Raw genomic sequence first — 108,382 nt, 5'->3', positions numbered from 1 at the left:
GGAACCAGGAAGATCCCCCAAGCGGAGCTGCGGGCCGTCGCCGGACAGGCAGCCGCGACCTTTCTCCGCGCCTTCGGCACCGAGCCCTAGCCAGCTGTCGGTACATGAGTGAAGCTGCCCCGGTTTCGTTCACAGGTAGGGCTTTGAATGGTTATGCGGCGAGGCTCCAGGGAACGCAGGAACACTCATCGACATTCGCGCGCCGGCGCCGGCGCCGGCGCAGGCCCGGCGACTATGCGCCCGCCTCGGCCTTCCCAGCTGGCTGTTCGTGCAGGCTCCTCACCACATCGATGTTGTGGCGGTAGCCGACCGTCTCGTAGCCCACTACCGTCACCCACGGAGTGAAGGCCACCACGACGAGGCACCAGGTGACGGATACCCCGCCCGCGGCCATCAGGACGGGGGCGACCAGGAAGCCCACCGAAAGCGCGACCAGCAGCAGGTGGAACGGGTCGATGCTGCGGCTGATGACCGCGTAGAACAGGTACAGCGCGGACACGTACACCGCCAGCGGCACGACGACCGTCAGCACCGTCCCCACCAGCGACAGCTCGCTGTGGTGCTCCAGGAAGTACGCCGCCGCATGCAGCCCGGCCCCGACGCCGACGATCGCACCGAACAGCGGCAGGTGACCGTAGCCCCAGCCGAAGGACCGGCCCCGGCGGGCATGCAGGATCTCCCCGTGCGGGATCACGAAGTACGTCCACCACATCCCGAAGGTCAACGCCGTACCGGCGAGCGCGAGCAGTGCGACGTCGAACGTCAGGCCGGCGGTGGTCAGCGCGGTCAGGCTCACCATTGTGCCGAGCAATCCCTCACCGAGCGTGATGATGACCATCAGTCCGTACCGCTCGGCGATGTGATGCGCGTGCCAGGGCGTGCCGCCGAACCGGCGTTCCGCCAGCACCGGACCGCTCAGCTCGATCAGTACCAGCACCGCGATCAGCGCGAACGTCGTCCTGATCGGCAGGTCGACGATCGCCAGCGCGCACCAGCCGATCTGGGAGACGACGATGGACCCGATGTAGGCGGCGTGCGCGCCGCGGCGGGCCGGGTCCTGCCGGCTGGCTCGCAGCCACTGGATCAGCATCGCGACCCGCATCACGACGTAGCCCCAGACCATCACGTCGTTGTCCAGTGTCTCCCCGTGGTCGAGGGAGGCGAACATCGCCGGAAGGCCCAGCGCGAGCACCAGCACCCCGACCATCTGCAGCATGGTGGTCAGCCGGTAGAGCCAGTCGTCCGTGTCGTACGCCGACGCGAACCAGGCGAAGTTGATCCACGCCCAGGACACCGCGAACGTCGCGAAGGYGAACCCGACGATCCCGTCGGCCACGTGGTCGGCGGCGAGCGCGTGCGCCAGCTCGTTCGCCGCAGTCCCGAACGCCACCACGAACGCCAGGTCGAAGAGCAGCTCCAGCGGGGTCGCCGCCCGGTGTTCCTCCTGAGGATCCCGCCCCGCCATCCTGGACGTCCGATGCCGCAGGTTCTCCATCAGTGACCTCCTGAGGGGACTGTCGTCTTCAGCGGCCTTGACCTGGGATGGAGGAGTTCCGCAAGGCGGCCGGGCTAGTCGAACAGGGCGCTGACCGACTCGCCGTTGTGAATGTGCCGCATGGCCTCGGCGAGCGCCGGTGCGATGGAGAGAACCTTCAGCTTGGACGTCTGCTCGGCCTCGGGAACGGGCACCGTGTTGGTGCAGACGATCTCGAGGACGTCGGGCTGGTCACCGATCCGCTTCAGCGCCCCGTTCGCGAACAGCCCGTGGGTGCAGGCGACACGGATCGAGCGGACACCGATGTCACGGAGCCTGTCGAGCAGCTCGAGCACGGTGCTGCCCTTGGCGATCTCGTCGTCGAGAATGATGATGTCGCGGCCGGCCACCTCACCGATGACCGCGCTGATGGCGACCCGGTCGTCGGCGAACCGTTGCTTGGCCCCGGCGGCGACCGGAACACCGAGGCGCCGGGCGAACCGCGCCGCCTCCTTGGYGTTGCCGAGGTCGGGGGAGACGACGGTGGTGTTCGACAGGTCGTACTGGAGGAAGTGGTCGGCGAGCTCGCGCAGCGCGTGCAGGTGATCGACGGGAACGCTGAAGAACCCGTGCACCTGCGGGGAGTGCAGGGTCATCGCGAGGATGCGGCTGGCTCCCGCGGTGACCATCAGATCCGCGACGAGGCGCCCGCCGATGGAGATGCGCGGTGTGTCCTTCTTGTCCGACCGCGCATAGGAGTAGTGCGGGATGACGACGGTCGTCCGGGCGGCGGAGGCGCCCCTGGCGGCGTCCAGCATGAGGAGAAGCTCGACCAGGTGCTCCTGGACGGGGCGTACCAGCGGCTGGATGATGAAGATGTCACGCTCACGGCAGTTCGCCTGCAGCTGCACCTCGAGGCAGTCGTTGGCGAAACGGTCGATCTGGACCGGTGACAGCGGCACGCCCAGGTGCCTGCACACCTCGTCGGCGAGCTGCCGATGGGCGCTTCCGCTGAACACGGCAATCTCTCGCACGCACCGCTCCTGGCTGTTCGGGAGGTTGTCGGGATGTGTTCATCCTATGAGGGTGTCCGAGGCCGCTCAGCTGGTGTCCGGCGCGGGGCGGGGTGTCCGGTGAGGTGGATGCGCGGCGTGACGGTCCACGTGTGCCTTCGTGTGCCTTTACTCGTGCGGTAGTCCCTGTTGTCCGCAGGTGGCGAGCGCACGGGCGCCGCTGGTGGGTAGCCGGTCGAGCGCCAGGACCGTCAGGTCCTGCCGCACCGGCCTGATCGCGTCGGCCACGGGCTGGTAGCGGCTCTCCGCTTCGCTCGCCGCGATCAGCAGCTCCTCGGCCCCACCGAGGCGCAGGTTGGTCTCGAACGTGACCGACTGGACGTCGGTGGCAGCGAACAGGTCCCGGCTCCGCGCCACCGCGGCGCATCCTGCCGCCGCGTCCGCGGCCGCGTCGGACCCGTCACCCTGTTCGGTGGGCAGGCCGGCCGTCCGGCAGACGGCGAGCGCGGCCGGGACGGCCTCGGTCAGACCGGCGGCGTCCAGTGTTCCGGCGGCGTCCACGACCCGGTCGACGGCCTCCTCCAGCGTGCCCAGACGGCTGTCGTAGCTGGCCGCCGCGCGGACGAGACCCCCCACCCCGTTCATCCGGTGATGAGTCGGCCCCGGCTGCGAAAGGTCCACCGGCGGGCGCAGGTCATCCAGGCTGCGGGCCAGGGCCAGGCAGGCCGCTGTCGCGTCCGCCGGGGCCGCCGCGGGTCCGGTCGGCGCCGGGCCTTCGCCTGGCCGTTCGATGTCATTCCCACCGCAACCTGCGAGCAGGACGGCGACGGTAAGGAGCGCCACCGCCGGCCCCCATCGATACTGCCGAAATCCGCATCGCACGGCCCAAGTATGACAAAAAGGACGAGTCTGTTACTCGCCTGCCGAGATCCGCACCCTGAATGCCGCTGTCCGCACCGGCCAAAACCCGACGAACAGCGCCCACCCGTAACCGCGGGCACCCGAAATCCTCGTGCAGGTATGACAGCGTAGGGGCCGCTCGGTCCTGGAGGGGAACGCGACGGTCGCAGAAGGCCTGGTCCAGCCGATTGCCCGGTCCGCGAGGCGCGATGAGGGTCACAGGAGATGCTTGCGGATGTGGGCTGCGGTGCACACCAGATACGGCCCGCCGGAGGTGGTGGAAATCCGGGAGGTCGACAGACCCCGGGCTGGTGTCGGTGAGCTGCTGGTCAGGGTGCATGCGGCGACGGTGAACCGGACTGACTGCGGCTACCGGGCCGCCCGGTAGCTGGCGCGGATACCGGCAGGGGTCTCCTTCGAGCAGGCCGCGGCGGCCACGGAGGGCGCGCACTACGCCCTGTCGTTCATCACGAGGATCCCGGCCTGGGAGGGGAGGCGGGTCCTCGTGATCGGGGCGAGCGGGGCCATCGGTTCGGCAGCGGTCCAGCTTCTGAAGTGCCGGGGTGCCCGTGTCACGGCGGTGTGCGGGCCCGACGGGGTCGACCGGATGCCAGGGCTGGGCGCCGACGGGGTCATCGATCACACGACCCAGGACTTCACCCAGGACTTCACCCAGGACTTCACCCAGGACGAGGACGGCTACGACGCCGTGCTCGACGCGGTCGGCGCGAGTTCGTGGAGCCGGTGTCGGAGGCTGCTCCGGCCCGGCGGGGTGTACGCCTCGGGCGAGCCCGGCCGGTTCGCGCAGAACCTGCTGCTGGCGGCGCTCACCCCGCTGGCGCGCGGCAGGAAGGTGATGTTCCCGTTCCCCTCGATCGACCAGCAGATGGTCGAGCACCTCCGGGACCTGCTCGCCTCCGGGCAGTTCCAGCCGCTTCTGGACCGGCAGTACCCGCTGGAGGAGATCGTGGACGCCTACCGGTACGTCGAGTCCGGGAGGAAGCTCGGCAACGTGGTGATCTCGATCCGTTCGTGAGCACGCCCGTCCGCCACCGCGTCCACCACCCCGCCGGACATCACCGACGTCCACGCTCGGCGCCTCGCGATCCTRCCGGCCGCTCGGTGTAGATCCCGCATCGGAGTGGGACACCTCGGTGCAGGTCCTCCCTACGATCGCGGTTGTCGGGCCAGATACTTTTGCGGGGGTGCTGCCCGAGCGGCGCGCCGGAACCGAGGAGGCGGGGGATGGGCCTCGGCGTACGTCTTGATCGTGCGCAGCAGAGCAGGCCGAGTGTCGCGTTCCCGCTGGCGGTGGTCTACAAGTTCGCGGAGGACCAGGGCGGCTACCTCGCCGCGCTGATCGCGTTCTACGGCTTCCTCTCCTTGTTCCCGCTGCTGCTGCTGCTCGTGACCGGTCTGGGTTTCGTGCTCGCCGGGCATCCGGATCTGCAGGAGCAGCTCGTCAGCTCGGCGCTCAGCCAGTTCCCGATCATCGGTGATCAGCTGCGCAGCGACGTCCGCGCGCTGCGGGGCAGTGCGGCGGCGGTCGCGATCGGTGTGCTCGGCAGCATCTGGGGCAGCCTGGGGGTGGCCCGCGCGCTCGGGAACGCGCTGGACACGGTGTGGGCGGTGCCGCGGCGCTCCCGGCCGAACCCGTTCCTGGCGCGGGTGCGCAGCTTCGGGCTGATCGGCCTGCTGGGTCTCGGTGTGGTCCTGACGACCTTGCTGTCGGCGATCACGACCCGCGCGAGCGACCTCGGAACGGGGCTCGGCGCCGGCCTGCAGGTGCTGGCGGTGCTGCTCGGCATCGCCGGGAACACCGGCCTGATCCTGGTGGCGTTCCGCCTGCTCACCGTCAAGGACGTCTCGTTCCGGGCGAACCTGCCCGGGGCGGCGCTCGCGGCGCTGGGCTGGCAGGTAATCCAGTCCGCCGGTACCTACCTGCTGCAGTACCAGCTGCAGGGCCGCACCCAGGTGTACGGCCTGTTCGCCCTGGTGCTCGGCCTGGTCACCTGGCTGTACCTGCTGGCGGCGGTGATCGTGTTCGCCATGGAGATCAACTCGGTGCGGGTGGGCAGGCTCTACCCGCGGGCGCTGCTGACACCGTTCGTCGACGACGTCGTCCTGACCGACTCGGACCGGCGGGTGTACACCGCGTACGCGCAGGCGGAGCAGTTCAAGAGCTTCCAGCAGGTGGACGTCTCCTTCGACCAGGATCGGCCCATGGAGCTGCTGCACGCGATGCGTACCACGGGCACCTGCCGCCGGTTCCGGCCGGACCCGGTGCCCGACGACGTCCTGCTGGAGGCGTTCGACGCGGCGCGTTTCGGCCCGCAGGGCGGGAACCGCCAGCCGGTGCGGTTCGTGGTGGTCCGTGACCCGGAGCACCGCCGCGCGCTCGCGGACCTCTACCTGGCCCGTTGGCAGCCCTACCTGGACGAGCGCGGGATCACGGCGACGCCGGACACGGACCACTTCGTGCGCACCCTGGCGGACGTCCCGGTGCTCGTGGTGGTCTGTGCGAAGCTCGCGGCGCTGCACCCGACCGACACCGACCTGGACCGGCTGAGCATCGTCGGCGGGGCGTCGGTGTATCCGATCGTGCAGAACCTCTGCCTCGCGCTGCGCGGCGCCGGCGTCGCCACCGCGCTGACGACGCTGCTCGTCGCGGACGAGCCGAAGGTGGCGGCGCTGCTCGGCATCCCGGAGGGGTACGCGACCGCGGCGCTCCTGGCGGTCGGCTACCCCGAGCGGGACTTCCCGCGGCGCCTCCGCCGCCGCCCCGTCACCGACCTCGTGTTCGGGGAGTCCTTCGGCCGCCCGCTGGCCGATCCCGAGATGCCCGCGTCCCCGGAACCCGGCCGGTAGCGGCGCGGGCACTGGCCGACGATGGTTTCGGCGAGGTCATGGCACGGACAGGTTCCGTGCCTATCGGTAGCTCGTGACGATCGTGTCCAGCTCCCGCTGCAGCCCGTCGAGCGTAACTCCCAGGACGTCTTCCTGGATCAGGGTCAGGAGACGGCGACGGGTCAGCGGAGTTCCGTCGGTCAGAGCACGGGACGCCGACGACGACGGATCCGAGACGAGGCCCAAGGCCAGTATGCCGGGTGATATCAGCCCGAGTTGCCACCGATTGCTGACCTGCTCCGCTGCCAACAGCGCAGTCCTGGTCGTGCCGGTCAGCGGAGCTCCCAGCCAGAGCCCGCGCGGCGCTGGATCCGGGTCCGCCACTGCGCCGGCGGCCCGTTCCATGCGCCGTATCGTCTCGGGGTCGCGCGATTCCAGCCAGATGCGGCTCCACCGGCCACTGGAGTGCGCGTCCCAGATCGTCAGCAGCATCACACGGGTGTCGAGCGGGGCGCCGCCGCGTCGACTGGTCGTGACGTGGTGGAGTGCCGATCTCGCCGATTCGGTGAACCGGTCGACCTGCGGGAGGGTCGTGGCCGGCGATGGGTCGGTCCTGGGCGGGGCCGGTTCCCRCACCGTGCCTGCCGGGGACGATCTTCGGGCGGGCGCGATCCGCAACTCCATCCAGTCGTGGAACCTGGCCCAGACGACGAGCAGCGGGACGGTCAGAACCAGGGGAGGAAGAAAGCCGAGTCCGGCGGGAGCTTCCGCTACCACAAGTACGACCGAGGATCCGACCACCAGCCCGAGCACCAGAAGCATGGCGCACACCTCGGCGGCGAAGGCGAACGTCACGCATCGTTTCCCGCCACGGCGTACCACGAACAGTGCGACCGCCGAGTAGCAGCCGGTCAGGAGTGCCACGCCAGAAAGGCCGATCAGCAATTTCAGGGTGGCGTTTCCGCCGATGAGGGCGCTTGCGACCACGAACAGAACAAAGCTCGTCGCGAGTGCCAGGAAGAGCCCCGTCCTCTGGAGCCCTGTCTCCTCCGGGTCTGGCTCGAAAACCGGACGATTGCCTGCGTTGCTGGTCATGTCATGCGCTCGGGGGTGAGTGCCGGGGTTCCGTGGGTGTACGACCGCGGTGTGCCTCGGTGGTACACCCGGAGGGCTGCGGCCAGCTCGGAATCCAAACTGCGCTCACCCCCGTGACCGGTCATCTTCGTCATTTTACGGGACAGTCAACAGCGAGTCAGCCGGTTCGGGGTCGGTTCGGCGTCTCCGGCCTAAGAGCAGGAAAACCGCCGGAACCGGCGCTCGGGTCCGTTCTCGGCTTCGCCCGAACCGCCGGCATTCGCGACCAGAAGGTCGACACCCGCGAAGTACTCGGCCGCCGTATCGACGAACCGTTCGACGTCGCCGGCTGGTGACACGGGCAGGTGCCTGTTCCTGCTGCCGGGCCGTGTCCGGAAGCCGCGGCCGGTGCGCCGTTTCGCGGTGGTGAGCTGCGGCTTCGGGTGAGTGGGGCGACACTGGACGGGTGGCCTCACGGGAGCATGTCAGAGTCGAGGTGACCGGGATCGTGCAGGGCGTCGGGTTCCGTCCCTTTCGTCCATGGCCTGGCGACGCGGCTGGGGCTCGGCGGCGAGGTCGGTAACGACAGCGAGGGCGTCCACATCGAACTGGACGGCGACCGGCGCCGCATCACCGCGTTCCTCACCGCGCTGCGGGACGAGGTCCCGCCACTGGCCCAGATCGAGTCCGTGGACGTCACCCCCGTGGACGTCACCCGCCTGGCGGTGCCGCCGGTGGGCCGGCCGGAGTTCCGCATCGTGGAGAGCGCGGCGGCGGCCGGCGCGGGCGGGCCCCGAACCCAGGTCTGCGCGGACAGCGCCACCTGCGACGACTGCCTCGCCGAGCTCGCCGACCCAGCGGACCGCCGCTACCAGTATCCGTTCATCAACTGCACCAACTGCGGGCCGCGCTTCACGATCACCCTGGACGTGCCCTACGACCGGGTGGCGACGACGATGGCCCCGTTCCAGATGTGCGCGCGGTGCAGCGCGGAGTACCACGACCCGACCGATCGCCGCTTCCACGCCCAGCCGGTGTGCTGCCCGGCCTGCGGCCCCACCCTGGAGTTCCGCCCGGGGCCGGGGTTCTGGCTCACACCCGAGTTCCGGTACGGCCCCGGCCTGAGGGTGGGCGCCGGACTGCGGCCGCCCGACGCCGCCGTCCGTGCCGGCGACCCGGCGCGGCGGTCCGCCTACGCGCTCGACCAGGCGGCCGGGCTGCTGCGGGCCGGCGGCATCCTCGCCGTCAAGGGCCTGGGCGGGTACCACCTCGCCGTGCGCGCCGACGACGAGCACGCGGTCAGCGCCCTGCGTCGGCGCAAGCACCGCGAGGGCAAGCCCTTCGCCGTCATGGCGCGCGGCCTGGCCGACGTCGAGCGGATGTGCTTCCTGGACCCGGCCGCGCGCGCCCTGCTCACCGGCCGCCGGCGCCCCATCGTCCTGCTCGACCACCGAGGCGGCCCGCCGCACATCGCGCCGTCGGTCGCGCCCGGTGTCGCGACGATCGGGGTGATGCTGCCGTACACGCCGCTGCACCATCTGCTGCTTGCCCGCCTACCCGGTCCGATCGTGCTCACCAGCGGCAACATGTCCGACGAGCCGATTGTCTTCGAGGACGACGCGGCCCTGCGCGCGCTCGCCCCGGTGACGGACGGGTTCCTCCGCCACGACCGCGCGATCCACACCCGGCTCGACGACTCGGTCGCCCGGTCGGTGCGCGGGCGGGAGACGCTGGTGCGCCGCTCCCGTGGCTACGCCCCGGAGCCGGTGACCCTGCCGGAGGCGCTGGAGTTCCGACGTCCCGTGCTCGCCTGCGGCGCCGAACTGAAGAACACCGTCTGCCTGGCGGCGGGCCGGCGCGCCTACCTGTCCGGGCACATCGGCGACCTGGAGAACCACCAGACGCAGCGAGCGTTCACCGGCGCGATCGAACACCTGCGGCGGCTGTTCGACATCCGGCCCGAGTTCGTCGCGCACGATCTGCACCCGGAGTACCTCTCCACCAAGTGGGCGCTCGACCAGGATCTGCCCGTGATCGGCGTGCAGCACCACCATGCGCACATCGCCTCCTGCCTGGCCGACAACAGGCAGGCCGGGCCGGTGATCGGGGTGGCCTTCGACGGGCTGGGCTTCGGCGTCGACGGCACCCTGTGGGGCGGCGAGTTCCTCTGGGCCGACCTGGCCGGCTTCGCCCGGGTCGGGCATTTCGAGGCGGTGCCGCTGCCGGGCGGGGCGGCGGCGGTCCGCGCGCCGTGGCGGATGGCCGCGGCCTACCTGCTGGCCTGCGGCGCCGACCACCCGGAGACCCTCGCCGTCGCGCACCGCAACGCCCCGCAGTGGGACGCCGTCACCCGCCTCGCCCAGGCGCGGCCGATCGTGCCACTGACCAGCAGCGTCGGCAGGCTCTTCGACGCGGTCGCGGCGCTGGTCGGCGTCCGCGACACGATCCGGTACGAGGGCCAGGCCGCGATCGAGCTGGAACGGATCGCGGCACCCGGCGACCACGGCACCTACCCGGCCGGCGGTGGCAACAACGGAACCGCCGAGGGCGCGGGCGGTGGGCAGGCCCTGCGGCTGCGCGGTACCGACCTGATCGCCGGTGTCGTGGAGGACCTGCGGGACGGTGTCGAGGCGCCGGTCATCGCGGCGCGCTTCCACAGCGGCCTGGCCCGGCTCACCGTCACCACCTGCGTGACGCTGCGGGAGCTGATCGCCGCGCCGGGCGCGGGAACCGTGGCGCTGTCCGGGGGCGTGTTCGCGAACCTGCGCCTGTTCGGCGACGTGGTGGACGGCCTGACCCGTGAGGGGTTCACCGTGCTGACCCACTCCCGGGTGCCGTGCAACGACGGCGGGATCAGCCTGGGCCAGGCCGTGGTGGCCGGCGCAAGGATCAACGAGGCCCGGGCGGCCGGGGCGCGCAGCCGGCGCAGYGGGCACGCAGCCAGCTGAGCCAGTCGGCCAGCCCGGTGCCGTCGGTCACCGACACCGCCACGACCGGCGCGGACGGGTTGACCTGGCGGACCGCGTCGGTGAACAGCTCTCCGTCGAACGCCAGATACGGCAGTAGATCAACCTTGGTGAGCAGGATGAGATCCGCCGCCCGGAACATGTGCGGGTACTTGCTGGGCTTGTCCTCGCCCTCGGGGACGGACGCCAGCACCACGCGGGCCGATTCGCCGAGGTCGAACAGTCCGGGGCACACCAGGTTGCCCACGTTCTCGATGAGGACCACCGACCCGCCCGGCAGGTCGAGGCCATCGGGCGGGTCCAGCGCGCGCAGCGCCCGCCCCACCGTCGGAGCGTCCAGGTGGCAGCCGGTACCGGTGTTCACCTGGACCGCGGGGGCGCCGGTGGCACGGATGCGCCGGGCGTCGAGCGCTGTCTCCTGGTCGCCTTCGACCACCGCGCACGCGACCGTGCCGGCCAGCGCCAGGATCGTGTGCTCCAGCAGCGTGGTCTTCCCCGCCCCCGGGGAGCTCATCAGGTTGACCGCACAGGCCCGCCGCGCCGCCAGCCACGCCCGGTTGGCATGGGCGGCCTCGTCGTTGTGGGCCAGGACGTCCAGCTCCAGACGCAGGGTTCGAGCCCGCGCGTTCTCGGAGCCGTCCAGCCGGCTCCGCCCATCGCAGCCGCAGGTGCCACACATCGAGACCACCTCCCGTGCCCGTCCTCAGCCCGCCTGCCGTGAGCCCGCCTGCCGCGCCGACTCCTCCCCGACCGCCGCGGGCCGTGCGGGTTCCACCTCGACCGCGGTGATCCGGACCTGCTCGCCGCCCGTCAGGTCGATCTCATGGCTGCCGCAGGGGCACGGCGTGAGCAGGTCCGGCAGCGCGACGTCGCTGCCACACCGGCGGCACCGGCCGTGCCCGGGCGGCTCGGTGACGTCCAGGCACGCACCCTCGAGCGGGGTGCCGGCGGCGACCAGGTCGAAGCAGAACCGCACGGGGTCGGTCATCACCCCGGAGAGCCGGCCGATCTCGACGGCCACCCGGGTGACCCGCAGGTCCGACGGCACCCGTTCAGTGATCATGTCGACGAGGCCGACGGTGACCGAGAGCTCGTGCACCTGCCCGCCGCCGCTCAGCAGATCCGGGGCAGCGGGTCGCCGACGAGCAGGTCGACGATCCGGGTGCCGCCGAAGGTCGTGTTCAGCAGCACGGTTCCCGGCGGTTCGTCGACGACCCGGCCGATCACCGCCGCGCCCGCGCCGAGCGGATCCGCGCGCAGCGCCGCGAGCGCCGCGTCGACCGCCTCGGGGGCGACGACCGCGACCATCCGGCCCTCGCAGGCCACGTACAGCGGGTCGAGGCCGAGCAGCTCACAGGCACCGCGGACCTCGGTGCGCACCGGCACCGCGTCCTCGTCGACCACGACCCCGACACCGGACGCCCGCGCCACCTCGTTGAGGATCGTTGCCACCCCGCCGCGGGTTGCGTCCCGCATCGCGCGCAGCCCGCCGTGCTCGCTGTGCCCGTCGTGCCTGCCGTGGTCCGAATGTGGGCCTGTCGCCGTGAGCAGCCGGGCGGCGAGCCCGGTCAGCGGGGCGGTGTCCGACCGGATGTCGGCACTGATGTCCAGGTCGCCACGAGCCAACAGCACGGTGATGCCGTGGTCGCCGATCGGCCCGGTGACCAGGACGGCATCCCCCGGCCGGGCCATGGAGGCGCCGAGGCGCAGGTCGGGGTCGACCAGGCCCACGCCGGTGGTGGTGATGTAGCACCCGTCGGCCCGGCCGCGCTGGACGACCTTGGTGTCCCCCGTGACGACCGAGACTCCCGCGCGGGCTGCCGCCCCGGCCAGGTCGCCGACGATGCGCCGCAGCTCCCCGACGTCCATCCCCTCCTCCAGGATGACCGCACAGGCCAGGTGCAGCGGCCGGGCGCCGGCGACCGCCAGGTCGTTGACCGTGCCGTTCACCGCCAGGTCGCCGATGCTGCCGCCGGGAAAGAACAGGGGCGTCACGACGAAGGAGTCCGTGGTCAGGGCGAGGCGCTCGGCGCCGGCGGTGAACACCGCGGCGTCCTCCAGCGGCTCCAGCAGCGGGTTGCGCAGGGCCTCGAGGAACACCGCGTCGATCAGCGTCGCCGTGGCCTTGCCGCCGGCGCCGTGTGCCGACGTGATGTGGGTGTCGCGCAGCTTCGGTCGCCGCCGCCTCGCCGCCTCGACCCGGTCGAGGACCCCGGCACCACCCCYCCCMCCCCYCCCMCCCCYCCCGCCGCTCCCGCCGCCGGTACCGCCTGCCCCGCCTCTCTGCGCTGCTGCCGTCATACGGTGCTCACCGCCTTCGCAGCCTTCGCGTTGCCCGCGCTGCTGCTCTCGGTGCCCAGCGTGCGGTGCCGGAGGCGCCCGAAGTTGTAGAAGGCCGCGCAGGCCCCTTCGGGGGAGACCATGCATGCCCCGATCGGGGTCTCCGGCGTGCACCCGGTACCGAAGACCTTGCACTCCCACGGTTTGATGACGCCGGTGAGCACCTCTCCGCACTGGCAGGCCTTCGGATCCTCCACCCGGGCTCCCGGCGGCGCGAAGATCCGCTCCGCGTCGAAGGCGGCATAGCGCTCCCGCACCTGCATGGCCGACCACGGGATGCGGCCCAGGCCGCGCCACTCGAAGTCGGCGCGTGGTTCGAGCACCTCGTCGATCGCGGCGAGCGCGACCGGGTTGCCCTCGGCGGCGACGACCCGGGTGTACTGGTTCTCCACCTCGCAGCGCCCGTCGCGCAGCTGGCGCAGCAGGTGGTGGATGGACTGCAGGATGTCCAGCGGCTCGAAGCCGGAGACCACCAGCGGCCGGCCGTAGTCACGCGGGATGAAGTCGTAGGGCCGGCAGCCGATGACCGTCGAGACATGGCCCGGGCCGACGAAGCCGTCCAGCCGCACATCGGGGGAGTCGAGGATCGCCCGCAGCGCCGGGACGATCGTGATGTGGTTGCAGAAGATCGAGAAGTTCTGCAGCCCCTCCTGCGCCGCGCGGCGGACCGTCATCGCCGTCGACGGCGTGGTGGTCTCGAACCCGATGGCCATGAAGACCACCCTCCGGTCGGGGTTCGCCCGCGCGATCTTCAGCGAGTCGAGGGGGGAGTAGACCATCCGGATGTCGGTGCCCTCGGCGTTCGCGTCGAAGAACGAGCCGTGGCTRCCCGGGACGCGCATCATGTCCCCGAACGAGGTCATGATGACCCCGTCCTGACGGGCGATGTGCATGGCATCGTCGACCCGGCCCATCGGGATGACGCAGACGGGGCAGCCCGGCCCGTGCACCAGGGAGACGGCCGGCGGGAGGTGGTCCTCCAGCCCGTGTTTGTAGATCGTGTGGGTGTGCCCGCCGCACACCTCCATGAAGGCGTAGTCACGCCCGGGTTCGCAGAGTCCGGCGATGCGGGCGGACAACGCCCGCGCCGTGCCGGCGTCCCGGTACTCGTCGACGAAACGCATCAGCTCCACCTCTCCGGTCAGCCTCGCCCGTATGCCCGATGGACGGTCCGGTCAGTCGATGGACGAGGCACGCAGGGCCGCCAGCTCGTCGTCGTAGGCCCGGCCGATGCCGGTGAGGAACTCCATCGCGGCCTGCGCCTCCGCCTCGTCGATCCGTGAGAGGGCGAAGCCCACATGGATCAGGACCCAGTCCCCCGGACGGGGCGGGCAGGCGTCCAGCAGACCGATGTTGATCGCCCGCCGGACCCCGCTGACGTCAACCGTCGCGATGTCCGGATTGTCCGGTCGGATCGCCACGACCTCGCCGGGGATGCCAAGACACATCCGGATCACAGCCGGCTGAACTCGAGGTAGCGCCGTACATCCGGGGCCACCGTGACAGCGACTGCGCCGAGGCCCGCCGCCGCGGCGGTGAGCAGCACCCAGTGAGACATGATCACTCCCTTGTGGACAGTTCGATCACCGGTGGTTCGATGAGCGAGAGGTTGATGGGCAGCGGGACGGGGAAGAGCGCGTCCGTGCTGGTCACGGGTGGCCCGTCCGGGCTACCGGTGCCGATGATCGAGCGGATCAGGGTGAGCGCCGGCGCGACCGCGGCGGCCACCGGTGCGGAGAGCCCGATCTGGTGGTCCACCCGCGCCGGCTCGCAGCCGACCAGCAGTACCCGGTCGAGGTCGCCGCCGAGCGTCGCGACCAGATCGAGAACGGCGTCCGGTCGCATCCCGTGGGCGTCGAGAGAGACCGGCGTCCGCGCGCCGCCGAGGTCGACCAGCGAGACGGTGCCCGGCGGGCGGCCCTGGCCGAGCGCGTCGACGAGCACCACCGTCCCGTACCCGGAGCACAGGTCGAAGGCGAGCTGCAGGCCGCTGATCCCGTAGTCGGCGGCGGTGACCCCGGGCGGCACGCCGCCGCGCAGCAGGCGCCGCACCACCTCGACGCCGAACCCGTCATCACCGAGCAGGAGGTTGCCAACCCCGGCGACCAGCGTGCGGGCGGCCGGTCCGGCTCCGGTGGCCGCCCCGTTCGTGCCCGTCCCCGGCGTGGTCATCGGGCCTCCAGTTCGTCGGGCGTGAAGTACAGGAAGCGGCCGAACTCGCGGCGCAGATCCGCGCCGGGGTCGTCGTCGAGGGTGACCGCGACATGGGTCTGCCCGTCCACGTCGTGCAGGACGGTGGCGACGGTGGCCGCCGCGCCGTCGACGAACATGTCCTGCGCGTCCGTGCGCATGACCTCACCCGGCGGCCACGTCGCCTCCGGGCTCGGAGTCCCGGCCGCCGTGGCCGTTGTGGCCGCCGTGGGCGTCGTGGCCGGGACGGGCATCGCCGTCGGGATTCCGCGTGGGCGGATCCGTACCGCGCTGCCCGGGGCCAGATGTGCGGGCGCCTCCGGGTCCGGAGTGCCTGCCGCGCTCGGCGGGGTGACCGTGGTCCGGCCGTGCAGTTTCTCGACCATGGCCGGCGCGAGCTCGGCGACGGCGTCGAGCAGGTCCGCCGCCCGCGGGTCCGTCGCTCGCACACCCTGGCGCTCGGCGTCGGTGAGGGTGGACGTCCGCAGGGCCAGCATCTCGTCGATCTCCGTCGCGTCGCAGAACGGCGCCGGGCTCTCGGCGGCGATGCGGGGATGGTCCGGCAGGATGATCGGCGCGGCGAGGACCGTGTCGGCAGGTCCGGCCTGGCCCAGCAGGGCGGGCCACAGCCGCTCGTTGACGCAGGCCCGCGCCGCGTCCGCCGCCCACTCGGGTGGGTCGGTCAGGGAGAGGAAGCCGCCCCCGTCGGCCCGGGCGACCAGGTGGACGCCGAGGAACGCGGTGGCGAGTGCGGCGTCCCGCTCGTCCGCCCGGGGGATGGTGTCGGCCGGGGGTTCCACGTCGGCTGGAGGTTCCATGGCAGAGGTGTTGCGGATCGTGACGCGGATCCGGAACCCCCCGAAGGGGCCAGGCAGCCGCTGGGCATCGAGGAGAACCTCGCCCCGCCGCCCGCTCGGGCCGTCAGCGGCCAGCACCCGTCGGGTGGGGGCGGCGAGCAGATCGCCGACCTGTACCGCGAAGCCCATCGCAGCCTCGCCGCGGCGAGCGGTGCTGGCCGGCGCCGCCGACCCGGGCGCGGTGTCGCCCTGTTCCCACAGCCAGCGGACGCCGACCCTGAGCCGGGCGTCCGCCCGCCCGTCGAGGAGGAACTCGGTGTGCGCGTTGCTGTGCTCTCCGCTGCCCGGGGCGGCGGCGGCCGGCGGCATCAGGACGCCGAACTGCCAGTGGTGCTGGTTCTTCAGCGCGTCGGCCCGGTACGGGTAGAGGAGGTAGCCCTCGTAGAGGACCGTGTCGGACACCGCCCGCGCGGCCTGGTCCAGGAAGGCGAGGGGGTCCGCTCCGGCTCTGTCGACTCTGGTCATGGTGCGCCTCCGGCGAGCAGCGAGGTGATCGCGGCGTCCGCGGTGGGGATCGCGCGGTCGCGCCGGTAGCGGGCCAGGGCATCGACGGTGCTCCGGTCCAGGCGCAGCCACGCGGTGCCGGGGAAGTACAGGTCGATCAGCTCGCGCCAGGTCGTCACCGGCAGCCGGTAACGGGCCTCCAGGTGCCAGGGCACCTGCTCGACGCGTAGCCCGTGCGGGCCAAGGCCGAACACGGTTCCGCTGAACAGGAGGTCCAGGGGGATCACACCATCGCGCAGCGAGCTGAAGTAGTTCCCGGAGGCGACCTCGAGGTCATAGGTGCAGGGCACCGTGAGATCGACATCCGCGGCGCCGGCGAAGCCCGGGACCATCGCGGAGACCGTCGCGAACTGGATCGGGTGCGGCGGGCCGGCACCGAACAGCCCGGTCAGAGCCTGTGTCTCCGCGTCGTCGTAGCGGCGGCGGGCGGTCTCGATGCGGATCTGGCAGCGCAGCGCCAGCGCGTGCAGCCGCTCGCCGCTGTTCTCCTCGATGTGCAGGCGGAACAGCAGTGCCGGCGCCGCCGCGTGCCGGAGCGGGGCGACGTCGACGCAGCTGAAGGTCAGATCGGCCATCATCCGGCCCCCGTGCCCGTGCCCGTGCCCGTGCCCGTGCCCGCTCGGCGGCGGGCGTCGGCGAGGAACGCGGCGAGCCGCGCGCGGGCCTCGGCTCCGCCGTCGAAGCCGCGCCAGTGCAGCCGCAGCTCGCCGACGAGCCGGTAACAGGCATCGATCGGCAGCAGGTAGCCGCTCTGGCCGTCGCGGGTGACGTGGACGAGCAGCGCCTCGACATCGGGCTCCGGCAGCCAGCCGGCGGTACCGGCCGGGGCGGCGGAAGGAGTGAGGTCGGACGGCAGCTCGCAGTGTGTCGCCCCGGCGGGGCTCGGGTAGAACGCGCTGATCTGCCCGTCGTGGATGACGAAGAACGCGAGGCCCACCGGTATCGCCGCGGCCGCGAGCAGCTCGGAGGCGGCCGGGAACCGGGGCGCGTACCGGTACCGGGTGGGGATCGCCCGGTACCGCCCACCGCCTGAGCCGGCAGCGGTGAACAGCAGCCGGCACCCGGCACAGACGCACAGGATGGAGCGTGCGCCGAGATCCGCGACGTGCCCGTGCCCACCCGGCTGCCCGCCAGCCTGCCCGTCCGACGTCCCGCCCGGCATCGACTCGCCGCAGAACTCGCACCGGGGGGCGCGGCCGGCTGCCGGGTCGCGGGCGAGGAAGCGGTGCAGCGTGGCGGTCACGCGCTCACTCCGACGACGGGCAGCAGGGTGCGTCCCGCGGCCAGGTCGTCCGCCTCCGCGCGGCCGCCTTCGACGGTGATGGTCACCTCGGGGGCGAGGACGGCGATGGCGTCCTCGACGGCGGCGGCGACAGCGGGGCTGGCCGGGGGAACGGCCGGGCGTACCACGACCACCCGGGCCTCCTCCGGTCCGGTGATCTCGAAGGTGGGGGTCTGGCTCCCCAGCTGTTCCCGGACCTGCGCGAACGCCTGCTCGACGCGCTGGCTGGTCCCGACGGGGTGCAGGCCGTGCATGGCCAGCAGGGCCCCCAGCTGGGGGTCCGCACCCCACAGCCGGACGGTGTCGTCACCCGTGAGCTGGGCCAGCCGGGCCAGGCCCGAACCGTAGAACTCCATCAGGGCCCGGACGATCTCCTCCGCGAGCACCCGGGTCCGGTTCTCCCCGAGCTGGTCCAGCCGGGCCAGGAGGTCGTCCACCCGGGCTGCGGCGACCCGCGGATCCGCGGCGGCCGGTGCGGTGGCCGCGGGTGTGGGTGCGGCGGGTGTGGGTGCGGCGGGKGTGGTGGGCGAGGCGGGCACGGKGGGTGCTGAGGKTGTGGCTGTCATGGGGGTCAACCCGCGGGGGTGAAGGCGTGCGGGGTGTGCACGACCTGGAGGGTCCGCCCGGTGCCCGTGTGCATGTGGACGCCGCAGGGCAGGCAGGGGTCGAAGCTGCGGACGGTGCGCATGATGTCGATGCCCTTGAACGACTCCGGCGGGTTGTTCTCGAAGATCGGCGTGTTCTGGACCGCGTCCTCGTACGGGCCGGGTGTTCCGTACACGTCGCGCACGCTGGCGTTCCACGGGGTCGGCGGGTAGGGGTGGTAGTTCGCGATCCGACCGTCCCGGATGACCATGTGGTGCGACAGCACCCCGCGCACGGCTTCGGTGAAACCGCAGCTCACGGCGTCCTGCGGGACGTCGAACGGTTCCCAGGTGCGGGTGTTCCCGGCCCGCACCTCGGCCAGCGCCTGCTCGGCGAAGTACAGCGCGCAGGCAGCGGCATAGGCCTGGAAGTAGGTGCGGGCCCGGTTGCGCTCCAGCGCGTTGCTCCAGCGGGGGATCGCCCACTCGTAGGCGCGCTCGCCGACCGTCGCCGTCTTCGGCAGCGTGATCCTGACACTGTGCCCGGTCGCGCGGACGTAGCCGATGTCGACCAGCCCGGACAGCGCGGTGCTCCACAGCCGCGCGATCGGGCCACCCCCGGTGTCGAGCGGGAGGTGGTCGGTGCCGTCGAACCAGCGCGGCGACATGACCCAGGAGTACTTGTCGTCGAAGTCGCGCCGCCCCGGACGGGGGATGGTGTGCTGGTTCCAGGGATGGTGGCGGTCCACCGGGTTGCCCAGCGGGTCGGTGGTGACGAACATCGGCTGGTCGTCCCAGTCCTCGTAGTACGAACTGCCCAGCAGGATGCGGATCCCGAGGTTGATGTCGACCAGGTCGTTGGTGACGAGCTCGCCGTCGACGATCACGCCCGGGGTGACGAACATGTGCCGGCCCCAGTCGGCCATGTTCCGGTAGCTGAAGTCGCAGTGCGCCGGATCGTTGAACGAGCCCCAGCACCCGAGCAGGACCCGGCGCCGCCCGACCTCCTCGTAGCCCGGGAGCGCCTGGTAGAAGAAGTCGAACAGGTCGTCGTGCATCGGCACGACACGCTTGAGGAACTCGACGTAACGCATCAGTCGGCTGAGGTAGTCGGTGAACAGCTGCACCGACGCCACCGTGCCCACCCCGCCCGGGTAGAGCGTGGACGGATGGACGTGCCGCCCCTCCATCAGACAGAACATCTCCCGGGTCAGCCGGCTCATCGCCAGGGCCTCGCGGTAGAACTCGCCCTCGATGGGGTTGAGCGCGTGCATGATGTCGGCGATGGTGCGGTACCCGTGGTCGCCGGCGTGTGGCGACTCGGTGTTCCGGGCCAGCTCGAGAACCTCGGGATTCGTCTCGGCGACCATCTTCTCGCAGTAGTCCACCCCCACCAGGTTCTCCTGGTAGATGTTGTGGTCGAACATGTACTCGGCCGCCTCGCCGAGATTGAGGATCCATTCGCCGAGATGCGGCGGCTTCACGCCGTAGGCCATGTTCTGCGCGTAGACGGAACAGGTCGCGTGGTTGTCACCGCAGATCCCGCAGATGCGGCTGGTGATGAAGTGCGCGTCGCGCGGGTCCTTGCCCTTCATGAAGATGCTGTAGCCGCGGAAGATCGACGACGTGCTGTGGCATTCGACGACCCGGCGGGCCGGCCAGTCGATTTTCGTGTAGACACCGAGGCTGCCGACGATGCGGGTGATCGGGTCCCACGACATCTCCAGCAGGTTCGAGCCCCGGGCGTCGGTTTCCCTGTGCGCCGAGGTGGTCGTCATGTCAGCACCTTCTCCCGCTGGTCTGCGCTGTCCCGGTGCGCGTGGACGTCCCGGTGCCGCCAGCGCGGCTCGATGTCCGCCTTGTGCGCGGTGATCGCGCGGAGCCGGCGGATGACCGCCCCGTACACACCACTGGCCAGGGTCGAGACGTGCGCGCCCGGCGGTTCGTCCATGAACGGCATGAAACGGTCCGGGAAGCCGGGCATCGTGCAGGCGATGCAGATGCCGCCGACGTTCGGGCAGCCGCCGATCCCGTTCATCCAGCCGCGCTTGGGGACGTTGCATTTCACCACCGGCCCCCAGCAGCCGATCTTCACCAGGCATTCGGGTGTTCCGTACTCGGTGGTGAACTGGCCTTCCTCGTAGTAGCCGGCCCGGTCGCAGCCCTGGTGCACGGTCGCGCCGAACAGCCAGCGCGGCCGTAGCTGGTCGTCCAGCGGAATCATGGGCGCCTGGCCGCTCGCCTGGTAGAGCAGGTAGGTGATGGTCTCCGACAGGTTGTCCGGCTGCACGGGGCACCCCGGAACGCACACGATCGGGATCTGGGCCTTCGATTTCCAGTCCCACCCGAGATAGTCGGGAACGCCCATCGCCCCGGTCGGGTTCCCGGCCATCGCGTGGATGCCGCCGTACGTCGCGCAGGTGCCGGCGGCGAGGACGGCGAGTGCCCGGGGGGCGAGGCGGTCCAGCCAGGTGCTGGTCGGTATCGGCTGGCGGGTCTGCGGATCGTTCCCGAACCCGCACCAGTAGCCCTCGCCGGTGATGAGGTCCTCGTTCGGGATGGACCCTTCGACCACGAGCACGAACGGTTCCAGCTCGCCGCGCTCGGCCCGGCGGAACCATTCGATGAACGTGTCCGCGCCCTGCTCGGGGCCGGACYCGAAATCGATGAGCGGCCAGTGCACGCTGACCTTGGGCAGCCCGGGCAGGGTGCCGAGCACGATGTCCTCGATGCTGGGCTGTGTCGCCGCGGTGAGCGCGACCGAATCCCCGTCGCAGCTCAGACCGGCGTTGATCCAGAGAATGTGGATCGGATCCTCGACTGTGGACACGGTTCCCCCACCCCTTCCGTCGTCGACCGATCACGGGTCCTTCACGCGACGGCGATCGCCTCCCCGGCGTGCACCAGCACGGTGTCGCCTGCCTGCGCCGCCACCAGCGCGATGCTGATCTCCGCCACGCCCGTCGAGGCCCGCGCCAGGGCCAGCCCGCCCTCCTCCAGACGGACGACCTCCATCTCGATCACTCCGTCGGAGCAGGTCACGCAGTGGTTCGTTTCGCCGGCGGGATGACACGGTGGGGCGCTCGGGCTGGTTACGTCCGCAGGATCCTTGCAGTGCGTGTTCACGGCCTAACGGTACGTCTGTGATGTGGGCCCCACCACTCGACGATCTGGGCCGCGGGCCCGGGACGGCCCGGGCCATGGCCCGCAGTGGCGGGAACGACGTCCCATCCGCCGAACCGGGCCGCCGTCGCGTTCTACGCTCGGGCCATGGCCTTCGCGTCCTTGCGCGATCTTGTCGCCGGTGGTGGCGTCGCCGTGCTCACCGGCGCCGGGATCTCGACCGGTTCCGGCATCCCGGACTACCGGGGCCCGAACGGCTCGCTGCGCCGGCACACCCCGATGACCTACCAGCAGTTCACCCGGGATGCGGAGTCCCGCCGCCGCTACTGGGCCCGCAGCCACGTCGGCTGGCATCACGTCGCCCGCGCGCGCCCGAACCCCGGGCACCGGGCGCTGGCGGAGCTGGAGGCGGCGGGTCTGCTGGACGGTGTCGTCACCCAGAACGTCGACGGCCTGCACAGTGCCGCCGGCTCGCAGCGGGTGATCGACCTGCACGGGAACCTCGCCCGGGTCCGCTGTCGCTCCTGCGGCGTGATGGGTACCCGGGCCGACCTCGACCGGCGGCTGCGCGCGGCGAACCCGGGTTTCGGCCTCAGGTTCGCCGCCGGCCCGCTGGGCGCCGAGGTCAACCCGGACGGCGACGTCACCCTCGCCGACCGGGAGATCGCGGACTTCGTCATGGTCGGCTGCCCGGGCTGCGAGGGGGACCTGGAGCCCGACGTCGTGTTCTTCGGCGCGACCGTCCCGCCCGAGCGGCTCGCGAGCGCCGTCACGCTGCTGAGCTCCGCGCGCGCCCTGCTCGTGCTCGGCTCCTCGCTGGCCGTCATGTCCGGCTACCGCTTCGTGCTGCGCGCCGCGGAGCTGGGCATCCCGGTCGGGATCGTCAACCAGGGCCCCACCCGGGGGGACACCCGCGCCGTCTTCACGCTCGACGCGCAGCTCAGCGCCGTCCTGCCGCGGCTGTCCGCCGAGCTGCTCGGTGCCGCCGCCCGATGAGCGGCCCGCCGCCGGGACGGCCGCGCGACCACCCGAAACGCACCGTGCGCGCCGGGCTCACCGTGCGCGCCGCCGGGGTGGGCGACGCGGCGACGGTTGTCGATCTCATCGAGTCCGCCTACCGGGGCGAGCGCAGCCGGGCCGGCTGGACGACCGAGGCCGATCTGCTCGACGGCCAGCGGACGGACCTCGCCATGGTCACGGAGGAGCTCGGCCGGCCCGACTTCCGCTTCCTCCTGGCGGCCGACCCCGGCGACCCTGGCGGCACCGTCGTCGGCTGCTGCCAGCTCCAGCGGCGCGACGGTGGCATCGCCTACTTCGGCATGTTCGCCGTCCGGCCCGAGCTGCAGGGCCGCGGCGTCGGTGACGCGCTGCTCGCCGCCGCCGAGCGGTTCGCGTGCCGCGAATGGTCCTCCAGGCGGATGGAGATGTTCGTGATCTCGCTGCGTGCCGAGCTGATCGCCTGGTACGAGCGGCGCGGCTACCGGCGCACCGAGCGGCGCGAGCCCTTTCCCTACGGCGACGAGCGTTTCGGCGTGCCGCGGCGCGCGGATCTCGCCTTCGTCGTCCTGGACAGGGACCTCCGGGACCCGGYGGACCGCATGGACGTCGATGCCTGGCCCCGGAACGCCGGAGACGCCGATGTCCAGGACAAGGGTGCCGCGGATGTCGATCCGGGAAACATCGGTCTCGGCAAACGGCAACAATCATCTTCGGGGTGACAACGGTGTTCTCCTGAACGGTCCACGTCGCGGCGTGCGTCCGGTCAGGGGAGAATAGCGGCGTGAACGCTGGCGTTGATCCACACCTGTCGATGATCCGTCCGGTTGTGCCGAACACGTCGCACGGCTGCGCCGAGTGCCTGCGGGTCGGGTCGGTCTGGGTGCATCTGCGGTTGTGTCTGAGCTGCGGCAACGTGGGCTGTTGCGACTCGTCCCCGATGCGCCATGCGCGGGCCCACGCGGCTGCCGAGGGGCATCCTGTCGTCCGGTCGCACGAGCCCGGTGAGGACTGGCGCTGGTGCTATGTGGACGAGACCTACGTCTAGTGCCAGCTGGTCCCGGCACCGGCGACCGAGTCGTGGCCGCCGGTGCCGGGACCGGTTCGTACCTGGCGCCGCTGGTGGGGCACGCGGTCGTGCCGGGCACGAGGGTGCCGGTCCGCGCCGCGGTGGAGCCCGCGTGGGCGCTAGTGACGCACCCCGTAGCGGTCATCGTGGTGGCGATGTTGACGGGACGCCCACAGCGGGGCGGCGATACCGACCAGAGCCACCGCGACGCCGACCTGGAGAACATGGCGAATCCAGTCGAAGCCCGACGTGTCGCGGACCCCGATAGCACTCGCGATGACATTTCCGACAAGGGCACCCACGATACCGATGGCCACGGTCAACCACAGTGGGATATCCTGCCGCCCGCGCCCGATGGCGTGCGCGATGAAGCGTGCAAGAACTCCGATGATGAGACCTGCCAGCACAATCCAAAGAATCTGAAACACGACGGACGGCCCCCTGGGTCGGGTGTTGGATGTCTACCGGTATCCCCGCCCTTCCGGCGTCGAAACGAAGTGGCCGACGAGACGGGATGTGTACGGATGGCGTTGATGGCGGAACGTGGCGGGAACGGCGCGGCGTTTGACGTGGGCGTTCGGCTGCTGACGCCGGACGGCGAACTCGTCGATGATCCGCGGTTCTCGGTGCGGGCCGGTTCGGGGCAGACCGAGTCCTTCTACCGGGAGATGGTGCGGGCGCGCCGCCTGGACGAGGAGGCGACGGCCCTGCAGCGCCAGGGCGAACTGGTCCTGTGGATCCCTCTGCGGGGGCAGGAGGCCGCCCAGGTGGGCTCCGCCGCCGCCGCCCGGCCGGGTGACTTCCTCTTCCCCAGCTACCGGGAGCACGCCGTGGTGTGGCACCGCGGCATCCCCGCGGTGGATGTCCTGCGCCTGCTGCGCGGGGTCTCGCACGGCGGCTGGGATCCCGAGCGGTATCAGGTCGCCAACTACGTGCTGGTGCTGGCCTCGCAGACGCTGCACGCCGTCGGGTACGGGCTGGGCGTGCGGATGGACGACCTCACCCGCCGGCCCGACCTGAACGGTGCGGCTGGCACGGGAGACACGGGAGGCACGGCTGGCGCAGTGGGCACGGGCGGTGATGGCCAGGTGGTGATGGTCTATCTGGGCGATGGGGCGATGAGCCAGGGGGATGCGAACGAGGCGTTCGTGTGGGCGGCGAGTTTCGCGGTGCCGGTGGTGTTCTTCTGCCAGAACAACCAGTGGGCGATCTCCACGCCCAGCAGCCGGCAGTCGCCCGTCCCGCTCGCGCGGCGTGCCGAGGGTTTCGGCTTCCCCGGGGTACGGGTCGACGGCAACGACGTCCTGGCGGTGCACGCGGTGACCAGCTGGGCGCTCGACCACGCCCGCGCGGGGGGTGGTCCCGTCCTCATCGAGGCGAACACCTACCGGATGGCGCCGCACACGACGTCCGACGACGCGACGAGGTACCAGCAGGCCGCCGAGCTGGCCTGGTGGCAGGCCCGGGATCCGATCGACCGGCTCGGGCGGCTGCTGGCCCACAGCCATGACGCGGCCTGGTTCGAGCAGGTCAGAGCCGAGGCCGACACGGCCGCGGCCGCACTGCGGCGCGAGTGCCTGGCCCTGCCCGACCCGGCGCCCCGCTCGCTGGTCGATCATGTCCTGGTTGGTGACTCCTCACTACTGCGCGAGCAGCGGGGGCAGATCTGGGAGGGTTGACGCCGTGATAGACGTTGAACTCCGCGGCGGACCCGTTCCTCCTCCCGCCTCCGGTGAGTCGGCCGGAGCTGACCAGACGTCCGGGGCCCCGCAGGTCGCGGTCATCCGCATCGACCGGCCGGAGCGCCGCAACGCGCTCGACATCGAGCACTGCGAAGGACTGCGGGCCGCGCTCGGGCGGGCGGAGGACGCCGGTGCGCGCGCGATCGTCCTCACCGGTGTCGGATCGAGCTTCTGCGCGGGGGCGGACCTCAACCAGGTCTACGGCGAGGCGTTCACCGACGCGCTCTACAACGCGCTGCACGCGATCACGGACACCCCGCTGCCGGTGATCGCGGCGGTGAACGGGCCGGCGATCGGCGCCGGGCTGCAGCTCGCGCTCGCCGCGGACCTGCGGGTCGCGGCCGACAGCGCCGTGTTCGCGATCCCGACCGCCCGGCTGGGACTGGCCGTCGACCCGTGGACGCTGAGCCGCCTCGCCGCGCTCGCCGGCGGCGGAACGGCGCGCGCCGTCGTGCTCGGCTGCGAGACCGTCCCGGCGGCGCGGGCGCTCGGCGTCGGCCTGGTCCAGCGGGCCGGGGACCTGGACGTCGCGCTGGCCTGGGCGGACGAGCTCGCCGGCCTGGCGCCGCTGACGCTGGCCTACTCCAAGCAGGCGTTCAACGAGGCCACCGACACCGGCGCGGTCCCGTCGGAGGCGGTGACCGCCGCCTACGAGGCATGCTGGGCCAGCGAGGATGCGCAGGAGGGCCGCCGGGCCCGCGCGGAGAAGCGGGCCCCGGTCTTCCAGGGCAAGTAGGGCACGTAGGGCCGCCGACGTCCGACGGAGGCTGGCGAGAGGCGGGGGCGGCTGTGGGAAGCGCGACGGTGGGAAACACGGCGGTGGGAAGTACAGCGGTGGGGAGCACGGTGGCGAGCGTGGAGAGCACGTTCGAGTCGCGCAGTCCGGCGACCGGCGAGGTCGTCGGGACCTTCCCGGTGATGTCCGCGGCGGAGGTGACGGCCGCCGTGGGCACGGCGCGGGCGGCCGCGCCGGCGTGGTGGTCCGCCGGTTTCGACGGGCGCCGCGCCGCGCTGCTGCGCTGGGCCGGCTGGCTCGCCACCCACGACCGGGAGGTCGTCGACCTCGTCCACGCCGAGAACGGCAAGCCGGTGATCGACGCCCGGCTGGAGCTCCTGCTGACCTGCGAGCACATCCGGTGGGCCGCCCGCAGCGCCCGGCGGGTGCTGGGCCCGCGGCGGATCCGCGGCGGCCCGGTGACACCGGACCACAGGGCCCGGCTCGACTACCTGCCCTTCGGGGTCGTCGGCGTGATCGGGCCGTGGAACTACCCGCTGCTGACGCCGACCGGGTCGATCGCCTACGCCCTCGCCGCGGGCAACACGGTGGTGTTCAAGCCGAGTGAGCTGACACCGGCCCTCGGCCTGCTGCTCGCCGAGGGGTTCGCGGCCGCGAACCCGGACCTGCCCGCCGGTGTCCTCACCGCGGTGACCGGCCGCGGCGAGACCGGAGCGGCACTGTGCGCGGCGGGCGTCGACAAGGTCGCGTTCACCGGCTCGGCGGCGACGGCCCGGCAGGTGCTGGCCGCCTGCGCCGAGACGCTCACCCCGGTCGTCGCCGAGTGCGGCGGCAAGGACGCCGCCATCGTCGCCGAGGACGCCGACCTCGCCGCCGCCGCACGGATCGTCGCCTGGGGCGCGATGGCGAACGCCGGCCAGACCTGCGCGGGCGTCGAGCGTGTCTACGTCGTCGCCGGGGTGCGGGATGCCTTCCTCACCCACCTGCGCCGCCAGCTCGCCGGCATCCGCGCGGGCGCCGGTGAGCGGGCCGCCTACGGCCCGATGACACTGCCGGGCCAGGCCGACGTCGTCCGCCGCCACGTCGACGACGCGCTCGCCCGCGGCGGCTCGGCGCTGCTCGGAGGGCCGGAGTCGCTGCGCGCCCCGTTCATCGACCCGATCGTGCTGGTCGACGTCCCCGAGGACAGCGCGGCCGTCCGCGAGGAGACCTTCGGGCCGACGATGACGGTACGCACCGTCGCGGACGTCGACGAGGCGGTCGCCCTGGCGAACGGCAGCCGCTACGGCCTCGGCGCCGCGGTGTTCTCCCGCAGGCAGGGTGACCGGATCGCCGCCCGGCTCGACGCGGGCATGGTGTCGGTGAACTCGGTGCTGTCGTTCGCGGCCATCCCGGGGCTGCCGTTCGGTGGCCGCGGGGAGAGCGGCTTCGGCCGGGTCCACGGCGCCGACGGCCTGCGCGAGTTCGCCCGGCCGCGCTCCGTCGCGACCCGCCGCCCCGGCGTGCCGGGGCTGGACGTCACCCGCTTCGACCCGCTGCCCGGGACCTCCGCCGCGCTGCGGCTGGTCCTGCGGCTGCGGCACGGCGGCACGGCGGCAGACCTGGTCACCAGACTCTCCGGCCTCTCCCGGGCTACCCGTGCGCGAGCAGCCAGGAGATCAGTTCGCGGGCGATGAATCCGTCAGCGCCACGGCGGCCGAGTACCGCATCGGCACGAAGATCGGTGTCGGTGTCGGTGTCGGTGCCGGTGTCGCCGGCCAGGCCGAGGGCGGTGCGCAGCCCGGCCAGGACCGTCCCGTTGACGTCCCGGCCCTGCAGCGCGAGCAGCAGCGCGGCCTGCTGCCGGTCGTCCAGCCTGGTGAGGACCGGCGCGGCGCCGGGCAGTGTCACCACCTGGCGCGCCACCTCCGCGTCGACGACGATGTCCCCGGCGACCAGGCGGTCCAGCGCCGACTGCAGCCGCTCGCGGTCGGTGATGGTGGACTTCAGGACGTAGCCCGTCCCGCCCGGCGCGCCGCGGAGCAGTTCGGCCGCGTAGGGAGCCTCGTCGTCGGCGGTGAAGACCAGCACGGCGGTGGCCGGCCGCAGGGCCCTGATCTGCCGGGCGGTCCGTAGCCCCTCGTCGGTGTGGGTGGGGGGCATCCGCATGTCGACCAGCGCGACGTCCACCGGCGCGGCGGCGGGCGCCGCCGTCACGACGTCGACCAGGTCGTTGCCGCGGCCCAGGGCCGCGACGACCTCCGCACCGAGGCTGGACACCAGCGCCCGCAGCCCGGCGCGCAGGTGCGGGCTGTCGTCGGCGAGGGCTACCCGCACGGGACCGTCACCCGCGCCGTGGTGCCGCCGGCGTTCTGACGGACGGCGAACGATCCGCCGAGGGCGCGCACGTGGTCGGCACCGACCCGCGCCCGGTCGGTGGGGACCGGCGCGAGCGTCGTCACCTCGCCGACGATCGAGGTGCCGTCCGTGCGCACCTCGACGCGTACCGCCGCACCATCCGAGGCGGGCAGGCCGCGCAGGGTCGCGGCCAGCGCCAGGTACAGCGCCCGCTCGCTCGCCGGGTCGAACCGCTCGGGAGGCACCCGCAGCTGGCTGGGCCGGTCCAGGGTGGCGGTGAGGGCGGCCAGCGCCCCGCCCAGCCCCTCCTCGTCCAGGATGGCGGGTCGCAGCGCGTCGGTGATCGCGGCCAGCTCCCCGCGGGCCGCCCGCAGTCCCTCGGCGATCTCGGCCAGCGCGCGGGCCGTCGCCTGCCCTGGTCCCGCCTGCCCGGCGGCGCCGGCGTAGGCGGCATCGTCCGAGTGGGCGGGGGAGTCTGCGCGGGCGGCGAGATCGGCGAGGTCGGCGAGCCCGCGGGCCCGGTCACCGAGGTCCCGTTCCAGCATCTCCCACTCCCGGAACCAGGTGCGCGAGGCCCGCCGCCGGGCGTCACCGAGCCGGACGAGCTGCGCCCGCAGCCCCGACTGGGCGCCGGCGTGCTCCAGCGGCACCGCCGCGGCGTCCAGCACGGCGTCAACCTGCGGGCGGTGGTGGCGCAGCACCGGGTTCAGGCTGAGCACGGCGAGAAAGGTGCCGTCCGCGGACCGGGCGGGCAGGTACCAGCGCCGGTCCGCGACCGTACCGCCGCTCGCCACGGGAGGCAGGTCGACGGGCCGCCCGTGCAGGTCCACGAAGCTGTCCCGCTCCGCCTGCGGATAGTGGACGTCCAGCGTGCCGTCACGGAGCACCGTCCGCAACGCGTCGCGGACGGACGAGGGGGTCGGTGACCCGATCGCCGCGTGCAGCCGGTCGGCGGTCGTCGTCACCAGCAGCCGCGCGCGGGCGCAGACGGCGAGCAGCGCGCACGGCGCGGCGATGGAGGACGCCCCCTGCAGCGCGATGGCGTCCTCGAGCTGACCCAGGGTCGGGCCGGACATCAGGTCCGGGTAGGTCACGGCCGCCACCAGCGCGGTGAACCCCGCCAGCAGCAGGACCGGGCCGGCGATGATCCGGTCGAGGCCCGGGTAGGTCCGGACCCGGACGAGCGCGAGCAGCACGAACGACGCGGGCACCGCGACGTAGAGAACCGTCAGGACCTTCATGAACACGACGAAGTCGGCGTGGTCGAGCAGGAGTGGCGCCGGCCAGAACACGTCCGGCGCGAAGCCGTTCCACTCCGGCCTGGAGACGGCGATGGTCGCGGCCTGCCCCAGCAGCAGGACCACCGCGCTGGACCCGACCCACCAGCGGTCCCACCGGCCGCGCAGGGCGTTGCCGGGGTAGATCAGCAGGCCCCACCCGTAGGTCAGCCAGAACGCGGACTGGCTGACGCTGCCCACCAGCGGCAGTGCGGCGGCGTCCCAGCTGATCAGCCAGGTCAGCGCACTGAACCCGCCGGCGGCGGTGAGCAGCAGGCCGCACCGGCGCGACGACCGCTGCGCGCCGAGGAGCACCCCCGCGACGGCGAGCACGGCCGCCACACCCGCGTTCGGGACGGCGCCCAGCCGGTGGTGCTGCCAGTAGGGCCACCCGGCCGCCACGGTGCCCGCGGCCACGACCAGGGTGGTGACCGCGGCCGAGAGGATGAGTCGCGCCGTCGCGGAGCGTTCGGGGCCGACTGGCATCGCTCAGGTCTACCGGAGAGTGGTCTGTTCCTCCTACCGGACCTGCCCCGGTACGACCACGGGTTATCCCGGGGTGGCCGACTGCACCGGAAGCTGTGAGAAGATCCGGTGTGCGTGTCGCGATCGCGGAGGACAGCGGCCTCATCCGGGAGGCCCTCGGGGTGCTGCTGGCGACGATCGGAGTCGAGGTCACCGCATCCGTCCCGACCGGCACCGAGCTGCTCGCGGCAGTGCGCGCGGAACCACCCGACGTCGCGATCGTCGACATGCGGATGCCCCCCACCAGGACCAACGAAGGTCTGCTCACCGCCCGCGGGCTGAAGCAGGCGTATCCGGGGATGGGGGTCCTGGTCGTCACCGCGCATGACGACGACCCCTTCGCGGCCGACCTGTTCGCGGGCGGCGCCGAGGGTGTCGGCTACATGCGCAAGGACAACATCACCGACCGGCAGGCGCTCAAGGACGCRCTGACCCGGCTCCGTGACGGGCAGCCGGTGATCGACTCGCACATCGCCGCCCGCCTGCTCGCCGGCCACCCGCAGTCACAGCGCCTGCGCGGCCTGTCCGAGCGCGAGCGGCGCATCCTGGAACTCATGGCGCAGGGCCTCTCGAACAGCGGTATCTCCCAGCAGGTCCACCTGAGCCCGAAGACGGTCGAGTCCCACATCGCGAGCATCTTCGGCAAGCTGGGGCTGCGGATGGAGCCGTCCGAGAACCGGCGGGTCCTCGCCGTCCTGGCCTGGGTGGAGGCCGGCCGCCACGGCTGACGCCCCACCCGTCACGGCTGACGCCGCACTACGCCGAGGCTGACGCCGCACCACGCCACGGCTGACGCCCGCGTGCGACGGCTGCGCCGGCCCGCCAGGCACGACGTCCGGTGGCGGGCGCAGGCCCGCGGGTGTGATGGTGCGCGGAATCGGCCGGCTCCGGCCGCCGGGCGACTTACACTCAGATGATCTTTTCGTCGTGTCAGGTCTCATCGGGTCAGGTCAGCGAGGTGCCATGAGCGGTTCGGACGCCCTGAGTCACGTCATCACATTCTGTGGGAAGTGCAGCTGCGGCTGCCCCGAGCTCTACATCGACCACGAGGCCGAGGCCGAGCGCCGGGTCGTGATCACCGACGACTTCGGTCAGCGCATCCAGATGAGCATCGAGCAGCTGGAGGTCATCGTCGACGAGGCCCGCGCCGGCCGGCTCAGCTCCCTGGTGACCGCCGAACTCGCCACGGGAGGGTGACCCACGATCATCCCGCGGCCGCCGAGCTGGTCCCGCTGCCCGGCCCGGTGGCCGCCGTCGCCACCGCGGCGTCGCTGTTCGTCGCGTTTCTCCACCTCCGGCGGCTGCACCGGACGCCCTGGCCGGGGGTGACCAACCCGGACGGCTGGATAGAGGCCGGGCACGCGGTGGTCGCCGTCGGCATGGCGATCATGTTCGTGGCTCCTGCCGAGGTCGTCGGGTCGTGGCCGTTCCTCGCCGTGTACCTGGTGGTCACGGCCGCACTGCTCGTGGCCCTCGTGGCCCATCCGCGGTGCGGTGCGCCGGCCCTGTGGTCCTGCTGTGCGCTGCTGCTGGTGGAGGCCGCGGCGATGGCGTGCATGTCCGGCTCGACGGGCATCGCACGCTGGCCGCTGCGCACCGACGGCGCCCTCGGCACCTGGTGCGTCGTCCTGTTCGGCGGCGCGTTCCTGACCGCCCTGGTCGGGCTGCCCGCCCGCCGCCTCGCGACCGCGACCACGCCCCCGATGGCAACCGCGACCGCAACGGCAACGGCAACCACGCAGCTTGCTGCCCCGTCCACGCAGCTCGCCGCGGGCGCCGTGCTCTCCGACCAGGGGGGTCGCGCCAGCCAGCCGCGGGCCGCGCTCGCGGCACTGCTGCGGGCCTTCCCGGACCCGGTGGTCCCGCGGGCGTCGAGGCTGGTCATGTCGGGCGGGATGGTCCTGATGTTCCTGTCCCAGAGTTCGAGCTGAGGCCACGCCACCGGCTGTCTCCCCTGCGGCGGACGTCCGATTCGTTCAAGACGGGCCGCCGGGGCCGCGCCTAGCCTGGGCCGCATGACAGCGACCCTCAACCTCACAGGCCTGGTCGTCTCCGACATGGCGGCCACGGCGGCCTTCTACCGACGGCTCGGCCTCGAGATCGCGGCCGACGCGGACGGCCTGGCACACGTCGAGGTGGAACTGCCCGGCGGTCTGCGGCTGGCCTTCGACACCGAGGACACCATCCGGTCGTTCGACCCGGGATGGAAGCCGGGAACCGGCTCGTCCCGGATGAGTCTGGCCTTCGCCTGCGACAGTCCGTCCGACGTGGACACAACCTTCGCCGAGCTGGTCGAAGCCGGCTACCGGGGACACCTCGAACCGTGGGACGCGGTCTGGGGCCAGCGCTACGCCTGTGTCGCCGACCCGGACGGAAACCCGGTCGACCTGTACGCTCCGCTGCCGACCGCCGAGGGCTGACGCGCGAAGGTCAGGACTGCTGCTGGCGCAGCAGGGTGCGCAGCGGGACGCCGGCCAGTGCCCGCACGTCGCGGGCGAGATGCGGCTGGTCGGCGTAGCCGGCCTCGGCCGCCGCGTCCGCCAGGGCGGTGCCGCTGCGCGCCAGGGCCAACGCGTCCTGCAGCCGCATGATGCGGGCCAGCGTCTTCGGACCGTAGCCGAAGACCGTCCGGCAGCGCCGTAGCAGCTGGCGTTCGCCGATCCCGGCGGCCTCCCCGACCTCGGCCACACTCGCCCGCCGCCTGACGCCCGCCAGGACGGCCTGCACCAGGCGGTCGTCCGCGAGGGCCGCGTCCACCGGGCGCGCGGCCAGCGCGTTCTCCAACGCGGCGACGGGGTCGGAGGCCTCGGCCACCTGCTCGGCCAGTCGGCGTACGGGGTCGTCCCCCCAGACCTCGGCCAGCGGGACCCGCCGATCGCGCACCTCGTCCGCCGGGACCGCCAGCAGCGCAGGGCCGCGCCCCGCGTCGAACCGCAGACCGGCGAAGCGGGCGCCGGCCGACCAGGTGGCGAGCGTCGCGGTCGTGTCGGGCCCGGCGATCAGCAGGGTGCCGTCGGCCCAGATCACGTCCATGCAGCCGTCGGGCAGCACCCGATGCTCGGCCGGCTGGTCGGTGCCGGCCTGCCAGGTGGTCGCCGGCAGCCGCCGCGCTGGCTGTTCCCGGTACATCTCCCGACGCTACCGCGGCTGATTCCCGGCAAAGTGGTTCCGGGGCGGGCGGGCGGGCGCATCAGCGCCTACCGTCAGCCGGTCGGCAGATACGAGGTCAAGGGAGCGATCGCCTTGCGTCGAATCGTGCTCATCTTCGTCCTGACCGTCACCGCCCTGCTCGCCGGGGCGATGTCGGCCGCCTTCGCAACGCCGTCCGCCTCCGTGCCAGGCACCTCCGCGCCCACCCCGCCGGGCACCGCCCCGCCAGGTACACCGGGAGCCGGTTCCGCGGCGGCGGTGCCCGGCGGCGGCCTGAGCGCGGCGCAGGCGGCGAGTCTGGTACGCAGCCAGGGATACACCCCGCTGGGAGTCAGCGGCTACGAGCCGGGCTTCGCGCTGAGTGTGATCGTCGGGCGGCTGTCGACGTCCGCGGACGGGCATCCGCAGCAGGCCTTCTTCTTCCACCAGGGCAGATACGTGGGCACCGGGACGACACCGAGCGCGGGAGTGCGGTGGATCTGGTCGACCAGCGACGTCGTTGCCCTGCAGTACGACCTGTACCGCCCGGGTGACCCGATGTGCTGCCCGTCCGCAGGGGCCGCGACCGTACGGTTCGGCTGGGATGGCAGCGGGGTCGTGCCGCTCGACCCGATCCCGTCCAGCGACTGGTCCGCGCCGCTGAGCCGCCGCTGAGCCGCGGCTGAGCCAGGCCACGGGGCCGGGCTGCAGGGCCGCGGAGTGCCCGCCGGGCGGTGCCCGCCGCGTCGCGCGGCGGGCACCGTGACCGGCCTTCTTCTACGTCATGTAGAAACGATGTCGTGGGTGTGCTCTACGACCTCGTTGTCGTTCTTCATCTGATCGGTATGGCGATGATCGTCGGGGGGTGGCTGGCCCAGATCCGCGTGCCGCACCCGGTGATCACACCGGGGATCCTGCACGGGGCCCTGGTGCAGATCTTCACCGGGATGATCCTGGTCGGGCTCGCGTCGAGCGGAGCTGTCGACCAGGACCTGAACAACACGAAGGTCGCGGTGAAGCTGGCGGTCGCCGCGGCTGTCGCGGGCGTGGCCGTCGTGGGCAACGCGCGCGGGCGCGAGGCCCCGGCGGCCCTGGCTCACGCGGCCGGTGGGCTCSCCGTGGGCAACGTCGCGATCGCCGTCCTGTGGTGATCGGCGCCCCCGCTGATCGTCAGTGGTCGGCGGGGGCCTCGACCAGCTCGGTGAGGACGCCGCCGAGGCCCTTCGGGTGCAGGAAGGCGATGCGGCTGTTGGACGTCCCGTGCACGGGCGTCTTGTTGATCAGGTCGAAGCCGGTGACGGTGAGGGCGGCGAGGGCCGAGTCGATGTCGCCCACGCCGTAGGCGATGTGGTGGATGCCGGGGCCCTTCTTCGCCAGGTACTTGCCGACCGGGCTGTCCTCGCGGATCGGCTCGAGCAGCTGGACGTAGGAACCGCCGGTGTCGCCCTTGTGGACCAGGAGCATCGCCTCGCGGACGCCCTGCGCCTCGTTGGTCTCCTGATGCGCGACCTTCAGGCCGAACGCCGCCTCGTAACGAGGGATGGCCTCCTCGAGCGAGGCCACGGCAATTCCGACATGGTCGATCCTGGTCAGCACAACAAACGCTCCTGCATCGTGAGACGGTCGGCCCGGAGCCTCGTCCGGCTCGGGACCTGGATCTGGGCGACGTCCGGCCCCAGGTCCAGCCTTCGAGACTGCCCGGTGGGAGCCCGACGGTCCACCGAAGTGTCGGGCGTGCCACACCACAGGTGCTGGAAGCGTGACCGCGCGTGACGCAGCTCACCCCGTGAACGGGACCGTCCCCGCCACGGCTCCGCCCGGCCGGGAGGGCAGGCGGAGCTTGTGACGGGGACGGGTCCCGCGATGCGTGTGGCCGAGGATCAGCCGAAGAGCTTGGCGTGGGTGGCCGGGCCGATGATGCCGTCCGCCACCAGGCCGTTCTTCGTCTGGAAGTCGATCACCATGTGGTTGGTCTGCGGGCCGAACCGGCCGTCGATCGTGATCGGGTAGCCGAGGGCCTGCAGCTTCTGCTGGACGAGCGCGACGTCCCAGCGCACGCCGGTGACGCCCAGGCGCATGTAGCCGCCGCCGCCCGTCCAGGGGGAGGTGGAGCTGCCGCCGGTGGCGCTGGAGGTGGTCGAGACCGTGGTGGTGCGGCCGCTGCCGACGGCCGCGGCGGCCGCGGCGCCACGGGACAGGAACCTGTTGTGCCAGCCGTTGTTGTAGGCGCTCCAGGCCCGGATGCCCTGCATGTCGCACACGCGCTTGGCTGCCCAGGCGTTGACGTTCGGGTCGTACAGGTTGCGGCTGCCGACCCAGCTGCTGTGGGCACGCAGGTTGATCTGCCACAGGCCGCGGGAGTCCTCGCCGACGGTGGCGTGGGCGGTGGTGTTGCCGCCCGACTCGGCGAGGGCGACGGCCACCCAGGTGCTGAGCGGGATGCCGCGGCAGGAGGAGAGGCCGGCGTTCTGCGCCGCCTGCGCGATGGAGACGTCCGAGATGGTGGCCGCGCTGGCCGGGCTGGCGGTGAGGAACAGTCCTGCGGAGGCGCCGATAACGCTTGCCGCCGCTACCGCGGCGGAACGGCCGCGGCCACGGGAACGGCCGTTGCTGGGCTTGGACCTGGGCATGCGGTGTTTGCCGATCGACATCTGGATGACTCGTTTCTACGTTGAAGAGCAGCCGGGATCCGGCGGCCGAGAGCGCAGATAATCCGTGTACGGATCAAAAAATGGCAACGAAAGGTCGCCACGAACAGCGCATGATTCGGCGCGCGTTTATGGGAACGGTGTGAAGAACTTCCGGGCCCGCGCTGGGCCTAGCTTCCAGGAATCAACCCCGAGGGGCGGGCACCAGGTGGCCGCCGCAATGTTCCGGGGGAGGAGGGGAAGTCCCGGCTGCAGTTCCATGCATACGCATACGAAGATCCTTCCCGTACGCCTGCGGGGTTAGCTGTCGGGTTCGGGCCGGGAAGCCCGGTCAGGCRCACGAGCGCGCCGACTTCACCCCGAGGGCGGCCACCGCGGCGGCCGCCCGGAGGAACGTGGTTCCCCCGCTTCTGCCCTGGYGATCTCGGAGGGACGACGGGYCAAGGGCAGAACTCGGCGTACGGCCCGTCGCTTGCTAAGGAGCCAGCACACCGTAACGAACTACTAAGGGTAGTCGCAAGTACTAAATTCCCACCAATTACGGCGCACGGCAGTCACGTTGCGTGCTCTAGGTTCTGTGACATGTACCCTGTGTCACGACGAAGGCGGCCGGATCCGCTGCGTGGGGACGATGCGGCGAGCGTGGCGGATCAGACGGTCTCCTGCGCCACCCACGGTCCGGCGAGGGCCGGGGGCGGACCAGAAAGTGACCCGGCCCGCATCGGCGGGAGATGCGGGAGGCGGGGGCGGCCCGGCGAAGCCGTCGGCCCGGGGACGCGTCCGGGCAGGCCGCGGCCCGGGCGCGCACACACGCCCGGGCCGGGACGATCGGGAACGAGGTGGACGGGCCGGGCGCGGTGCGCCGGCCGGCCACCGGTCGGAAGATCAGCGGGAGATCAGGAAAAGGACTGGACGGGAGATCGGGAGGAGGACCGGATCAGACCCAGCCGGACATCGGGTACGCCGACATCAGATCGCGCACCTCGCCGGCGATGCGGGCGAGGGTGGCCTCGTCCTCGTCGCCTGCTGCCTTCACCGCCTCGTCGATCCAGGCGGCCAGCGCCGGCATCTGCTCCGGCTGCAGGCCACGCGTGGTGACGGCGGCCGTTCCCAGCCGCACGCCCGACGGGTCGAAGGGCTTGCGCGGGTCAAACGGAACCGTGTTGTAGTTGAGCTCGATACCGGCCCGGTCCAGCGCCTTCGCCGCGGGCTTTCCGGCAACGCCACGGCTGGTCAGATCAATGAGGATGAGGTGGTTGTCGGTGCCGCCCGTGATGAGGTCGAAACCGCGGCTGGAAAGCGCCTCGGCGAGGGCCTTCGCGTTCGCGACGACACGGTGCGCGTACTCCCGGAAATCCGGGGTGGCGGCTTCCCGCAGCGCGACCGCGATGGCCGCGGTGGTGTGGTTGTGCGGACCGCCCTGAAGACCGGGGAAAACGGCCTTGTCGATGGCCGCGGAATGCGTTCCGTCGGTGAGGATCATCGCGCCGCGCGGGCCGCGCAGCGTCTTGTGGGTGGTCGTGGTGATGACCGGCGCGTGCCCCACCGGCGAAGGGTGGGCGCCGCCGGCGATCAGACCCGCGATGTGGGAGATGTCGGCGACGAGGACCGCGTCGATCTCGCGCGCGATCGCCGCGAAGCCGGGGAAGTCGATGGTGCGCGGGATGGCCGTGCCGCCGCAGAAGATCACCTTGGGGCGGTGTTCCAGGGCGAGGTCGCGGACCTCGTCCAGGTCGACGCGGCCGGTGTCGCGGCGCACCCCGTAGCGGATCCCGTTGAACCAGCGGCCGGTGGCCGACACCGACCAGCCGTGGGTCAGGTGGCCGCCCGAGGGCAGGCCCATGCCCAGCACCGCGTCACCCGGCTGCAGGAACGCGAGGTAGACGGCGAGGTTGGCGGGGGAGCCGGAGTAGGGCTGGACGTTGGCGTGCGCCACCCCGAACAGGGACTTCGCCCGGTCGATCGCCAGGGTCTCGACCGGGTCGATGACCTGCTGGCCCTCGTAGTAACGCTTACCCGGGTAGCCCTCGGAGTACTTGTTCGTCAGCACCGAGCCGGACGCCTCGAGGACGGCCGTCGAGACGTAGTTCTCGGAGGCGATCAGGCGGATCTTCTCGAACTGCCGCCCGGCCTCGGCCTCGACCAGGCCGGCGATCTCGGGGTCGGTGGCGGACAGGTGTTTCATGGCGGGCTCATGCATGCGGGACCTCCACGCGGACAGACGTCTGACGTCGGAGGCACCCAGGCGCACGGCGCCGCCAGCAGATTCGTCGCTCCCCGGTGGTCGTTTCCACCCGAGCGCGCCAGTCACGACCCTTCGCCCGTCATCGTAGTGGCAGGGCGCCGCTGCGCGGTGAACRCGGATCGGCCCCGGCGGGACGACCGGTCCGGCCGGACACCGATCCCTACCGTGGGTGAGAGGGATGTTGCTAAGGGGGGGTCTACGGGTTGTGAAGTAGATCGCCGATTGTTAACGATTGACGTTTAGGCAGGTCGTCGGGCATTCTTCACACATGCGGTGGACATACCTGGCCGTAGCGTGCCGCTACGTCGACTTCGAGCTGACCTCCAGCGACCTCTGTCGCTAGCCCATCGCTTCACCGGTGCCTCGGYGCCGGACCTCGCAGATCCGGTTCTCTCCGCCGGGTTGTGATGCAGCCCGCCTTCGGTCGACGATCGCTGGCGGGGCCAGGCTTCCACCGCTTCCCGTGCACCGGCCGGTGCCGCGCATCCGCTGATGCCGGCGCAGCCTGGCCGGCCGCGCCTCGTCCCCCGAGCCACCCCCGCTCCCACGCCACAGCCACCCCCGCGCGACATCCGCCGCCGCGGCCTGCCGGGCTGCAACGACCCATGCCCTGACTGAGACGACCCGCGCCCTGACGTCGCCGGGTTGTGTTCCCGTGCCCTTACCCCGCGCACACCGTCCTGCCGGACAACGGCGATCGACGCGATGACGTGACGAGCCGACGCGGCCCCGCTCGCGCCGGGTGTCCGGCATGCCCGGCCGCAGCCATGTCCCCCCGCGAGCCTGAACGACCCGAGGCGATCGRCCCGCCTCCGCAAGCCCCGTGCGACCAGCGAGACAGCGACTCCGGCGTCCTGCCGGCGCCGTGTTCCCCGCGATCCCCGTGTCCAGCCGTCCGGCGCCGCGCCGGAAGCGTGCCCGTTCATGCCTGAGAGGACCATCCGTGAGCACCCCGAGGACGACCTTCACGACCTCCGTCCCCGCATCCGACCTGGCGGGCCCGGTGATGGGGCGGCGCGGCTTCCTGCGTCTCGGGGCGCTGGCCGCCGGCGGGTCGATCCTGCTCGCGGCCTGCGGCGGCGACGATGCTTCGGGCACCAGCGCCGGTGGCAGCGGCGGGACGCTGCGCTGGGGGTGGGCGCTGGTGACCTCGTGGGACCCGATCACCTCGGCGGCGGGCTGGGACGTCCACGCCCTGTCGCTGGTCTACGCGGGCCTGACCAAGCTGGACGAGAAGGCCACCCCGGTACCGGCGCTGGCGAGCTCCTGGGAGTACAACGCCGACGGCACGGCGGTCACCTTCACGCTGCGTCCCGGCCTCACCTTCAGCGACGGCACCACCGTCGACGCCGCCGCCGTCGCGAAGAGTCTCCTGCGCGGGCGGGACGCGCAGAACTCCCTGGTCGCGGCCCAGCTCGCCAGCGTCAAGGACGTGGTGGCGGTCGACGCGACCACCGTGCGCATCGACCTGAAGAACACCGACTACCAGCTGCCGGCCATCCTCGCCGGCAAGACCGGGATGATCGTCAGCCCGAAGGCCATCGACACCGACGAGAAGGGCCTGGCCACCAAGCCGGTCGGTGCCGGTCCGTTCCAGCTGACGTCCTACGTGCCGAACGACAGCGCGAAGCTGACCCGCTTCGCCGCCTACTGGGACGCGGCGAACATCCACCCTGCCAACTTCGAGCTCTACATGCCGCCCGAGGCGGCCACCGCCGTCGCCGCCCTGCAGTCCGGCCGCCTCGACGTCGCCACGGTGYCCGCGTCGCAGGTCGAGGCGGTCAAGGCGGCCGGGTTCGAGGTCCAGATCATCCCCTCGCTGGTCATCAGCGTGCTCGACGTGAACAACACGACGGCGCCGTTCGACAACCCGAAGGTCGTCCAGGCGATCAAGCACGCGGTCGACCGGAAGGCGCTGGTCGACACCGTCCAGTTCGGCATCGGCGAGGTCAACTACCAGCCGTTCCCGAAGGGCCACCCCGGGCACGTCGCCGACCTGGAGAACGCCTACCCGTACGACCCGGCCCTCGCGCGCCGGCTGCTCAGCGAGGCGGGGCACCCGGACGGCATCGATCTCACCCTGACCACCGCGATCGCCGAGGGGCTGCCCGAGCAGGTGCAGGCCCAGCTCGGCAAGGTGGGAATCCGGGTGAAACTGGAGACGATCCCACAGGCGCAGGCAACCCAGCTGGTCTACATCCAGCGGGCGAGGCCGTTCTTCACCGACCAGTTCGCCGGGCGGGAGAGCCCCGTCCAGGCGTTCCAGGTCCTGTTCGGTGAGCAGGGCCTGATGAACCCCGGCCGCACCACCCCGCCGGAGCTCAAGGAAGCCGTCGTGAAGATCACCGCGACCCCGCTGGACGACCCGGACTACCCGTCCGTCGTGCAGGCGGCGACGAAGATCGCGGTGGAGAAGATGCCGAACGTCTTCCTCTTCAGCAACCCGCGCATCCTGGTGCGCCGCCCGAACGTCTCGCCGCTGGGCAGCTACCYGATGGCGCAGCGGTTCGAGGGCGTCACCGTGACCGGGAACAGCTGACGTGGCGAACACGGCGACCCTCGACGCCCCCGACACCCGGAAGCGGGACGCGGGCGCGGGGCGGGACACGGGCCCGGGGTGGGCCCGGGCGACGCGGCTCCCACGGCTGTCCGGTCTGGTCCGCGGCCTCGGGCGTCTGCTGGGCGTGGGGGTGCCGGTGGCGCTGGTGGCCACCTTCATCACCTACGGCCTGAGCGCGCTCACCGACACCAACCCGGCCGCGATCGTCCTCGGTGACCTCGCCACCCCGCAGGACATCGAACGGATGAACCACCAGTTCGGGCTCGACCGGCCGTTCCTGGTCCAGTACGTGAGCTGGCTCGGGAACGCACTCACCGGGGACCTCGGCTACTCCTATTTCACGACCCTGCCGGTGGGGGACAGCGTCGCGCGCGCGGTGCCGGTCGACCTGTCGATCACCCTGGTGGCGGTGGTCGTCGCCATCCTCGTCGGCGGCACCGCCGGCATTGCGGYGGCGCTGAACAACGGCGGGCGGTTCGACCGCGCCGTCACCGCCGTGTGCTCGGCGGCGTCCACTGTCCCGCCGTTCGTCCTCGGGATCGGGCTGATCATCCTGTTCTCGGTGACCCTGCCGGTGCTGCCCTCCGGTGGCTACGTCCCGCTGAGCGAGAACCCGGGCCAGTGGCTGCGGTTCATCATCCTGCCGGGGCTGGCCCTCAGCCTGGAGCTCACGGCCGAGATCACCCGCCAGCTCCGCACCTCGCTGGTCGGCGCGATGCGGGAGAACTACGTGGTGGGCGCCACTGTGCGTGGTCTGTCGGTGCCCCGGGTGGTGTTCGGTCATGCGCTGCGCAATGCCGTCGGGCCGGCCCTGACCGTCATCGGGCTGTACGCGCCGCGCCTGATCGGCGGGGCGGTGGTCGCCGAGGCGGTCTTCAACCTGCCCGGCCTCGGCCATCTCGCGCTGCAGGCGGCCGACCGCGGCGACATCCCCGTCATCCAGGGAGTCCTCGTGACCTCACTCGCGCTGGTCCTGGTGAGCAACGTCGTCGTCAACGCGGCGCTGGTCCGGCTGCGCCCGGCGGCGGAGCGCCGGTCATGAGCGTGCCGCGCCGGATGCTCCGGCTGACCTCGGTGCGTCTCGCGCTGCTGGTGCTCGCCGCGATCGCCGTGCTCGCGGTCGCCGGCGGCGCCCTCGCGCCGCACGACCCGGTCGCGCAGAACCCGCAGGCGATCCTGCAGGACCCGGGCACCACCCACTGGCTCGGCACCGACTACCTGGGCCGTGACGTGCTGAGCCGGCTGATGGACGCCACCGGCCGCTCGGTGCTCGGCGCGGTGGAGGCCGTGGGCGTCGGGCTCGTGCTCGGCGCCTCCACCGGGCTGGCCTCCGTGGTGTTCGGCCGGGTCTTCGAGTGGATCTCACTGCGGATCAGCGATGCGCTGCTCACCCTGCCCTACATCATCTTCGCGATCGCGGTCACCGGAGTCATCGGGAACGGCATCCACCAGGCGATGCTGGCCATCGGCCTGCTGCTGGCGCCGGCCTTCTTCCGCATCACCCGGGCCGCGGCGCTCGGCCTCGCCTCCTCCCAGTACGTCGAGATCGCCGAGCTCGTCGGGGCTTCCCGCTGGTGGATCCTGCGCACCCACATCTGGAACAAGGTGCTGCCGACCATCGCCGTCACCGCGGCGAGCAGCGCCGCCGCCTCACTGCTCGTGGTCTCCTCGTTGTCGTTCCTCGGGATCGGGACGAAGCCGCCCGCCCCCACCTGGGGCGGCATGCTCGCGTCCGACCTGAACTACCTCGCCCAGCGGCCGTGGGCGCCCCTGGCGCCCTCGCTGGTGATCATCTTCACGGTGGCGGCGCTGAACGCGCTGGCGGACGCCATTCGCGACACCACCGGCCTGGCGACGGGCGGGGTCGAGGCCACACCCGCCCTGCTGGCCGCGGGCAGCGCGCCGGCTGCCGGCAGCGCGCCGGCAGCCGGCGGGCCGGATCCGGGCCCGCTTCAGCCGGCCGTGGCCGGCGTTCCGTCCGTGCCGCGGCAGCCCGGGGAGGCGAACGATGTCCGATGACCTGCTGCGGGTCGACGACCTGCACATCACCGTCGGCGGTGGGCCGGCCGGCCGCCGGAACCGGCAGCGCCGCGGGGGTCGGTTCCGGCGCGGCGGCCGCTCGTCCGCGACGGCCGCGGGCAGCGGCGGGCTGCGGGCGGTGCACGGGGTGTCCTTCACCCTCCGGCGCGGCGAGGCCGTCGGCTTCGTCGGGGAGTCCGGCAGCGGCAAGACGCTGACCTGCCGGGCCGCCCTCGGCGTGCTCGCGCCCGGCTGCGACGTCAGCGGCGGCCAGATCGACTTCGACGGGACGTCGCTGGTCGGCCTGCCGCGGCGGCAGTGGGACGGCCTGCGCGGCACCCGCATCGGCGCCGTCTTCCAGGACCCGGGCTCCTACCTCAACCCGTCCCACACCGTCGGCCGCCAGCTTGCCGAACAGTTCCGGATCAAGGTCGGCCACGGCCGCCGCGAGGCCCGCGCCGCCGCCGTCGCGCTGCTGGCGACGCTCGGACTGCACCAGCCGGAGCTGGTCTACCACCAGTACCCGCACGAGCTGTCCGGCGGCATGCTGCAGCGGGTCGTGCTCGCGATCGCCGTCGCCGGCGAGCCGGACCTGCTCGTCGCCGACGAGGCGACCACCGCCCTCGACGTGACCGTCCAGGCCGAGGTGCTGGAGGCGCTGGACCGGCTGCGGGCCGAGCTGGGCCTGGCGGTCCTCGCCGTCTCCCACGACCTCGCCGTGATCGCCCAGCTGTGCGACCGGATCCTGGTGTTCTACGCCGGGGAGGTCGTCGAGACCGGGCCGACGGCGGACGTCCTCGCCAACCCGCGGCACCCGTACACGGCCGCGCTGCTGCGGGTCGCCTCGGTCGGTGACTGGCGGCGCCGCGAGCTGGAGGTCATCGACGGCTCCGCGCCGCCCGTCGGCGCGCGGATCACCGGCTGCCGCTTCGCGGACCGCTGCACCTTCGCCACCGACGCCTGCCGCACGGCGCCCGTGGACCTGCGCGCCGTGCCGGACGGCGGGCCCGGTGCGGACCGGGCGGTGCGCTGCATCCGGCTCGGCGAGATCGACCCGGCTGCCCGAGCCCCCGAGCGAGCAGGAGTACCCGCATGAACCTCGCCGACCTCGAAGCCCGGCCCGCGGACAGCGCCGTGCCGCCGGCCACGCCCGCCACCGGCGACCGCGGTCGCGGCCGCGGCCGCACGGACGATCCCGCCGTCGCGGTCGAGCCCGGGGCGGCCCGCGGGCCGGCGTCGGACACGGAACCCCTGTTGTCGGTCCGTGGCCTGACCGTCTCCTTCCGCGCCCGCAGCGGGCCCAGCCGGCGCACCACCGTCCTGCGGGACGTCTCGCTGGACGTGCGCCCCGGCGAGATCGTCGGCGTCATCGGCGAGACCGGCTCCGGCAAGACCACCCTCGCCCGCGCGATCGTCGGCCTGGCACCCTCGGACGCCGGCGTGATCGACGTCGACGGCACCGACATCCGCCGGCTGCGCCGCCGCGCCCGCCGCGGATTCCGGCGCGGCGGAGCCATCCGCTTCGTCTTCCAGGACCCGCTGCGCGCCCTCGACCCCGACCTCACCGTCGGCCGCAGCGTCGCGGAGGGCCTCACCGTCGCCGGCCGCGGCACCCGCGACGAGCAGCAGGCAGCCGTCGCCGACGCGCTGCACCGGGTCGGCCTTGACCCCGCCGTGGCCGACCGCCTGCCCGGCGCGATCTCCGGCGGCCAGCGGCAGCGGGCCTCCATCGCCCGCGCGATCGTCGACAACCCGCGCCTGCTCATCTGCGACGAGCCCGTCAGCGCGCTGGACGGCTCGAACCGCAACCTCATCCTGCGGCTCCTCGACACGCTGCGCCGCACCCCCGCCGGTGCGGACTCCGCCGAGCGTGACCGGCTCGGGATGATCATCATCTCGCACGACCTCAGCTCACTCGCCGGCATCGCCGACCGGGTCGTCGTCCTCTACCGCGGCCGGGTCGTCGAGGACGGCCCGATCGCCGAGGTGTTCAGCCGCCCACGCCACCCGTACACGGCGCTGCTGATCGCCTCAGCGCCGAGCATCCGCGACGAACACGGCCCGTCCCCGGCCCAGTTGCGCCGGCCCGCCGACCAGCTCGCCGACCGCCCGGGGGAGCGGGGACGTCCCGCGGACGCCTGCGTCTTCGCCCACCGCTGCCCGTTCGCCACCGAAGCCTGCGACCACACCCCCGCGCTGGAACCGGCCGTGCCGGGCTGGACGGTCGCCTGCCATCACGAGCCGACCTGGCGCTCGGCGCTGTCCACCAATCCGGCCGAAGCCGCGGCCACGCTGACCGAAGGAGTGAACAACGATGCCCGTTGAGTTCATCGGGATGGTGGCCACCGCCGCCGGCAGCGAATCGCAGGGCTCGAGCGGCCCCGTCGTCGACCCCGACTACCTGGACCAGTTCGTCCGCGCGCACGAGGAGGCGGGCTTCGACCGCGTCCTGGTCGCCCACGCGTCCTTCATGCCCGACGGGTTCGTCGTCGCCGACCAGATCCTCGCCCGCTCGAAGAAGCTCGGCGTCCTGCTCGCGCACCGGCCCGGGTTCGTCGCCCCGACCATCGCCGCGCGCAAGTACGCCACCATCGACGCCTTCAACCCCGGCCGGATCGCCCTGCACGTCATCACCGGCGGCGACGACGCCGACCAGGCCCGCGACGGCGACCTCGCGGACAAGCCCACCCGCTACCGGCGCACCGACGAGTTCCTCGACGTCCTGCGGCGCGAGTGGGAGTCGGCGGAGCCGTTCGACTACGACGGCGAGTTCTACCAGGTCCGCGGCGCCTGGTCGGCGGTGCGCCCGCCCGCCGGACGCATCCCGATCTTCTTCGGCGGGGCCTCCGCCGACGCGGTGCGGGTCGGCGGCAAGCACGCCGACGTCTACGCCTTCTGGGGTGAGCCGCTCGCCGGCATCACCGAGCGCATCCGCGAGGTCCGCGCCGCCGCAACCCCCTACGCCCGCAGCCCCCGGTTCAGCGTCAGCCTGCGGCCCATCCCCGCCGAGACCGAGCAGGCCGCGTGGGACCGCGCCGCCGACATCCTGGAGCTCACCCGCGCCCGCAGCGCGGACATCCAGAAGTTCCTCAAGGGCTCCAACCAGGTCGGCTCGCAGCGGCTGCTCGGCTACGCCGACGAGAAGGACGTCCACGACAAGCGGCTGTTCACGGCCATCGCGAAGGCCACCGGCGCCGTCGGCAACTCGACCGCGCTGGTCGGCAGCTACGAGCAGGTCGCCGAAGCCCTCRTCGACTACGTGAACGTCGGTGTCTCCACGCTGCTCATCCGCGGCTTCGACCCCGTCGCCGACGCCCGCGACTACGGCTCGCTGGTGAAGCTCGTCCACGAGCAGACCGCGGACCGCGACCTCACCCCGCCGCCGCCCGCGGTTCCCGCCGCGGCGACCGCTCAGGCCTGAGGCACCGCCGGCCGGCCGGCCAGGCGRCCCGTTCGCCGTTCGCCGTTCGCCGTTCGCCGTCGACGCTGACACGACAGGGAGCTGAAGGAGCATGACCATCGAGATTCTCGGCATGGTGGCGACCAAGGAGGCCTCCGAGACCCGCGGGTCCTTCTACGACGGGCCCGTGGTGGACACCGCCTACCTCACCCGGTTCGCCAAGGCCCACGACGAGGCCGGCTTCGACCGTGTCCTCATCGGCTACGGCGCGACGGGCCCGGACGGCTTCGCCGTCGCCGGCCACGTCCTGGCGCACACCGCGCGGCTCGGCGTGCTCATCGCGCACCGGCCGGGCTTCGTCGCGCCCACCCTGGTCGCCCGCAAGCTCGCCACCCTCGACCACCTGAGCGGCGGCGGCCGGGTCGCCATCCACCACATCTCCGGCGGCAGCGACGCCGACCAGCGCCGGGACGGCGACTTCGCCGACCACGACACCCGCTACGAGCGCACCGCCGAGTTCATGCAGGTGCTGCGCCGGACCCTCACCTCGGACGCCCCGTTCGACCACGAGGGACGCTTCTACCGGTTCGAAGGCGCCTACAGCACCGCCAAGCCCGCGACCCCGGCGGGCATCCCGCTGTACTTCGGCGGGCAGTCCGACGCCGCGGTCGCCGTCGGAACCCAGCACGCGGACGTCTACATGCTCTTCGGTGAGCCGCTGGAGCAGACCGCGGAACGCATCGCGCTGCTGCGCGCCGAGGCGGCCCGGCACGGGCGCACCCTGCGCTTCAGCCTGTCCACCCGGCCGATCATCGCGCAGACCGAGGACGCCGCCTGGGCCCGCGCGGACGCGATCGCCGACGAGACCCGCCGACGGCTCGCATCGACCGGCGACCCCACCGCCCGGGCCTGGGGGATGACGAACTCGGTGGCCTCCAACCGGCTCCAGGACGTCGCCGCCCGCCAGCAGGTCCACGACGAGCGGCTGTGGTTCGGCGTCACCGCGCTCACCGGCCCGGGCGGCAACTCCTCCGGCCATGTCGGGACGGCACAGCAGGTCGCCGACGCACTGCTGCGCTACCACGAGATCGGCGTCGACACCTTCCTCATCCGCGGCTTCGACCCGTACGAGGACGTCGTCGACTGGGGCAGGGAGCTGATCCCCGCCCTGCGCGCCGGCGCCGCCCGCATCCCCGCCCCGGCCTGACCGGCCATCCCCGTCCCGGCCGGATCGGCTCGGGACCCGGAAAAGCACGCCACGGAACGGGGCGGGTTCTCCGCCCCGTTCCTGTTTTCCCTCAGGCATAATCTGTCGGTCAGCCACGGGGACGTCCATCTGGCCGAGCTGTGTGTAACGCCGCCGGCGTCCCTCTGTGGTATTGGATTGCCTGTGGGGGAATTGATGGTCGTTGCGCAGAGATTGTCAAAAGGTGCCAACACGGCAGTTGCCGCGGAGACCGTCCGCGCTGTGGTTTCCTCTGCGTCCGGCCCGTCCCTTGATGTCTGCGCCGTCCTGGTGACCAGCGCGGGCCAGGTCCGCTCCGACGATGACTTCGTTTTCTACAATCAGCCGCGCCACCGGTCCGGCGCTGTCAGCCTCGCGAGCGGCGGCGCGGACGGCTCCGCCGGCACCGGGGGAACCCTGACCGTCGCGACCGGGCGGATCGAGGCCGAGATCGCCACGGTGGTGATCGCCGGCTCGGTCGATGACGGTACGTTCGCCGGAGTCGGCGGGCTGCTCCTCCAGGTCCACGGCGAGGACGGCCCGCCGCTTGCCGAGTTCGCGCCGGACACCGCGGAACCGGTCACCACCATGGTCTTCGGTGAGTTGTACCGGCGCGGAACCGGTTGGAAGTTCCGCGCGGTCGGCCAGGGCTGGGACAGTGGCCTGGCCGGCCTGGCCAGAAGCTTCGGGATCTCCGTCGAGGAGCCGGAGGACGCCCCGGCCGGGCCCGCCGCACCGCAGCGCGGCGCACCTGCGCCCGCCACGCGGGGGACAGCCGGCCCGGGACCCGCTGTGCCGCCTGGGGCCGCCGTGCAGCCCGGACGGGTTCTGCCACCCGTGCCCGCACAGCCGGTCGGCGGCGGCGCCCAGCGCCGCGCCGACTGGTATCCCGACCCCGAGGCGGGCGGCGGTCTGCGGTGGTGGGACGGCCACACCTGGACCGCGCAGACCCGAGGGCAGTTCACCGAATCGGACACCACCTGCGGACGCTGCGGCGCCGCGAAACGCCGCCGCCTCTTTCTCGGGCCGGTGCCCTGCGCGCCCTGCGAGGACGCAATCCGCAGCATTCTTGCGGACTGGCACCGCCGGCTCGCCGCGAGTATCGACGCCGGCCCGGGAACGTCCACTCTCGAGGATTTCTGGGCCGAACTGCGTTTCCAGCGCGTCCCCGAGGCCGCCGGCCAGGAGGTGTTCCAGTCCGTGGCGCTGGGTTATCTTCAGCGGCTCGTCACGTTCGCCTTCGCCGACGAGATCATCGAGGAGCACGAACTCACCCTCTTCGAGGACGAGGTCCGCCGCCTGGGCATCGGGCACCCCGCGGTCGGGATGATGCGTGAGCGGCTGCAGCGCGGCCTCGACCTCTCCCGCATCCGCAACGGCGAGCTGCCCCGGGTGACGRCACCGACCCTGCACCTCGACCTGGACGAGATCGTCCACCTGGATGTGAGCGTGGTGCAGGTGCGCCACCTTGCCAGCGGCCCTCGGCACACCCCTGGACGTCTCGTCGCCAGCAACCGCAAGCTCCGCTTCCTCGCCCAGACCGGTGCGGGCACGGAACTCGCCTGGGCAAAGGTGGTCGCGGTCGCCGGGGGCTACGGAACCGTCGACATCTCGGCGACGACGGCCCGCGGCGGCGGCATCTACCGCGTCGACGACCCGGAGTACGCGGCCGCCGTCCTCTCCGGTGTGCTGCGCGTCGCGCGGCGGCTGGTGATCGCACCCCGCGGACGCGACAGCCGCGCCGTTCCGCAGGCGGTGAAGGCGGAGGTCTGGCAGCGCGACAGGGGCACCTGCGTGCAGTGCAGCGCGACCGAGTACCTGGAGTTCGACCACGTCATCCCGCACAGCCGAGGTGGCGCGACCAGTGTGAACAACCTCCAGCTGCTGTGCCGCCGCTGCAACCTGGAGAAGGGTGCGCGCATCTGACCATCGCCGCAGCCTGCCCGGTGGCCCCGGCCGCCAGAGCAGTCCCTGCTACCAGCCTGACGACTGCCTGCAAGCAAACTGTCAGCATTATGGGTCGACAGCTTGCTCATGGGTGGGGGCACGGCAGTGGACGGGCTGAACGAGCGGGAGATCGAGGCACTCGCGACCATCTTCGACAACGAGATCGCCGCGCGGCAGCTTCTGGAAGAGGCGGGTCTGTCCCGGTCGCACCTACCGGTATGGCAGGTCAACGCCGGGATCTTCTGGCGCGAGGTCAGCCGGATCATTCAGGCTGGAGTCATCACTGACGGTCGTGCGCGCATCCTCGCCGCGGCGGGCAGGAGATTCCCCGGGAACACCGACTTCACCCGCTCCGCCACCGGCGAGGTGACCTGTTCCGTCCCGGGCACCACCGTCCCTGTGCCCGGCGAACGGAGGCCCGGTGACCGGGAGGCGGCGAGCGTGCCGCCTCCCGGGAAGACCGGCTCTCCGCCTCGGCCGGCCGCGCAACCGACATCACGGGTGGTGGAGGGCCGCGAAGACCTGCTGACCCATCCAGGCAGCGGGGGGGACGGCCGGTGGCCTGGCACCGGCCGGCCGACGCGGCGCAGTCTTCTCGTGTTCGGTGGGACGGCAGCCGCGGGCGCGGTCGTCGGCGGCGTTCTCCTGACCACACGGCACGGTGCCGGGCAGGTGTCCGACCAGCCCGACGCTCCTGCCCCGCCGGGCGTGGAGGTCTGGGACGGCCCGGTCCACGGTGCCAGCCCGCTGGCCGCACCGCTGATTGGGCATTCCGAGACGGTGAACTCGGTCGCGTTCTCACCGAATGGTTCGACCTTGGCGAGTGCCAGCAATGACAGGACGGTGCGGCTGTGGGACGTGGGCAACCCGGCCGTCGCCGCCGCCCTCGGCCGGCCTCTGAACGGGCACACAGCCGCGGTGACCTCGGTGGTGTTCGCTGTGGCCCGGCCGATCATGGCCAGCGGCGGGGCGGACGGGGCCGTGCAGCTGTGGGATGTYAGCGACCGGGCTGCGCCGAAGACCTTCGATGATCCGGGAAAGCCGCTCGCCGATCCGGAGAATCCGCTGCACGTTGTGGCGCTCTCGCCGGACGGAAACGTCCTGGCCACGGCCGGGGAGGATCGGTCGGTGCGGCTGTGGAACATCAGCCGGCCGGCCGAACCGGAGCTGCTCGGCCAGCCGCTGACCGGACACGGCGGCGTCATCCGAGCGCTCGCGTTCTCGGCGGACGGGAAGATTCTGGCCAGTGGCTCCGATGACCGCACCGTCCGGCTGTGGGACCTCGCCGGCGGCGCACCTTCCCACGCCTTCGACACAGTCACGATGAAGCACGACGATGCCGTCTGGGCCGTGGCTTTCTCGCCACACCGCCTTCTGGCCACCGGCGGGGACGACCGTGCGATACGGCTGTGGGATCTCGCCGACCCCACCGCGCCGAAGGCGGCAGGCACGGTCGGGGCGGACCACACCGACAACCGGGTGTCCGCCCTCGCGTTCTCCCCGGCGGGGACGACGCTGGCTGAAGGCGGTAACGACCGCCTGGTCCGGCTGTGGAATGTCGCCGAGCCGGGGGCGCCGCGCCCCAGCACCAGACCTCTCACGGGCCATCGGGACTCCGTCTGGTCCGTCAGCTTCTCTCCGGACGGACGTGTCCTCGCCAGCGGCAGCGGTGACGCCTCCGTCCGGCTGTGGGCCCTTTCGTAGCGCGGCACCGCACGAGTTCCGGTCGCGACGGGAAGATGGCCCTGGCCCGGGCAGTGTGCCAGGCCGGGGGGTTCGCGTTCGCCAGGTCGGCATGGTGACGTGACGCGCACCTTACATTCGGTGGATGCCTCGTCCGGCGGAAGGCAGCCTGACCACAGGCGCCCCGACCATACAAAGGGCGGCCTACCCCTCAACGTGACCATCACCGCGTGGCCACGACCGCCTGCACCGAAAGGTGACGTTCTCGTGGCTCGATTCCTGTTTGCCACCACTCCTGCCGTGGGTCACACCGCGCCGGCCTATCCGATTGCACGGGCGCTGGTGGGTCGCGGGCATACCGTCCGGTGGTATGCCGGTTCGGGCTTCGCCGACGCGATCACGGCCACCGGCGCGACATTCCATCCGATAAGCGACCCTCGTGACGATTTCAGTGTCGCGGGCCTTGATGGCCGGTTTCCCGAGCGAAGAAAGGTGTCCGGCCTGCGCAAGCTGCAGTTCGACATGGTGCACGGGTTCGCCCGACCGACGTGCACCCATGTCAGCGACCTGCGGGCCCTCCTCGATCTGGAGCCCGCCGACGTCATTGTCGGCGACACCGCGTTCATTGCCGCGCCACTGATCCAGGAACTCGGCGGACCCGTGTTCGCCGGTTTCGGTATCTCCGTGCTCGGCTTCCCCAGCCGGGAACTCGCCCCGTTCGGCCTCGGGCTCACCCCCTCCGCCACCCTGCCCGGGCGGATCCGCAACCGCGTCCTCGAACAGGTCATGCGCCGGATCGTGTTCCGGTCGATGAGCACGGAGGTCAACGCCATCCGGCGCGGGCTTGGCCTGCCTGCCACCTCGGACGTGCTGTTCGAGTATCCGCTGGCATCCCGGCTGTACCTGCAGTTCAGCCCACCCGGCTTCGAGTACGCCGTCACCGACCTGCCGCCCCAGGTGCGCTTCGTCGGGCCGCCGCGCCCGCTGGGCGACCCGAGCTGGACCCCTCCGGCCTGGTGGGACGAGCTCAGCTCCGGGCGCCGGGTCGTCCTGGTGAACCAGGGCACTGTCGCGACCGACGCGGAGCAGCTGCTCCGCCCGGCGATCGACGCCCTCTCCGGGGAGGACGTCCTGGTCGTCGCCGTGACCGGCGGCGGCGACCCGGCTGCGCTCGGGACCCTGCCGCCGAACGCCCGCGCCGAGCGTTTCATCCCCTTCGGCGAGCTCCTGCCGCACGTGGACGTCTTCCTGACGAACGGTGGCTACGGTGGGACACAGCTCGCGCTCTCCCATGGCGTGCCGATCGTCGCGGCCGGCAGGACCGAGGACAAGATCGAGGTCAACGCACGGGTGGCGTGGTCCGGGGTCGGCGTGGACCTGCGTACCCAGACTCCGTCGGGGGAGCAGATCCGCACAGCCGTCCGCAGGGTCCTGGCCGACCCGCGCTACGCCATGAAGGCCCGCCGCCTCCAGGCCGAGATCGAGGCTGCCGGACGGGAGGAGCAGGCCGCCGACCTGCTGGAGACCCTGGCTGCCTCCGCCTCGCCGGCCGCCAGCACTCCCACCGCCAGTACCTCTTCGCGCAGCGCTGCGTAGACCCGCCCGCGCACGGGCGTGTTCAGTGGCAGTGGCCCTGTCTGCCGAGGGTTTCCACGGGGGGCGCGGCGGGGCGGGTCCACTGCGGCACGGGGCGGCTGGTCGGGCCCCAGGTGGCGTTCCCGTCGGCGTCCGAGCGCCAGTACCAGCAGGCGTGGCTCCCCTCGGGCCAGCCCTCGGGCTTGTCCTCCCACGCCTCGCCGCGGCCGTAGGGCGTCCGGTCGAGCAGAGCGAAGGAGCCGTTGGCCGGCTCGTTGCCGCGGCCGGTCGTGGAGTAGGTGAGGAACACGCGGTCGCCGTCGCGCAGGAAGCAGGTGAGGTAGCCCATGGCGCCGCCGACCGGCTCGTCCAGGTCGCGCACCGAGTACCAGGGCTGGGTGTAGCCCATGAAGGCGACGTAGGAGGCCACCTCGTCCCACCGGCCCGTCGTGACGATCGCGGCCGAGACGCCTCGGGCGTTGAGGTAGACGGCGTCCTTGAGGTGCCAGGCCATCATGGTGCAGCCCTCGCACTGCCCCTGGTGCGGTGCGCCGTCCCACCACATGTGCTTGTAGACCACGAGCTCGTCGCGGCCCTGGAACAGGTCCAGGAACGGGACCGGGCCGTCGGCGCCGACAACCTGCACCGTCCCGTCGAACTCCACCATCGGCAGCCGGCGGCGGGCCGCGGCGAGGGCGTCGCCCTCCCGGGTGTGGGCCTTCTCGCGGACGAGGAGCTCATCCCGGGCGGCCTGCCAGGTGGCCAGGTCGACGACGGGCGGGCGTCCTGGCAACGTGGTGGCCGGGTCGGCAGGGATGGTCGTCATGGTGTCCTCCGTGGTGTCTCGTGCCGGGCCGCGTCGTACGACGCGCTACAGCGGTCACCAGAACAGACCCGCGACGCGGCCTGAACTCATCGCGGCAGGAGATCCCGCCATCGGCTGGCTAGGATCGGGTGTCATGCGACGCCGACGACGTTGATCCCGGGGATGTTCCTCTGCTGAGGCGGGCCTGGCCCGCCGGCTGTATGCGTATGCGGCGTGCGAGGAAGCAGTCCTCTTCTACCCGCTGTACGCGTTGCTGCTCGTCGAGCACGGCCTGTCACCGGCCGCTGTCTCGTCGCTGTTCGCGCTGTGGTCGCTGACGGCGTTCCTCACCGAGGTTCCCTCGGGTGTGCTTGCGGACCTGGTGTCGCGCCGGCTGCTGCTGGTCTTCTCTCCGCTGCTGACAGCCGCCGGGTTCGCCCTCTGGACACTGGCACCCGGCTACGGTGCTTTCGCCGCCGGGTTCGTGCTGTGGGGAATCGGCGGGTCGCTGCGGTCGGGCACCTGGCAGGCGTACATCCACGCCGAGCTCACGGCGCTGGGCCGGGTGGATGTCTACCCCCGGCTGACAGGCCGCGCTGAGGCCGTCGGCACCGTGTCAGCGCTGGTCGCGGCCGTGGTGGCCGGCCCGGTGCTGGCCGCGGGCGGGTTCGTCATGGTGGGCTCGGCGAGCGTCGCCGCACCTCTGACGGCCGCTGCTCTGGCCCTGGCCCTGCCCCACACCCGCACCACCATGACCGCTGGCGGGGCTGGCGGGGCTGGCGGGGCTGGCGGGGCTGGCGGGGCTGGCGGGGCTGGTGGGGCTGGTGGGGCTGGCGACGCGGCGGACGGTGGCCGGGATGCACGTTCGAGTGTCGGCGGCGAGCAGGAAACAGGGTCGCTTCGGGTTCTCCGTGCGGGCCTGGCGGCTCTGCGCCGCTCGGCGGCGACACGGGCTGCCGTCGCGACGGTGGCCGGCCTGGCAGCCATCCTCACGCTCGACGAGTACCTGCCCCTGCTCGTCGCCGACACGGGACTCCCACCGTCCCTCGTCCCCGCCGGTTACGGGATCATGCTTGCCGGTACCGCCGTCGGCGCCTGGCTGGCCGATCGCGGAACCCGCCACCCGGGGCGGGTACTGGCCGCCGGGGGATGCGCCCTGGCTGTCGGTGCGCTCAGCGCCACGCCTGTCGGGCTGGTCGGTGTGGCGGTCGCGTTCGGGGTGCTGCAGTGGGCGGCGGTGCAGGCCGACACCCGGCTGCAACAGGTCGTTCCGGACTCCTCCCGGGCGACGGTCACCTCGCTGGCCGGGTCCGTGTCCGAGATCGCCTCGGTGGGGGTGTTCGGTTTCTGGGCCGCAGGATCGGTGTGGGCGGGCCTGACGGTGCTGTTCGGCTGCGCCGGTCTGCCGGTGCTCCTGCTCGCCGCTGCGCTGCGCCGTTCCCGCAGCCGGCCGGCTCGCGCCGCCATCCGTTGTTGCGCGATTCGCCTCAAGCGTAGAGCGAAGCGATCCGCGAAAAGGTGACAGGTCGACTTCGACATGTTCGGACCGAAATTCCTCGGTGCTCATCGACGCAGGGTGATGAACCCTTTCTGAACCTGCACTGAAGCGGACGGGGAGACGATGGAGAGTGGTGGAAGGAATGCCCCCCGGGCTCTGGTGAACGTGTCCGGTCGCGCCGGTCAGGCGAGTGGCCGTGACGCGGTCTCGACCAGGCGGCCACCGAACAGGTCACGATCCTGGAATGAGGAGGCCATGATGAAGCGCAGGTACGAGGCGCCGTCGATCTCGGCACGAGGATCTTTCCGGGATGTCACCGGAACCTTCTTCTGGGGCTGGCACCGAGGCTGGGGCTGGGGCCACGGCTGGGGCAGTTGGGGCGGCTGGGGCTGGCACGGCGGCGGCTGGGGACGTGGCTGGGGCTGGTAGGAACCAGCGGAACCTGAGCTCCTCACCCCGGAGCATCTCCCCGAAGGAACCCCGGAGCATCTCCCCGAAGGAAGCGGCAGCCGTGCCCGATCGACGGCGGCGAAGCGTACGCACCCGTACAGGTCGGCCTCAAACCTGCCGAGATGGTCCGCCCGGGCGTCCATGGCGGCGACCAGGTCGGGCACGGCCTCCGCGCAATACTCCAATCGGACGATTGGAACCGGCCGCCGCCGGGTCGGAGACGAGCGGTTTCCTCCCCGTCCCGTGCCGTCGGGGCGAGATTCTGAAGCCACCGTGCGGTGCGAACTTCGGTGGAGGAGATGGTCTGTGACCACGGTGAGCGGCGCGGAGACGTCCACGGTCGATCTTGGCGGGCTGGTGGGCGCGATGACGGCGACCCGCCTTGCGGACCCCTACCCGCGGTACCGGGAGTTCCGGGAGGCCGCGGCCTTCGTGCCCGAGGAGAGGGACGGCCACACGATCACGCTGGTGACGCGCCTTGCCGAGGCGTCGGCGGTGCTCGCCCATCCGGCGTCCGGCCATGGGTACGGCGCCGGCATCAGCTACCGGGGGGTCGCCGAGGACGGGCTGGGCTCCCTGCTGCGCGCCGACCCGCCCGACCACACCCGCCTGCGGCGGCTGGTCGGCAGGGCGTTCACCCCGGCGGTCATCGAATCCCTCGTCCCGGAGATCACCTCCGTGGCGCACACCCTGCTCGACCAGGCGGTCGACAAGGGCCGGATCGACGCGGTCRCCTCCTACGCGCGCCCGCTGCCGCTGCGGGTGATGTGCCGGCTGCTCGGCGTCCCCACCGCGGACGAGGAGCTGTTCGGCGGATGGGCGGACGCACTCAGCCGCGGCCTCGACCCCGCCTACCTGCTCACCGCCGCGGACAAGGCCGCCTGCAACACGGCGACGGTCGCGTTCGACGACTACTTCCGCGACCTGATCGCCCGGCGCCGCAGAGAACCGCGCGAGGACCTGCTCAGCCGCCTCGTGGAGATCCACGACGACGGCGACATGCTCACCGAACGGGAACTGCTCGAACTGTGCACCCTGCTTCTCGTCGCCGGCCACGAGACGACCGTGAACCTCATCAGCGGCGGCATCCTCGCGCTCCTGCGCAACCCCGACCAGCTGGCGAACGTGCGGGCCGATCCCTGGCTGGTCGGCTCCGCGGTCGAGGAGACCCTGCGCCACGACCCGCCAGTGCAGTTCGTAGCCCGCACCATCCTGCAGGACGCCGAAATAGCCGGGTACCGTTTCACCCGCGGCGACGGCGCCGTCATCATGATCGGCGCCGCCAACCGCGACCCGGCCGCGTTCGCCGAGCCGGACCGGTTCCTCGCCGCCCGCCACACCAGTTCCGCCGGGGCACGACGCCATCTCGGGTTCGGTGTCGGTATTCACTACTGCCTCGGCGCGCCCCTGGCCCGGCTGGAGGCGGACATCGCCTTCCGCGCGCTGTTGAAGCGGGCGCGCTCCATCACCCTGGCCGAGGAGTCGCCGGCCGGCGGCGCTCTTATCTACCGCCCGCACATCATCCTGCGGGGCCTGGCAAGCCTCCCGCTCCACCTGTCAGCAGCCTGAGCGACGCGGTCGACCTGAAGGAGACGGGTCAGCCTGGATCGCTGGTGGTCAGGCCTGGGATACCTGCCCGTTCGCGCTGTTCCAGAACAGCGGAGCCATGCTGGAAGTGTTCCGTGGGCCCCCGTCTCCGGGTGCCACGAGATGAAGCCGCCCGTGAAGGTCATGAAGCGGCCTGTCCCGTCYAGCCCGGCTCCCGACATCGCCCAGTTCCTCGCCGACATAGTGGATGATTCTTTACGCTGGCCTACCGCCTGCGGGGGGTGATGACAGCACCGAGAGCCTCCTTGACGACCATCGGACTCATCTCCAATGTGTGGAAATCGGTGATGACGATGTCGTCCGCGCCCACACCCGAGGCGGCGAGTTCGACGACGGTCTTCTCCAGACGTCGGCTCGTGACGGTGTGGTCGAAGGCCTCCAGCGGGTGTTTCACCACCAGTGCCGCCTGCCGGGTCCCGTGGCCGACCAGGCAGGATGGCGCCGGTGTGCTCAGCCGGTGGGCCGCACCGTGAGCGTCCGCCCAGTCTCCGAGCACGCGCTCCTCACGCTCCGGGCTCGCCGGCAGCGTGCCGCGCCGGAGCACGCTGAGAAGGTCCCGGGCCACCCGCCAGTCGAGCAGCGGATGGTAGGCCATGTTCGTGTAGTCCCGCAGGCAGCGGTAACAGGAAGAGACGCATTCATCGGCGTGGGTGTCCTGGTCCAGACCGCCCAGATAGCGTTCGACGGTGTCGAGGAAACGTGGCAGCTCCGCCGCCTCGCCCAGATGTGAACTGAAACCTGCCCCGTTCTCCAGGGTGTCCGCCAGGAACGCATAGAAGCTTTGCTCGCCGCCACGGGCCGACGAATGGATGCCGGCCGTGATTTCCTGCGTCTGCACGTCCAGATGTTTCGCCGCCGCGCTGCGGAGCAGGAACGCCAGCGAGTACCAGGCCGTCCGCAGCCCCTGGGAGATATCGGCGGCGCAGCGCGGCGGAGCGTCGGCAATGTTCAGGCGCAGGCCCTCGCCGGGGAGGGTGGGGATGTCCGAGCCGACGAAGAGCAGGTCGGTGTGCAGAACGGCGCCGAGCGCGACCCGGGTCGTGTCCCCGGCGGGCAGGCGGATCCGCTGGTCCTCGACGCGGTCGACGGTCGCGGCCTCGAGATAGCCACCCCAGGGGTCGGCGACGGTACGGCGGAAGGCGAACAGGCGTCCGAGGTTCTCGTTGACGATGTAACGGGAGCCGCGTCCGGACAGCGCGACGAGGTTGCGGTCCGTCGTCGACTGCTCCAACTTGTCGAGGTCGCTGGTGGCGCGGGCGACTATGCGCCGAGGTGACCAGGTGAACGCCCCGTCGAAGTCCCGTTCGGCGCCGGCGCGGAAGCCGAGGGGCTGACGGGTCTCGACCACGCGGTAACCGTCCCGTCCGCACGCCGGGCAGTCCGCGGCCCCCGCCGGTGCCGTCATGGCCGCCGCTCCTGTCGCCCCTGCCTGGCCGGTGGGGCGGGTCAGCTCGGGGTCGGTGACCTCGCCGACGTGGTTGCACTCCATGCACAGGCCGAGGTGGTGGCCGTACGCGAGTGGCTCATCGACCGGCTTCGGCCCGCGGAACGACGGTTGGAAACTGGTTACGCCGACGACGGTGTGGACCGACCCGTCGCGGACGATCTCGCTTCCAGGGGCGAACTGGGACAGCGCGATCGACAGATCCCGGTCGACGACGTCGTCCGGAGGCCAAGGGAAGGAGCGGGTCGGGCGGCTGAGGTGGAGCAGCCGGACCTGGGTCGGGAAGCCGAACATCGGCAGCAGCCCCGCCTCCGCGAGCCGCTGGCTGAGCGCCTCGTGCCCGACCGGGCGGGCGGCCACAGTGTCGATCGCCTCGGGAAGCCGCCGCAGCCCGGCGATCGCCTCGTCCACCGTCAGCCGCAGCGATGTGTGGGCCGACAGCGCCCGGAAGATCGCCGTGACCGTTCCGGTGTTCGCCGCCAGCCACCGCCGGATGTGCGGCCCGCGCCGGTCCCATTCGTCGACGGCGCCGAACTCACCGTGGACGTTCGGCACCCTGCCGTCCACCCGCAGGTCCGGGGGCAGTGCGCGGAACGCCGCGGTCAGCACGGCGGCGCTCAGCGATCGGTCGAGGATCTCCCGCTGCCCCATCGCCAGGTACGGCGGCGGGGTCGGGTCGTTGGTGATCTCCACCGGGTGCTGGAAGTAGTGCTCGTCGTGGCTGCGGCCGCGGCAGACGGTCAGCGCGACCGCGACGGGGGAGTCCCGCCGGCCGGCGCGCCCGACCCGCTGCTGGTAGTTGTAACGGGTGGGCGGCATGTTGGCCATGGCGACGCCGGCGAGCGCGCCGATGTCGATGCCCGCCTCCATGGTCGTGGTGACGGAGAGCAGGTCGACGCCCTGGGCGAGCGGGATCTCGTCACCGTCCAGGAACACCTCCTGGAACATCGCCTGGCGGCGCTGGCGTTCGGTGCGGCCGGTCTGCCCGGTGAGCTCGGCGCAGCTCAGTCGGAACCGGCCGTGGCCTGTCGACGCCTTCCACCCGTAGTAGTCCCGACCGGCGTCCCGAGGGGGGTTCCCGGACGTCGGGAGCGCGGCCCGGCACCGGGTGCAGACCAGCGCGCCGGGGTGGAGATGCTGGCGCCGACAGGCCGGGCACGTCCATGCGGTGTCGCCTGGACGGCGGACCACGACCTCCGCCGGGTCCACGAGGTACTCGCGCACCGCGTTGCCCCATCCCCGCGCCGCGCGGGCCGCGACCTCGTCCGGGTCGAGCCTGTGGGCGCGGGCGACGGCCTTCCAGAACTCCGTCAGCCGCCGCGGCGGGCGGGGGTTTCCGTCCCGATACCCGACGAGGCGACGCAGTTCGGCGAGGATCCGGACAYTGGCCCGGGCGATCGCCCGGTCGCCGGTCGGGTCCAGGTGGTGGTCCGACGTCCCCGGGCGCAGGTCGAGCCAGCCCAGGCCGAGGGACTCGAAGTCGCGGCCGGCCCCGGAGAGCAGGTTCTCGATGACGTTCTCCAGCAGGTCGTCCTCGGCGCCCAGCAGGCTGGCCTGCTCGGACGCGGTGAGCGTGCCGCGCACGACGGGAACGCCGGTCGACCAGTCGTAGAAGCGGTACCAGGACTCCTTGCCGTGGTGCTGTCGTGAGGGCTGTGGACCGGCCGGATTGACGCCCATCCGCAGCAGGCGTTCCTGGATCCTCGGCACCAGCGAGCGCAGCGTCGGCGGCTGGGAGAGGTTCGCCTCCAGGCCGGAAGGGTCGACATCGCCGGCGATCCAGGCGGCAAGCAGCGCGTTGAACTCGGTGCCGGACCGCTCACGCAGCCGGTCGAACGCGGCCTTGCTCTCCGGGGTCCGGTCGCCCTGCGTCCACCGGCGGGCGAGGTCGACGTCCGCGGTGCCCTGGTCGTCCTCCTCGACGATCTCGACGAGGAGCAGCCGCACCAGGTCCTGGTAGTGCCGCAGGCCGACACCCGCGGCCATCTTGGCAGCGTCCTGCCTGCTGTCGGAGAACAGCAGGACCTTGCGCTCGGTGGCGTCCAGCTGGCCGGCCAGCTCGGTGACGAGTACCTGGTTGACCTTCTCGAACCCGGTGCGCATCAGCCGCACCGGGGAGCGGTAGCGCTGCGGGTCGATGGCGGCGAGCGGACGTCCCTTCACCGAGCCGCGTCGGTAGGTGATCTCCCAGTCGGCGCCGCAGGCCGGACACCGGGTGGGAAACGGGGGGAGCGCGGAGCGGTCCACCCCCACGCCGCGCTTCGCCTCGACGTGAAAGCTCCAGCCCGTCGAACCGTGCTCGATGTTGCGCAGCAGGCCGCTACGGGGATCGAGCGTGCTGCGGCGGAAGGTGAACGTCAGATCGCCGCGTTTCCAGGTGGCGTCGTCGTCGGCCTGCTGGGGCTGGTCCGAAGGCCAGTAGACGACATAGTTCGCGGCGGTACGGTCCACCGCCGCCTGCTCCGGGAGGCGCCTGAGCTCGGGGACGTCGGGGAACAGCTCCGCATTGAACAGCCGCCGCTCGGTCTCCGCCGCGACGGTGAAGCCGCCGAGCATGACATCGCCACAGCTCTGGCAGAAGACGAGTTCGAGCACCCGCGCGCCGCACAGGCACCGCTCCCGCGGCTGCGCATACAGCCGGCCGATGCCGGGCCRCCGCCGGACACCGGAACCGCGCTCGCCGGTGTCGCCGCCGCTTCCGGTGACCATGACGGGGCAGATCGGGTCGGTACAGGCCCAGATGCCGCTGACGTTGCGAAAGAAGAAGTGCGCGCGGATCTTCGGAAGGCCGCCGCCACCATCGTTACCGGCAGCCGACCGCAGCACCCTGAGCAGACCACGTAGCGAGGCTTCCCGCTCGTCGCGCGTTGCCACCGGGAACAGTCGGGATGCGAGGTCGTCGGCGGCCCGTGTGACCGTGCCGCCGTGCTCCGGGTCATGTAGCGCCGCACGGAGCGCGTCCGCTCCGCCGGTGCGTGCCAGCAGCTCCGCGGCCTGTTCCGGAGACGGGTCCGTCGGCTCGGYGGCGGCGTCGGTGAACAGGCGTGCCGCCGCACCGCCGAGCGCGACACCACCGACACCGGCCGCCGCTCCGACGCCGGACGTTCCCGGCGTCGGCTGCACGGTCGTGCCGGCGACGAAGTCGAAGGCGTCGGCGTCGGCGGCGAAGAACTCGGCGAGGAAGCGGCGGTCCCGCTCCGGGCTCAGCGACGCCGAGGCCGCCAGGATGCGGAACTGCTCCGGACTGTCCGCCACCCCCAACCGGTGCCGGAGGTTGCGCAGCAGGTAGGCGACCTCCGTACCTGCCGTGCCCCGGTAGAGGTGCAGCTCGTCCACGACGAGGGTGAAGCGGTGCTCGGGATGCGCCGCGAGCCAGTCCCGGGTCGTGTCGAAGAAGCTCTGGTCGCGGGAACGCCCGAGCATGATGTTCAACATCGAGTAGTTCGTGATCAGAATGTCGGGGGGTGCGGCGGCCATGTCCCAGCGCGAACGCATCTCGGCGCCGTCCAGCCGGGGGACGAAGAACCGCGCGTCGCCGCCGTTCCGGTGTGCCTGCCGGGCCCGCTTCTCGGTCTCCCGCAGGTAGTCGCGCAGCTCGCTGAGCTGCCGGCTGTCACCGGGCTCGCCGGTCACCGGCGTCGCCCCGGTGTAGCGGCCGAAGGTGAAGCGGTGGCCGCGGCGGTGCCGGTCCAGCCATCGGCGTGCCTCGTCACTGTCGAGCGCCCGGCGCAGCCGGATCAGCTGGTCGTCGACGAGGGCGTTCATCGGGTAGAGGACGAGCGTGCGCACCGCCGCCGGCCGGCCGCTCTCGTCCGCCCGCTGTGCCCGGAACGGGCCGTTGCCTCGCCACCAGGGTTCGAACGGCGCTGGACCACCACCCCAGGCCGCAGATTCCGCCAGCAGGCTCGCGATCACCGGCAGCAGGAACGACTCGGTCTTGCCGGAACCGGTGCCCGCGGTGATGACCATGTTCCGGCCAGGTCGCAGCCCGGCGCGCAGCGCCTGCTCCTGATGGGTGTAGAGGCTGCGTCCCGCGGGCAGCAGGCCGCAGGCGGCGAACGCGGCCAGCTCGGCGGGTGCGCCGGCCCGCGCCGCCGACTCGGCCAGCGAGCACCCGGTCGAGGTGTACTCGGGGCGCAGCTCGACCAGCGGCTCGGTGTAGACGCCGCCGGGCCGGTCGAGCAGCGCCCGCCGTTCGGCCTCCAGCTCCTCGTCGGCCAGTCCAAACGGGGTGTCGTAATACCGCAGGTAGGCCTCGCGCAGCGCGTCGAAGGCACCGAAGACGTCGAGGGCAGGCGACGGACTGTCGGACATCAGCACACCTTCAGAGAAGAGTGGAGCGAGCGGGCGATCCGGTCGGCGACGCCGAGCGGGACACCGTCATAGACGATCTCCTGCCGGCCCCCGTCGCGGACGGGCGGAAGCCCGGTGCACAGCGCGGCGACCGCGCCGTGCGTAGCCGGCAGCGGCATGCTCATGTCGACGATGAGTGCCCCCAGGGCGTCACCGCCATCGTTTCCGCCGCCTCCTTTGCCTATGCCGCCCTCACCGTCCGACCGCCATCGCAGCGGCAGCCCGGAGTTGTCGTCCACCAGGTACCGGCCCTCGGCCCCTGTGGTGGCGAACCACGTCCCCGCCCGGCACAGCAGGTACTCCTTTCTGCCGTAGGTATCCCGCCGATACAGCCCGTCACCGAGGATGCGGCGGTCCGCCGGCTGGAACCGGGACGTCCGCCGGTTCCACCGCTCCAGCTCCGACCCCTGCCTGCCGGGCCGCTCCACCGCCACGGTCGGTGCGATGCTGCACAGCGCGGTGCTTCGCCGGACCGCTGCCTCCGGCTCGACGGGCATTCCGCCGCGGGCTGCCGCGGCCGCCAGGGCCTGGTCGTCCTCGTAGGCCAACCACCAGGTGGAGGGCAGCGGTAACCTGCCCGGACGCTCGTTGCGGTGCACGGTCAGCCGCACTCCCGGCCCCTCCGCGGCGTAGATCTGATCCTCGGACACCGCGCCGGCGAACAACGCGAGACTGCCGCGACCCGGCAGCTCGGCCAGCCGCGGGGGCTGTGCCTCCCACCGTCGCCGTGTGGTGTCGACCGCGAGAATGCCCAGCTCACACAGGTCCCAGACCAGACGCCGGACGTCCCGCGAGTCGGCCGCCTCGCCTGCGTACCAGGCCACCGTCCGGTACAGGGGACCGAGCGGGCCACGGTGGCGGTCGGCCAACCAGGCGAGCAGCACGTCCGGATCGGGCGTCACCGCGCCCTCCCTGCCATGGCCGTGGCATTGGCATGCCGCCGGTTGAGCGCCGCCCGCCGGTAGTGCTCCCACGCTTTCCTCTCGGGCCGTTCGACGTCGCTGGCCAGGACGAACCGTGCCCACGCAGCGGTGTCCACGGCGTTCAGCTCGCCGATGCTCGGCGGTACCTCTCGGAGCTGGTGGACCCGGCGCGGCGCCCCGTCGAGCGCCAGCCACACGGCTTCGGGCGGCGCCGTGACCCGGTAGGCGAACGCGCGGAGGGGGACTCTGCGACGCCGCCACCACCGCGGCGGCTCGGGTTCCCGGATCGGGATCGCATGCCCGTCGGACAGGAAGAAGTACGCCGCGGTGCCATAGGGCACGGTGAGCCGCGTCTCTCCCCACCGTGTCTCTCCCGTGGGTGCSGGCAGGACGAGCGGCTGCGGGGGATGGAGGGTGAACTGGCGGGTGTGGCCGCCCACCTGCACCGTGTGCAGACCCTCGGACAGCGACAGCGACCGCAGCGGGATGGTCCGGTCGGCCGGTGGCGCAGGGAGGCGGTGTCCGTCGAGGAGGACGGACTCGGTGGGATCCCACTCCGCGGGAAGCACCAGGTCCGGCGGCCCGTCGATGAGATAGCGCGATCCCCACGCGCCCGCACCGCTTTCCCGGCCCACCGGGAGCCCGCCGACCAGCCGCGGACGTCGGGACACCCGCACCGTCACCGCGGCCCCGAGATCCCGCAGCCGTGCGCCTGCCAGGGCGGCGTCGGTGAGGACAATCTCCCGGAGCACCTGCCAGCCCGGGAACGGGCCCTGCTCCGGGTGGACCTCGTCGGCCCCGGCCCCGGCGAGCATGTCCATCACTGCGTCCAGCAGATCGTCGCGGACGACCAGCAGCAGCGGCTCGTCGGACTCCACCACGGCGGTGGCGACCCAGGCACCGGCCGCGCTGTTCTCGGTGGCGAGGAGCACGCCGCGTGCCGGCTGCTCGACCTTCAGCCGCGCCCCCGCCGCATACAGACCGTGGGACAGCACGGCCTCGGCGTCGGGCAGGTCACCGGTGAGGCGGTACGAGCTTCGGTCGGGTTCCGCCCGCACCTCGAAGCCGCCTCCGCCCCCACTGTCGACGCCGGAGGCGTCGGAGGCGCCGTGCAGGGTGTCGCCGGCCACCCCGTCGACGACCGGGGCGTACCAGCCCACCTGCCAGTCGCCCCAGCCGTCGTCAAGAAAGGTGGGCAGCAGCGCAAGCCGACGCAGGTCTCTCCACCTCGCCTCCGGAGTGGGCGCCCCAGGTACGGCGGTCAGGACGGTGGACCAGGTCGGACGCTGGCCGTCGACCCGGTCGGGTGAATCCGCCACGGCCGCGAGAACGCCCCCGAGGACCTCGTCCCGCACCGGCCGCGGACTGCGCAGGGCGTCCCGCAAGGGGGGTGAGAGGAGGTCCATCCGCAGCCCCTCCCAGCGGCGCAGCGCCACGACGAGATCGGCCGGGCCACGTCTCGCCGCGGCCTGGCCCGCTGGTGAACGGAAGAACCCGTCCAGCTCCGGCAGGTCACGTTTCCGTACGACGGCCTGAGAGAGCGCGAATCCTATCCGCGTCTGACGCCCCTCCTGAAAGGTCACGAGGCCCCGCGCGCCGCCGTGGGCCCACATCCAGCCACGCAGCGTTTCCCAGTGGCTCGGGATCTGCTCGTAGCTGCTCTTCAACCGACGGTTCGTCTCCTGCGCGGATCCGCGGGGCATGGGAAGAAGGTCGACGAGCCGGCGATAGTAGTTGCTGGACCAGGCGCTGCCGTCGCGGTGCATCCGCGTCGCGGCGAGCACGCAGACGGCCAGCAACGGAAGGCACGGCGGCGGTTCGGGCAGCGGTTCCGGAAGCGGGTTACCCGGCCTTGTTCTCCGCCACGGCGTCTCGGCACGGAAGATGCCGTCGAAGATGTCCTCCCGGGCATCCCAGTCCAGCCGGCTCTGGAGAGCTCCGACCAGGTCCGGCCCGGAGGATCCCCGCAGCCGCTGCACCTTCTCGTCATCCAGGTGAAGGATGACGGGGCGTCCGTGAGCGGCCGGGCCGAAGAACTCCGCGGTCAGTCGCTGCTGCCACCAGTCGTACGGGTCCATGAGTGACCTCGTCTTTCCCGGGAGACCCGGCAACGCTGCGCGCGCCGGTCATCCATGGTCAGGGGGATGACGTCGTGCTGATCACAAACCGATCGACCGCGTCCCGACCTGCGGAGACAGAGCCGATCATCGAGTTACTTTGGCGGGGAACAAAATGCTGGGACCAGGAGAACCCCGCCGGCGGCAACCAGCCTGAGTCGCCTTCTCCGCCGGATGGCGAGAACAGCCCAGCCCGCCCCAAACGCCACGTCAGATTGTATTCCCTGTGCGGTTCAAACCCTTGGCGTGACGCGCCACGCCGGTCTCAGGCCCGGTAGGGCGCAGCGCGGCCGACTCCGTCCACGAACCTGTGTCGTCCTATTCCGGGAGCATGGAGACAACCCGACTCCTAACGGGTCCACCGCGTCTCGCCGGTGCTCTGTCGTTGCAGGCAGACGGTCCGAATACCGCTAGACCTCCGGTGCGGCGGCGAGTCCCTGCGGCGCCGGTGCCGTAGCGGCTGGTGCTGGTGTCGGGCTCGGGGCCGACGTCGCAGGATTCTCGGGCTGGTCCGGTGAGGGTGGGCCGGGAGGGGGCGCCTCCGTAGCTGACGGTCCGGCCGGGGCAGGAGTATCCGGCGCGGGGCCTGCCGGGAGCGGTGCCTGAGTGGCTGCCAGGGCCGGTGTGTCCTGGTCGCAGGCAGTACCGTCATTGTCCCGGTCGAGCCCGGAACGGTAGCCGGGCGCGCCACGCGGGATCGGGGCCACGCCGGCGGCGCGGGCCGCGTCACAGTTGGCGTAGTACACCGGGGACTGCGCCGGGGCAGGCGCCGGCGGTGCAGCGGCGGACGGCTCCCGCCCCGGCCCGGAGACAGGCTGGTTCGGCGCAGCGGCGCGCTGGTCGGATACAGCGGTACCTCGGTCTGGCACCGCGGCGTGCTGGTTTGGAGCGGTGGCGGCGCGGTCCGTCGACGCAACGGCGGAGCCGCCCGGACTGACGCCCGTGGTACCTCCCGGCCCCCTGTTTCGCGACGGAGATCCGRCTGGAGCAGCCGCCAGTGTGTCCGTCGTCCCGAGTTTCCCGGTGAGCGCTCCGTCCGGGGATGCATTCACTGCAGCGGTGGCGCGCCGCTCCTGAGCCGCCGGCCGTGGCGCCCCGCCGTCATCCGGCCCATCGGTGCCCCCGGCGCATGCGGCCAGCATGGCGACCGATACGACAATGATCGCCAAACGTGCTCCGCCCACGGTGTCCCCCTCACCCTGTCACAGCGCAGTGCACGTTACAGGCGGAAAAGTCCCCTGCCGCAGGCGGGTGCCCGCGTCGTCGGCCGTGACATGGCCTGTGGTTGTCACCGTTCCTGGCAACGGTGGACACCCCCCGTATGGGCTAGGGTCACCGGTGGGACATTGCGGGCGTGCCAGTCGGGGGACGGGCCCGCGGAGATGGCCGGGGGAGACGGGGTGCGGGAGCAGGGCCGGTGGGAGACGGTCACGCCGTCGCAGTTCCCGCACGAGCGGGAGGCGCTGGAGCACGTCCGGCTGCTGCTGCCGGACGCCGAGCCGTACCGGGCCTGGTCGAACTTCACGTTCACCGCGACCACCGGGCACATCCGCGAGGTCGACCTGCTGGTCGTCGCCCGCGGCGGCATCTACCTCATCGAGATCAAAAGCCTGGTCGGACGGCTGACCGCCGCCGGGTCGAACTGGACGCAGCACCGCGAGTCCGGCGGCACCCGGATCTTCGACAACCCGCTGCACCTGGCGAACCAGAAGTCCAAGGAACTGCGCTCCCTGCTGCAGAACGCCAGCCGCGGAAAGACGAAGATCCCGTTCGTCCAGCCGGCGGTCTTCCTGTCGAACCCGACCCTGCGCGTCGATCTCCCCGACCACCATCGTCACTGGGTCTTCGGCCCGGAACGCGGCACCCCGGCACGCCCCGCGGGCGCTGCAGGTCCCGCGGGGGCTGCAGGTTTCAGGGGTTCTGGGAGCCCCGCAGGTGCGGGCGGGACGCGACTGCCGTCGATCTGGTCCGGGCTGTTGGACGTCCCGCTGCGGGACGAACGGCAGCGGATCACTCCGGAGCTGTCGAAGGCCCTGGCCTCGCTGCTGCAGGCGGTCGGCATCAGCCGCAGCCGGCGCCACCAGCGGGTGGGCTCCTGGGAGCTGGAGTTCCCGGCGTTCGACTCCGGCCCGACCTGGCAGGACCATCATGCCGCCCACACCATGGTCGCCTCGGAGCGGCGGCGGGTGCGGATCTACCTCGTCGAGCGGGCCGCGGGGGAGGCCGAGCGGGCGAGCCGGGAGGCGGTCGCCCGCCGCGAGTTCCTCGTGCTGCACGGGATCAACCATCCGGGGATCGTGCAGGTCGACGCCCTGGAGAGCCACGAGGCGGGCCCGGCGCTGGTCTTCCGGCACCGGCCGGACGAGATGCGTCTCGACCACTACCTCGACCAGTACGGCGACCGCCTCGACGCCGGCACCCGGCTGCTCATGATCCGCCAGCTGGTGGAGGCGGTCGCCTACGCGCACCGCCGGCACCTGTACCACCGGGCGCTGTCCGCGCGCAGCGTGCTGGTCGTGCCGTCCGTCCGCCGCGGCGAGAAGCGCTGGCTCGCACCCACCCTGATGATCACCGACTGGCAGGCCGCGGCCCGCGACGCCGATTCGGGCACCGGTGCGGCCACCGGCGCGATGACGTCGACGTCCCGTGAGCTGGCRGTGGCGCCCGCGGCCCGCTTCCTCCCGCACCTGGAGCTGGCCGCCGCCGGCTACCTCGCACCTGAGATCAACGCCCCCTGGCCGGACCCGGTCGGCATCGACGTGTTCGGCCTGGGCACGCTGGCCTACCTGATCCTCACCGGCCAGCCGCCCGCGGACAGCCCGAACGCGCTGAAGGCACGCCTGGAGCAGGCAGGCGCCCTGCACCCGGCCGAGGCCGTCGACTCGCTGTCGGAGACGGTGGACGAGATGGTCGCGCAGGCGACCCGCCCGCTGCCCGAGGACAGGCACACCAGCGTCGGTGACTTCCTCGACTGGCTGCAGCTCGTCGAGGAGGAGTTCACCCGGCCGAGTCTCCCGCCCGCGGAGGAAACCGGCGGGGCGGAGCTCGAATCCGAGGCGGATCCGCTGGAGGCCCAGCACGGCGACCTCGTCGGTGGCGAGTGGCGGATCCGGGAGCGTCTCGGCACCGGGTCGACGAGCCGGGCGTTCCTCGCCCGCAACGAGAAGACGGACCGCGACGAGGTCCTCAAGATCGCCCTGTCGGACGAACGGGCGTCCCGGCTGGAGCACGAGGCGTCGGTGCTGGGCCGGCTCAACGACTCGCGGGTGATCAGGCTCGCCCGCCCCGACACGCTCGTCGTCGGCGGGCGCCGGGTACTCGTCCTCGACCACGCCGGCGAGCAGACGGTGGCCCGCAAGCTGCGCGACGGCCGGCTCTCCGTCGACGAGCTGGAGACCTACAGCGACTACCTGTTCGGCGCCGTCGACTACCTGGACGGCGAAGGCGTCGCCCACCGCGACCTCAAACCGGACAACATCGTCATCCGCCGCCGGCCCAACCGCACCTACCAGCTCGTTCTCATCGACTTCTCGCTCGCGAACATCTCCATCCGCGATACCACCGCCGGCACCCGCCGCTACCTCGACCCGTTCCTCGGCGCCGGCACCCGCACCACCTACGACGACCACGCCGAGCGCTACGCCCTGGCGGTCACCCTGCACGAGATGGCCTCCGGCGAACTGCCGGTGTGGGGCAACGGATCCGCCGAGGCACGGTTCACCGAGGGCCCGCCCACAGTGGCCACCGAGGCGTTCGACCCTGCCATCCGGCCCGGCCTCACCAGCTTCTTCCTACGAGCCCTCGACCGGGACGCCGCCCGCCGCTTCCCGTCCCTGAAGGACATGCGGGACGCCTGGCAGGCCGTCTTCCGTGCCGCCGACTCCACCCCGCCGACCCCGGCGACCATCCACCCGGCGACGACCGCGGCCGTGACCCAGCTGGCGGCGGGCACCCGTCCCGACACCCCCGGAGTCGGCGTCGGCGCCGCGGCCGTCGCCGGAGATCCGCCGGACAGCGTCGCCGCCCGCGACCGGGCCGCCGCAGTGGCGACCGCGGACACCCCGCTGGAAGCCGCCGGCCTGTCACCGCGGGCCGTCTCGGCCGCGCACCGGCTGGACGCGACGACCGTCGCCGACCTGCTGGCACTCGGCTCCAAGGAGATCATCAGCCTGCCGGGCACCGGCGCGAAGACCCGCCAGGAGCTGCAGTCCCGGATCCGCCAGTGGCGCCGCGTGGCCGCCGCTGCCGCAACCGCGGCGGCAGAAGCAGCGGCGACGGCTGCGGCGACGTCGCTGGAGACGGCGGTGCAGGCCAATGCGAAAGCCGTCCTTGTCGGGCCGGCCGACCTGCCGCTGCCCGTCGGCCAGCAGCCGGAAGGCCAGCGGGGCCCAGGGCAGCAGGCAGACGGGACGGCGGCGCAGCCAGCTCCCGACTACGCCCGGATGCCCGTCGACGTCCTCGCCGCGCGCCTGCTCCCGCGCCCCGTCGCCGGCCGGCGCAGCGCCGCCGAGCGCAACGCCACCGAACGCGAGGCCGCACGCCTGCTGCTCGGCCTGCCCGACGCCGCCGGGGTGCCGCCGGACGTCCCCCTCTGGGCGCCGCAGCAGCAGATCGCCGAGCGGGTCGGGGTGACCTCGGGGCGCATCGCGCAGGTGCTGAGCGCGCGGCGCAAGGCCTGGCACGCCGACGAGGCCGTCCGCTTCGTGCACGACGAGCTGATCGAGATCCTCGGTGACCTCGGCCGGGTGACGGGCTTCGACGAACTGGTCACCGCCATCCTCGCCCGCCACGGCAGCGGCGCCGACAGCGCCGGTGTCCGGCGATCGCCCGCCCAGCGCCGGGCGCTCGCCGCCGCCACGGTCCGCGCCGCGCTGGAGATCGTCGACCTCGACCTCGACACCGAACCCCGCCTGGCCCGACGCCGGTACTACGACCGGATGCTCGTCGCGCTCGAAGCCGCCGAGGACGACGGCCCCCTCGCACCGGCCGCACCCGCCCTCTTCGACTACGCCATAGCCCTGGGTCGAGCCGCGGACCGACTCGCCCGCGCCGAGGAGCTGCCCGCACCGGCGACCGTCCTGCGGGAGCTCTCCGCCGTCCGCACCCTGCCCGCGGGCGGCGACCCTGCAGCCGAGGGCCTCGACGACACCGGCGAGGCCGCCGACACCGACACCGGCATCGACACCGGTATCGGTATCGACGACGGGCCGGGTGCCCTGACCGGGATCGCCGGGCTGGGCGGTTCCGCCGAACTGAGCGGTGCGGGGGGTCCGAGCGGCGCGGGTGGCCCTGGTGGGCTCCCTGCGCTCGACCAGCAACGGCTCGTCCGGATGGCCGCCGCCGCCTCCCGAACTGCCGCCACCAACGCTCGCCTCGAGATCTACCCGCGGGACCTCGACCTGGTCCGCGCCCTGCGGCTTGCCCAGGCCGGCGTGTCGCCGACCCGCCCGGGCGCCATCCCGCCCCAGGTCAGCGGCTCGGGCGACCGCCCCGACCGGCTGCTGCTGGACGTCCCGACCATCCACGAGAGGGTCCACGCCCGCTTCCCCTGGCTCACCACTCCGCTGCCGACGCACCCGGAGCTCGACAGGCCGCTCGCCGCGGCCGGCTTTGTCCTCGAATGGGACGCGGCCCGCGACGGCTACGTGTCACCGCACGGCCTGCTCTCCTCGACCGGCCTCGGCGGCTCGGGCCCGCGTTCCACCTCGGTCGTCCGCCAGCCCACCGACCTGGGCGGCCGGCCGGCCCGCACCATGTTCGACCACCCCGACCAGGCCGCCGCGGCACTCACCGAACAGCGCCTGGCCGCCGCAGCCACGGACGGCGGCTTCCGCGCCCTCACCGTCCGACGCAACCACTACCTGGCCGCCCGCGCCGAACTGGCCCGTCCACACCGCTTCGCCGTCGACCTGGTGGACGTCGCCGCCGTCTTCCTCGACGCCCTCCACGCCGAGGTCGACCCGCGCCCCAAACCGACCTGGTCGACGATCCTGCGCGCTGACGCTGCCGCCCCCGGCACCCGCGCCGCCACCAACCTCGCCGAATACGTCCGCGCCGCCTGGGCCCGCGCCGCGCTGCAGCTCACCGCCCAGGTCGACGCGCCCACCGACCACCCCCACAACCGCTCCGGGGCCGGGACCGGCCGGCCCGCCCCGCTGCTGCTGCACGACGCCGGCCTGTTCGGCCGCTACGACGGCCGCGGCCTCGACGTCCTGTTCGCCCTCGCCGACCGGGCCCGCGCCGGCGGCCGTCCCGTCTGGGTGCTGTGCCCGACGACCGACCCGACCCGGCCACCGCGCCTGGACGGATCCCTCGTCCAGCTGGTGACCGAAAGTGAATGGGTGGTGCTGCCCGACGCCTGGGTCACCAACCGCCACCGCTCCGCCGACGAGAACACCGGCTACGCCGGCCAGGCGTCCTGACGAGGACGGCGCTGGCGCTGCGGCTGGCAAAGTTTGCCCGGCATGACGCCGCCCACCGCAGCCCCATCCGCTCCAGACACGCCCTCATCTCACCTGGTGTCCCCGGGGAAGGCAGGACGCCCAACATATCTTCGTAGCGAGCTGGTCAGGTGTCGATATCCGTCGTCAGTGAACAGATCTACGCCCGCTATGCTCCTGAGGGAATCGGGTATTTCGCATGGTTCGAGGCGGGTGGGAATGATGAATTTATCGCGGCTTTCCATCATTGGGTAAAGTGTTTCTGTAAGAATTCGTGACCAGCTGTCTGTGCTGTTTCGGGATAGCAGGATGATAACTACGCGGCTTCCGCGTAGTGCGTTCTCGGTCGCGGTCTGTGTGTCCTGGCCTTCCGGTGCGTCGGCCAGGTCGATGTCGTCGAGCCAAGGGGAAAAACCGTCTCGACGCAGCTGCCCGTACAGGCTGCGGGCCCGGTCGATGTCGGACTGCGCGTAACTGATGAAGAAACGATCATGGCCTGGGTAGGTGGGCGGGTGTGTGGGACGCTTCCGAGCACTAGTCCCCACATAGCGGTCAACCAGATCCCGCAGCACTGCGTTCGCCGGGTAGTCGGAGCTCGCCGCGGTGAGGAGCCTTTCGTAGGGCTCCTGGACGATGCCGGCCTCCATGTCGTCGATGATCGAGGACCAGAGCTGGAAGGAACTGGTGGAGCTCCACGACGGAGTCTGACGACGAGGAATTCCGATCCGGCGCAGGAGATTATCCACCGAAGCGGGCATGATGAAGATCATCGAAAGCTCGCTCACTAGCAGATCGCGGTCTTCTGATGAAAGCCGGACCCGGTCGCCCTGCGTCTGCCGGCGAGTTGCCGCCGTCGAGGGCTGCGTATACCTCGGTGGGTCGGAAGGCACACCTCCTGGTGCCGGCCTGACATCCCGCTCCTCCACTCCTTCCCGAAGATCGACGAAAGGTTCCGTCGGCAGGGCCGGCGGGAGAATTGACGACCAACCAACCTGCCCCTGCCAGGCGGGCGCGTCGGCGCCGGTCGACTCCYCGGCCTGTGATGAGCTCAGGTCGGGATACTCCTCGGCCGCGTCGGCGAGTCTGTCGACGATTTCCCGGGCGGAGGGGCGGCGATCGGGTTTCCCGTCAGACGCACGGGTGACCAGCGCGTCAAGCTCTGTGAATCCGGAGTTGGGATGGGGCTGGCCGCGGYGGCTTCGCTGCCAGCCGGCCGTCGTCCGCAGGACAAGATCCGCCCAGCCATAGATGTCGGCGGATGGCTCCAGTGGAACGCGCCTTCGAGCCTCGGGGCGGAAATGTGGCCGCGACTCCGCGTCGTTGCCGGGCGTGCGGCTCCCGATCAGGCCGGCAGAATGCATGCGCACCAGCTGGAACCGTCCCTCGTGGGACCTCGCCGCGCCGGAGCTCAGATGGCCGTGGACCAGCCCAGCAGCGTGGACCGCAGCCAGGGCACGCGCAAACTGGTAGGCGAACCGGAGCCGCCAGACGGCGTTTCGCGGTGTCTCGCTCTCGTAGACCATGTCGTCGAGCCGCTCACCTGGGGCGAAGTCGACGACGCAGTAGGGCGGATCGTGGTCGGCGTAGGCGTGGACCAGCCGGGTCACGAAGGGGCTGTCGATGGTGGCCCAGGGTCTGCTGATGGCACGAAGGTTGTCGGCAAACACCCGCGCAGGTCCGCTAGTGGCGATCTTCACGACTGCCAGGCGTCCTTCACTGACCCGGGTCAGGAAGATCGGGCCGAGTTCGGTCCTGTCGATCAGCCCGAGGAACGGGAACGGGCCGATTCCGCGTGGATCGTCGGGGCCTAGCGGCCGCACACCCGCCGGCAGTGTCGGGCTGAGAACGTGCCAGGGCTCACCGGTAGCGCGGACCCACACCGGCCCCTCGACCGGCACAGTGACGAAGCCAGGCCGGGGAACGGCCGCCACCGCCTGGGGCCGTTGAGCCGCGAGCAGCAGGGCGAGTGCGTCGAGCAGCTTGGCCCGTGCCTCCGCTGCCTCGGAGCCGTCGGTATCGGCGCCGGTCGCGGCCTGGGCCGCGCCCCCTGCCTGTGATTCCAGAGCCCGCCCCACTGTTGAGGCGTCGATGACGACTGTCGGAACGCGGGCCGTGGCACAGAACTCCAGTGTTTCCGCTGCCCGCCACAGCGCGAGCGGTCTCCCGTCTGAGAACAGAGCAAGGACGGACGACTCGGTCTCCAGCGACGCCACGTCCAGCTCTGCCGCGTCGCGTCGGGAGACGGCGAACCCGTGCTCCCCGAGGAACCTCGCGACGGCATCGATGCGGTCGGTACGTCTGGTTGCCGGCAGCTCGATCACGAGGACTCCTGGCCGATGGTCGAACTCGGCGGACGCGGTGGTCTCGCTGTCGAGCCAGGGCAGCGGCTCGGAAAGCGGCCGCGGTGCCAGAAGGTCGAGGACGACCGGGTCGGAACCGGGGGCGGTCAGTTGATGGGCACCCGGGACCGGAGGGCAGCTCAGCTCCAACTGGCCACCGGCGAGCCGTACGCCGACCTCGACCCTCGACCCGTCGGCCGACAGATGTTCCAGCAGCCGGGTCGCGGCGGCGTCGGGTGAGACGCCGAGGGACTGCCCGACCTGCCGCTCGGCGAAGGCAGCCAGGAACCTCGCTGCCTCGCTGTAGGCGAGAACCGCCGGTGGCAGCCGAGGCAGCGCGCGTGCCGCCCACCTCGCGATGTCTTCCCCGAGTCGCGGATTCGTCCTGTCCCGCAGATCGAGGAACACCTCGTGCAACGCGCCGTCGATCGTCCGGCGGGAGGCACCTCGCAGTCCGAGCCAGATCAGCTGTTCCTCGGTGCGTAGATAGCGCCCCGCACCGTCGGCGTCCCGGACCCGTTCCAGCAGCCCACGGGCCTGCTGTGCATGGGCGCGGTGCCGGGGTGGCCGGTCGAGCAGGTGGCGGCGCAGCGTCGGCAGCATGCCCTCGTCGAGCAGGAGCATGTCCCCGCTGGCCTGGGCGACCAGGGGCCCGAACCACAGTGCGGCCTCCGCTGAGGCGGGCAGGYCGGGGTGCAGCTCCTGCCGGAAGACCCGCACCAGCCGAAGGTCGACAAACGCCGCAATCGACAGGCTGGCCGCCAGTTCGAAGGCGTCCCGCTCGACGGCTGTCACTCCTGCCGTCGTGCCCATCGGCTCTGGCTCCGTCATCGGGACACCCGGATCGCGTCGTGAACAGTGGTCGACTCATCCCAGGGAAGAACGGGCAGCTGCGCGGTCAGCGCCGGGTCGATGTCGCGGCGAGCGCCGGGGACGAGCGCGAGCGGCCGGCATCCAGCGCGGCGGACGGTCGTGACGAACTCGGCCCATTCCTGCGGTGGCGCCGGCGGCGGCGCCCAGGGATGGCCGCCGCCGAAGTCGGTGACGACGAGCACCGGTGTGCCCGGCGCGGGAGGTCGGTAGCGGCCCCAGGGCCGCATCCCTGGCCCGGCGCCGGAGATCGGACACACGGCAAACCGCAGCACCTCCACCCGCGGCCCCAGGACGCGGCGGAGCTGCTCTGGAAGGGCCCGCAGGTCCGGGAGGTAAGGACGCATCGCCGGCGCGAGATCGAGGAGAACCTGGACCCCGCGCCGGTTCGTCCGGACGCGGCGCCGTGGAAGCGCGGTCAACGGCTCAAGACGGGCGAGTGCCGTGACGATCGGGGCAAGGTCGAGGTCGCCGTCCTCGGCCAGCATCGCCAGTACGGTCGCGATGATCACCCGGCTGGAGCGGGCCGGAAACAGCGGCGGCACACCGGGGAGAATCCTGCCGACGCCGGTCCCGGCCTGGCGGCTGCCGGTGGTGTCGTCAGCTCGGTCGACACCTGCGCCGTCGCTGCCGACGCTGCCATCGCGCCTGGCCGGCCACCAGGCAGGCAGATCCGCCGCCGTGTCCTGGCGGAGGAGCCGGGTCCAGCCTGATGGCTCGGTCGCGGCACCGGCCGTGCTGGCAGTCGGATGGTCCTGCCGCACGCTGCCAGGCTGTCGGGACAGCTCGATCTCGGGGATGGGATCCGGCGCGCCGGCGGATGTGCGCTCCCGGTCCGAGGATGTCGTGGCGGGCAGCGGGGAAGCGAGACCGAGCAGGCGGGCCGCCGCCTCCACGGTCTCGGCGTCCTCGCACCGCAACCGGCCGAGAACCCTGATCACGTCCGCGGCGAAGACCGCCGGCGACCGGCTCGTCATCACTCCTCCGGCCTTGCCCACTTCGCCAGGGTGAGCCTCTTGACCAGGAACCATTCGTCCTTGGCTCCGCGCGGCGTGATGCCGAGCCGGATCGCGGCGCGCACGGCGTCGATGTACTCGGCGGTGCCCGGCGGGCGGTCGCCTTCCCGCTTCGCCTCCTTACGGGCCTGGCTGGTGATCGCGGCCACCTCCCGCAACAGGTCGTCCGGACCGTCCGGGAAGTGGCGCCGGCCGATGTCGACGAGTTCGTCCTCGTCGGGGAACTGCAGCGTGAGCACCACGCATCGACGCAGGAACGCCGGCGGCAGATCGCGCTCCTCGTTGGTCGTCAGCACCACCAGCGGAGGAGCATCCGGTCGTTCGTTGCGGACGGCATACCCGCCGAGGTCCGTCACCTCGAAGGACAAGGTTCCCAGCGGCCCGAGGAGATCATTGGGAACGTCCGGCTCCGCCTTGTCGATCTCGTCGAGGAGCAGCACGCCGCGTTCCCTGGGCTCCGGCGCGGGCACACCCACGAACTCGGCCGCATCCCTCGGCGCGAGTGCCCGCCAGAACACGCCCGGGCGGATATAGGAGCGGAGCCCGTCGTCGGCCTTCCGGCCGGCGCCGGCCGGCCCCGCCTGCGCGTCACGCAGCCGGCGGACGGCGTCGAACGTCCACTGCAGGTCCTGTGCCCGGGTGCGCGAGGTGACCGTCGCGGCCTGGAAGTCCCAGCCGGTCTGTTGGGCCACAGCCAGCGCGAGCATCGTCTTTCCGCAGCCTGGCTCGCCCTGGACGAGCAGCGGCCGCCCGGCGGCCAGCGCCACGTTCACCGCGAGCCGAGAATCCCTGGTGAAGCGGTAGCCGCCGACAGGCACGTGGTCGCCGACGACGGATTCCGGCTGCGGCGCGGCGAGCGCTGGTCCGGGCTCACCGAAAATTCTGTGGTAGCGGTAGTCGTCAGTGTCGGACACGCCCCATGCCTCTCCTGGCCCTCCGCAGCGAACCCGCGATTCTGGGTGGGCTGCCGGCCATGCGCCGGTAAAGCTTCTCGTAGGTGTGCTGCGGAGTGCCGTCGAACGCCTCCAGTTGGCCGATGCCGTCGATCCGCTCGCCGTCCGGGTCGAGGATGACGAAGAACAGCAGCTGTGCGTAAAGCTCGCGCAGCGTCGCGAGTTCGGCGTCGGCTTCGGCCCAACCACCGGCGGGCACACCGCCATCGGGTGCGACAGCATCGGGTGCACCGGCACCGGCACCGGCCTCGCCGGCGATGGCCACACCGTTCGGGGGCCGGCCGCGGCGAGCATCACGCAGGCGGGGCCACAGCACCGCGATCGGGCTGTCGTCCCCGTCCTCGTACAGTGCGGCACGCAGGGCGCGACGCAGGTCGTCCTCGATCTTCTGGCTGATGTCCGGCTCCCTGTGGTCCAGCTCGCCGACGAGATCCATGACCTGGTCCCAGATCTGCTCCCCGGGCCCGCAGCGCTTGCCTACGCCAGCGCCGTCGGGGTCGGGGTAGTCCGTAGGAAAGAAGTCGACGACGCGTGGGGGCACCGGCTTGGCCCGCGCGCGGACAAGGTGCCAGTAGGCGTACCAGGGCTCCCTCGCCCGGATCGTCACGGCCGGCGCCGGGCCGGGGCCGGCCAGGGCCGGGAAGTCGGCATAGAAGGCTGCCAACGAGGTGAACGCGCCTAAGGGAACGGTACCTTTGAAAGGAAGCACGAGATCGGCGACATCCACGCGTTCCGGACCGATGTCAACGGCCTCGAAGAAGGCATCGGCTATGCGCTCCAGGGCGAGATCGTCCGCGTAGATGCGGTCCGCGGACAACATCGCGATCGTCGACCTTCGGCCTGCGTCGCCGAAATCGGCGGGGGTGACGGCCCTGGTCCGTCCGTCGCGTTCGTCGACAACGACGCCGAACTCCTCCGCGAGGAACCTGAGCGAGGCTGCCGGGCACGTCTCCAGGAGGGTGGAGACCCTGGCCCGCAGCGAGCCGAGCTGCCGCCTGGCGGGCCGTGCCGACTGGTAGGTGCGGAGCGGAACCTCGCCTGGCGATCTCTTCGGGGGGATCCAGGAAATGTCCCTGGAGCCGCCCTTGCACAGCTGATCCCAGCAGCGGACACCTTCCACGTCGTCCAGCGTGTCGAGCAGGGTGATGGGCGCGACCGTGAGTGTCTTCACGCCCTCGGGCGGAAGGTGTTCCATGACCACCCCGACGACGCGGTGAGCACCGCCGTCCGAGGCGAAGACGACGGCTCCGGACATCCCGCTCCACACTGACTCCGCCCGTCGCACACCCGGCTCCGGCGCAACCTGGTGGGCTGCCGGGTGCCCGACGGCACCCGCCGGTCGCGGCCCAGCTCCATGTGGGGTCTTCGTCAGAACGTCCAGTGCCAGCGTGCCGGTATCGAGGTTGTCGCCAGGCGGGATCCTGCCCAGGACGTGCACCGTGTTCGGGAAGCCGCCGACCCGCTTGAAGGTGGGGAAGCCGATCGCCCAGCACCTCTCCACCGGCAGGGGCGAGTCTCTGTTCAGCCGCGCGAAGGAGACCTGGTCGCACAGCGGGAGAAGCTCGTCGAGCAGTGTCTCGTCGATCGTCAGCACGGCGAGGTCGACCTGCTCGCTGCCGACGAAGAACGGGGATGCGGGGATCTCGTCCACCGTTCCGACCAGGCGCACCGCCAGGCTCTGGCCGAACTGGAGTTCCGTCTGGTAGTCCAGACTGTGCGCGCAGGTCAGGACGGTCGAACGGTTGACCAGGTATCCAGCGCTGCTGCGTAGGCGGGCAGGCCGACCAGGGCCGAGGTCGAAGCGGACCTCGACAGTGCGCATGGTGCCGACCTGAGCGGGACGTTGCATCGGGGATGTGCCGGCGGGGGTCAGGGCAGCTGCAGCGCGGGTGCCTCGGGACGTGGTTTCAACGGGGGGTGGGTCTCCGCGCTGATCTTTGTGGGAAGCGGATTGCCGGCTGCATCGACCGGCGAGCCGAGGCTGATGGTGATCTTCTGGATCTCCTCCTGAGCGTACCTCCCGCCGGCGCCGAGCCCGATCAGCCAGAAGCGGATACTCGCCGCGGAGTCCACGGAGGCGGTCACTCCGACCTGCAGCTCGATGGTGACATCCTTGATGGGGAAGTAGAACGGTGCGCCAGAGGCCGCTGCATCGGCCTGGGCCTGGAGAATCTCCCTACGCAGCGCCTCGACGGAGTTCGCCAGCGAGAGCCGCTCCGCAGGTACCCTCTTCCGTCTCCACATGACATCCCCCGAGGTCACAGGCCGGTTGACGGCAGAACGTCGGATCGACGCGGTCGTCCAGACCGGAGTTTCACTGAATTCTGCCAGAGTGACGTCGACACCCGCGGGGGTGGCCCGGCGGCGACCGTCCTCCAGGTAATGCGGGTCCGCATCCATACTGGCCGACGGTCCGAGCCACGGCACCCCGGAGCAGCGGGTCGCATCGGCAGTCGGGCCCATACCGGCAGGATTGTTTGYTGTTTGACAAAAAATGGGGAGCGGATGGAGTCGGAGTGCCGGCAGGCACTGCGGGGAGTCGGATACTTCTTTTCTCGATCGCACTACTGCCCTACCGTGAGACGAACACTCGTGCTGGTTAGCCAGATTCCCCAGGAGGCTGCAATGATCGAGTCTGTCGGGCTGGCAGTCGCGGCGCTGTTTGCCGTACGGGCGACGGAGGCCTTCGGTGCCGGTGCCGGTGAGGGTGCCTGGGGGTTCGTTCGTCGGCTCGCGGATCTGGTTCGGACCAGGTTCAGCTCCGATCCGGATGCCGGCGCTGCTCTGGACGAGCTGAGTGCGTCTCCCTCGGACGCGGCGCGGATCGAAGCCGTCGCAGCTTTCGTGCAAGGGTACGCGGACGTCGATCCGGGTTTCGCGGCGGAACTGGAACGGCTCATCCGCCATGGTGCAAGCGATCCCGTCGCAGGCCGCTTCGTGACCGAGATAACCGGTAACGCGAGTGTGGGAAAACTTGTGAACATCGGCGAGGTAACGGGCGATGTCAGCTTCTGAGGATGATCCGGCCAGTGAGATCGACGTAGCCGTCGCTGCGAGCCTTCTGTCCGAGTCCGCTGCCGAGCCCGGGAATCACTCGGTGCAGGTGTCGGTGGGCGATGCCGCAGCTGTGGAGAAACTGACYGTTATCGGCGCCGTCTACGGTGACGTCACGGTAGGATCAGTCGACGTTGCCCTGCCGCCTGGTCTGCGATATGGGGCGTCGCTGGTGAAGGGAGATGGGGCGCAGGTGCAGCGCCGCGCACTGTTGAAAAATATCGCGTTGGGTGTTGGGAACGCGATTTCGGTGAACATGTGGGAGGCGCTGGAACTCGTCCAGCGAGACGTCGAGGAAGGCCTCGCCCAGTCGCTCGACAGCGCTGCTTCGCCGCAGGCCTGGGACGCTGTCGCAGAGAGCCACGCGCGCTCCTACGCCGTGAGCCCGCCCGTCCCTCTGATGCGGGACATCCTGATCGACATCTCGGATCTGCAGTACGCCCTCGGCAATCTCCGCTCGCCGCAGCCGCGGAGGCAGCTGGTCCGCTGCCTGGGCCAGCTGGCGGCGCTGATAGCTGTGCTGGCTGACGACATGGGTGAGAGCAGGGTGTCGCGGAACTGGATGCGAACCTGCCGGCTCGCGGCCACCGAGGCGGGTGATCGGAACCTGGCGGCCTGGAGCCTTGCTCGGGAGGCGTTCTTCTTACTCCACTACAGCGAATCGCCGCGGCGGGCCGTCGAGCTCGCTCGGGCGGCCGCGGAGCATGCCGGGTCAGCCCRGTACGCCGCCGCGGTCATGGCGCCGACCGTCGAGGCTCGCGCTCTCGCCAAACTCGGCGACGAAAACGGCGCCCTCGCCGCCGTCAGGCGCTCCGAGGACGTGTTCGGCGCGGTCGGCGACCCGGAGTCCGGCGGCGTCTTCGGCTGGACGGAGCAGCAGCTCTGGTTCAGCGCAGGCAAATCCCTGACCACGCTGGGGATGGCGCAGCTGGCGTTCGAGGCGCAGGACCACGCCATCGACCTCTTTCCGCCGGCCGAGGTGCTCGATCCGGCCCTTGTCCGGCTCGACCGTGCACAGGCTCTCATCCGCAACGGTGAGGTCACGGACGGGTGCCGGCTCGGAATCGAGATACTGCAGGCCCTCCCGGCGGACTTCCGGTCACCGCTGATCGGTTCGTGGGCGCACGACGCCCTGCTGGCGATACCTCCAGCCGACCGCCGCCTCGCCGTCGTCCGGGACTTCGGCGAAGCACGGCGAACGTTTCTCGGCTGACAATTCAGCCGTTGACGACATTGGCAGGCGTGCCCGCGAGGTAGGCCGCGATGTTCGCGACGCAGACATCGCCCTTACGGCTGATGGCCTGGTCGGTGTAGAAGCCGATGTGCGGCGTCAGGATCACGGTGGGGAGCGCAGCGAGCCGCGCGTCGGGGAACTCGCTGTCGTCCAGTGCCGCGCCCGCGATGACACGCGCCGCCAGTGCGTCGGTGAGGGCCACCTGATCCACCACAGCCGCACGGGACGTGTTGATGAGGTACCCGGTGGGCTTCATCAGGGCGATCTCGTTCCTGCCGATCAGATTTCTGGTCCGGTCGGTCAGCGGTACATGCAGGGAGACGATGTCGCTGGTGGCCAAGAGCGTCTGCAAGGGAACGAACTCGACCCCCAGGGCCGCTGCCCGCTCCGCGCTCGGGTTCAGGGCGTGCGCGACCACGCGAAGCCCGAGCGCCTTCGCGAGCCCGGCGACCTCRCCGCCGATGTCGCCGACCCCGACCAGCCCCAGCGTCTTCCCAACCAGCTCGGAACCCCGGAAGGGATGCCAGTCAAAAGCACCGCTGCGTACCGAGCGGTCCGCCGTGACTATCTGCCTGGTCAGACTGATCAGAAAGCCTGTGGTCAGCTCCGCGACGGCCCGTCCGGCGTAGGAGGGGACGTTGGTGACGAGAACTCCATGCTCGCGCGCAAACGCGGTGTCGACGTAGTCGTAGCCGGTGGCCCACACCGAGATCATGCGGAGCCTGGGAAGCGCCCCGAGTTCCGCCGCCCCAAGGGACGTCCACCCGAGCACGGCGATGTCGGCGTCCGCCAACCGGCGGACAGCCTCCTTCGCGTCGGCCGGATTGTCACGATAGGTCTCGACCGAACCGAGAGCCGCCAGCCGGTCGTGCTGAGTTTCGGAAAGCTCGACTTCATCCAGAACGACGATGTTCATCGTGGTCGACATCCAGTAGGTAGGAAACCTGCCCGGTCACAATCTGACACAGACCCTACCGCTGCAGTGTTCCTGCCTCCGCGGGTTCGTCCCCACGGGTTTGTCCGCCGGCCGGCTGCCGCCGGTTCAGCTGTCGCAGCCGGTGCCGTCGCCGTCCCGGTCCAGGTCGAACGGGTCGGGGGCGTGACGCGAAGCGGCCCGCGGGCATAGTTGGGCCCGTTCCCCTCCCCACCTTCGCAGTCGTAATCGCCGATGCCGGTGCGTAGGCAGACGTCCGGATACGACGAGTCGCAGCCGGCGCGGGAATCCGCCGTGGTCGGCGGTGCGGGCCGCGGCATGGGAGGTTCGGGTACCCGCGGCGGATCCGCTGCCACGGGTGGCGCCGGCGCCAGCACCGGAGGAATCGGCGCCGCGGAGGCCACTGGCGGAACCACGGCCGCCGGTACCGGACGGGTCGGTGCCGGTACTGGCGCCGGTGGGGGCTAGGTTGCGACAGGCTGCGGCTGGGGCGTCGCAGAAGAGTGCTGGATGTCCGCCGCCGGTGGCTGAGACGTCGGCGGTGGCCCCGCAACAGAGGACTCTGCGAAGGAGCCCTGGGTGGCAGGGGCAGCCGACGTGGCCCGGGTCGCCTGTGCGGCCGGCGCGTTGGGACCTGTCTGCGAGATGGACGTCTCCAGGATGCCCGCCGTCGCCGCGGGTCCAGGTGTCGACGGACCATGCCGTCGGCGCTCCGAGTCGGCGCGAGCAGCGGTCTGGGTCGCTCCGACGTCGCGGAGGCCRCAACCACCGACCTGTCCGCGCCAGATGTCCCACCGTCGGCGTCCTCCGTGGGCATGAACGCGACGCACACACCGAAGACGACCATGGCGGTGACCGTCACGCCCGCGGCGGCGCGGCGGCTGCGGATCCGCGCCCACACGAGACGACCCCGGGCCAGCGCGACCAGACCGACGACAAGGACAGCGAGCGACCCGAGCCCCAGGAAGGCAAGAAGGGTGGTCACAGCCCCGTGCCACCTTCACCGAAAAGCGGCCGGGGCCTGGCACGTATGCGCCGATCGTCCAACGTCGTCAAGACCCGAGCTCCCAGGGAAATCACTGTCAGACTATGGCGGTGACAACATACCCTTGTCCTGCGACGGCGGTGCAGCGACATGCCGCCCGGTAAAATTCGGTCCGGGAGGCGCCCATACCCATTTCGCTCGACCGGATCCAGAATCCGTCATGTACTCGAAGTGCCCGATTGACCGGCAGTCCGCGATATCGTCCCGCTTTGTCGGTATRCCCGCGGTGCCGCCTGCTGCGGAAGTGGTGACCGTGCCCGACATCACCGCTCGGCGAGCGCGGGTTGAGTGCGCGAACCGCTATTTGCCGGCCGGCAGAGGTGGGCGCTCCTGCGTCGCGGTCGGATCAGACGCCTGACGAGGAGTCCCGCTCCAGCCCTGCCACGTCCACACGCACAGAGCGCCGGCGATGCAGGCGAGCCCCATCGCGAAAAACGCGATCGATACCCAGTTGTGATCCTGCGGGAAAGGCTCAATCTGGAGCAGGGTCAGGCCGGAGAAGAGCAGCGTCCGGCCGAGCGAGGTCGACCTCGTGGCCCTGCTGCGGAAAGAACGACCGCGGACCGTCTCGACGAGAAAGAAAACGGCGACCAGGCCGAACACCGGTGCCAGGACAATGGAATCGATCACCAAGTAATTATGGCAGGCCGACAGTGCCCACGTACGGGGACGACGGATTCCGGGGCGGAAGCTTCCACCCCGGCTCTCCGCGCTCATCCGGGCGGCTGGGGCAGGCGGGGCGCGCCTTCGGACGTCGATGGTCACCGGGTGCGGCCCCCTGGAGGGGGATCCTCACCAGGTGGTTGGCTAGTCTCCGGCGAGCCGGCGGTGACGCGGGCGGGACCGTCAGTGCCGGAACCAGGCGGGGGCGTTCCGGATACGGCAGCAGGGGGAGAGGCGCTGTGCTCGATCGCGGGTTGCTGTTGAAGGACCTCCAGCGGCAGGTCAAGCTCCTGGAGCGTGACCTGAGTGCCCAGGTCGACGAGCTTGCCGAGGTCGGGCAGCGGCTGCGGGCCGAGTACGACCGGGCATTCAAGGTCGGCCGGACGGCGGCGACCTGGTCGGCGTGGCTCGGCGAGCGGGTCACCCAGGCGGCGGCCGCCTGGGTGCTGGGCACGGTGTTCGTCCGCTTCTGCGAGGACAACGGTCTGATCGGCGACCCGTACCTGGCCGGCCCTACCACCGCCCGCCTCACCCTGGCCGAGGAGCGGACCGAGGAGTTCTACCGACGCAACCCGGACAGGACGGCACGCGACTGGCTCCTGGCCGGTTTCGGTGAGATCGCGGCGGTGCCCGTCGGCGCCGGACTGTTCGACGAACGGCACAACGCGCTGTTCCAGATCCCGCTCACCCACGACGCCGCCAAGGAGCTGCTCGGCTTCTGGCGGCGTCGCACCGAGGCCGGCACCCTGATCCACGACTTCACCGACGACACCTGGGACACCCGCTTCCTCGGCGACCTCTACCAGGACCTTTCCGAGGACGTCCGCAAGAAGTACGCGCTGCTGCAGACCCCGGAGTTCGTCGAGGAGTTCATCCTCGACCTGACGCTGGCCCCGGCCATCGAGGAGTTCGGCTACGACGTCGTCAAGGTCATCGACCCGACCTGCGGCTCCGGCCACTTCCTCCTCGGCGCCTTCCACCGCCTCCTCGCCGAATGGGAGAACAACGCCCCCGACCGGGACGTCTACGAACGGGTCAAACTCGCACTGGACGCCATCCACGGCGTCGACATCAACCCGTACGCCGCCGCGATCGCCAAGTTCCGCCTCGTCATCGCGGCCCTGCGCGCCGCCGGCCTGACCACCCTGGACTCAGCGGCCAGCTACACGTTCCCGCTGCACGTGGCCATCGGCGACTCCCTGATCAAGCACCGCCAGCTCGACCTGTTCGGCGACGACCACGACGAGCTCGCCGAGTTCTCCTACGCCACCGAGGACCTCGCCGACCACCCCGGCATCCTCGAAGAGGGTCGCTACCATGCTGTAGTCGGTAACCCGCCCTACATCACCGTCAAAGACAAGAAGCTCAATGACTTGTATCGAAGTATGTATGACGCTTGTGCTGGCGCATACGCACTTTCTGTTCCCTTTGTGCAGCGGTTCTTTGAACTCGCATGTCGAGGCGACATTCAAGGGCGAGGCGCTGGCGGGGTGGGTCAGATTACCGCAAACTCATTCATGAAGCGAGAATTCGGTAAGAAACTGATCCAGGAATTTTTCGCTGTCAAGGCTGAACTGACGCATGTCATTGACACCTCCGGTGCCTATATTCCCGGTCACGGTACCCCGACCGTTATACTGATCGGGCGGTGGAACCGAGATAAACGTTCAGGTACTGTCCGCGCTATCCTGGGGATTCGGGGTGAGCCGGCTGCGCCAGTGCAAGCGAGTAACGGACTAGTCTGGAAAGCGATCATAGATCAGGTTAGCAGGCCGGGATCGGAAAGTGAGTGGGTGACAGCTGCAGATCTGCCGCGTGATAGATTGCATGAATACCCATGGAGCTTGGCGGGGGGTGGTGCGGGTGATCTTCAATCTCTCGTAGAGGCTGCTCCGGTAGCTTCCCGTGTACTCGGTAACAGTGCCGATTCAATTGGCTTTATGGCGGTAACCCGTCTTGATGACGCATACTTCGCTCCGCCGGCGGCAAGTAGGCGGTGGGGATTGTTGGACTGGGTGCGGCCAGTAGCGCGAGGGACCTGCGTGCGTTCCTGGTGGGTGGAACCCGAAGAGGTGGCTGTCTTCCCGTACGGTGCTGACGGGCGGAGTGTGGCTCCGCCCGATGCGTTGGTCAGGCACCTGTGGCCAAACAGAATTCTACTCGCAGGGCGGCGTGCATTGGGGGGGACCCCGGAGGAGCGCGGGCTCCCCTGGTACGAGTACTCGGACTTTCATCCAGATCGATACTCCGGCAACCGGGGCATCGGATTTCCCTTTGTTGCGACGCACAGCGAATTTGTGAAAGTCTCAAGTGAGACGCTATACATTAGAACCGCCCCCGTGATTACTCTCCCTTCCGGGGTATCTGAAGAAGAGTGCCTGCGGTTGCTGGGGGTATTGAACAGCTCGACGGCGTGCTTCTGGCTCAAGCAGGTCAGTCACGACAAGGGTAGCCAGGGCGTGAATGAGGGATTCAAGTCACAGACCTGGGAGCGATTCTACGAGTTCACAGGCACCAAGCTGCAGGAGTTTCCGTTGCCGGCGGAGTATCCGTTGGAGCTGGYGCGGAAGCTGGATGCGTTGGCACAGCGGTTGACGGCGGTCGGGCCGGCGGCGGTGGCGGCGGAGGGGGTGCCGACGCGGGCACGGCTGACGGAGGCACAGGCGGAGTGGGGGGGTACGCGAGCGCGGATGATTGCGTTGCAGGAGGAGTTGGACTGGCAGGTGTACCGGCAGTACGGGCTGCTGGCTGACGAACTGGTCCTGCCGATGGGCGAGGTTCCGGAGATCAGGTTGGGGGAGCGGGCGTTCGAGATCGTGCTGGCGCGGAAGATCGCGGCCGGGGACGAGACGTCCGAATGGTTTGCGCGACACGGGTCGACGCCGATCACCGAGGTGCCGGCGCACTGGCCGGCGGAGTACCGGGCGCTGGTGGAGAAGCGGATCRGGGTCATCGAGAACGACCGGAACATCGGGTTGATCGAGCGGCCCGAGTACAAGCGGCGGTGGGCGACCGAGGGGTGGGAAAAGCTCCAGAACGCGGCCCTGCGGGACTGGCTGCTGGACCGGCTGGAAACCCGTGAGCTGTGGTTCGCGGACGTCGACGGGATGGTGCAGCCGCGGCTATGGACCACCGGGCGGCTCGCCGACGAGCTTGCCGCCGCCGCGGACTTCGTCTCCGTCGCCGAGATCTACCGGCCCGGTGAGGAGCTGCTGAAGGTCGTCGCGGGGCTGGTGGAGGACGAGCACGTCCCGTTCCTCGCTGCCCTGCGCTACAAGGATTCCGGGCTGGTGAAGCGGGCCGACTGGGAGTCGGTGTGGGATCAGCAGCGGGCCGAGGATGCTGCGCCCACGCCGGAGCAGGCGAAGGAGATCCGTGACGCGATTCCGGTGCCGCCGAAGTACGCCCAGGTCGACTTCCGTAAGCCCAGCTACTGGCGTGCCCGGGGGAAGCTCGACGTCCCGAAGGAGCGGTTCATCTCCTATCCGCACGCGGGGCGGGAGAACGACCCGACGCTGCTGATCGGCTGGGCCGGGTGGGATCACCGGGAGCAGGCGCAGGCRCTGGCGACGTTGGTCGTCGAGCGGCAGGACAACGAAGGCTGGGGTGCCGACCGGGTCACGCCGCTGCTCGCGGGTCTGCGTGAGGTGATGCCGTGGGTTCGCCAGTGGCACAACGAGGTCGATCCGCTCTATGACGGGTCGCCCGCCGAGGTGTACGACGCCTTCCTCGCCGAGGCGATGGGCCGGCACGCGCTCACCGCCGAGGCCCTGACCGGCTGGCGCCCACCGGCTGCCACCCGCGGCGGAGGGGCGAGAAGGAAGGCGCCGCAGCCGAAGGCCTGACGAGGCCCACCTTCACCGCCGACGAGACAGCCGTGGGGTACGCCATCGGAGTGCACGCCGCATCGCGGTTCGCCCGGACCTACCGGCTTCCCGTTCCGGTCAGCGCAGATCGTCCATGAGCCCGGCCGCGCGACTGCCCGCCGCCCTACGGGGCACGGTCGAGGTGCTGTGGGACTACCACGACCTGCACCACGACCCCCGCTCCACCGACGTCGGCATCGGGCTGGGCAGCCACGACCTCGGCGTCGCGACCTGCGCCGCCGCTCTCTACCACCGCCGCCTGTTCCCCCGGATCGTGTTTACCGGCGCGAATGCGCCCACGACTGTCGAGACGTTTCCCCGGGGCGAAGCGGTGCACTACCGCGAACACGCCGTGGCTCTGGGCGTCCCCGACGAGGCTGTTCTCCTGGAGACGACCGCACGCAACACCGGCGAGAACATCACCCGGACCCGCAGCCTGCTCACCGCCCACGGCATCGCACCCGGATCCGTCACGCTGATTTCCCGGCCCTACCAGCAGCGCCGGGCCTACGCCACCTGCCGCCGATTCTGGCCAGACGTCTGCGTTCGATGCGCGTCGCTGCCGACCACCCTGGACGACTACGTAGCCGGTATCGGTGACGTCGAACGCGTGGTCGCCATGATTGTCGGCGACACCCAGCGGATCTGGCTCTACGCCGAACGCGGCTACGCCATCCCTCAGCCCGTGCCCGACAACGTTCGCGATGCCTACCGCGAGCTCGTCGAAGCCGGCTACACCAGCCGCCTCGTCGCCTGACCGTCAACCGAAGCCGGGTAGCCCGTTCGCCCGACCCCGCCCAGGGGGTCGGTCGCCGCTGCGGAGTTTATTTCTTGCCTTGAAGCAAGTATCTGCACTGTTCTGCGTCCTGGCGCTCCTCGGTGGCGGTGCGGGAATGGCGTACTGCCATTTCCGTGAATCCCCGCACTCCGGGATGGCTGACGACGTACCGTGGATGTGAAGTTCGGTGGTGTCAGGCGTGCCGTCGACAGAAGGCTGATCGCCGCCGAAGTGCTTGAAGCTGCCTGGGCTCTCGTCGTCGCAGGGTAGTCCGGGCTTCCGGGAGTCCGTATGGGCAGCGAACGCTGGCTCTGTCCATCCCCGTGGCCTGCGAGAAGAGTGTTGCTCGCCGCCAGCAGGGCTTCGGAATGCTGGTTCCCGCGAGGTTTGTCATGTCTGGATCCTCGTCCCAGCCTGGAGTTTTTGAGGTGATTCTGTGAGTAGGGTCCCCGGTCACAGTGCGCGCTGCGAAGACGCTAGGGAGCCAGAATGTGAATGTAAGTTCTGCGGTGGATCCATGCACAACGTGCGTGGCTTTGTCGACCTGTCTCGCGGGTCCGCGGAGGAGCGTCGGGAGCGGCGCGACGACATCGGGCGCAAGCTTGTCTGGAAACCTGGAGGGCGGACTCTCAAGGAGGTGGTCCCAAACCAGAACGGGGTGGTGAAGATCTGTGTCGTCGACATCGCCGAAGGTGTGGCCGCGAGCTCTCGCAGTGGCGGAACCGGCCCGGGCGTCCAAGCTGAGGGTCTGGAGGGTTCTGGCCCGGATGTCGATCAGGTCGAGGYGATGGCCGATCTGCTGGCTCGGGATGTCTGGCTGACGGTCAGGGATGATCTTGACGAGGTGGCCAGAAGGTCCGGGCTGGATCCGGAACAGGTTCGTATCGGTCTGGCGAACCACGGCTGGTGCGATCTGATAGTCGGCATTGTTCGGGTGATGGAGGTGGCCAACGGAGTCATGGGAAGGGTTGAGAACAGAGCGCGATCGGCCATCGTGTGGGCGATAACGCAATCGTCGATGCAGAGTGGACGTCAACWGGTCGTCGAGCAAGTCGTCGAATTTCTTGTCGACAAGGTGTGGTCCGCCTTAATCGAGGCGCTCAAACGGGCCGCGTCGCCCCTGGACGCCCTGACGAACGAGGATCTTCTTCGATTACTGCGAATTATCGCCGTGTTCATCTGCCCGGCACCCGCGAGACATTTCGAGGTTCGCAGGTACGCACTCGAACCGCTGGGGGAGGACGCCCGAGGCTACCTGACCGACCAGACCAAGGAGTATCTCGGCCAGGTGTTCGTCGACTGGACGACGAGGAAAGCGTGACCCTTTCTGGCCGCCCTGTGTGGCCTTTGTGGGGTCCGCGAGCGTGACCTCTGCATGGTCGTGCTGGAGTGGCCTTGCTGGGTCTCCTCATGGCGAGCGAGGGACATGGCTTCCACAGCCATTACGATCAGCGGCGTGTCGCCTGTGTCGCGTGGACGTAAGCCGAAGAAGAGCAGCAAGAAGCGGTCACCTGGGCGCCCGGGTTCTGGGCAGCCGCGGCGTGCGGCCGGGGCGCGAGCCGGCGCGACCGCGCGGGATGCCCCCGGGTCGGAGCCGCTGCGAGCTGAGGAGACGCCGGGCTGGTTTCTACCGGCGATCGACGAGACTCTCGCGGGAGCTGATGTCGTCCTGGCAGCCGACGGGCCGCGCGCCCTGGAGGAGGCGACGTCGCTCCTGCTCGGCAGGCAGCTGCGGCGGGCCGTGGACGAGGACGCCGTCGGGTGGTTCGACTGGTGGCTCGTCGAGCTCGTCGGCGGGCTGGCCGTGCGGATTCGCGGCGAGCTGGGCCGGGGCGGCGCGGGGTGGGAGGCGCCGTGGCGGCTGCTGTTCGGCATCGCCTCGATCGCGGTGCCCTCGCTGGCGTCCAGGGCACTGGCCGCGGCCCGTGGGCTGCTGGCAGACGTGGTCCGGGCGGCCGATCAGCCGGGCTGGCTGCACGAGATGGCTGAGATCGCCGCGACGGGTGAAGTCTGGCAGATGAGGGACGCGTACGGCACCCGCCTGGCGGTGATCGCCGGCTTCGCCTACCCGGAGACGAAGGATCCGTCGGTCTTCCTCTTCGACGTCGATGCCTGCGGCGACATTCTCGTCGTGAACGCCGGCTGCTATGACGAGGTGTCCCAGGCTGCCGCCGCCTGGCGGTCCCTGGCCGGTGAGTCCGCCGACGGTGCGCAGCTGCGGCCGGTCACGAGTGCGGATGAGCTGCTGTGTCTCGTCCACGCCGACAAAGACGACCTTTACCTGAGTGGACGTGAGTCGGATTCAGCGCTGGACAACTGGTACCGGGTGATGCGCCGCCTCGTCGACCTGGAAGTCGCGTTGGCGAAGCGTGGAATGCCGCTGCCCGCCCGAACGTCGCTCTTCGGGGGCCACGACACGGCACCGACGATCGCGGCCTTCACCGCCTGGTCGATCGACCGCCACGGCCAGCCTCCGGAGACCGCGGCGGTCGAGGCCCTGGCCGGCGAATGGTTCGACGGATGCCTGCCGGGAGCCGAGCAGGCCGCGTCACCGCACCGGGTCCGCTACTTCCAGGAACTGATGGGCGACTGGGTCGACGGCGAGGTCACAACCGCGGCCAAGGCCCTGTTGCCCGACTGGGTTCGCTGGAACTGCGAGCGGGCCGGCACCCCCGAACACCTCGCCGCCCTGTCCATCGCTGCCGCCGAGGCGGAGCCGGCACCGTTCGATCGGAGCGGGTCGAGCTGCGCCTCGTGATCCCRATGAACTGAGCCCCGCCGCGCCCGCCCACCGCCGCGCCCACGGCGCCGCTGTTCTCCCAGGAGATCGTCGGGCCGACGCGGTGCCTGGCTGTCACTCCGTCGCAGTCGTTGTGGCTGCGTAAGGTGTCGGTTCAGGTACGTCTGTGTCATCAGTGCGGGGAGGGGGAGTGTCGATGACCCRCAGGTTCAACACCGCCGGCCCGTGCCGGCCGGGTATCGACTACATGATCCCGGCCGCGTCCCGGCTGCCCGAGGCGCAGGGCCTGATCGACCAGGAGGGGTACTTCGTCGTTCATGCGCCCCGGCAGACGGGCAAGACGACGACGCTGGAGGCGCTCGCCCGGGAGCTGACCGCCGCTGGCCGGTACGCGGCGCTGCTGTTCTCCTGCGAGGTCGGCCGCGCGGCCGGCGATGATTTCGGCGCCGCCACGCGCGGGATCCTCGACCGGATCCGGGCAGGTGCGCAGGACGCGCTGCCGGCGGAACTGTGCCCACCGCCGTGGCCGGAGGCGTCCGACGGCGCGTTGCTCGCGGAGGCGCTGACCGCGTGGGCACGGGCGTGTCCGCGGCCGCTGGTGCTGTTCTTCGACGAGATCGACGCGTTGCGTGGGCAGAGTCTGATCAGTGTGCTCAGTCAGCTCCGGGACGGTTACCGGGGCCGCCCCGACGGTTTCCCCTCCTCCGTCGTGCTGTGTGGCCTGCGTGATGTCCGCGACTATAAAGCCGCTTCCGGCGGTGACCCCTCGAGGTTGGGAACGTCCAGTCCGTTCAACATCAAGCTGAAATCTTTGCGGTTGGGAGATTTCACCGCCGACGACGTGCGCGATCTTTACGCCCAGCACACTGTCGACACCGGTCAGGAATTCGCTCCGGAGGCTCTCGCCAGGGCATTCGAGTTGACGGCCGGCCAGCCCTGGCTGGTAAATGCCCTCGCTCGTGAGGTCATCGAGGAGATCGGAGTTCCGGTCTCCGAAGCTGTCACGGTAGATGATGTGGAGTACGCGAAGGAACGGCTCATCCTGGCCCGGGCCACGCATCTGGATTCGCTGGCGGCCCGGCTCGCGGAGCCTCGGGTACGCCGGGTTCTCGGCCCGGTGCTCGCCGGGGATGTCCTGACGATCGAGCCCTATGACGACGACATCGCCTACCTGCGCGACCTGGGCCTGATCGCGCCGGACCCTCCCGTGCGGGCCGCCAACCCGATCTACCGGGAGGTGATCGTCCGGGTTCTGGCCAGCCGTATCCAGGAAAGTGTCATCGCGGATCCCCGGTCGTTCATCCGATCGGACGGAACTTTCGACCTGCCCAGAATGCTCACGGAGTTCACCGAGTTCTGGATCGAGCACGGTGAGTTCCTCACCTCCCGCGACTACTACCACGAGGCCGCACCGCAGCTGGTTCTCATGGGTTTTCTGCAGCGGGTCGTGAACGGCGGTGGTTACGTCGACCGCGAGTACGGTGTCGGTACCGGCCGCACGGACCTGCTGGTCCGCTGGCCGTACACCGGCGTGGACGGCACCCGCCGCCTCCAGCGGGAAGCCCTCGAGCTGAAGGTGTGGCGTGCGGGCCGTTCCGATCCGCTGCGCGCCGGCCTGCGCCAGCTCGACGGCTATCTCGATCGTCTCGGCCTGGCGACCGGGGTTCTCGTGGTCTTCGACCAGCGTCCGAACGCTGCCGACATCGTCGAGCGCACCGCCTTCAGCACCGCGACGAGCCCCGCCGGGCGGACCATCACCCTCCTCCGGGCGTAGCCAGCGGGACAGCGGAACCGCCAGCGGACGTCAGCGGGGCGGTCGAACGCCGCGGCGGCCCGCCCAATAGTTACGATCCGGGTACGGATGGCTGCCGGGGGGACGCCCGCCTTGGTGCCCGTGCCGTGCCTGTCTGACCCGGACCGGAGGTGCCCACATGACCAGCCCGTCATCGCAGCCGCTGCTGCGGGAGGTCATCGACATCCCCGAGCGGACGTCCGACAGCGACTTCGTCCTACGGCTCACCGAGGGCGTCACCGACGTCCAGGCAACACTGCGCGACTATGTGATCACCGACCGGCTGGTCGGGAACTTCGACGAGGCCCTGGGGCTGATCGCGCAGGCGGTGAGCACGCGGACGTCCAAGGGCGTGTACCTGCACGGGTCGTTCGGGTCCGGGAAGTCGCACTTCATGGCGGTGCTGCACGCGCTGCTGCGCGGCGAGCCGGCCGCCCGCACGCTCGACGAGCGGCTGACGGACGTCCTCGGCAAGCATGACGGGGAGCTGGCCGGCAAGAGGTTCCTGCTCGTCCCGTTCCACATGCTGGGTGCGAAGTCGATCGAGCAGCGGGTGCTCGGCGGGTACGCAGATCATCTGCGTGCGCTGCACCCGGGGGCGCCGGTTCCTGCGGTGCACCGGGCCGAGGCGCTGCTGGCCGAGGCGCGCAGCGTGCGGGCGAAGGTCGGCGACGCCATGTTCCTCGGCGTGCTGAACCAGGCCGGTTCCAGCGGTGCCGGCACCGCCAGCGCCGACGGTGGCGCGGCGCCCGCGGTGTCGGCGGGGGACGAGGAGGACGAGTGGGGTGACGACACCTCGTGGACGTCCGCCGACCTCGACGCCGCCCTCGCCCCACCGCCCCCCGCCGGCATCGGCGGTTCCGCCGGCGTGGGTCACGCTGCCGGCGCCGACAGTGCGGGCGACACGGAGCACGCGAAGCTCCGCCGCCGGCTGGTCTCCGACCTGCTCACCACCTGGTTCGCGAACACGTTCCGCGACCTGCGGGAGGACGCCGACGGTTTCGTCTCCCTCGACGCCGGGCTCACCGAGATCGCCCGGCACGCCCAGGATCTCGGCTACGACGCCGTCGTGCTGTTCCTCGACGAGCTGATCCTCTGGCTGGCGAACAACATGGGGGATTCGGCGTTCGTCTCCCGGGAGGTCCAGAAGGTCACGAACTTCGTCGAGGGCGGGCTCGGCGCGCGGCCGGTGCCCGTCGTCAGCTTCATCGCCCGCCAGCGGGACCTGCGCGAGCTCGTCGGCGAGTCGATCGCGGGGGATGTGCGGCTGTCGTTCCTCGACGTCCTCACTCTCGCCGACGGCCGGTTCGACAAGATCGTGCTGGAGGACCGTAACCTGCCGCTCATCGCGAACCGGCGGCTGCTGCGGCCGCGGGACGCCGACGCCGCGGCGGCCGTCGCGCGGGCGTTCGAGACGACGGCGAAGGTCCGTGTCGAGGTGTGGGACACGATGCTCGGCGGCAGCTCCCAGCTCGGCGCCGACCGGGACGCGTTCCGGCTGTCCTACCCGTTCAGCCCGGCGTTCATGGACACTCTCGTCCACGTCTCGTCCGCGCTGCAGCGCAACCGGACGGCGCTCAAGCTCATGCGCCAGCTGCTCGTCGACCACCGCGACGACCTGCGCCTGGGCCAGGTCGTCCCGCTCGGTGACCTGTGGGACGTCATCACCCGCGGCGCCGACACGCCGTTCACCGACGTCCTCAAGGCCGAGTTCGACGCGGCGCAGAAGCTGTACGCCCGCAAGCTGCGGCCCTACCTGCTCGACGCGGAAGGCCTCGACGAGGACACCCTCGCCAGGGTCCGTCGTGCCCAGAGCGCTGGCCCCGGCTCCGGCTCCGGCAGCGCGGCCGGTACCGGCAGCGCGGCCGGCCTCGATCCGGCGCTGGCGACGAAGGTCCGCCGGTTCACCGCGGACGACCGACTGGTCAAGACGCTGCTGCTGTCCGCGCTCGCGCCCAGCGTGCCGGCGCTGCGGAACCTGACCCCGCGGCGGCTGTCGGCGCTCAACCACGGCAGCATCACCAGCCCGATCCCGGGTGGCGAGGCGGGGCTCGTCGGCAAGAAGGTCGAACGCTGGGCCGGCCAGTTCGGCGAGATCAAGTTCCTGCCGGTGCAGGGCGGCGACCCGGGTGTCGGCCTGGAGCTCGTCGACGTCGAGGTCGACAGCATCCTCAACTCGGCCGTCGCCTACGACAGCGCCGGCAACCGGCGCTCGCTGGTGAAGCGGCTGCTCGTCGACGAGCTCGGCGTCACCGTCACCGGGGACGCCTACGGCGACCGGCTCGACCTCGTCTGGAAGGGCAGCCGGCGCAGCGCCGAGGTGATCTTCGGGTCGGTGCGCGGGCAGGAGCTGCGCGACGACCAGCTCGCCCCGGTCGACCCCGACGCGTGGCGGATCGTCCTCGACTACCCGTTCGACGACACCGGAGACGGCCCGGTCTACGCGCGGGCCCGCGTCGAGCGGCTGCGCGGTGCCGGCGCCCAGTACCGGACGGTGTGCTGGATCCCCGCCGACCTGACCGCCGCCCGGCTCACCGACCTGGGAATGCTCGTCCGGCTCGACCATCTGCTCGCCGGCGGCGGGCACCGGTTCGACAGCCACGCCCAGCACCTGAGCGCCGACGACCGGCAGCGCGCCCGCGGCGTGCTGAAGAGCCGCTACGACGCGCTGCTGACCAAGACCCGGGCGGTGCTGCGCTCCGCCTACGGCCTCACGTCCAAGGACGAACAGGACGTCACCGCCGACTACAGCGACCATCTGCGTGCGCTGTGGCCGGGGCTGAGCCCGGCGCTGCCGCTCGGTGCCTCGTTCCGCGAGGCGGTGCGGCGCATCGTCGGTGACCTGCTCGCCGACCAGTTCCCCGGTCATCCCGACCTCGACCCGGACCGGACCGGGACGCCGGTCAAGCCCGCGGAGCTCAGGCTCGTCCTCGGCTACGTCACGAAGGCGGCGGAGGCCGACGGCGGGTCGGTCGAGGTCGCCCGGGGCGACCGGGTCCCGATGCGGCGGATCGCGCCGGCGCTCGGGCTCGGGGTGATGCACGAGGTCCGTTTCGAGCTCGGCCGCGACTGGGCCGACCACTTCACCCGCCGCGCCGCCCAGACGTCCGCCGGCTCGGGCACCGCGGGCCCTGGCACCGTGGGCTCGGGTCCAGCGGGCTCGGGAACCGGTGGCGAGGGGCCGGGGGAGCTGCGGGTGGCTGACCTGCTGACCTGGATCGACGAGCCGAAGCCGCGCGGTCTTGAGGACAACGTCGCGCACCTGATCGTCGCTGCCTTCGCCGAGCAGACCGATCGGGCCTGGTACCGCTACGGCGGCCTGCTCGCCACCCCGCCCGAGCTCACCGCGGTCACCCGGGACATGACGCTGCGCGAGCAGCCGTTGCCCGCCCTCGCCGACTGGGAGACGGCGTGTGCGCGCGCCGAGGCCCTCTTCGGGGTGCCGCGGCCGGCCTTGCGTCGCGGCCGGCTGCTGCGCGGCTTCGCCGACGACATCGTCGCCCGCGCGCGCCCACTCCGGCCGGCGAGCCAGGAACTGGTCGACGTCCTGGAGGAACGCGCAGTCGACCTCGGCCTCGACCCCCGCACGGGGCTGGCTGCCGGACGCGAGAGCGCGGCTGCCGAGGGCGCGGCTGCCGGGAGTGCGGCTGCCGGCAGTGAGGCCGGGGCCGGCGACGGGGGGCGGCTGCGGTCCGCGCGGGCCGCGCGCGATCTGCTCGCCGCGCTCGACGGTGCCGGGACGGGGGCGGCCGTCGTCGAACGGCTCGCCCGGGCGGACCTGGCCGTCCCGGCGAAACAGCTCGCCGCCACCCTCAGCCGCGCCGGTGCCGTCGCCGCCGCGGTCAGGACCGCGCCCTGGGACGAGACGTTCGCCGTCATCGTCGGGCTTGCCGAGCCGTACCAGACCGAGGCCCGCGCGATCCTCGGGCAGATCCACGCGGCCGGCGTCGCCGACGAGCTGATCACGCCGCTAGCCCCGGCCCTGCGCACCGCGAGGGTCGAGGCGACCGCGCTGCTGCGCCGTGCCACGTCGTCGCGGTCCCTCACCACCGGCGAGACCGAGCGTGTCCCGCCGCAGGGGGAACGCGAGCAGGGCGGCGGCGACCCGACCGGCGGCTCCCGCGACACCGACCCGGCCGGCCTCGACGATGCCGTCAGGATCCGGGTCCCTGGCCGCGACGGCATTACGGGCGGACGCGGAGTCGAGCCCGGCAGGAGCGGCGGGCACAGTGGCGACGGCGAGCACGGCGAGCACGGCGAGCACGGCGGGGGCGGCGGAGGGGTCGTGCGGACCCTGCCGATCCGCGCAGGGGAGGCAGACCGGGCGCTCGCCGAACTGCGCGACCTCATCGGCGGACGTCCCGGCGAACTCCAGATCATCTGGAGGCCGGCGACATGACCGTCCTGTCGCGTCCCGCCGGCCCCGGCGGTAACGGCGGCCTCGGTGGTCCGGCTGGAACAGGCGCTCCGCGGATGACTCCGGCGATCGTCACCGGCCGGGTCTCCCGGCTGCGGCGGGGCGGGCAGAACGGCCGCGGCGGCGGGCCGCGCATCCTGCTCGTCCGCGCGCGGCCGGAGTGGACCGGACCGGCCGATCTGGACGTCGGCGGCCGGCCGGTCCGGGTGGTGCCCTGCGTGTCGATGCTCGCCGTACTGGAGGAGATCACACGCTGGGCACGCGACCCGGTCGAGGACGGCTGGCTGTTCCTGCTCACCGACGCCGACGAGGAGACGCTGGGCGACAGTGTCCTGGCGCAGGTTCACCGGCAGCGGGTCGACATCATCGAGCCGTGGCTGGCCGTCCTGGAGGACTTCGGTGCCATCGAGGCCGACTCACGGCTGCGCGCACCGGAGTTCCGGTGGATCGCCCAGGCGCTGCTGGAGGCCCGCCCCGCGACCGGCTGGCCGCRCCGGCCCGGCCGCCAGCTCAGCCGCCAGGACGCGCTGGCGGAGCTCGCCGCCGTCCGGCTCGGCCTGCCCGAGCTGGGCCTCGGAGCAGCCGACCTGGACATCTCCACCCTGCTGCGCTGGACGACCACCCCCGGCGCGACCGACGCGCTGAGCCGGCTCGGCGCGGAGGAACGCGCCGGCCTCACCGCCTACCTGGCCGAGCGGACCGGGCGGCCGGGGCAGGCCCTGTTCACCCTGATCGCCGCCGGGAACGGCGAACGGGCCCTCGCTCTCGGCCTGGTCTGCGACTGCCTCTGGCCCCGCCGCGACCGGGGGCGTGCGTCTGGCCTGGACCCCACTCGCGGCCGGGACGGTGACCCGGCGGGCTGGCCGGCGCGGGCCGGGGAGGACTCCGCCACGATCGCCGCGATCGAGCGGGCCAAGGTGCGGGTCGAGCGGTACTTCGGCGACGTCCGGCTCGACGACACGGTGATGCGTGCGTTCGCCGACGCCGTCCGCGAGGTCATCGTGACGGAGCTGGCGTCGACCCGGCCGGGCGGCGGCCGGGTCGGACTCGACCCCGGCGGCGGCGCGGTGGCCACCCTGCACCCGGAGGACGGGCTCCTGGCCGTGCTGGACGCCGCCGCACGAGTGCTCGCCGACCTGGACGCCCCGTCGGCGGGCGCCGCGAGCGACGTCCTGCGGACGGGGTTCGACCACCGGCTGGCCGCCGTCGCCGACGCCGTTCGCAACTTCGTCGCCAGCGCCGAGTCCGGGGTGGTGCGCGCGCTGCTCGCGCGGACTGCCCGCGACGTGGCGACCGCCGTCGGATCACTGCGCGGCCACCTGCTCGCCGGGTTCGACCGGCCCGAGGTGGAGCGTGCGGTGATGGCGGCCCGTCTCGTCGGCTGGCTGGCCGCCCAGCCCACCGGCTCCCTGAGCGTGGCACCCACCGCATCCGGGCAGGCCCCCGCGGCTTGGTGGACGTCCGGGCCGACGACGCTGGACGAGGCCCTCGACACCTATCTGGACGACGGCGCCTGGGCCGACATCGCGCTCAGCCATCTGGCCGTCGGCACGCCCGCGCCCGCCGTCGGCACCGCCTACACCGACCTCTACCGGGTGGCGTCCCGGCGCCGGCGTGCCCTCGACACAGCCTTCGCGCAGCTCCTCGCCCAGTGGACGGTGACCGGCCGCTCCGCCGGCACCCTGGCCCCGGGCGGTGCCCTGGTGGGGCAGCGTGGGCCGCTGTGCGTCGAGGACGTCCTCGACCGGGTGGTCGCGCCGGTGTTGACCTCCCGGAACGGTCGGGCTCTGCTGGTGGTTCTCGACGGGATGAGCGCGGCGGTCGCCGCCCAGCTTGCCGCCGAGTTGCGCCGCGAGCGGTGGGAGGAATGCGACCCGCTCGGTGCCGCTGGCTCGGGAACGGCCGATCCCGCCCGCCGGCGGGCGGCGCTCGCCGTCCTGCCGACCGTCACTGCCACCTCGCGGACGTCCCTGCTCGCCGGCCGGCTGACCGACGGGGACAAGGCGACGGAGAAGGCCGAGTTCGAGGGACATCGGCGCTGGCGCCGGCGCGCGGTCCGGCTGTTCCACCACTCCGACCTCGCCGGTGAGCCGGGTGTGGCGCTCGACGGGGAGCTCGCCGACGTGCTGACCTCCGACACACCGCTGGTCGCCGTTGTGATCAACACAATCGACGAGACGCTCGACAAGGGCCGGCAGCGCGACGACGGCGGGTGGAGTCTGACCGACGTCCGCCGGCTGCGCGCCGTGCTGGGCTATGCCCGGACGGCCGGGCGGGTCCTGATCCTGACCAGCGACCATGGGCATGTCGTTGACCACGGCAGCCAGTCGCTGGCCGCCGCCGACGCCGTGACCGCCCGCCACCGCACGCCCGGTCAGAACACCCCGGGCCAGGGCGCCGGCCTCCGTGACGGTGAGGTGGAGCTCGCGGGGCCGCGGGTCCTCGCGCCCGGCGGGCGGATCGTCGCCCTCTGGGATCAGGGCCTGCGGTACCGGAGCCGCAAGGGCGGCTACCACGGTGGCGCGTCGCCAGCCGAGACGACGGTGCCGGTGCTGGCCTTCCTGCCGTTCCCCCTCTCCGCGACCTCGGCGGATCAGGATCTTCCACCCGGCTGGCGTCCGCTGCCCGACCAGCGGCCGCACTGGTGGTCGCTGGAGGCGACGGACCTCCTCGGCAGCCTCGGCGGCGGCGACACCGTGCTGGTCGGTCAGCGCTCCTCAGCCTTCGCCGCCGGCTCCGCGCCTGCGGCCACCTCCGCGGAGGGGACGATGCTCGTCCCCCGCAAGCGGCGCCGGACTGTGGAGGAGCAGGTCGRCCCGGCGCTGTTCGATCTTCCCGAGGCGCCGTCGCGCGCCCCGGCGCAGGCAGGCTCGACGGCCGAGGGTTCCTCTGGTGCGGGGCGGGAGGGCGAAGCCCCGGATCCGGTCGACGTTCTCGTCGCCGGGCTGCTGGCGTCCGAACTGTTCCAGTCCCAGCTCGCCGGGCTGGCCCGCCAGGTGCCGGTGGAGAAGGTCGAGGCGGCGGTGCGGGCGCTGGTCGGCGCGAACGGCACCCTGGCGACGAGCGTCGTCGCCGAGCGCGCCCGCGAGCGTCCGGTCCGCGCCGCCGGGTTCGCCGTGACGCTGCAGCGCCTGTTCAACATCGACAACTACCCGGTGCTCGAGCGGATCGACGACGGGCACACCCTGCGCCTCAACGTCCAGCTGCTGCGCGACCAGTTCGGACTGAAGGCTTGACCGCCGCTGAGGTCGGCGTCAGCGCGGCGCGGCGCCGGGACGTCCTCGACGCGCTGCGGCGCGGGGCGGTGCCGGCCGCCGGGCTGGACCTGCTCGCCGTCGGCCTGGACCGGTTCGAGCGTGCCACCATCGAAGATCTCGCCGCCGTCGCCACCGGCGGGTCGGTGTTCAAGGCGGTCCGCGGCGAGTACGGCTCCGGCAAGACGTTCATCACACGCTGGCTCGCCGAACGGGCGAAGAAGGCGGGCCTCGCCACGGCCGAGGTGCAGATCTCGGAGAACGAGACGCCGCTGCACAGACTCGAGACCGTCTACCGCCGGCTGACCGAGCGGCTGACCACGGCGACGTTCCCGCCGAGCGCGCTGCGCCAGGTCGTCGACGGCTGGTTCTACGCACTGGAGGAGGACGTCCTCGCCGTCGACGAGGCGGCGGGCGTCAACGCGGCGGCACTGGACCGCGCCGTCGGCGAGCTGGTCGACCGCCGGCTCGCGGACGTCGGCCGGACCGCGCCCGCGTTCGCCGCCGCACTACGCGGCTACCGGGCGGCACTGGCCACCGGCGACGAGGCGACCGCGGCGGCGGTGCTCGCCTGGCTCGGCGGGCAGCCGCACGTCGCCGCGAGCGCCCGGCGGGCCGCCGGTGTCCGCGGCGACCTGGACCACTTCGGGGCACTCGGTTTCCTGCAGGGGCTGCTCGTGGTGCTGCGCGACAGCGGTTTCCGCGGGCTGCTGCTCGTCCTCGACGAGGTCGAGACGCTGCAGCGGGTCCGGTCCGACGCCCGGGACAAGGCGCTGAACGCGCTGCGCCAGCTCATCGACGAGGTCCACAGCGGCCGTTTTCCCGGACTGTTCCTCGTCATCACCGGAACACCTGCCTTCTACGACGGCACCCAGGGAGTACAGCGCCTCGCGCCGCTCGCGCAGCGGCTGGCGACCGACTTCACCGCCCACCCGAAGTTCGACAACCCCCGGGCTGTCCAACTGCGGCTGGCCGGGTTCACCGAGGCGTCGCTGGTCGAGCTCGGCGGCCGGGTCCGGGGCCTCTACGCGGGCGGTCTGCCCGGTGACGAGGCAGGACGGATCGCGAGGCTCGTCGACGACGCCTACCTCGGCGAGCTGGCCGGCGCGGTCGCCGGGCGGCTCGGCGGCAAGGTCGGCGTCGCGCCCAGGCTGTTCCTGAAGAAGCTCGTCGCGGACGTCCTCGACCGGGTCGACCAGTTCGACGACTTCGACCCCCGCCGCGACTACCCGCTGACCATCGGCGCGGCCGAGATGACCGACCTGGAACGCAACGCCGCCCGCGCCGACGACATCGACCTGGACCTGCCTTGACGGTCGAGCCGACGGCGACCGCCGGGCCAGCGCCGCCTGCCGGGCCGGCCGCGGTCGTTCCCGATGCGGCGGATCTGCTGCACCCGGTGGTGCTGCACCACATCGTGAACACGCTGCAGTGGCCGGGGCTGCGCCCGTTGCAGGAAGCGGCGGTCGCGCCTCTGCTCGCCGGGTCGGACGCGCTGCTGCTCGCGCCGACCGCCGGCGGAAAGACGGAGGCGGCCACCTTCCCGATCCTGTCGCGGATGGCTGCCGAGAACTGGCAGGGGACGTCCGTCCTGTACCTCTGCCCGTTGAAGGCGCTGCTGAACAACCTCACGCCCCGRCTGGCGACCTACACCGGTTGGCTGGGCCGGCAGGCCGCGGTCTGGCACGGCGACGTCCCCGAGAGCCGGCGTGCCCGGATCCGCCGTGAGCGGCCTGACGTCCTGCTGACCACCCCGGAGTCGCTGGAAGCGATGCTGGTCAGTGTCCGGACCGATCACCGAGGCTTCTTCTCCGGCGTACGAGCGGTGATCGTCGACGAGGTCCACGCCTTCGCCGGCGACGATCGCGGCTGGCACCTGCTCGCTGTCCTGGAACGGCTCCGCAGGCTCGTCGCCGCCGAGCGTGCCCCGGCCGCCCCTGCCACCCCGCCGGCCGAAGCGGCAGGGGCGGCGGAGCTGCAGGTAATCGGACTGTCGGCGACGGTAGGAAACCCGGGCGAGCTGCTGCGCTGGCTACAGGGCTCCGGCGCGGGCCGACGTCCCGCCCAGGTTGTCGCCCCTGACCTGCCCGCGGTCCGTCCACCGCAGGCTTTGAGCCCGGCACCACCCGCAGGTGAGATCGAGCTCGACTACGTCGGGTCGGTGACGAACGCGGCGAAGGTGCTGGCGGCGCTGCACCGGGGCGAGAAGCGTCTCGTGTTCTGCGACTCGAAGAAAACCGTCGAGGAACTCGGCCAGGCGCTGCGCGGCCTCGGCGTGACCACGTTCCTCTCCCACGCCTCCCTCTCCGCCGAGGAGCGACGCCGTTCCGAGGAGGCGTTCACCGAGGCCCGGGACTGCGTCATCGTCGCCACCAGCACGCTGGAACTCGGCATCGACGTCGGCGACCTCGACCGGGTCGTCCAGATCAACGCCCCGACGACCGTCGCGTCCTTCCTGCAGCGGCTCGGCCGCACCGGACGGCGGGCAGGAACGACCCGCAACTGCCTGTTCCTCACCCTGACCGAGAGCGCGCTCGTACAGGCCGCCGGGCTGCTGTCGCTGTGGGGGAGCGGCTGGGTCGAGCCGGTCGTCGCCCCGCCGGAGCCGCGGCACATCGTCGCCCAGCAGCTGCTCGCCTACTGCCTGCAGGAGAACCGGATCGGTGACCGGACCTGGGTGGACGAATGGAACGGCCTGGCCCCGTTCGATCGTTCGGCGGAGCCGATCGTGCGCCACCTTGTCCGTGCCGGCTACCTGGACTCCGACGGCGGGATGCTGTTCGTCGGTCCCGAGGCGGAGCGCCGTTTCGGGCACCGGCACTTCTCCGAGCTGACTGCCGTGTTCACCGCCGCGCCCGAGTTCACTGTCCTGCACGGCCGGGACGAGATCGGCCGCACCGACCCCGTCCTGCTCACCGACCCGGTCGAGGGCCCACGGCTGCTGCTGCTCGCCGGCCGCAGCTGGCGGGTCACCCACATCGACTGGAAACGCCGCCGCTGTTTCGTCGAACCGGCGGCCGGCGGTGGTCGGGCCCGCTGGCTGACCTACGGCGATGGCGGGATGTCCTTCGAACTGGCTCGGGCGATGCGGGACGCCCTGCTCGGCGCGGATCCGCCGGTGCCCCTCACCCGCCGAGCGGCGGACCGACTCGAGACCGTCCGCGACAACCACCTCAATGTCGTCCACCAGGGCGGAACGATGATCGTCCGGACGGAGGACCTGACGGACGTCCGCTGGTGGACCTGGGCCGGGGAACGAGCCAACCGCACCCTCGTCGCGAGCCTCGGCGACCTCGCCGATCCCCTTCAGACGCCGAACGCCGCCTACCTGCGCCTGCGCACCGACGTGACCTCGGCTGTGTGGAAGGCGTCGACCGCGGACCTGGCTTCCCGCCTGTGCCTGCCCCAGGTGACCGACGAGGCGCTGGCCGGCCTGAAGTTCAACACCGCCCTGCCCCCACGCCTGGCCGAAGCCACCCTCGCCACCCGTCTTGCGGACCTCCCCGCCGCCACCGCCGTCCTGCGCGAACCTGTCCGTTTCACCGCCCTGGGAGCCTGACCGATCCAGGTGCCGGCGAAGACCAGATCAGGTGGTCGGGCACCGAAGCATTCGCAGCGGACGGTGCGGGCGTGCGCGCGGGTCGGTTGGCTGAGCGGCTTGTGGTGGGTTCTTCGGCGGATTTACCGCCCTCGATCTCTGATACTGGAGACATGGCGGACGACCACCACCTGAACCGCGTAGTCGGGAACGACGACGGGCACGAGCCGCCCAAGGTGATGGTGTACCGGACCGGGACGGAGGGCGGCGTCTCGGCGGGGGTGGAAGGCCCGCCGGATCGACGGATTCTGACGGCTGACGTATGGCACGCCGACGGCGTGATGGCAGGCGACAGAAATGTTCAGAAAAACGTCAGTTATCTTCGGCTGGACGAGCCTCGAGTGACGTGTGAATCAGCTGTCGTGGGTGCGGCGTCGATGCGGGCGTTTTACGCCCTGACCGAGAATCCGGACAGCTCGCTGCGGCGGATGGCGTTTCGGCGGGCACTTACTCGACAGGATGGTCAAGACCTCGTCGCGCGACAGGGAGTGGTATGCGGGACGGTGCACGGCCCGGCCCGGGTGATGTCCTACTCCRTCCGGGTGCGCTCCTCTCGCGGCGTAATTGTAGGTGACCGAAACGTCCAGACAAACCGCTTCAACTATATGCTGAAGGCGCCGACTCTCTCTATTCATGAAATTGCGGCGTGCCATCCAAAGGTGGCTAGCATGGTGGTCCGCCTGGTTGCCCAGCCCGACGACGAGCGACGAATTCGGGCTCTTGGCAGGGAAATTGACCGGGCGGTGCATGGCATTGGTGATCGGCTCTGGTTCGCTCAGGCTGTCCAGGCGGCGCCCGGATTGGGTTGCTGTGCCGGAGTTGTCATCGGTTGCAATAATAGGCAGATCAACACCTCTGAGGTGAAGGTGCGTTCGGTGGACGTCGATCGCGTCATAGAAACACTGAACGAGCAGGCGTTCGATGCCGCCGAGATCCGGCGTCTGGACGCCGAATACGCGCGGCTCGTCGCCCTCCTGGATGGGCCGGCCAGCGACATTACGRCTGATCTCGCCGCCATAGGCCAGGAGGCAGTCACCAACCGGGAACAGTACTTGGAGATCCAGGAGCGCCGCTTGGCGCGGTTTGACGACGAGGCCGTCATCACGCATGGAGACCGGGTCGAGGTGGCCCGGCTGCTCGGCGCCGCGCGGCTGGCGGTTGCGGATCTTACCGAGAGGGTCGGGGTCTGGATTGCCGACGCCAACGACCCGACGTCGGTGTCCGAACCGTCGAAGAGCATCCTTCTCCGTATCGCCGAGGCCCTCGGGCTGATCCGACCGGGCGAACCGCACGCTGACGCGTCGACCCTGGGCACGATCGACCTCACGACGACGCCACCCCGGCCGGATGGGTTCGTTTCATCGGCGCAGGGGGAGCCGGAGCAGCCTGCTGAAGCGTCAGGCCTGGACGTGCTCGGGCTGCCGATCCTGGGGGAGCCCGGCGAGGTCACATTCCCGGACGGGCCGAGCCTGTCCAACGCATGGAGCGACGCGCTCCCGCCCGTAGCGGAGCAGGCCTTTTCGTTGACCTGGGTGGTGGATGCCGCCGACGGGCTGGAACCAGCAGACCCCTGGACAAGCTCAACTCTGCCATCGTGGTCGGTCGTGATGCCACCAACGCTCGCCGACCTGACCAGGCCAGATGACATCGACATCGCCGGGCCAGACGGGATCGACGGGATCGACGGCATCGGCGGTTTCTAGCGGGGCCTTCGCCAAGAGGCGGGGAACTGTCTGCGGAGTTCTCGTTCGAGATCGCGCCGCACCATCGGGGCCAGCTCCGCGCGCAACTCCGCCTTCATACGCTCGATCTCCTCCAGGCGGACCTCTGCCTGCAGGTCGTCGCCCATCGTCCCGCGCAGTTCCTCCTTGAGGCGCTCGCGGACCAGCGCAAGTTCGGTGGCTGACCGCTCGGCTTCCCGTCGGGAGCGGAGCCACGGCCCGAGCTCGATCACCTTCGTCGCCCCGGCGGTCAGGCCGGCGGTGTCAGGACCGGATCCCCCGATGCCGATCAGCCCGCGCAGCTGCTCGGATCGCAGCAGGTGAACGCGGGTGCCGTCCCGGTCGGTCACACACAGGAGCGRCCCGAGCAGGACCGATGCCCGCGTCGCGGTCGCGGCAGCAAGCAGGAGCCCGGCCAAGGCGTCGTCGTGCGATGGCCCGCCGTCCCCGTCCAGAAGCGCGACGTGGTCCTCGATACGGGAGGTGAGGCTGCGGATCGCGGCCTCACCCGGGCCGGAGGTCATCCGCAGCGCGATGGCCCGCCGACCGCCGTCAAGCTGCGGCTCGGAGACGTGAACGATCTCCAGGCCCAGATCGGTTGAGGCGCTCGTATACAGGTCGAGGATCACTTCGCCGTTGGCGTCCGGAGACAGCAGCAGATGGYCCGGTAACCAGGGCAGCGCGGGAGCCACCCCGAAGGTCTGGGCGGCACCGATCTCCCAGGTCGCGCGGGTGAGCTGGGCCTGGGCGCCCGCCAGGCGGGGGAGCACCTCCCGCTCGACGGCCGTCAGCCGGTCGGCCAGATCGCCAACTCGGCGCTGCGCGTCCCCGAGCAGCTCGGACAGTCCGACGACGCGGGCGCCGGCGGTCACCTGCTGCTCCGCCAGCTCCGCGTGGTCCTTCTGGAGCTGGTCAAAGCGCGCCGCCGACCCGTCGACTCGCTTCCCGAGCTCCTCGAACCATGCTGTGATCTTGTCGAAGCGTCCGTCCATGCTGATCAATCGGCCGGCCGTCGTGTCGGGCTGGCTGGCGCGCTTGTCGACGGCGACCAGCTGCGAGCGCAGGGTCGCCAATTCGGTCCGGACATCGGAAAGCAGACGTTGATCGTCCCGCAGCCTTGTCTGGAGTTCCCGGACGATCTGCAGGGCCCAGGTCGCACCGACGACGATGGCGATCAGGACCAGCAGGTAGACGACGAACAGAGCGGTGTTCACGGCGGAGGATCACTCCTGGTCCGGTCGGTTCGGTCAGGCCCTGGGGCATCGGCCATGCGGACGCCCCGAGCCCACGCGGGGTCGATGTCCGACTGGCGGCGGTCAGCGCCCCGGCGCGGCGGGCCCCCCACGGCCGGGCGGTCGGAACTGATCTCGCTGAAGCGGCTGCCCCCGATGCGGCTCGATGCCCGGCCAACGCGATATCGGGGCGTCCTGAGGCTCCAGCCCGGCCAGGCGGCTGGGCGTTCGGGCACGGTGAGTGAGCCGTGGGATCCGGGCGATGCGCCTGGCCGCAACACGACCGCGCTCGTCTCGTTCGCTCTTGATGCCRTCGATCTGCCCGCGCAAGGAGTCGAGCGTGGCCTTGATCGCCGGTATGCGGTCTGTGTGCGGAGAGTCGGGCCGCTGCGCGCGTTCCAGCCGTTTGGCCTGCAGTACCACACACTGTTCGGCCCGCTCGATACGCGCCAGCTCCAGCTCGTCCCGGCGTCGTGCCGCTTCGTCGTTCAACGAGTGGGGCGCGCCGAGCTTGCCGAGTTCGTCCCTGTCGCGGCGGTCATCTGCGTCGAGGAGCGCCAGCTTCGCCCGCGCCTTCGACTCCAGCGCCTCGAGCCGGACCCGGACGATGACCGTTTGGACGTCGACGTCCCGGATCCGGTTCTTCGTGATGGTCGTCTGCCGGTTAGCCGTCCCGATCATGGCGCCCCCGGTCCGCCCAGATCCGGCCGCTAGTGGTGGCCGGCGTTAGTTCGTCGGTTATRCCGCCAGGTCGAAGCGTCGGGCTGTTTTGAGCAGGTCAGCGCGGGTGTAGGTCCAGTCGAACGGCTGGGCATTGTGGTTGTAGCGGGCCTGGAAGGCGWTCACCCGCGCGGCCAGGTCGTCGAGGTCGGTGAAGTCACCGCGGGTGATCGCTTTACGTTGCAGGATCGAGAAGTAGATCTCGATCTGGTTGAGCCAGGACGCGTGCACGGGCAGATGGACGAGGTGGG

General features: G+C 71.5%; 80 protein-coding genes, 2 pseudogenes and 2 riboswitches. Of the genes and pseudogenes, 40 read left to right on the top strand and 42 right to left on the bottom strand.

Annotation, left to right across the window (positions count from 1 at the left end; genetic code table 11):
• Positions 1-232: 232 nt before the first annotated feature.
• From CC117_RS19405 to CC117_RS19395, 3 genes are all read right to left on the bottom strand, one after another.
• A complete protein-coding gene (locus CC117_RS19405) occupies positions 233-1,495 on the bottom strand; it encodes a low temperature requirement protein A (RefSeq protein ID WP_071086171.1) in 1,263 nt (420 codons plus the stop codon).
• A gap of 74 nt (positions 1,496-1,569) precedes the next feature.
• Positions 1,570-2,508, bottom strand: a complete 939-nt coding sequence (locus tag CC117_RS19400; protein ID WP_071086169.1) for a ribose-phosphate diphosphokinase — start codon at positions 2,506-2,508, stop codon at positions 1,570-1,572.
• A gap of 147 nt (positions 2,509-2,655) precedes the next feature.
• Positions 2,656-3,330, bottom strand: coding sequence for a hypothetical protein (locus tag CC117_RS19395; protein WP_071086167.1), 675 nt, complete (start codon positions 3,328-3,330; stop codon positions 2,656-2,658).
• Positions 3,331-3,892: 562 nt separating this feature from the next.
• Here CC117_RS19395 and CC117_RS39215 point away from each other — a divergent pair.
• Together CC117_RS39215 and CC117_RS19385 are read left to right on the top strand one after the other, a co-directional pair.
• The gene (locus CC117_RS39215; RefSeq protein WP_256385396.1) at positions 3,893-4,423 is read left to right on the top strand and encodes an NAD(P)-dependent alcohol dehydrogenase; all 531 of its coding nucleotides are present in this window, start codon (positions 3,893-3,895) and stop codon (positions 4,421-4,423) included.
• A 209-nt stretch (positions 4,424-4,632) separates the two neighbouring features.
• Positions 4,633-6,255, top strand: a complete 1,623-nt coding sequence (locus CC117_RS19385; protein WP_071086165.1) for a YhjD/YihY/BrkB family envelope integrity protein — start codon at positions 4,633-4,635, stop codon at positions 6,253-6,255.
• A 60-nt stretch (positions 6,256-6,315) separates the two neighbouring features.
• Here CC117_RS19385 and CC117_RS19380 read toward each other — a convergent pair whose 3' ends face one another.
• Positions 6,316-7,329 carry a hypothetical protein gene (locus CC117_RS19380; RefSeq protein WP_071086163.1) on the bottom strand — a complete coding sequence of 338 codons (1,014 nt, stop codon included), beginning with the start codon at positions 7,327-7,329 and terminating at the stop codon, positions 6,316-6,318.
• Between the two features lie 445 nt (positions 7,330-7,774).
• Between CC117_RS19380 and hypF the strand changes: the two are divergent.
• Positions 7,775-10,196 (top strand): annotated as a pseudogene (gene hypF, locus CC117_RS19375) (carbamoyltransferase HypF); the annotation flags it as partial.
• A gap of 1 nt (position 10,197) precedes the next feature.
• Here hypF and hypB read toward each other — a convergent pair.
• Genes hypB through CC117_RS19310 form a run of 14 tightly spaced genes read right to left on the bottom strand, consistent with a single transcriptional unit; the run spans position 10,198 to position 21,073 of the window.
• On the bottom strand, positions 10,198-10,953 hold the full coding sequence (hypB, locus tag CC117_RS19370) for a hydrogenase nickel incorporation protein HypB (RefSeq protein WP_071086192.1): 756 nt from the start codon (positions 10,951-10,953) through the stop codon (positions 10,198-10,200).
• Positions 10,954-10,977: 24 nt separating this feature from the next.
• Positions 10,978-11,373 carry a hydrogenase maturation nickel metallochaperone HypA/HybF gene (locus CC117_RS19365; RefSeq protein WP_071086161.1) on the bottom strand — a complete coding sequence of 132 codons (396 nt, stop codon included), beginning with the start codon at positions 11,371-11,373 and terminating at the stop codon, positions 10,978-10,980.
• 14 nt (positions 11,374-11,387) lie between these two features.
• Positions 11,388-12,575 (bottom strand): hydrogenase expression/formation protein HypE, encoded by a 1,188-nt coding sequence (gene hypE, locus CC117_RS19360; protein WP_084132411.1) that lies wholly within the window; start codon positions 12,573-12,575, stop codon positions 11,388-11,390.
• Positions 12,572-13,738: a hydrogenase formation protein HypD gene (gene hypD / locus CC117_RS19355; protein ID WP_071086188.1), complete on the bottom strand. Its 1,167-nt coding sequence runs from the start codon at positions 13,736-13,738 to the stop codon at positions 12,572-12,574. The genes hypE and hypD overlap by 4 nt, the downstream gene beginning before the upstream one ends.
• Before the next feature lie 51 nt (positions 13,739-13,789).
• The gene (locus tag CC117_RS19350) at positions 13,790-14,062 is read right to left on the bottom strand and encodes a HypC/HybG/HupF family hydrogenase formation chaperone (protein ID WP_071086186.1); all 273 of its coding nucleotides are present in this window, start codon (positions 14,060-14,062) and stop codon (positions 13,790-13,792) included.
• A gap of 5 nt (positions 14,063-14,067) precedes the next feature.
• A complete protein-coding gene (locus CC117_RS40595) occupies positions 14,068-14,172 on the bottom strand; it encodes a DUF6893 family small protein (protein ID WP_407671419.1) in 105 nt (34 codons plus the stop codon).
• A 2-nt stretch (positions 14,173-14,174) separates the two neighbouring features.
• The gene (locus CC117_RS19345; RefSeq protein WP_071086159.1) at positions 14,175-14,786 is read right to left on the bottom strand and encodes a hydrogenase maturation protease; all 612 of its coding nucleotides are present in this window, start codon (positions 14,784-14,786) and stop codon (positions 14,175-14,177) included.
• On the bottom strand, positions 14,783-16,126 hold the full coding sequence (locus CC117_RS19340; protein ID WP_071086157.1) for a hypothetical protein: 1,344 nt from the start codon (positions 16,124-16,126) through the stop codon (positions 14,783-14,785). Before CC117_RS19340 ends, CC117_RS19345 begins: the two co-directional genes overlap by 4 nt.
• Positions 16,123-16,740: a DUF6084 family protein gene (locus CC117_RS19335; protein WP_071086155.1), complete on the bottom strand. Its 618-nt coding sequence runs from the start codon at positions 16,738-16,740 to the stop codon at positions 16,123-16,125. Before CC117_RS19335 ends, CC117_RS19340 begins: the two co-directional genes overlap by 4 nt.
• Entirely contained in the window at positions 16,740-17,408 is a 669-nt protein-coding gene (locus CC117_RS19330; protein WP_071086153.1) for a DUF5947 family protein, read from the bottom strand. The genes CC117_RS19335 and CC117_RS19330 overlap by 1 nt, the downstream gene beginning before the upstream one ends.
• Complete coding sequence (locus CC117_RS19325; RefSeq protein ID WP_071086151.1) at positions 17,405-17,986, bottom strand: hypothetical protein; 582 nt, start codon at positions 17,984-17,986, stop codon at positions 17,405-17,407. The genes CC117_RS19330 and CC117_RS19325 overlap by 4 nt, the downstream gene beginning before the upstream one ends.
• A 32-nt stretch (positions 17,987-18,018) precedes the next feature.
• Positions 18,019-19,809 (bottom strand): nickel-dependent hydrogenase large subunit, encoded by a 1,791-nt coding sequence (locus CC117_RS19320; protein WP_071086150.1) that lies wholly within the window; start codon positions 19,807-19,809, stop codon positions 18,019-18,021.
• Positions 19,806-20,861 (bottom strand): NADH-quinone oxidoreductase subunit B family protein, encoded by a 1,056-nt coding sequence (locus tag CC117_RS19315; protein WP_071086148.1) that lies wholly within the window; start codon positions 20,859-20,861, stop codon positions 19,806-19,808. The genes CC117_RS19320 and CC117_RS19315 overlap by 4 nt, the downstream gene beginning before the upstream one ends.
• Positions 20,862-20,902: 41 nt before the next feature.
• Complete coding sequence (locus CC117_RS19310) at positions 20,903-21,073, bottom strand: HypC/HybG/HupF family hydrogenase formation chaperone (RefSeq protein WP_018637291.1); 171 nt, start codon at positions 21,071-21,073, stop codon at positions 20,903-20,905.
• Between the two features lie 228 nt (positions 21,074-21,301).
• Here CC117_RS19310 and CC117_RS19305 point away from each other — a divergent pair, with 228 nt between their 5' ends.
• From CC117_RS19305 to CC117_RS19295, 3 genes are all read left to right on the top strand, one after another.
• Positions 21,302-22,150: a Sir2 family NAD-dependent protein deacetylase gene (locus tag CC117_RS19305; protein ID WP_071086184.1), complete on the top strand. Its 849-nt coding sequence runs from the start codon at positions 21,302-21,304 to the stop codon at positions 22,148-22,150.
• A complete protein-coding gene (locus tag CC117_RS19300) occupies positions 22,147-22,872 on the top strand; it encodes a GNAT family N-acetyltransferase (protein ID WP_084132410.1) in 726 nt (241 codons plus the stop codon). Before CC117_RS19305 ends, CC117_RS19300 begins: the two co-directional genes overlap by 4 nt.
• Before the next feature lie 92 nt (positions 22,873-22,964).
• Complete coding sequence (locus CC117_RS19295; RefSeq protein ID WP_035740747.1) at positions 22,965-23,198, top strand: UBP-type zinc finger domain-containing protein; 234 nt, start codon at positions 22,965-22,967, stop codon at positions 23,196-23,198.
• 140 nt (positions 23,199-23,338) lie between these two features.
• Here CC117_RS19295 and CC117_RS19290 read toward each other — a convergent pair whose 3' ends face one another.
• Positions 23,339-23,647: a GlsB/YeaQ/YmgE family stress response membrane protein gene (locus CC117_RS19290; protein ID WP_071086144.1), complete on the bottom strand. Its 309-nt coding sequence runs from the start codon at positions 23,645-23,647 to the stop codon at positions 23,339-23,341.
• A gap of 96 nt (positions 23,648-23,743) precedes the next feature.
• Here CC117_RS19290 and CC117_RS19285 point away from each other — a divergent pair, with 96 nt between their 5' ends.
• The 3 genes from CC117_RS19285 to CC117_RS19275 all read left to right on the top strand — a co-directional run bounded on the left by CC117_RS19285 (position 23,744) and on the right by CC117_RS19275 (position 27,373).
• Positions 23,744-24,898 (top strand): thiamine pyrophosphate-dependent enzyme, encoded by a 1,155-nt coding sequence (locus CC117_RS19285; protein ID WP_071086141.1) that lies wholly within the window; start codon positions 23,744-23,746, stop codon positions 24,896-24,898.
• Positions 24,899-24,902: 4 nt separating this feature from the next.
• Positions 24,903-25,697 carry an enoyl-CoA hydratase gene (locus tag CC117_RS19280; protein WP_071086140.1) on the top strand — a complete coding sequence of 265 codons (795 nt, stop codon included), beginning with the start codon at positions 24,903-24,905 and terminating at the stop codon, positions 25,695-25,697.
• A gap of 119 nt (positions 25,698-25,816) precedes the next feature.
• Positions 25,817-27,373 (top strand): aldehyde dehydrogenase family protein, encoded by a 1,557-nt coding sequence (locus CC117_RS19275; RefSeq protein ID WP_071086139.1) that lies wholly within the window; start codon positions 25,817-25,819, stop codon positions 27,371-27,373.
• On the opposite strand, the gene CC117_RS19270 is transcribed toward CC117_RS19275, so the two are convergent.
• Together CC117_RS19270 and CC117_RS19265 are read right to left on the bottom strand one after the other, a co-directional pair.
• Positions 27,330-28,013 carry a response regulator gene (locus CC117_RS19270; RefSeq protein WP_071086137.1) on the bottom strand — a complete coding sequence of 228 codons (684 nt, stop codon included), beginning with the start codon at positions 28,011-28,013 and terminating at the stop codon, positions 27,330-27,332. The genes CC117_RS19275 and CC117_RS19270 overlap by 44 nt on opposite strands.
• Entirely contained in the window at positions 28,004-29,797 is a 1,794-nt protein-coding gene (locus CC117_RS19265; protein WP_071086136.1) for a sensor histidine kinase, read from the bottom strand. Before CC117_RS19265 ends, CC117_RS19270 begins: the two co-directional genes overlap by 10 nt.
• A 110-nt stretch (positions 29,798-29,907) precedes the next feature.
• Between CC117_RS19265 and CC117_RS19260 the strand changes: the two genes are divergently transcribed.
• The 4 genes from CC117_RS19260 (at position 29,908) to CC117_RS19245 (ending at position 32,256) form a co-directional block, all read left to right on the top strand.
• Positions 29,908-30,564: a response regulator transcription factor gene (locus tag CC117_RS19260; RefSeq protein ID WP_071086134.1), complete on the top strand. Its 657-nt coding sequence runs from the start codon at positions 29,908-29,910 to the stop codon at positions 30,562-30,564.
• 235 nt (positions 30,565-30,799) lie between these two features.
• A complete protein-coding gene (locus CC117_RS19255; protein WP_018637302.1) occupies positions 30,800-31,033 on the top strand; it encodes a hypothetical protein in 234 nt (77 codons plus the stop codon).
• Positions 31,030-31,767 carry a DUF5134 domain-containing protein gene (locus CC117_RS19250; protein ID WP_071086132.1) on the top strand — a complete coding sequence of 246 codons (738 nt, stop codon included), beginning with the start codon at positions 31,030-31,032 and terminating at the stop codon, positions 31,765-31,767. Before CC117_RS19255 ends, CC117_RS19250 begins: the two co-directional genes overlap by 4 nt.
• A gap of 84 nt (positions 31,768-31,851) precedes the next feature.
• Positions 31,852-32,256 (top strand): VOC family protein, encoded by a 405-nt coding sequence (locus CC117_RS19245; protein WP_071086130.1) that lies wholly within the window; start codon positions 31,852-31,854, stop codon positions 32,254-32,256.
• Between the two features lie 10 nt (positions 32,257-32,266).
• Here CC117_RS19245 and CC117_RS19240 read toward each other — a convergent pair whose 3' ends face one another.
• Entirely contained in the window at positions 32,267-32,965 is a 699-nt protein-coding gene (locus tag CC117_RS19240) for a helix-turn-helix domain-containing protein (protein ID WP_071086129.1), read from the bottom strand.
• Positions 32,966-33,079: 114 nt separating this feature from the next.
• On the opposite strand from CC117_RS19240, the gene CC117_RS19235 reads away from it, so the two are divergent.
• Positions 33,080-33,640, top strand: coding sequence for an LppP/LprE family lipoprotein (locus CC117_RS19235; RefSeq protein WP_071086182.1), 561 nt, complete (start codon positions 33,080-33,082; stop codon positions 33,638-33,640).
• Between the two features lie 125 nt (positions 33,641-33,765).
• The gene (locus CC117_RS19230; protein WP_071086126.1) at positions 33,766-34,116 is read left to right on the top strand and encodes a hypothetical protein; all 351 of its coding nucleotides are present in this window, start codon (positions 33,766-33,768) and stop codon (positions 34,114-34,116) included.
• A 19-nt stretch (positions 34,117-34,135) separates the two neighbouring features.
• Here CC117_RS19230 and mce read toward each other — a convergent pair whose 3' ends face one another.
• The 3 genes from mce to CC117_RS19215 form a co-directional block, all read right to left on the bottom strand.
• Positions 34,136-34,561, bottom strand: coding sequence for a methylmalonyl-CoA epimerase (mce, locus tag CC117_RS19225; RefSeq protein ID WP_071086124.1), 426 nt, complete (start codon positions 34,559-34,561; stop codon positions 34,136-34,138).
• 284 nt (positions 34,562-34,845) lie between these two features.
• Positions 34,846-35,616, bottom strand: coding sequence for a peptidoglycan-binding protein (locus CC117_RS19220; RefSeq protein ID WP_071086123.1), 771 nt, complete (start codon positions 35,614-35,616; stop codon positions 34,846-34,848).
• Between the two features lie 271 nt (positions 35,617-35,887).
• A riboswitch (cyclic di-AMP (ydaO/yuaA leader) is annotated at positions 35,888-36,053 on the bottom strand.
• Positions 36,054-36,550: 497 nt separating this feature from the next.
• Positions 36,551-37,813, bottom strand: a complete 1,263-nt coding sequence (locus tag CC117_RS19215; RefSeq protein ID WP_071086121.1) for a serine hydroxymethyltransferase — start codon at positions 37,811-37,813, stop codon at positions 36,551-36,553.
• A gap of 32 nt (positions 37,814-37,845) precedes the next feature.
• A riboswitch (ZMP/ZTP riboswitch) is annotated at positions 37,846-37,934 on the bottom strand.
• Positions 37,935-38,864: 930 nt separating this feature from the next.
• On the opposite strand from CC117_RS19215, the gene CC117_RS19210 reads away from it, so the two are divergent.
• From CC117_RS19210 to CC117_RS19165, 10 genes are all read left to right on the top strand, one after another.
• On the top strand, positions 38,865-40,397 hold the full coding sequence (locus CC117_RS19210) for an ABC transporter substrate-binding protein (protein WP_071086180.1): 1,533 nt from the start codon (positions 38,865-38,867) through the stop codon (positions 40,395-40,397).
• 1 nt (position 40,398) lies between these two features.
• A complete protein-coding gene (locus CC117_RS19205) occupies positions 40,399-41,460 on the top strand; it encodes an ABC transporter permease (RefSeq protein WP_071086120.1) in 1,062 nt (353 codons plus the stop codon).
• Entirely contained in the window at positions 41,457-42,437 is a 981-nt protein-coding gene (locus CC117_RS19200; RefSeq protein ID WP_116287840.1) for an ABC transporter permease, read from the top strand. The genes CC117_RS19205 and CC117_RS19200 overlap by 4 nt, the downstream gene beginning before the upstream one ends.
• On the top strand, positions 42,427-43,533 hold the full coding sequence (locus CC117_RS19195) for an ABC transporter ATP-binding protein (protein ID WP_071086118.1): 1,107 nt from the start codon (positions 42,427-42,429) through the stop codon (positions 43,531-43,533). The genes CC117_RS19200 and CC117_RS19195 overlap by 11 nt, the downstream gene beginning before the upstream one ends.
• Positions 43,530-44,762, top strand: coding sequence for an ABC transporter ATP-binding protein (locus tag CC117_RS19190; RefSeq protein WP_071086116.1), 1,233 nt, complete (start codon positions 43,530-43,532; stop codon positions 44,760-44,762). The genes CC117_RS19195 and CC117_RS19190 overlap by 4 nt, the downstream gene beginning before the upstream one ends.
• Entirely contained in the window at positions 44,752-45,858 is a 1,107-nt protein-coding gene (locus tag CC117_RS19185; protein ID WP_071086114.1) for an LLM class flavin-dependent oxidoreductase, read from the top strand. Before CC117_RS19190 ends, CC117_RS19185 begins: the two co-directional genes overlap by 11 nt.
• A 91-nt stretch (positions 45,859-45,949) precedes the next feature.
• Positions 45,950-47,044, top strand: a complete 1,095-nt coding sequence (locus tag CC117_RS19180) for an LLM class flavin-dependent oxidoreductase (protein WP_071086112.1) — start codon at positions 45,950-45,952, stop codon at positions 47,042-47,044.
• A gap of 195 nt (positions 47,045-47,239) precedes the next feature.
• A complete protein-coding gene (locus CC117_RS19175; protein WP_071086110.1) occupies positions 47,240-48,988 on the top strand; it encodes a TerD family protein in 1,749 nt (582 codons plus the stop codon).
• A 108-nt stretch (positions 48,989-49,096) separates the two neighbouring features.
• Positions 49,097-50,713 carry an effector-associated domain EAD1-containing protein gene (locus CC117_RS19170; RefSeq protein WP_084132405.1) on the top strand — a complete coding sequence of 539 codons (1,617 nt, stop codon included), beginning with the start codon at positions 49,097-49,099 and terminating at the stop codon, positions 50,711-50,713.
• A 471-nt stretch (positions 50,714-51,184) separates the two neighbouring features.
• On the top strand, positions 51,185-52,288 hold the full coding sequence (locus CC117_RS19165) for a glycosyltransferase (protein WP_321572625.1): 1,104 nt from the start codon (positions 51,185-51,187) through the stop codon (positions 52,286-52,288).
• 22 nt (positions 52,289-52,310) lie between these two features.
• Here CC117_RS19165 and CC117_RS19160 read toward each other — a convergent pair whose 3' ends face one another.
• Positions 52,311-53,093 (bottom strand): DUF899 domain-containing protein, encoded by a 783-nt coding sequence (locus CC117_RS19160; RefSeq protein ID WP_071086105.1) that lies wholly within the window; start codon positions 53,091-53,093, stop codon positions 52,311-52,313.
• A gap of 250 nt (positions 53,094-53,343) precedes the next feature.
• Here CC117_RS19160 and CC117_RS36495 point away from each other — a divergent pair, with 250 nt between their 5' ends.
• A complete protein-coding gene (locus tag CC117_RS36495) occupies positions 53,344-54,594 on the top strand; it encodes an MFS transporter (protein ID WP_071086103.1) in 1,251 nt (416 codons plus the stop codon).
• Between the two features lie 158 nt (positions 54,595-54,752).
• Here CC117_RS36495 and CC117_RS39815 read toward each other — a convergent pair whose 3' ends face one another.
• Positions 54,753-54,887, bottom strand: a complete 135-nt coding sequence (locus CC117_RS39815; protein ID WP_256385395.1) for a hypothetical protein — start codon at positions 54,885-54,887, stop codon at positions 54,753-54,755.
• Between the two features lie 439 nt (positions 54,888-55,326).
• Here CC117_RS39815 and CC117_RS19150 point away from each other — a divergent pair, with 439 nt between their 5' ends.
• On the top strand, positions 55,327-56,589 hold the full coding sequence (locus CC117_RS19150; RefSeq protein ID WP_071086102.1) for a cytochrome P450: 1,263 nt from the start codon (positions 55,327-55,329) through the stop codon (positions 56,587-56,589).
• Here the strand turns inward: CC117_RS19150 and CC117_RS40590 are convergent.
• From CC117_RS40590 to CC117_RS40150, 5 genes are all read right to left on the bottom strand, one after another.
• Positions 56,526-56,789: a hypothetical protein gene (locus CC117_RS40590; RefSeq protein WP_407673556.1), complete on the bottom strand. Its 264-nt coding sequence runs from the start codon at positions 56,787-56,789 to the stop codon at positions 56,526-56,528. The genes CC117_RS19150 and CC117_RS40590 overlap by 64 nt on opposite strands.
• Before the next feature lie 44 nt (positions 56,790-56,833).
• Complete coding sequence (locus CC117_RS19145; protein WP_071086178.1) at positions 56,834-62,386, bottom strand: DEAD/DEAH box helicase; 5,553 nt, start codon at positions 62,384-62,386, stop codon at positions 56,834-56,836.
• Positions 62,386-63,327 carry a hypothetical protein gene (locus CC117_RS19140; RefSeq protein ID WP_071086100.1) on the bottom strand — a complete coding sequence of 314 codons (942 nt, stop codon included), beginning with the start codon at positions 63,325-63,327 and terminating at the stop codon, positions 62,386-62,388. The genes CC117_RS19145 and CC117_RS19140 overlap by 1 nt, the downstream gene beginning before the upstream one ends.
• Complete coding sequence (locus CC117_RS19135; RefSeq protein ID WP_071086098.1) at positions 63,324-65,426, bottom strand: hypothetical protein; 2,103 nt, start codon at positions 65,424-65,426, stop codon at positions 63,324-63,326. Before CC117_RS19135 ends, CC117_RS19140 begins: the two co-directional genes overlap by 4 nt.
• A 449-nt stretch (positions 65,427-65,875) precedes the next feature.
• Positions 65,876-66,607, bottom strand: coding sequence for an excalibur calcium-binding domain-containing protein (locus CC117_RS40150; RefSeq protein ID WP_084132413.1), 732 nt, complete (start codon positions 66,605-66,607; stop codon positions 65,876-65,878).
• 240 nt (positions 66,608-66,847) lie between these two features.
• Here CC117_RS40150 and pglW point away from each other — a divergent pair, with 240 nt between their 5' ends.
• On the top strand, positions 66,848-71,887 hold the full coding sequence (gene pglW, locus CC117_RS19130; RefSeq protein ID WP_241830240.1) for a BREX system serine/threonine kinase PglW: 5,040 nt from the start codon (positions 66,848-66,850) through the stop codon (positions 71,885-71,887).
• A gap of 89 nt (positions 71,888-71,976) precedes the next feature.
• Here pglW and CC117_RS19125 read toward each other — a convergent pair whose 3' ends face one another.
• Genes CC117_RS19125 through CC117_RS19105 form a run of 5 tightly spaced genes read right to left on the bottom strand, consistent with a single transcriptional unit; the run spans position 71,977 to position 79,327 of the window.
• A complete protein-coding gene (locus CC117_RS19125) occupies positions 71,977-75,075 on the bottom strand; it encodes a toll/interleukin-1 receptor domain-containing protein (protein ID WP_116287838.1) in 3,099 nt (1,032 codons plus the stop codon).
• Positions 75,072-76,091: a hypothetical protein gene (locus CC117_RS19120; protein ID WP_071086090.1), complete on the bottom strand. Its 1,020-nt coding sequence runs from the start codon at positions 76,089-76,091 to the stop codon at positions 75,072-75,074. The genes CC117_RS19125 and CC117_RS19120 overlap by 4 nt, the downstream gene beginning before the upstream one ends.
• Positions 76,091-77,044: an AAA family ATPase gene (locus CC117_RS19115; RefSeq protein ID WP_157905422.1), complete on the bottom strand. Its 954-nt coding sequence runs from the start codon at positions 77,042-77,044 to the stop codon at positions 76,091-76,093. Before CC117_RS19115 ends, CC117_RS19120 begins: the two co-directional genes overlap by 1 nt.
• Positions 77,031-78,905, bottom strand: a complete 1,875-nt coding sequence (locus CC117_RS37480) for a serine protease family protein (RefSeq protein ID WP_071086087.1) — start codon at positions 78,903-78,905, stop codon at positions 77,031-77,033. Before CC117_RS37480 ends, CC117_RS19115 begins: the two co-directional genes overlap by 14 nt.
• A 47-nt stretch (positions 78,906-78,952) precedes the next feature.
• Positions 78,953-79,327 carry a trypco2 family protein gene (locus tag CC117_RS19105; RefSeq protein ID WP_131803096.1) on the bottom strand — a complete coding sequence of 125 codons (375 nt, stop codon included), beginning with the start codon at positions 79,325-79,327 and terminating at the stop codon, positions 78,953-78,955.
• A 348-nt stretch (positions 79,328-79,675) separates the two neighbouring features.
• Between CC117_RS19105 and CC117_RS19100 the strand changes: the two genes are divergently transcribed.
• Positions 79,676-80,098 (top strand): hypothetical protein, encoded by a 423-nt coding sequence (locus tag CC117_RS19100; RefSeq protein WP_131803095.1) that lies wholly within the window; start codon positions 79,676-79,678, stop codon positions 80,096-80,098.
• A complete protein-coding gene (locus tag CC117_RS19095) occupies positions 80,085-81,350 on the top strand; it encodes a hypothetical protein (protein WP_131803094.1) in 1,266 nt (421 codons plus the stop codon). Before CC117_RS19100 ends, CC117_RS19095 begins: the two co-directional genes overlap by 14 nt.
• 4 nt (positions 81,351-81,354) lie before the next feature.
• Here the strand turns inward: CC117_RS19095 and CC117_RS19090 are convergent, their stop codons facing one another.
• Positions 81,355-82,299, bottom strand: a complete 945-nt coding sequence (locus CC117_RS19090; RefSeq protein WP_084132393.1) for a 2-hydroxyacid dehydrogenase — start codon at positions 82,297-82,299, stop codon at positions 81,355-81,357.
• 1,351 nt (positions 82,300-83,650) lie between these two features.
• A complete protein-coding gene (locus CC117_RS19085; RefSeq protein WP_131803093.1) occupies positions 83,651-83,983 on the bottom strand; it encodes a hypothetical protein in 333 nt (110 codons plus the stop codon).
• A 269-nt stretch (positions 83,984-84,252) separates the two neighbouring features.
• Between CC117_RS19085 and pglX the strand changes: the two genes are divergently transcribed.
• The 10 genes from pglX (at position 84,253) to CC117_RS37070 (ending at position 106,161) form a co-directional block, all read left to right on the top strand.
• Positions 84,253-87,858 carry a BREX-2 system adenine-specific DNA-methyltransferase PglX gene (pglX, locus tag CC117_RS19080; protein ID WP_071086075.1) on the top strand — a complete coding sequence of 1,202 codons (3,606 nt, stop codon included), beginning with the start codon at positions 84,253-84,255 and terminating at the stop codon, positions 87,856-87,858.
• A 115-nt stretch (positions 87,859-87,973) separates the two neighbouring features.
• Positions 87,974-88,636 (top strand): YdcF family protein, encoded by a 663-nt coding sequence (locus CC117_RS19075; RefSeq protein WP_071086073.1) that lies wholly within the window; start codon positions 87,974-87,976, stop codon positions 88,634-88,636.
• 538 nt (positions 88,637-89,174) lie between these two features.
• Complete coding sequence (locus CC117_RS19070; RefSeq protein WP_071086071.1) at positions 89,175-89,978, top strand: hypothetical protein; 804 nt, start codon at positions 89,175-89,177, stop codon at positions 89,976-89,978.
• Between the two features lie 144 nt (positions 89,979-90,122).
• On the top strand, positions 90,123-91,415 hold the full coding sequence (locus tag CC117_RS19065) for a hypothetical protein (RefSeq protein WP_071086068.1): 1,293 nt from the start codon (positions 90,123-90,125) through the stop codon (positions 91,413-91,415).
• 178 nt (positions 91,416-91,593) lie between these two features.
• On the top strand, positions 91,594-93,171 hold the full coding sequence (locus CC117_RS19060) for an ATP-binding protein (RefSeq protein ID WP_071086066.1): 1,578 nt from the start codon (positions 91,594-91,596) through the stop codon (positions 93,169-93,171).
• 157 nt (positions 93,172-93,328) lie between these two features.
• Positions 93,329-97,588 carry a phage resistance protein gene (locus tag CC117_RS19055; protein WP_071086063.1) on the top strand — a complete coding sequence of 1,420 codons (4,260 nt, stop codon included), beginning with the start codon at positions 93,329-93,331 and terminating at the stop codon, positions 97,586-97,588.
• Positions 97,585-100,842 carry a BREX-2 system phosphatase PglZ gene (pglZ, locus tag CC117_RS19050; RefSeq protein WP_071086061.1) on the top strand — a complete coding sequence of 1,086 codons (3,258 nt, stop codon included), beginning with the start codon at positions 97,585-97,587 and terminating at the stop codon, positions 100,840-100,842. The genes CC117_RS19055 and pglZ overlap by 4 nt, the downstream gene beginning before the upstream one ends.
• Positions 100,839-102,173 (top strand): BREX system ATP-binding protein BrxD, encoded by a 1,335-nt coding sequence (gene brxD / locus CC117_RS19045; RefSeq protein WP_071086058.1) that lies wholly within the window; start codon positions 100,839-100,841, stop codon positions 102,171-102,173. Before pglZ ends, brxD begins: the two co-directional genes overlap by 4 nt.
• A 74-nt stretch (positions 102,174-102,247) precedes the next feature.
• Positions 102,248-104,419 carry a DEAD/DEAH box helicase gene (locus tag CC117_RS19040; protein ID WP_071086173.1) on the top strand — a complete coding sequence of 724 codons (2,172 nt, stop codon included), beginning with the start codon at positions 102,248-102,250 and terminating at the stop codon, positions 104,417-104,419.
• Between the two features lie 152 nt (positions 104,420-104,571).
• Complete coding sequence (locus tag CC117_RS37070) at positions 104,572-106,161, top strand: hypothetical protein (RefSeq protein WP_131803092.1); 1,590 nt, start codon at positions 104,572-104,574, stop codon at positions 106,159-106,161.
• Here CC117_RS37070 and CC117_RS19030 read toward each other — a convergent pair.
• The 3 genes and pseudogenes from CC117_RS19030 to CC117_RS19020 form a co-directional block, all read right to left on the bottom strand.
• Complete coding sequence (locus tag CC117_RS19030) at positions 106,158-107,393, bottom strand: coiled-coil domain-containing protein (RefSeq protein ID WP_071086053.1); 1,236 nt, start codon at positions 107,391-107,393, stop codon at positions 106,158-106,160. The genes CC117_RS37070 and CC117_RS19030 overlap by 4 nt on opposite strands.
• Positions 107,394-107,495: 102 nt before the next feature.
• Positions 107,496-108,092: a hypothetical protein gene (locus CC117_RS19025; protein WP_071086051.1), complete on the bottom strand. Its 597-nt coding sequence runs from the start codon at positions 108,090-108,092 to the stop codon at positions 107,496-107,498.
• Between the two features lie 57 nt (positions 108,093-108,149).
• Positions 108,150-108,382 (bottom strand): annotated as a pseudogene (locus tag CC117_RS19020) (IS630 family transposase); the annotation flags it as partial.

It is taken from the genome of Parafrankia colletiae, assembly GCF_001854655.1.
GTDB classification, from domain to species: domain Bacteria; phylum Actinomycetota; class Actinomycetes; order Frankiales; family Frankiaceae; genus Parafrankia; species Parafrankia colletiae.
This window is presented reverse-complemented; position numbering and strand designations above follow the sequence as displayed.

Coding starts and splice junctions, on each gene's coding strand:
- CC117_RS19285 (WP_071086141.1), top strand. CDS start 23,744: ATGGCGTTGATGGCGGAACGTGGCGGGAACGGCGCGGCGTTTGACGTG.
- CC117_RS19215 (WP_071086121.1), bottom strand. CDS start 37,813: ATGCATGAGCCCGCCATGAAACACCTGTCCGCCACCGACCCCGAGATC.
- CC117_RS19075 (WP_071086073.1), top strand. CDS start 87,974: ATGAGCCCGGCCGCGCGACTGCCCGCCGCCCTACGGGGCACGGTCGAG.
- CC117_RS19345 (WP_071086159.1), bottom strand. CDS start 14,786: ATGACCACGCCGGGGACGGGCACGAACGGGGCGGCCACCGGAGCCGGA.
- CC117_RS19350 (WP_071086186.1), bottom strand. CDS start 14,062: ATGTGTCTTGGCATCCCCGGCGAGGTCGTGGCGATCCGACCGGACAAT.
- CC117_RS19180 (WP_071086112.1), top strand. CDS start 45,950: ATGACCATCGAGATTCTCGGCATGGTGGCGACCAAGGAGGCCTCCGAG.
- CC117_RS19335 (WP_071086155.1), bottom strand. CDS start 16,740: ATGGCCGATCTGACCTTCAGCTGCGTCGACGTCGCCCCGCTCCGGCAC.
- CC117_RS19320 (WP_071086150.1), bottom strand. CDS start 19,809: ATGACGACCACCTCGGCGCACAGGGAAACCGACGCCCGGGGCTCGAAC.
- CC117_RS40595 (WP_407671419.1), bottom strand. CDS start 14,172: ATGTCTCACTGGGTGCTGCTCACCGCCGCGGCGGCGGGCCTCGGCGCA.
- CC117_RS37480 (WP_071086087.1), bottom strand. CDS start 78,905: ATGCGCACTGTCGAGGTCCGCTTCGACCTCGGCCCTGGTCGGCCTGCC.
- CC117_RS19105 (WP_131803096.1), bottom strand. CDS start 79,327: ATGTGGAGACGGAAGAGGGTACCTGCGGAGCGGCTCTCGCTGGCGAAC.
- CC117_RS19055 (WP_071086063.1), top strand. CDS start 93,329: ATGACCAGCCCGTCATCGCAGCCGCTGCTGCGGGAGGTCATCGACATC.
- CC117_RS19340 (WP_071086157.1), bottom strand. CDS start 16,126: ATGACCAGAGTCGACAGAGCCGGAGCGGACCCCCTCGCCTTCCTGGAC.
- CC117_RS19160 (WP_071086105.1), bottom strand. CDS start 53,093: ATGACGACCATCCCTGCCGACCCGGCCACCACGTTGCCAGGACGCCCG.
- CC117_RS19200 (WP_116287840.1), top strand. CDS start 41,457: ATGAGCGTGCCGCGCCGGATGCTCCGGCTGACCTCGGTGCGTCTCGCG.
- CC117_RS19305 (WP_071086184.1), top strand. CDS start 21,302: ATGGCCTTCGCGTCCTTGCGCGATCTTGTCGCCGGTGGTGGCGTCGCC.
- CC117_RS19240 (WP_071086129.1), bottom strand. CDS start 32,965: ATGTACCGGGAACAGCCAGCGCGGCGGCTGCCGGCGACCACCTGGCAG.
- CC117_RS19265 (WP_071086136.1), bottom strand. CDS start 29,797: ATGCCAGTCGGCCCCGAACGCTCCGCGACGGCGCGACTCATCCTCTCG.
- CC117_RS19195 (WP_071086118.1), top strand. CDS start 42,427: ATGTCCGATGACCTGCTGCGGGTCGACGACCTGCACATCACCGTCGGC.
- CC117_RS19295 (WP_035740747.1), top strand. CDS start 22,965: ATGATCCGTCCGGTTGTGCCGAACACGTCGCACGGCTGCGCCGAGTGC.
- CC117_RS19255 (WP_018637302.1), top strand. CDS start 30,800: ATGAGCGGTTCGGACGCCCTGAGTCACGTCATCACATTCTGTGGGAAG.
- CC117_RS19220 (WP_071086123.1), bottom strand. CDS start 35,616: ATGTCGATCGGCAAACACCGCATGCCCAGGTCCAAGCCCAGCAACGGC.
- CC117_RS19120 (WP_071086090.1), bottom strand. CDS start 76,091: ATGACGAGCCGGTCGCCGGCGGTCTTCGCCGCGGACGTGATCAGGGTT.
- CC117_RS19190 (WP_071086116.1), top strand. CDS start 43,530: ATGAACCTCGCCGACCTCGAAGCCCGGCCCGCGGACAGCGCCGTGCCG.
- CC117_RS19245 (WP_071086130.1), top strand. CDS start 31,852: ATGACAGCGACCCTCAACCTCACAGGCCTGGTCGTCTCCGACATGGCG.
- CC117_RS19385 (WP_071086165.1), top strand. CDS start 4,633: ATGGGCCTCGGCGTACGTCTTGATCGTGCGCAGCAGAGCAGGCCGAGT.